The sequence below is a fragment of the Bacteroides caecigallinarum genome, assembly GCF_016902295.1.
GTDB lineage: Bacteria > Bacteroidota > Bacteroidia > Bacteroidales > Bacteroidaceae > Phocaeicola > Phocaeicola caecigallinarum_A.
Window position 1 is genome coordinate 1 of the sequence record NZ_JACJLQ010000010.1, and the last position, 90,721, is coordinate 90,721.

Sequence of the window (90,721 nt, forward strand, 5' to 3'; positions counted from 1 at the left end):
TACCGGCAAGAAGACCATTAAAGATGTAAATAAAAAAGTTTTAATCGCTTTCATTATAAAGATACTTTTTAGGTTATTATTGCTCATGGTTTATATCTCCGAATGCAAAGTTATACCATATAACAATACACCATTTAAAAAGTATCTCTACATTTAGCTATTAACAAATACGGCATAATACACTGATTATATGCGTATTATGCCGTATTATACAATTATGTCAATCTCTACATTTTCTATTTTCAGAACTCTGCCAACCATCTGTCAAGTGTCATTTCTTCGGAAAGACCGCCTTCCAACGATTCACTCAAATGCTTCTTCAGACGGAACTTTTTCTGGGATACCGAAGAGATACTGACACCGAATATCTCCGACATCTGGGTGTTGCTGAAACGAAGCTTGATCAGGATACAAAGATGAAGTTCCTGCTTTGTCAGTGTCGGACAGATGCTCTGCATACGGCTCACGAAATTGCCGTACATACTTTCACACATTTGCTCCAGAGTCTCCCATTCCATATCATCAAGAACACGGCATTTCTCTCTAAGTTCCTTCACAAGGCTGTCATTATCTACAACATAGTCGGCAAGCATACGTTCACGCTGCTTCAGGTTAAAATTCTCTTCTGATATGCTACGGAACTTCTCCGTATCACGGCGGACCTTATCAAGTTTTGAAGTATATTCGGCAATATGATTTTGCAGAGTGGCTATATTTTCGGACAGCCTGCCATTCTCTGACTGAAGACTGTCTATCTGTTCACGGTATGATTCTATATCTTCAGCATTACTTCGACGAACTTTTATCTGCCGAAAACAGACTGAACCACTACTCTTTAGACTATACGGCAAAACTCTCATACTATCTGTCGGGAACAAGTTCCTTAAAGTTCTTTGCATATAATACGTTTGACGAGTTCAGATTTCCACTTTACACAGAAGAAGCCATACCGATAGTGAAATGGAACAACCAGATATATAAGGCTACGTATAGCGGAATGTGGGGGAAATTAGGTAATACAACCTCCGCATACTACTCGTCGCATATAAGCCGTGCCAATGCAGATGTGCTTGGTTTTGGCCCGGGTGATGACAGCTTTGGAGATGACATGGACTCTGACGACGGATGGGAAGACAGTCGGAATAAAGAGCTGAATAATGAATACTCCAATAAACAGGCGGAAAAGGATACAGAAAACAATGAGATAAGTAGCGGCATAAAGACCATCAATTTCAATACGGAATTTACTTATAGCCCTGAAAACATTTACTCAACACGCTGGGGATTCAAATACTCACACGAGGTGTACGAGATGACTGCCTTCGGAGATAATATCAGGAAACAGAATGAGACAATAAACCAGTATTCGCTGTACTACGACAATAACGTCCGCATAACAGACAAGGTTTCTACGCGTGTAGGAGTACATTTCGTAGCATACAATCCTGTAAATTTCCGAAATTATTACAGCATTCAACCTCGATTCGCATTGAATTTCACACCAGGGAAAAACAATCTGATATATCTGAATTTTTCCAAGATGGAGCAGTTCTACCATTATATCAGTTTCAATGGTTTCGCTCTGCCTACAGACTTCAGAATGAGAGCGACAAGGATTTGGGATTCAGGCAAACACGAGGAGAATTCAATTACAGAATTGACATAGGATACACATTCAAGAAAGATTTCGGAGACAAATTGCTGCTTCTCAGATGTGGTCTGTATAACCTGCTTGGCAATCCGCCTGAAGAAGATATAGTGGATTTCTATTCTGTACATTTATCAGAGAATTGTCTTCCATACGGTAGCATAAGCTTTAAGTTCTGATTTTATCAATTACATCTGCCATTACATAACTCTTTAAAACATATAATAACAAAAAATCCTGATCTCAACCGACCAGGATTTTTTGTTTCATATCTGAACCTATAAGATTAATATCCAAGTTCTTTTTCAAGAGCTTCGTATTCAGCTCTGTTAAGCTTCCAATAGATTCTCAACATGTACTGTCCCCACAAAGCTTTGTTGTCTGGAGCTATTTCTTTAGCTTTTTCATAATATGGCAACGCTTTTGAATAAAGCTCTTTAATCTTAGCTTCACCTTCTGCATATTTAGGATCGTCCATTGCAAGCTGAGAGTTAGCTTCTTCTATATCCTGACCAGGGAAGAAGTAGCAATCGCCCATTTTGGAATATGCTTCTGCCACGAAACCGTCGTTCTTGTCAACAATCTGCTGCAATGTAGCTATTGCTCCTTCATAGTCTTTGTTTTCATACTGAAGTACACCTTTTACATACAAGAAATAGGCAGAAGGATTATTAGCAATGATACCGTCAATTTCAGCCAAAGCTTCTGTTACTTGACCTTTCTGAATATAGTTGTCCATCAGGTTACCTACGAAATATTCCTGATTTGGGAATCTTTCTACACCTTCCTTGATTGCAGCAAGCCATTTAATTGAGTCTTTAGCCTCATCTGACTTATAAACTTCAGCAAGACACATCAAAGCTCTGTAACCTTCTTCCTTGTGGTTCTTTCCCATTTCCGCATACTTGATAACTGCTTCATTGTCTTTCAATGAATTGGCAGCCAATGTAGCATAGTTTGCAATAAGAGGAACAAGTGTGTCGTTCTTAACCTCATCCATATCTGAGAATATAGGTGCAGTTGCAGCATCGCAATAAAGTCCGAAGAACTGCAAAGCAGCATCATACTTACCTGAATTGTATGCATCAGATCCTGCATTTGTCAAGTTAGGACGTACAGAAACCAATGTCTTAGCCAATTTCTTTCTGAGTTTTGGTTTCTTAAGCTCGCCGCTTGCAACCTTAGCCTGTTCTACTTCATCACATTTCATGTAATATTCGAACATTTTAGCCAAACTGTTATACAACTTAGTAGTGTCTGCCTGTCCACCTGGAAGATAGAGTTTCATATTCTCATCGTCGTAGATTGCCTTCTGAAAATCTCCGGCAAGCTTCCATGTTTCAGGATCACCTGCTGTTGTAGGGTCGCTCAAAGCAGGTTCAATAATCTGAGCCGCCTTTACAGGATCACTCTTAGCAGATTTCGCTTCTTTTACAACACTTGTCTGTGCTGATACTGCACAAGTAGCAAACACCACTGCTACAGTTAAAAATACTTTTTTCATAATGTTTTAAATTTTAGTAAGTCAATTGTTTTAATTATTCTCTTCTTGGGGTTCATTTACGTTATTGTCGGTCGTATTCTCCTGGGATGCATCAACTTGAGGTATTTCTTCTTCAGTCTGCGAAGTAACCTTACATACAGAACCGATACTGTCATTTCGTTTCTCAAGGTCTATAAGTTTAACACCCTGAGTAGCACGTCCCATAATACGGAAATCAGCCACTTTGACACGGATTGTTATACCGGACTTGTTTATAATCATCAGGTCATTTTCGTCTGTTACAGACTTGATAGCAACAAGCGAACCTGTCTTTTCGGTAATGTTCAATGTCTTGACACCCTTACCACCACGGTTTGTCTTACGGTAATCTTCAATATCGGAACGTTTACCGTAACCTTTTTCAGACACTACCATGATAGTTTCCTTTTCAGGGTTCTTAATGCAAATCATTCCAATAACTTCATCCTGGCCGTCTTCATCGAGAGTGATACCACGTACACCTGTAGCGGTACGTCCCATTTCGCGGACAGCGCTTTCGTGGAAACGTATGGCACGTCCGTTACGGTTTGCTATAACTATTTCGTTGTTGCCGTTAGTCATACGCACCTCTATCACGCGGTCATCTTCACGGATTGTGATTGCGTTCACACCATTCTGACGCGGACGTGAATACTGCTCAAGCAGAGTTTTCTTGATAACACCCTGTTTAGTGCAGAACAATACGTAATGGCTGTTGATGAATTCCTTGTCATTAAGATTCTTCACGCGCAAATATGCAGTAACAGCATCATCGGCGTCAATATTCAGAAGGTTCTGGATAGCTCGTCCCTTAGAAGTTTTGTTGCCTTCAGGTATTTCGTAAACCTTCAGCCAGTAACACTTACCTTTCTGTGTAAAGAACAGCATAGTGTTATGCATTGTGGCAGGATAGATATGTTCAATGAAGTCCTCATCACGGGTTTCGCTACCCTTTGAACCTACACCGCCTCTGTTCTGTGCGTGGAAGTCAGCCAGCGGAGTACGCTTGATATATCCCAGATGAGAGATAGTGATAACCATATGATCGTCTGCATAGAAGTCTTCAGGATTGAATTCTTCCGAAGCATAAACTATTTCAGAGCGACGCTTGTCGCCATATTTTTCCTTAACTTCTATCAGTTCGTCCTTGATAACCTTCATACAAAGCTCATCATTTGAAAGGATTTCCTGATAGTAAGCTATCTGCTTCATCAATTCTTCATACTCGGCATGAAGCTGCTCTTGCAAAAGTCCTGTAAGCTGACGCAAACGCATTTCAACGATTGCACGTGCCTGTATCTCGGTAAGTTCGAAACGGTTCATAAGGTTAGTGACAGCTTCATTAGGAGTTTTTGCAGCACGAATGATTCTGATTACCTCATCAATATTGTCCGAAGCTATGATAAGTCCTTCAAGGATGTGTGCACGTTCCTGAGCCTTACGCAAATCATACTGCGTACGACGAATAACCACTTCGTGTCTGTGCTCGACGAACAGTTTTATCAAGTCCTTAAGATTGAGCAAACGAGGACGTCCCTTAACAAGAGCAATATTGTTTACACCGAAAGAAGTCTGCAGAGCTGTCATCTTGAACAGTTTGTTCAAAACGACACTTGCATTGGCATCACGCTTCACGTCTATCACAATGCGCATACCTTCGCGGTCGGACTCATCGTTCACGTATGAGATACCTTCAATCTTCTTCTCGTTTACTAAGGAAGCGATATGCTCGATAAGTTCTTTCTTGTTTACATTATAAGGGATTTCGTTTACGATTATCTTGTCATGATTGGTGTGAGTCTCGATTTCAGTCTTGGCGCGCATCACTACACGTCCGCGACCAGTCTCGTAAGCATCTCTTACTCCACTTACACCGTATATATATCCTCCGGTCGGGAAATCAGGCGCCTTGATATATTGCATCAGGCCATCCACATCAATATCATTATTGTCAATATATGACACACATCCGTCAATAACCTCAGCCAAATTGTGTGTCGGCATATTGGTTGCCATACCGACAGCAATACCGGATGCTCCGTTTACCAGCAAATTAGGAATACGTGTAGGCATTACAGTAGGTTCCTGAAGCGTATCATCGAAGTTATTCTGAAAATCAACAGTCTCCTTATACAAGTCCTGCATCATTTCCTCACCTATCTTCTTAAGTCTTGCTTCAGTATAACGCATGGCAGCCGGACTATCACCATCGACAGAGCCAAAGTTACCCTGTCCGTCAACCAAAGGATAACGCATAGCCCAATCCTGCGCCATACGTACCAATGCCCCATAAACAGACGAGTCACCATGCGGGTGGTATTTACCCAAAACTTCACCTACTATTCTGGCAGATTTCTTATAAGGTTTATCCGAAGTATTACCAAGTTCCATCATACCATAAAGGATACGGCGATGAACCGGTTTGAAACCATCTCTCACATCAGGGAGGGCGCGTGCCACGATTACAGACATTGAATAATCGATGTACGACGACTTCATTTCCTCTTCGATGTTGATTTTTATAATCCTGTCTTGTTCTTGCATTTAAATATATATTAATTATACATTATTTCGGTTCACGAAAAACAATGCTAAAGTACTACTTTTAGACGATATACGAAACTTTTTACCAAAAAATGTGCCTTACATTAAACTTTTTTACTCAAAGACTGACAAAACACGTCAATAATTCAAAACGAGAAAAATGGCACATAATTTGCTGTGAGAATAAAAAAAAGATATATTTGCCAGAATTAATCAATAGATTTTAGGCACAATAAAAAAACAGAGCTATAACTTCAGGTCGTAAGAAGACCAAACTTACAGAAAAAATGAACGGAATATCATATACACAAGAAGCCACAGACGTAATTAAATACAGCAAGGAAGAAGCCGCAAGGACTGATGCTCAAAGCATAGGCCCAGAACATCTATTGCTGGGAATCATAAGAAACGATGAAAGCAACGCTTCTAAAATAATATGCAGCCTGTATGCTGATTTGAAAAAAATAAGAAGAGAGTTGGAAGACATACTAATAAATACAAACACAAATGCCAACATGCCTAAAACTGACATTAGAGACTTAAATTTTGATGAAAAAGCTGCAAGGATTTTAAGATTATGCTTTTTAGAGTCTAAAATTGACAATAAAGATTCTATTGGCTCTGAACATATTTTATTAGGAATTATGAAAGAAGAAAAAAATAACGCTGCTCAAATACTGATGCAAAACAATATTACATACGAAAAAATAAGAAAAAGGATGTCCGGCAACACGACACCAATACCTTCTGCCGGACTAAGCTTTGACGAAAACGAGGAAGACGATGGTATAGAAAGACGTGGAGGAAACAGATTCGGGAACAACGATTCATCCTCACAGGGAGGTCCTGACTATACGCAGACCAGAAAAGGCAAAACAGAAAATGACAATAACAATCTTGTTTTGCTTAATAAATATGGTACGGACTTGACTAAAGCTGCCATTGAGGGTAAACTTGACAAAGTCATAGGACGTGAAAAAGAGATTGAACGCGTAGCCCAAATCCTATGCAGAAGGAAGAAGAATAATCCTGTATTAATAGGCGAACCAGGTGTCGGTAAATCTGCAATTGTAGAAGGACTCGCGGCAAGAATAGCCGAGAAAAAAGTTCCAAGAACTCTATTCGACAAAATCGTTATCACACTCGACCTCACAGCCTTAGTGGCAGGAACCAAATATAGAGGAGAATTCGAAGAAAGAATAATCGGCGTAATAAAAGAAGCCAAAAACAATCCGAACGTAATATTATTCATAGACGAGATTCACACAATAATAGGCGCAGGTTCGGCTGCCGGTTCAATGGACGCGGCTAATATTCTTAAACCCTCACTTGCCAGAGGGGAAATGCAGTGTATCGGCGCTACAACATTAGACGAATACAGAAAGTCTATTGAAAAAGACGGTGCCCTTGAAAGAAGATTCCAAAAAGTTACCGTTGAGCCAACCACTAAAGAAGAGACATTACAGATTCTAATGAATATCAAAGAGCAATATGAGGATTTCCATAATGTGTCTTATACTGATGAGGCCATAGAAACATGTGTGAACCTTGCCGACAGATATATCACAGACAGATTCTTCCCTGACAAGGCCATCGATGCGATAGACGAGGCCGGTTCCAGAATACATCTTATGAATGTATCTGTACCAAAAGAAATCGAAAACCAGGAAAGATTGATTGAAGAGACAAAAGAACATAAGAACGAAGCCATAAAGTTACAAAACTTTGAAATGGCAGCCGGTCTGAGAGATAAAGAAAAGTCTCTTCAGTCAGAACTTGAAAGGATGAAAAAGGAATGGAGTGACAAACAAAAGGAAAACCGGGAAATAGTTGACAAAAGTCACATAGAAGAAGTCATTTCATTAATGTCAGGAATTCCGCTCAAAAAAATCGGCACATCCGAAATAAACAAGCTCAAAAACATGAGGGACACTCTAAAAGCAAAAGTCATAGGACAGGACAACGCTATAGAGAAGCTTGTAAAGGCCATAAAGAGAAACCGCGCAGGATTAAAAGACCCTAACAAACCTATAGGCACATTTCTGTTTACAGGTCCGACAGGAGTAGGAAAAACATATATGGCAAAAATGCTTGCGGAAGAATTGTTCGGCTCTAAGGACTCTGTAATCAGAATAGACATGAGCGAATATATGGAGAAATACGCTGTATCGAGAATGGTTGGAGCCCCTCCGGGATATATAGGATATGAAGAAGGCGGACAACTGACCGAAAAGGTAAGACGTAAACCATACTCAATAGTGCTGCTCGACGAAATAGAGAAAGCACACCATGATGTATTCAACTTCCTGTTGCAAATATTGGATGAAGGAAGACTGACAGACAGTACGGGAAGAACTGTTGATTTTAAAAATACAGTCATTATAATGACTTCCAATGTAGGAAGTCGCCAGCTTAAAGACTTCGGGAAAGGAATCGGCTTCAACACAATTGTTCGAGAGGAAAACGAAGAATACTCCAACTCAATAATAAAGAAGGCTTTGGAAAAAACTTTCGCGCCTGAATTCTTAAACCGTCTCGATGATATCATACCATTCAAACAACTGGATAAAGATGATTTAATAAAGATAACGGAAATTGAGTTGAAAGAACTTTTCAAAAGAGTAGAAAACCTGGGATACTCAATATCCATAACCGATGAAGCAAAATATACAATAGCAAGAAAAGGTGAAGATATCCACTATGGCGCACGACCGATAAAAAGGGCAATTCAAAACAATATTGAAGATAAGTTGGCTGAATTCATTATTGACGAAGAACCCGGAAACGGTTCGAAAATATTAATAGCGTCCGAAAACGACGAGATAAAAATATGTCTGGCGGAATAACCAATCGCCGGATATTTAAAACAAAAAACTCTTTGCCGTTCCATCGAATGGCAAAGAGTTTTTTCAGTTTGATTTTGAAGAAATATTATTTTACCACAATACATTCAATTTCCACAAGAGCACCCTTAGGCAATCCTTTCACAGCGACAGCCGAACGTGCAGGGAACGCGCCGTCAAAGTATTTGGCATAAACTTCATTCATTTCGGCAAATAATGACATATCGGCCAGAAAAACAGTAGTCTTAACAATATTGGCTGTAGTAAGTCCGGCTTCGGCCAATACATTCTTGATATTCTCGAACACCTGAGTAGTCTGTTCCGCTATACCACCTTCAACAAAAGAACCTGTTGATGGGTCCACAGGAATCTGACCAGACATAAAAACCATACCATTAGCCTCTATAGCTTGGCTATAAGGTCCTATAGCAGCAGGAGCCTTTTCTGTAAAAATAACCTTTTTCATAAATGTATAAATTTTCAATATTAAATTTTGGGTTGCTAAATTAGAACAAATTTCCGATTTTTAATGCCTCACAAAATAAAAAACGCTCAAAAACTTTGTAAACAAAATAAAAAGCAGTATTTTTGTACAAGATAAAAAGCTATATCGTGAACACAAGCGATATAAGCGATACAATTTTTCCTAATCAAAATCAATTATCATTTTAACGAATACATTTAGACTATACATTACCGTATATTCATATTGCATGTATATCCGGCTATAAGTATATCATTTTTGAATTCAAATATTACTATAATATAACACTTTATACACACAATTATATGTATAATATCATACAATTAAATGAAAAAGACCTGTCCGAACTGCAAGAAATAGCCAAAGAGTTGGGTCTGAAAAAAACAAGCACACTAAAAAAAGAAGAACTTGTTTATAAAATACTTGATGAACAAGCAATCAAAAGTGCCTCACAAAAATCAAATTCAGACAAGTCGAACGATGGACAAACTAAAAAAAGAGCAAGAATAAGCGTTAAAAAAGATGGCAATAAAGTTTACACCGCCACTAAAGACAAAGCTTTAAAACTTGAAGCCGAAACGCCTAAAGTACAGAAGAAAAATGTAGATAACGAAAACGCTGATGTTCAGCTGGAAACTATCAGTAACAACATAGCCTCAGCTACTAATACTCAGGAAGAAAAACCAAAAGCAAAAAGAGGAAGAAAGCCAGGCTCAAAAAACAAAGATGCAAAAAAGACTGATACATCTTTGAGCAACCAGCCAGAAAACAATGATAATAAAGAAGCTGAAGTAGCTGTTAAAGAGTTTCCTATCCCTGTTTTCATGGATGACGATATGGAACTTCCACCACTTGATTTAACCGGTGGAGACGATTTTATTCCAATAGAAGACTTACCTTCAGAAAAATTCGAAATACCTACAGAACTGTTAGGCAAATTCGAGGCTACTAAAGTTGAGCCACCTGTTGCGCCACAAACAGAAAACAAATTCCAGCAAAAACAAAAAAAGAACAATAATAAGAAGCAACAACAAAATAAAGCTCAAAACAACAAATCCCAAAACAATAAGCAACAGGCCAAACAACAAAACGAGACTGTACAAGCCGAAAACACACAGCAACCTAATGTTCAGCTGCCTGCAGTCCAGCAAATAAAGCTTCCTGCTCCAGAAGTTACTGATAAAGAGCAAGATAACAACATTCAGGCGGTTCAGGAACAAGAACCACAGCAACCGGCCAAACCAGTTGAAAAAGTATATGATTTCGACAATATCATTACAGGCTCAGGAGTGCTTGAAATAATGCCTGACGGATACGGTTTCCTCCGTTCATCTGACTATAATTACCTTTCTTCTCCTGATGACATATATGTATCCCAGTCTCAGATTAAAACATTCAGCCTGAAAACAGGAGATGTAGTGGAAGGTACAATACGCCCTGCAAAAGAAGGCGAAAAATATTTCCCACTTGTAAAAGTAAACAAGATTAATGGCGCAGACCCGGCATTGGTACGCGACAGAATTCCGTTTGACCACCTGACACCATTATTCCCGGACGAAAAATTCAAATTATGCAAAGGATACAACGACAATTTGTCTGCACGTGTCGTTGACATGTTCTCGCCTATCGGTAAAGGCCAACGCGCGCTTATCGTGGCACAGCCTAAGACCGGTAAGACAATCCTTATGAAGGATATAGCAAATGCCATTGCCGAAAACCATCCTGAAGTATATATGATAATGCTTCTCATAGACGAACGTCCTGAAGAAGTTACAGACATGGCACGCAGCGTAAAGGCAGAAGTCATAGCTTCCACATTTGACGAACCGGCCGAACGTCACGTAAAAATTGCAGGTATAGTACTGGAAAAGGCAAAGAGAATGGTAGAAAGCGGACACGATGTAGTGATATTCCTTGACTCTATAACACGCCTTGCACGCGCTTACAACACTGTATCTCCAGCATCAGGCAAAGTATTGTCAGGTGGTGTAGATGCCAACGCGCTACACAAGCCAAAACGTTTCTTCGGTGCAGCACGTAATATTGAAGGAGGCGGCTCGCTCACTATCATCGCAACTGCCCTTATCGACACAGGCTCCAAGATGGACGAAGTCATCTTCGAAGAGTTCAAGGGTACAGGAAACATGGAATTGCAGCTTGACAGAAACTTGAGCAACAAACGTATATTCCCTGCCGTAAACATTGTTGCGTCAAGCACACGCCGCGACGACTTATTGCTTGACAAGACAACTCTTGACAGAATGTGGATTCTGCGCAAATACCTATCAGACATGAATCCTATCGAAGCTATGGATTTCGTAAAGGACAGACTTGAAAAGACAAAGGATAATGATGAGTTCCTATTAAGCATGAATTCATAATCACTATATACAGAAAAAGGAAACAGCCATATCGCAATGTTTAAAAACAAAATGCGATATGGCTGTTTTTGTTTAACTTCCAATCAATATCAGAAAGGCAGATCGTCCTTTTCATCAGTTGCCGAGAAGTCGGCTGGAGGCACCGGAGCCGAAGAAACCGGAGGGAAAGAATAATCCGCAGGCTGCTGTTGCATACCAGCACCCTGTGCAACTCTTTCTACTTTCCAAGCCCTTATACTGTTAAACCACCTACCCTGCCATTCGCGGGCATCAATATCAAACGAAACGGTAAGTTCTTCACCTGCCTGTATGTTGAATTGCTGGATTTTATCTTCACCAAACACATCAAAACACATCTTACGAGGATACTGCTCATTAGTTTCCAAAACATATTCTTGAACCTTCCAGTTGTTTCCTGATTTTGAGACACCACCACGAGGTTCAAGGACAGCAATAATTCTTCCTGTTATTTCCATATTAAATTTTCTATTTGATTTTGGTTACGAAATTACTCTTTTCCTTAGAAGTGAGCTAATTTTTTTCAATATTTTTTTATCAGGACGAAAGCATTTTTATCGAATAATTGCTTTAGCCAAATAATCTTTTTTGTAACTTTGGCATTCGATATTTTACCGTTTCTTATAAAGAAATTCATACATGAATTATAATAAAAATAACAATTAATATAACATAATCATGAGATTTTTAGTTTCAAGCACAACATTATTCAGCCATTTACAGGCTATCAGCCGTGTTATCAATTCCAAAAACTCTCTTCCTATCCTGGACTGCATTCTGATAGAACTAAACGATGGAACAATCACTATGACAGCTTCTGACAGCGAAACGACATTGTCAACCAGCATCGAAGTAAGTGAATACGAAGGTGAAGGCAAATTTGCCATTTCATCAAAAACTATACTTGAAGCTCTTAAGGAAAACCCTGAACAGCCATTGAACTTCAATATTAACACAGATACGATGGAAATAACCGTTAAATATCCTAACGGTAAATACAGCATGATGGCACAAAACGGCGACGAATATCCTCTGCCAAAACAGATGGGAAGCGAAGTCGTTAACCTGACAATGGCTGCCGATGTTATGCTGACAGGTATAAACAGATGTATCTTTGCTACTGCCGATGACGAATTGAGACCGGTAATGAACGGTATATATTTCGACATAAGCCAGCAGGATGTAACTTTGGTTTCTTCTGACGGACACAAACTTGTACGCAATAAATCTTTTGCTTCTACAGGCAACGAAAAAGCAGCTTTCATCCTTCCTAAAAAGCCGTCGAACATTCTTAAGAATATTTTGCCTAAAGAACAGGGTGATGTTCAGATTTGCTTTGACGACAAGAATGCTATGTTCACAATGGAAAACTATCAGATGACATGCCGACTCATAGAAGGCCGTTATCCTAACTATAACTCGGTAATTCCTCAGAACAATCCTCACAAAGCTATCGTTGACCGTGCTATTTTCATCAGCGCATTGAAACGCGTATCAGTGTTTTCATCACAAGCCAGCAGTTTGATTAAACTCAGCCTGAAAGAAAACAGCATGACAATTTCCGCTCAGGACATTGACTTTTCAACTTCAGCCGAAGAAACTCTTACTTGCCAGTATGACGGGAAAGACATGAGTATCGGTTTCAAATCGTCTTTCCTTATCGACATTCTGAATAACATTTCATCACAGAATGTAATTATCGAATTGGCTGATCCATCAAGAGCCGGACTTATCGTTCCTGAAGAACAGGAAGAAAACGAAGACTTGCTGATGCTGCTCATGCCTATGATGCTTAACGATTAATCTTTTTATAATGAAACTGAATCTTAAGAACCCTATAGTTTTCTTTGACCTTGAAACTACAGGAACAAATATAACAAGCGACAGGATAGTGGAAATCTGCTATCTGAAAGTATATCCTAACGGAAACGAAGAGAGCAAGACAATGAGAATCAATCCTGAAATGCATATTCCTGAATCATCAACTGCCATTCATGGAATAACTGATGAGGATGTTGCAGACTGCCCTACCTTCAAAGAAGTAGCCACAAACATAGCAAAAGACTTTGAAGGAGCTGACATAGCAGGATTCAACTCAAACAGATTCGATGTTCCAGTACTTGTAGAAGAATTCCTGAGAGCAGGTATCGACCTCGACCTTACAAAAAGAAAATTCGTTGACGTACAGGTTATTTTCCATAAGATGGAACAACGTACCCTGTCGGCAGCATACAAGTTCTACTGCGGAAAGAATCTTGAAGACGCCCATACGGCAGAAGCTGATACAAGAGCCACTTACGAAGTTCTAAAAGCACAGTTGGACATGTATCATGACACTTTGGAAAATGACATAAACTTCCTGTCAGAATACTCAAGCTATTCGAAAAACGTTGATTTTGCGGGAAGAATTGTTTATGACGACAACGGAGTGGAAGTATTCAATTTCGGAAAATACAAAGGTATGCCTGTAGCCGAGGTACTGAGAAAAGACATCGGATATTACGGTTGGATTATGAATGGTGATTTCTCTCTGAACACAAAGAATGTGCTCACAAAAATCAGACTCAGAGAAACCGGAATGCTAAAATGACATATCACATATCTATGATAAAAGGTAAAAAAATAGTACTTGGTATCACTGGAAGTATTGCCGCTTATAAGGCGGCAGTACTTGCAAGGGCCCTGATAAAAAAAGGCGCTGAAGTGCAAATCGTAATAACTCCTGCGGGAAAAGAGTTTATCACACCTCTTACTCTCTCAACAATAACCAGCAAACCGGTCATTAGTGAATTTTTCGCGAGAAGAGACGGTACATGGCACAGTCACGTTGACCTCGGTCTATGGGCGGATGCTATGCTGATTGCTCCAGCCACTGCATCTACAATCGGCAAAATGGCAAACGGAATTGCCGACAATATGCTTATCACAACGTATCTGTCAATGAAAGCGCCTGTATTCGTGGCTCCGGCAATGGACCTTGATATGTTTGCCCATCCTTCTACGCAGAAAAATCTTGACACTCTGAGGTCATACGGAAACATTATCATCGAACCGGGAGAAGGCGAACTGGCGAGCCACCTTGTAGGCAAAGGAAGAATGGAAGAGCCGGAAAACATCGTAGCCGTATTGGAGGATTTCTTCGCTAAGAAGTCTGACCTCGCAGGAAAGAAAGTGATGATTACCGCCGGGCCAACTTACGAGAAGATAGACCCTGTTAGGTTTATCGGCAACTACTCATCGGGAAAAATGGGATACGCATTAGCTGAATGCTGTGCGGAAAGAGGCGCAGAAGTAACTCTCATCAGCGGTCCTGTAAGCATAACAGAAAAGCATCCTAATATCAGGAAAATAAGCGTGGAAAGCGCAGAAGAGATGTACCAGGCTGCTATAAGCGAATTCGGATCAAACGATGCCGCAATACTCTGTGCTGCGGTAGCTGACTTTACCCCTGAAACAATTGCAGACCAGAAGATAAAACGTGAAAAGGACGATTTGATAATAAAATTGAAACCTACGCACGATATTGCGGCAGCATTGGGTAAACTCAAGAGAGACAATCAGATAATGGTGGGATTCGCTCTTGAAACCAACGATGAAATTGAGCATGCCAAAGGCAAGCTGGAAAGAAAGAATCTTGATTTTATCGTTCTAAACTCACTAAACGATAAAGGAGCCGGTTTCAGACACGACACAAATAAAATAACCATCATTGATAAAGAAAATATCATAGAGTTTCCGCTCAAGAGCAAAAAAGAAGTGGCAACTGATATAATTAACCATCTGGCAGATATTTTATAAACATGCTACAGTCTATATTCATCCAGAACTACGCACTGATAGACAAGCTCGACATTACATTCGAGCCGGGATTTTCGGTAATAACCGGAGAAACGGGAGCCGGAAAATCCATCATACTTGGTGCAATCGGTCTCCTGTTAGGACAGAGAGCTGATATTAAAGCTATACGGAACGGAGCTACAAAATGTATCGTTGAAGCCAAGTTCAGAATAGCATCATACGGCATGGAAGAATTCTTCAAGGCTAACGATATTGAATATGACAGCGAGGAATGCATTCTTCGCCGTGAGGTAAACATCAATGGCAAAAGCAGAGCTTTCATTAATGACACGCCCGCATCGCTGGCGCAAATGAAAGTACTTGGAGAGAAACTGATTGACGTACACAGCCAGCACCAGAATCTGTTAATCAACAAGGAAGGCTTCCAGCTAAACATTCTCGACATTCTTGCACAGGACATCAGGGAACTGACCGATTACCAGAATGAATACAATGAATACAAAAAAGTATGCCGCGAACTGGATGAATGCATCAGACAAGCAGAAGAAACAAGAAAAGAAGAGGATTATATCCGCTTCCAACTCCAACAACTTGATGACGCAGAACTGAAAGACGGTGAAATAGCAGAACTCGAACAGGAAGCAGAGACACTGACTCATGCCGAGGATATCAAGGCCGGGCTTTACCGCTCGGCACAGAACATCGGTGGCGACGAAAGCGGGTGCCTGACTCTGATTAAAGATAGCATAAATACTTTGCAAACGGTTTGCAAAGTATTTGCAAAAGCCAATGAATGGAAGGAAAGACTCGAAAGCTGTTATATAGAGATAAAAGATATATCTCATGACATGGAAGATGCTCAGGAATCCATTGAGTTTAATCCTTCAAGACTTGAGTTTGTAAATTCACGTCTAAACATGATATACTCAATGATGCAGAAACATCACGTTAAAACGGACACCGAACTTCTGGAGATTGCAGAAAATTACAGACAACAATTGGATATGATAACTTCATCCGACGAACGCATATCCGAATTGGAAAGCAAAAAGAAGGAGCATTACGACAACGTCATCCGAAAAGCGGAGATTCTTACTAAAATGCGTACCGAAAGTGCAGGAAAAATTCAGTCACAGATGGAATCTTTACTGATACCATTGGGAATGCCTAACGTGAAATTCGCTGTGGAAATATGCCCAAAGAAAGATCCTGACATTAATGGCATGGACGCAGTAAACTTCCTTTTCTCGGCAAACAAAAACGGTACATTACAGAATGTAGCCTCAATAGCATCGGGCGGCGAAATAGCCAGAGTAATGCTCTCACTGAAAGCCATGATAGCAGGAGCGGTAAAATTACCGACAATTATTTTCGATGAAATAGACACCGGTGTATCCGGTTCCATTGCCGAAAAGATGGCTCTGATAATGCAGGATATGGGACGCCAGGACAGACAGGTACTGAGCATCACTCACCTGCCACAGATAGCGGCAAGAGGTAACGCACACTATAAAGTTTATAAGGAAGATACGGAAACAGGTACCAACAGCCACATCATACGTCTTTCGGACGAAGAACGAATTAACGAGATTGCAAACATGCTTAGTGGTTCAACCATGACAGAGGCTGCAAGAAATAATGCAAGGTCTTTATTAGGACTTTAATCCTATTATTAATTTAATTAGACAAACAGACATGATTGAAAAAAATGAAATGATATTCGGCGTTAGAGCCGTAATAGAAGCGATACAGGCTGGAAAAGAAATTGACAAAGTGCTGGTCAAGAAAGACATTCAGAGCGAACTGTCAAAAGAACTTTTTTCTGCGTTAAAAGACACTCAAATCCCTGTTCAGCGAGTTCCGGTTGAAAGAATTAACAAAATCACACGCAAGAACCATCAGGGCGTAGTGGCATTCATATCTCCAATCACGTATCAAAAAACAGAGGACATCGTGCCATTCCTTTTCGAACAGGGTAAAAATCCGCTGATAATACTACTTGACGGACTGACTGACGTACGTAACTTCGGCGCAATAGCCCGCACTTGCGAATGTGCCGGTGTTGATGCCATCATCATACCGTCAAAGAATAGTGTCAGCGTAAATGCAGATGCAATCAAGACATCTGCGGGAGCGCTACACACAATTCCGGTCTGCCGTGAAAGCAATATTACAAATACAATCAAATTCCTGAAGGACAGCGGTTTCAGTATAGTTGCCGCAACAGAAAAAGGAGATTATGACTATACGAAAGGTGACTACTCAAAGCCTACATGCATAATAATGGGAGCTGAAGATACAGGTGTGCCGTACGAACATCTTGCACTTTGCGACGAATGGATTAAGATTCCTCTCTTCGGTACAATAGAATCACTAAACGTATCAGTAGCGGCAGGAATCCTTATATATGAAGCCATAAAACAACGTGGTTTCTCTACAGAAGAATAATAAGTATTCAGTTCTTTAGTTTTTGAGTTTATAAGTTTAGCTTCGCTGACCATTATTTGTTATTAACCTGATAATTAACTAAAAATAAACTCAAAAACTTATAAACTTTAAAACTTACTTATCATGAAGAAAACAATATTAATTACAATATGTGCTTTGAGCATAAGCGGCTTATGGGCACAGGAACTACCAAAATGGTCAAAGAAAGCGCGAAAAGCCGTTTTCTCTGTCATAACTTATAATGCTGACAACAAAATACTTAATACAGGAAACGGCTTTTACATTGATTCAAACGGTACAGGCATCTCAGATTACAGTCTTTTTAAAGGTGCCCATAGGGCTGTAGTGGTTACATCCGATGGTAAAGAGCTGCCGGTAACACTGATTTTGGGAGCTAACGACATGTACGATGTAGTACGTTTCAGAACTGAAGCATCTAAAAAACAGGAAGCACTGACTCCTGCCGTTATTGGAGGTAAGGAGAATGAGAAGGTTTACGTTATGCCATACTCAACACAGAATTCTATAAACTGTATATCAGGTACAATTGAGAATGTTGATTCTATAGGAAACAATTCCTTTTACTACACACTCTCAATGGGCACTGGCGCTAAAGACGTAAGCTGTCCGTTGATGAACGAGAATGGAGAAGTGATAGGTCTTATCCAAAGAAATTCAGATTCTGAAGACAAGAAAAGCTATGCATTGGGTATTAACTACGCAAAAAGTTTATCAATCAATGCCTTGTCGGGAACTGACGCTACTCTAAAATCCATAAAGATAAAAAAAGGACTTCCTGAAGATGAATCGCAGGCACTCGTGTTCATTTACATGATGGCATCACAGCTTGAGGACGCAGAATATATTGAGATACTGAACGACTTCATCAAAACTTACCCTAAGAATACTGAAGGTTACCTGCGACGAGCTACATATTATATGAACAAAAATTCACAGGAATTCATAAGCATTGTTGAGGATGACCTGAAAAGAATGACTGATGTGGCTGAAAACAAAGCTGAAGCACATTATAATATCGCAAAATTGATATACAGTTATAATGTAAATACCACAGAGCAACTTGAAAAGGCTGATTGGACAATGGAAAGAGCATTAAACGAAATAAATCAGGCCATCTCAGAAGCTGGCGAAGGTCTGTATTATCAAGTTCAGGGCGACATTTATTTTGCTATTAAGGATTATGGAAACGCCGCTGCCGCATACGAAAATCTTTGCAAGACTCCATTAGCTTCGGCAGCCACATATTATGCTGCCGCCAAAGCCAAAGAATTGATGGAAGGTACAGACAAGAAAGAACTCATTGCACTGATGGACAGCGCAGTAGCTTTCTACAACACTCCATACGGAAAAGATGCAGCTCCATACCTCTTTGAACGCGCAAGAATTAAGTCCGACGAAAAGATGTATCGCGAAGCCGTACTGGACTATAACGCCTTTTACGATGCCATGCTTGGACAAGTTTCTGCTGAATTCTACGTAATCCGCCAACAGGCTGAAATGCAGTGTCGTATGTATCAACAGGCTATAAATGACATTAACAAAGCGGTTGAAATGGAACCTGCAAATTCGGGATATTGGACCGAGAAAGGCAGTATTCATATTAGACTGAACCAAACAGACGAGGCTATATCATCGCTTGAAAAAGCTGTTTCACTCGATCCTAAAAATGCTGACGCCTATCGTATGCTCGGTTTCTGTCAGGTAAAAGGAAAAGACAAAAAGCAAGGGCTCGAAAATCTCAACAAAGCCAAAGAACTGGGCGATACTGTAGCAGAAGACCTGATAAAGAAATACTCTAAATAACAGAACGGGGTATGAGTCTTATGTATATAAACTGGAATCCGGATCCGGTTATATTCACTCTTGGAGGGTTCAGTCTCAGATGGTACAGTGTATTTTGGGTTATAGCCATTGCCTCCGCAAGTATTGTGGTTCACAAAATCTTTGAAAAAAGGAAAATGTCCGAAGATGATTATAACAAATTGTTTGTATATTCATTTCTTGGTATATTCATCGGAGCCCGCTTAGGACATTGCCTGTTTTACGATTTTGAATACTTCTCGAACCACCTGCTCGAGATAGTCTTACCTGTACGTTTCCTTCCGGATGGAAGCTGGAAATTCACAGGATATGCAGGATTGGCAAGTCATGGAGGTACATTGGGACTTATGTTTACATTATATCTTTTCTGCAAAAAGACAAAAATAACTTACCTGCAGATACTTGATATAATAGCAATGGCAGCGCCATTAGGAGCAGGATTTATAAGAATTGCAAACCTGATGAACTCCGAAATCATAGGAATGCCTACTTCACTCCCGTTCGGTTTCATATTCGAGCAGGTTGACAATCAGCCGAGACATCCTGCACAGTTGTATGAGGCTATAGCATACTTCATCATTTTCGGAATAATGTGGTACATACAGAATAAGATAAAATCTTATAAAGACGGATTATATTTTGGCATCTGCATATTCTCAATCTTCACTTTCCGCTTCTTTGTGGAATTCATAAAAGAAAGGCAAGTTGATTTTGAAAACTCCATGATGATTGATATGGGACAAGTATTGAGTATCCCATTTATAATCTTAGGATTATATTTCATTATAAGAGGATTAAAGCCTTCAGTTAAAGAGAAATAGTCAAGATATAAACATTAAAGGGGCGAAACCGGATTTTCCGGCTTCGCCCCTTTAATGTTTATTGAAATTTATCCGATTACTGTTTTTTCATCTCAAATCCCAAAAGTAAACCGTCATACTGCGATAATACTGTATTCAGTGTGCCTACTGTAGCTGATTTTCCGGCAACTGCACCTGTCACTGTCTGAGCAAGCGACATCAGCTTATCCGCATTGAAAAGCAAACTCATAGAGCCACCGTTCAGAACAGAAGTAGAGACCTGGGCTGTAAGTTTGAGTCCAATCTTTGTTTTCAACGTAACTTCCTTGGTATCCTTGTTATAGCTGTATGTTCCATTTATAGAACGTCCCGCCACTGTAGATGTATAAGTACTGTCGGCATTAAAAACATATACAGTATTTTCGTTAAATCCAAGTTTCGACAGATAATTGCTCATCTGTTCCTCAACCTTTTTTGCTGCCAATTCACCACCGGCCTTAGTCAGCAAATCGTCACTTTCAAACTTGCAATCCGGAGCAGTATATTTCCAGGTACCGACCATTGAAACACTCTCGTTTACCTTGGAAACTGTTTCTTCCACCTTGTTCACTACCCCACCAAGCACAGACTTCCAGTCCTGTGCAGATACATTCATACCCGCAGAAAGTATCAAACCTAACAGAAGAATTCTCCTAACCATAATCAGCAAGCTTTAAAACTCATGTCAAGTCCCTTTACAGAGTGTGTAAGGGCACCTACCGAAATAAAATCAACTCCACATTCTGCATAATCGCGAAGAGTGTCGAAAGTAATACCTCCGGATGATTCGATTTCATATCTACCGGCAACCATTTCTACAGCCTTACGTGTATTTTCTGGAGTAAAGTTATCAAGCATAATACGATCTACACCACCAAGGTCGAGAACCTGCTGAAGTTCGTCGAAGTTACGAACCTCGATTTCAATTTTCAAGTCTTTACCTTTAGCCTTGCAATATTCCTTAGCACGATTGATAGCCTTGTCGATACCTCCGGCGAAGTCCACATGGTTATCTTTCAACAGAATCATATCGAACAAACCTATACGATGGTTCACACCACCACCAATCTTCACAGCCATCTTTTCAAGGATACGCATACCCGGAGTAGTCTTTCTTGTATCAAGCACGTGGGTCTTTGTACCTTCCAGACGTTTAACGTATTTATTTGTCATAGTGGCTATACCACTCATACGCTGCATTATGTTCAGCATCAGACGTTCTGTCTGGAGTAATGACTGTACCTTACCTTCAACAACCATCGCTACATCACCTGGTTTCACGTGTGCACCATCATTGATGAAAACTTCAACCTTCATAGTCGGATCAAAACGGTTGAACACTTCCTTAGCGACTTCAATACCTGCCAGGATACCTTCTTCCTTTATAAGAAGTTTTGACTTTCCCATCGCATCAGCAGGGATACATGAGAGTGTTGTATGGTCGCCGTCGCCTATATCTTCGGCAAAAGACAGGTCAATCAAGCGGTCTATCAAATCTTTTACTACTTTTTCGTCCATAATGTTACAGATTTATTGATTTATAATGCAAAGATAGTGAAAGGTGAGCGGAGAGGCAAAAGAAAAACACAGTTTTTCGATTTTGACTATTCCGAACCGCATCCTATGTTATGAAAAGATAGCGAAAGTTGAATGCAGAAAAACAAGTTTACTTGTTTTTTTTGCTGAGACGCATCCTACCTTATGAAAAGGTATAGATAATTCGTATCTTTGCAAAGCAGTAATTTATAAAAACAAAAAACGAATATGAAATTTATATTACTTGTGGTAGGCAAGACTGTGGAAAAGCACTACATCACTGCCATAAACGACTATGTGGAGAGAACAAAACACTATACTTCGTTCGACATGGAGGTTATCCCCGAACTGAAGAACACCAAAAGCCTGAGCATGGAACAACAGAAAGAGAAAGAAGGCGAACTGATTCTGAAAGCCATACAGCCGGGCGACGTGGTGGTTCTGCTTGACGAACACGGCAAGGAATTCCGCTCAATAGAATTTGCCGACTGGGTTGAGAAGAAGATGCACACAGTGAACAAACGTCTGGTATTCATCATAGGCGGTCCTTACGGATTTGCTCCGTCGGTATATGCGGCAGCGCAGGAAAAAATTTCACTGTCGAAAATGACATTCTCACATCAGATGATACGCCTCATCTTCGTAGAGCAGCTGTACAGGGCTATGACCATTCTTAATAATGGTCCTTACCATCACGAATAATACATAATGGGTACACATTAATTTTAAACGGTGTTTAAATAGCTTTTAAATACTATTTAAACACCGTTTAAACTGACTATAATTTCCAATCTACCTGCAAATCTCATCAGCAATTTATCTTAAGCGTAGGATATCACCTACTTTAGGCGCAGGTGCATCTTCGTCCATTTTGTTCATCTTATAAAGATTTTTCAGTTTTATACCGAACATCTGTGATACGGAATACATTGAATCTCCAGCCTTAACCACATATACTATATGGTCTTTAGTAGCCTTCTTGCGTTTCTCTTCCAGATAAACAATCTCACCCCCACGGAATGTATAATCCTTTGGCAATTCATTATATTTACGAAGTTTGCGACTGCTAATGTCGAACTCGTCTGAAATCGATTTGAATGTATCTCCCCGGCGAGCTATAATATAAAGCATTTCGTTAGCCAGATACGGCTGATGCGGATTGGTCACTTTCTCTGCCCATTCCAAACCACCTTTACGGTCGTATTGGTCAAGGTCATAAAGTTCGATAATATTAATCAAGCGGTCTGCATACTTTGGGTCTGTAGCATAACCGGCTTTTTTCAATCCCCTTGCCCAGCCTTTATAATCTGTTATTTTCAGACGGAAAAGAAAAGCATATCTTGCTCCAGTGCGCAGGAATTTCGAATGGTCCTCATACGACTCTTTGGCATGTTTGTAAGCCCTGAAGCACTCATTACGACGGTCATCGTCATGACGTACCGTACGTCCATCCCACGAGCTTCCACACTTAATTCCAAAGTGATTGTTCGATTTTCTTGCCAAAGAACTTCTTCCAGCTCCCGACTCAAGCAATCCCTGAGCCAGAGTGATACTGGCCGGAATACGATACTTCTTCATCTCTTCAACAGCTATTCCTCTATACTTCTTTATATAGTCCTCGTAAGCCTGATTTCTCTTTTGTGCAGATACCGAGACCGAAAGTCCGGCAATGAATATTAAAATTAGTGTCAGATATTTTCTCATTTCCTTATTCTTGAAAAACAGTTACAAACATACGGAAAAACTTCGGAATATCCGCCGAATTGCAGCAGATTAACGCAACAGGATTTGATAATTAGGGAGTTAGAGGAAAAACGCAGAAGTTGGGCAGACAGTTGAAAACCGTCTTAAAGCAGATTAAAGCAAAAGAACGGTTTCCTAATCATTACCCGATGAAAGTGCAGATTTAACAGTTCCTGTTTCATTTTGCGGCGTTCTGCGCAGTTTTGCTTATCAATAGGTAACTCGTTGATTTATAGTTTTGCAACCAAAAAGAAACGAGTATGGCAAGAAGCACATTCAAGATGCTGTTCTACGTGAACGGCAGTAAGGAAAAGAACGGAATTGTCCCCATCATGGGACGAGTTACAATCAATGGTACGGTAGCACAGTTCAGCTGCAAGCGGACTATCCCGAAAGAGCTTTGTGATGCCAAAGGGAACAAGGCAAAGGGCAAGAGTATGGAAGCGAGGGAAACCAATCTTGCGCTTGACAACATCAAGGCTCAAATCATCAAGCATTACCAGCGTATATCCGACCGTGAAGCCTATGTAACGGCAGAAATGGTACGCAATGCCTATCAGGGATTGGGCGGTGAGTATGAAACGTTGCTCGGTGCTTTCGACAAGGAAAATGAAGTGTTCAAGAAGCGTGTCGGAAAAGACAGGGGCAGGGCAACCTATATGGCAAGGGTACGGGCAAGAAACCATGTGGCGGCATTCATCAGGTCACATTACAAGCGGAACGACATCTCCATGCCTGAACTTACGCCCGACTTCATCAAGGAGTTCGCCGTGTTCCTTTCCAACGAAGCCGGACTGCACAACGGTTCGATATGGGAAAACTGCATGTGGCTGAAAGGTGTGGTGATGCGGGCGCATTTCAACGGACATATACCGAGGAATCCGTTTGCCCAGTTCCATATAAGCCCGAACACGAAAGAGCGTGAATATCTGACGGAGAATGAGCTGAAAACATTGATGGAATTTCAGTTCAAAGACCCCAAGAACTCCTATCTCCGTGATATTTTTGTTTTCGCCAGTTTTACCGCCCTCTCATTCGTGGATATAAAGGAATTAAGCAACGACCAGATTGTGGAAGTGAACGGTGAGAAATGGATTATTTCCAAACGACACAAGACGGGTGTACCGTTTCAGGTGAAGCTGCTGGATATTCCCTTGCAGATAATCGAGCGTTACAAGGCTTTTCAGGAAAACAATCTTGTATTCCCCAATCTCAACTATTGGTCAATATGCAAGCGTATGGGAAAGATGATAAAGGAATGCTGCATCACCAAGAAAATCAGCTTTCATTGCTCAAGGCACGGGTTTGCGACCCTGGCTCTCAGCAAAGGGATGCCAATTGAGAGCGTCAGCCGTATTTTGGGGCATACGAACATTGAGACCACGCAAATCTATGCGAAGATAACCGTGCAGAAATTGGATAATGACCTCACGATGCTGGGCGACAAACTGAGCAAATCATTCGGAAACGTGAAAATGGCAGGGATATGAAACGGGAAATAATCACAACGGATAGCTATGGTAGAATTACCATACCATCCGATACAGGTAATATATGGATGAATGAAATGGAGCTGGTAGAGCTGTTCGGGGTAATCGCCCCGACGCTCCGTGCCGCCATTCGTGCCGTGTACAAGTGTGGAATTTTTAATCCTCTTGAAGCTGAAAAACGTATCAGGCTGCCCAACGGCTATTATGCGGACATGTATGCCCTGCCGATGGTGGTGGCACTCGCTTTCCGCATTGATACGTCAGGTGCCGCAACGGTTCGCAATGCCCTGCTGGAAAGATTGTGCCGACGAAAAGAAAAACAAGTCCTGCTAGTGTCAATGAATAACAGAATGCCGTATGAATGTTAGGGTGAACTTTTTATGTTCAGCCACTACAATACCTATGCGGACATCAAGCGGCGGAAGAACGAGAGCCGGACGTATTTCTTTGACAGGGCGGCGGAACGGCTGAACCGCAGGATGATGCGGGACGAGGAGGCGGAACGGAAGAGGCGGTGAAGCAAGAAAATAAGCGATAAGTCCGCCTTGATTTATTACGAAAAAAATAAAAAAAGTTTCTACTATATTTGTATTATCAAATATAAATTGTACTTTTGCAATACAATATCGCCCTTAGGTGGAAAATACTAAGGCTCGCCACCCCTAAAAAGGTGGCTTATTTTTTATATATACAATTGGAATATGGAGCAAAAACAACGCGTTATAGTCTATATTGATGGATTCAATTTCTATTTCGGACTGAAGAGCAATGCTAAATGGAAGAAATATTATTGGCTTGATATAGTCAAGTTGTTCGAGATGTTCATGCGCCCGAATCAGGAGCTTGTTGCCGTCAAGTATTTTTCGGCAAAGCCTGATGATATAGACCAAAGTCTTCGCCAGAATGCCTTTTTTCAAGCCAATAGAGAAAATCCAAAATTCAAGTTGATATTAGGTAAGTATCTGAAAAAATCTATAACCTGTTTCAAATGCGGAAATGTTATTCATACCCATGAGGAAAAGGAAACTGATGTACGAATAGCCACACAGATTGTAGCAGATGCCTATCAGAAGAATTGTGATATATCCATTATAGTATCAGCTGATAGTGACATGATACCTGCTATCGAACTTGCAACAGAAGCTTGTCAAAAGGTTTTTGTATATTTCCCTCCTTACCAGTACTCCAGTAATCTTGCTACTATGGGTATGGGTAAGCCTATCCATATGAAACAATATGAAACTCGTTTCAGGCAATGTCTTTTACCTGATGTGGTACATCTTGGAAAGGCAAACTTTGATTTACAGATACCTAAGAAATGGAAGGCTTTTCAGTCAATCTGAATCAGAAATACGCGTTATAAAAAAGGAAAATCCGTAATACAGTCTGGAATATCCAGTCGTATTACGGATTTTTCTTTTCGTCTATGATATTTCTATTTGTTCTGCAAGAGGTATTGCAGTTCGGGGTCGGACTGTATGCGCTGCAACTCGTCAGCGACAATCTGCCGGACTTCGGCACGGATACGGTTGTAGTTATCCTAGTTCATCTCCTTCATGCGGTCGTTGCCGCCGGCATCTGTAAAGCCCGTGATGACGGGTATAGACCGGTAAGCCTGTTCCTCACGCTTCACTTTCTCGGCATCGACCACAATTTGATGATTAACGGTTTAATCTGACGTAATGACGACATGAAGTCATTAAATCCGTAAATCAGTGCGTCAGTCAATCTGTAATTATCTGCAACAACCAGTCCCCGAAGAACTGCATATTCCACGACTTCGGGCTTTTTTATTTCCTTTTACCTGAAAGAGCCATCCGTTTATACTGCATTTTCTTTTTGCATGACCTATTTTGCGCCGTTCCGCATAGATTTGCGTATCAAGATTTTACCGACACTTCCGTAGCTTTGCAACCATGTTTAACCCGTTGCCGACAGAATGTAGGCAGCACTAAAACCTGTATCAAGAACATGAAGAAAAAAAGGAATCATTTGCGTAGGTACAATTCTCTACAAGATTGTGAATCGGGATTGTCATTATTCGCCGATAAGAGGAATAGGACGTTACTACACGGTAAACAAAATACAGCTGGAAAAATTCTGATATTTTGATGAGATGATGAAAGTATATATAAAAATAAAGAGAAACAGTAACTTACGTCTTCATCAACCTTTCAACAAGAGAATCGGGCTGATGAAAAGAGAAAGAACACACCGCACTCTACATCACTTTTCTTTTGGTGAGCGGTTTGATGAAACGATGATGAACATATATCATTTTGGTTATCAGTTTATTATCCTGTCAACTCATCAATTCATCGGATTTTCATCCGCCAACAAGTTTGCGGGACAAATGGATGGAAGGAAATGCCACTATCCGCAAGCTGGTCGGTCGGACATCCGACCTGCCTGTTGTCCGACCAGCCGACAAGGGAAGGCGTATCATATCGACGACAAGAAAAGGTCTGCCTATACCGCTAGTACTCTCACAGGCTTTTGGAAACAGAAAAGCCATAGCTCATTAGGGCATTTTCTTTACGCAGTGCAAGCACAGCTAAAAATGCCCCAATGAGCCAACGGGGTTACACCCCTCTGGACACCCCCGTTTGCCATGCGGCATGACCGCAGCGGACGGAAACCAACAAACCAAATTGTCAAACCTGAAAACAAAAAATAAGCATGGGATATATAAGCATTCAAATCAACAAAGCGAAAGGGTCGGCTGACACGGGCGCATCCGACCACATCGAACGCAAGACTACGCCCAAGAACGCAGACCCCACACGCACCCACCTCAACCGTGAACTGGTAGAGTTTCCCGACGGTGTGGCTGACCGCACCGAGGCAATAAGCCACCGCATCCGCACGGCGGGCATCAGACGTAAGATAACGCCCGACCAAGTACGGGCAATCCGCATCGTGCTTTCGGGCACGCACGAGGACATGGCAAGGGTGCAAGACGAGGGCAGGCTAAACGAATGGTGCGGAGACAACCTGCAATGGCTGCACCGCACGTTCGGAAAAGAGAACACCGTATCGGCTGTGCTGCACATGGACGAACACACGCCGCACATCCACGCCACGGTCGTACCGATAGTGACGGGCGAACGCAGGAAAGCAAGGAAGAAGCAGGCGGAGGGCAAACGCACCTACCGCAAGAAAGCCAACGCCGTGCGCCTGTGCGCCGATGACCTGCTGACTCGTGAGAAGCTGGTAGCCTACCACGACAGCTACGCCGCAGCAATGGCGAAATACGGCTTGCAGCGTGGTGTCCGTGGTTCAGAGGCACGGCACACAACCACCGCCCAATACTACCGTGACCTGAAACGGCAGACGGGAGAGCTTGAAGCCAACGTGCGGCAGTTGCAGACCGAACAACAACAGGCGGAACGGCAGCTTGACGAAGTACGGAAAGAAATAAAATCAGAAAAACTGGAAGCCGCCAAGACTGAGGCAAAAGCGGCACTCGTGGCAAAGGTCGGTTCTCTTTTGGGCAGCGGCAAATTGAAAGAGTTGGAAGCCGACAACCGCACATTGCAAAACGAAGTTGCCACCCGTGACGAGAGTATCGAATTGTTGCAACAACAGATGGAGCGGCAGCAAGAGGAATACCAACGGCAACTGATGGAACTGCAAGCCAAGCACCGCAGGGAGATGTCGGACAAGGAAGCGGAACACCAAAAGGAAGTGTCATTCCTGAAATCCATTATCCGAAAAGCCAAGAAATGGTTTCCGCTATTCCAAGAACTGGTGTACATGGAGAAGTTCTGTCTGAAAGTCGGCTTCAACGAGCGGCAGACCGCCACGCTCATCAGCGGCAAGCCGCTGTTATATGAGGGTGAACTCTATTCGGAGGAACACAAACGGAAGTTCAAAACTGAGGAAGCTGGTTGCCAAGTGGTAAAAGACCCGAAAGACAGGTCTAAACTCGCACTTGCCATCAACGGACAACCGATTGGCGAATGGTTCAAGGAGCAGTTCGACAAGCTGTTTTCATCCATTAGGAGGACAGTTGAGCCGTATAGAAAAGGCAAGGGCATGGGATTATAAACAATACCAACGAGAGGATAGCAAGTTTGTTTTGGACAGACCAAAACCGCTTGCAATCCTCTCGTTGATATTTTAAAGATAAATGAATCATGAAACTTCGTAACCTTGTGAAATGATATACGACTTTTCTTCCTTGCTGAATCTTTTAGCGATTTTATAGCCCTTACTTATCAAAGTCGAAACTTCCTTATCGTTAAATGCTGGCTTAAAATCATTATCGTTTTTATTTTTTAGTCTAAGCCAAGCTATTGGTTGCTTTTTATTGACACTTTCCATGACAAATAGTTGTCCTTGCTGAACGAGCGAAGTTTCTTGTTCTATTGTTGGGAAATATGTGTCCGTGGTGGATATGTCTTTACCTTTTATCGTATCTTCAGAAGATAAACTTACTGCTACATTTTCGTTTCTATTTTCCGAACAGATTTCTTTTTCGTTAGATTCTTGCACATAATCTAATTTATTAGCTTCTTGATTTTCAGTTCGTAATTCAAATATAGGTAATTTTACAAAATCGTAATACGCATCATAAGTTTTGTCATACCCAAGAGTTAGCCCCAAAAGATACACAGCAACAGAACATTCAAGCCCAAATTTTTTTGCATAATTGATAATTTTCGAATCAATGCAAAATCCATCGCTAAACTTATCTTTCATAAGTAAAAACAATGGAGCTGCAATAGCAAATTTGCACCCTGCATCTTCATCAGTCAAAGAAGACAAATTGGACCTAACAGCTATATTCGAAAGTGATGCGAAGTCGTCTTTGGAACAATTTATTATCTGTGTATAAAGCCCTGTTGTTTCAGCAACATCTTCTTGCAGTTCTATTTTTTTCAGCCAATTGCAAGCTACATGGATATAGTCACAAAAATACCCTTTCGTATTGTTAGGATAAAAACTATGGCGTTCATACCGTAGAAGATACGTCCATATAGATTGTTCTCCTGTCGGACGTTTATATGAAAACAATTCATCAAATACTTCGGAAACAATATCATCGGTAATAATAGATTCACACATCTTCCTGTCGGTTTCCGACAAATCAAATATCGCCCATAAATTATCAATACCTCGTTTGGATTGCAACATTAGCCGATTATTGTGTAAAGTATTAAATTTCTCACCCCAAGGTGACACATGAAGCTTAATTCGAGAATCAAACGATACACTCATTTCCTTTTTGGCTTCCTCATCGAAAGTATAAAGCCCCCTTACATTTTCAATGCTTACAGGACAGGGACACTCATTCCCATTATCGCTGATAAAATGTATCACCATATACTCAAAAGAGTATTCGAAAAAGTTCATATTCTTTGCCAGCTTCTCAAACAAATCATCATCATTTGCATGAGCCTTGATGTTTCCGTCAAAATTGATTGCCGAATAAACATTCAATTTACCATACTTGAATAAATCTACGAAATCCGCCTTACGTATAATTGCTAAATAATCCATTGTATCTATAATTTAAAATCCCCAAGGGTTGTTATTGTTGTTATTAGTTGTTGATTGACTTGCCACCGATGTGGAAATATCTATGTGCGAACAATTTGACTTGAAAGCATCCAAATAATCACTTGGATAGCCATAATAAGAAATATACAAATTCTTTCTTGCTCTGGTCATTGCCACCATAAACAAGGTTTTAGCCATGCTTTCATCAGGGCTGATATACAAATTGTTATTAGCAAATGGAATGAAAACATTATCAAAGTCCAATCCCTTTGCGCTGTGATATGTCATGAGGATAATGCGACGGTCATTTTCAGAAAAATTGCCATAACCATTACCCACATATTGCATTTTCATACCATTTGCTTTGAGAAATACATTCATTGCACCGAAATCTGTTTTCCCATACTGGTTGGTTACTCCTGCCCATGTTGGTTTTCCGGTATGACTAAGAGCTAAATTTACGAAATGGATAATTTTCTGAGCAGATGGAATCAAGATAGCGGCTGTATCACCTACATTCACGGCTTTCGTTGCCTGTTCTATTACGTAAGCTACTTCTTTTTCTTCGGAGGGAGCTTCGCACAAACGTATCTGTGTATCATCATGTGTCATATCCCTTTTCGATGAAAAAATATTCATTCGTGGAAGGAAACGTTGCACGGCATCGATAATAGACCGTGACAAACGATGGATGATTCCTAATTCAAAAGCGTCTCCATTGATTAGTCTTCCTATTTCTGACGGGGTTACGGTTGCTTCTTGCCATTGAGGGTCACGGTCAAAAATCGATTGATTAGAATCACCAGCCACAACAACGTGCGTACCACGGCTTTTCATTTCTGAAAGAATACGTGGTGTTAAATCTTGAACCTCATCGCACAGGATATAGTCATAATGGCTATTCCCCCTCATGAACCTGTAGTAAGTTTCTACGGTAACATTCAATCCGATTTCCTTAAATGCGGATTTAAACATTTCAACCAATGATTGTGTGAACACAATCAATAAAATGCTTGCAGAGGGCGATTTTGCACGGACTTTTTTTGCTGTATATGCAAGTAAAATAGATTTTCCAGAACCTGCAAATCCTTTAATCCAAACATTCTTGCGGTTTATGTCCACATTATCAAGAAAATCACGTTGCTGAGCATCGAGTTTATTCTCTTCTATTATCCATGCCATAATATTACTGTTTAATTGTTGTTCGTTAGTGCTTTAGTCTTTGTCATTGACAAATTTTCTTTATTGTAATAAGCTTCACTTTCTGTTTTGGGAGCAGATGCCCTAATTTCTTTGGCAAAATTATTTTCCCCTAATTCTTCCGCTACAGTAGCAAACCATCCATAAGCATATTTTGGCAAAGAATTTGTCTTCCATTGTTTCAAATACAAGTCATATGCTTTTCTGAATTTTACTTGTGCGGCAACCGTGTTTCCTTCACTTTTATCTATTTTCCCTAATTCAATCAAAGCTATATCATGTTCTGGGTCTATATTTAATGCCTTTTGTAGATATTCTTTGGCTTGTTTCGGTTTTTTGTAAAGCAAAGTGGAACCTAAGTTCGCATAAGCATGTTTGTCATGAGGATTTTCTTCGATTGCTTTTTCATAAAATTCAATCGCTTTGTCTGTAGCCCCAGCATTGCTGTAAAGGACACCTATGCTATTATAATTGGTAGAAACTGGATATAATTCATTTTGCAGTTCAAACGTTTCTGCCGCCTTGAAATCATTTCCAATCTTCAGATAAGCCTGTTTGAGTGTAATCAGGGTCTCTTTCGAAGGTACACCGCCATTTTGTTCGGCTTCAAGGTTAGCTTGTCTTTCTGCTTTTAGGGCAGCCCTTTCTTTGGTTGTCAATTCTTTATTTGCAAATGGACTAAGTGGTTCCACATGGCATATTGTTCCCATGCAAGTAGCATGGATAATCAGCATCTTATCCGCATTGACTTCAATTATCAATTGGATTGGAGTATTGATAGGAAAGCCATTGGGCATGGAAGATTCTATCTTCAAATTGAAAAGCATTTTTGTTGTATTACCAACACAAATAGGTAACTCGACAATTTTTTGCCCATCCCGGCTTGTTACCAAATCATCAATCTCTATAGTGTTACAGGGTATCTCTGTTCCTGCAGGGAGAATGATTTTAGGTTGGTCGTCCTTGGTAATGATTAAAATCGGTTCACTCGTGATAGGTTGTATCAGGCATTTATTCATACCATTGAACAATAAGCTGTGAATGGCTGCTCCTTGTGAAACGTGGGTTTGCAGGTCCATCGGAACCAATATCTCCGAATCCTCAAAATAGGAATGCAAGGCTTCTTGGATGTATGGACTTTTGCTGCTTCCTCCAATAAGCAAGATATAATCAATCTCTTCTTTGGGAGTTTTAGATTTCTTAATGGCACTTTCTATAGGAGAGAATATACTGTTGTATTCATCTTCTCCTTTTATGCGGGTAGTCTTACCGAATCCTTGTTTTAAGAACACAGCCATTGTTTCTGTAAGCTCCTTATTCGTCAGGTAGAACTTGTTCTGTTTGAGCGTACCTTTATTGGTGATGATTTCAACCTCAGACTCTATTTCAGTCTTTGAATCGCTCGATTTCACATCAGGTATTACAAAATCAGAGGCAAGCGTTGCTAATGTTTTGTTCACTAATATTTTCAGTCGTTCTGCGACTTTATAAAGTGCAGATGCTATTTGTTTACGTTCATTCGTCCGAAACTGTTCTTTTTTCTTTCCATTAGCTTCTAAAAAGCGTGGCATGAGATAATGGTACGTTATGTACCTATCTATGTCGTCACCACCTAACTTCGTAAATTTTGAAATGGCAATGTTCTTAGAAAAAAAACCATTAGCACTCTGTCCTATTTCGAGTATAGATATATCGCATGTACCTCCTCCGAAATCAAAGACTAATACTTTCGAATTATAATCTGGGCTTATGAACATGGGGCGGTCTTCTGCTGCCCGTGATACAGCATAGCTGATAAAAGCCGCATTCGGCTCGTCTATAAGAGCTTGCTTTGACACTTTCATATCATTCGCCATTAATGCGTCAAGTAAATCTTTACGCTGATTGGCTTCAAATGATGCAGGAATGCTTACTGCATACAAAATATCTGTACTGATATTATTTTCGGTACAGTATTTAATGATGAGGTATTTCAGATAGGCAAAGAATACCCGTGCAGCATCCACAGGATTTTTTATCCGAAAAGGGTCTACCTCACGCAGTTCACTATCGTAATACTTTGCTCCTAAATCCTCACCCAACTCCATTTTGAACGAATACCAGATATTCTTTCCCTTTTTCAGTTGGTATTTCATCTGCGATGCACCTTCTCCAACCAAAATACGTCCATTCAGCCACGCTATTACTGTAGGCACTATCTCTGACCTGTATAAAGTCCCGTCAGGAAGCATTTGCGGCAATCGTAAAGACTTCGTATGGATTTTATGGTCGTACTCATCATAGGAAGCGATAGATACCACCGTTGTTGATGTACCAAAATCGATTCCGATGTACGTTTTACCACGCATGAGTGCTGTATTCCTGACAGCAGGCAGCATTGATGATATTGTTATTTCATTCATTGCACTATGTTTTATTTCACGAGAAGTTTATTAAGTCTTGAATGTTCACTTCTAACAGTTCTGTTATACGTTTCAATGTTTGTAAATCTGGTTGTGTTGTATTTGTACACCATTTAGATACCGTTGTTTGGTTTACTCCAAGTTGTTCTGCCAACCATTTATTAGTACGTTTTTTCTTTGCCAAAACTATTTTAAGTTGATTCAAATCTTCCATTAATTTTCATTGTTATTTCTTTGATTGCAAAAATAATGATTTTAACAATAATAAAAGCCGAAATTCTAAGATACTTTTGTTTTATATGAAACAAAGTCATACCTTTGCATACAAAGAGTTATCCGAAACAAGCAAAGCGATGCAGACCGCAGCAACATGAACGGTTGCCAAATCATTACCACAAAACGTGGTAATTCTTCTAACTCTCTTGATTTCAAAGAGGTATATTCCTTATACAGATTTACGGAAAAAATATGACTTAGGCCGTAGCCTGTGGAATGTTTTTTAGATTAATTAGATTAAAAGGACTTATGACTATAAAAATTTAGTCCGAAGATTTGAAATATCCGGCAAAATTCTTCGACATAGAAAGCGTGACACGTACGTGTAACGGGCGGAACACGTTCGTGTAACGCGCGGAACACGAACGTGACGCGGGCGTAACACGTACGTGTAACGGTTTCTTTTCTTGCGCGTTTCAGGATTTCTTTTTCGTCATCTGAATTAATTTTACTTCACCTCGTATCTCACCTGATACCGCTTATAGAAAATCACAGCCAGTATGAATCCTATCATAGCAAACGGAACTCCAACAAGTGCCGCATACTGAACTCCGTTAGTCACAGCAAGACCTCCGGCGTATGCTCCAACAGCATTACCGAAATTGAATGCTATCTGAATGCATGCCCCACCAAGCATCTCCCCTCCCGGTGCGACACGTATTATCAATAACTGCTCCGGACTTGAGACAGCAAACAGACCGGCCGTACAAAGAAACATAAGAGAAACTGAAAGCCACGGATTGGGTGACAAGAAAAAGATAGCCAACAACACCAAACATATACCACCTTGGGCAATCATCAATACTCTTCCGGGAGTATAACGGTCGGACATTCGTCCGCTAATGAGATTTCCCACTACCATACCAAATCCTGCAAGAACCATCAGTGCAGTCATGCTATTCTCTGAAAAGCCTGATACATTGGTAAGCAAAGGACTGATATAACTATACCAGCAAAACACTCCACCGTTTCCCAAAGCAGTAGCACCAAGTATCAGCCACGGAGCCGGAGTACGGAGAAAACGGAACTGTCCTTTAAAGCCTGTGTCCTGCAAACCTTCCACTACCGGAACCCAACGCCATATATAATAAAACACTATTACGCCCCAAAGTCCGACAAACAGGAATGTTGTACGCCACGAAATAAGGTGGCTCAAAGATGTTCCGAGAGGTACGCCAAACAGATTTGCGACTGTCATTCCTGCTATCATTATAGATACAGCTTCCGAACTTTTACCCTTATCGGCAAGCTTTGAGGCGACAATGGATGCAACTCCGAAATAAGCGCCGTGAGGCAAACCTGATATGAAACGTCCAATCATCATCACCCAATAATTAGGTGCAAACGACGCACAAAGATTTCCTATTATTATAAGCGAGACCAATGCCATAAGCAAATGCTTGAGTGACTTCTTCCGTGCAAGAACCAATACCGGTGCACCGAAGCACACACCAAGTGCATAGGCAGAAATAAGATGACCTGCCTCGGATATGCTTATTCCAAAATCGGAAGCCACATACGGCAATATACCCATCATGGCAAACTCAGCCATTCCTAATGCCAAAGTACCGAAAGCCAGTGCTATAAGACTCTTCTTCATAATTTTATTTCTATCTGTTTATCAATGAATATTCTTATATTTTAAATTCTGCTGCAAAGTTACATCTTATGTTTTAAAACATAAGAACATTTTATAATTGTTTTTTGTACAATTATTCTTAAAGAAGAACACCATAGCCGATTTTTCAGTACCTTTGAAGATAAAGCAAAGAATAAAAGAATAATTTACTTGTAGAAAGGTTACAATTAAAATATCAATGAATATGGAACACGATATTGTAATATTAAATTTCTCGAATGTATATACAGAAGAGTCATTCTATAAAGATGAAAAAATAAAATGGATAAACTGCACAGATATATCCGGGGCAAACTGCTTTTGCGACAATGAAGCATCCGAAGAAATATGTAATCGAATAAAGGACCTGCCTCCGCAAGGAATTCATTTCATCGACTCAGGTAATTACCATTATATATCAAAGTTTTTTACAGACAAAATTCGGGAAGATTTCATACTCGTAGTGTTCGACCATCATCCTGACATGCAACCTTCACTGTTCGATGAACTGCTGACATGCGGCTCGTGGGTTAAATCATCTATCGATACGAATAAACATCTGAAGAAAGTTATTCTGATAGGAACTTCAGACGAACTTCTGAAAAAGATAGACAGCAGATATACGGACAAACTGATAGAATTCAAGGAATCACAACTGGAAGACCATGATGCATGGCAACGTTTCTACGAGATGCATTTTGATCTCCCTATATACATTTCAATAGACAAGGATGTGCTCAATCCCGAGGAAGATGTAACGAACTGGGATCAGGGAAAAGCAACAATGACAGAGCTTAAACGCCTGCTGTCAATACTGCTCAAGCATGGCAGAATTATCGGTATCGACATCTGTGGTGAATGTAAATATTCCATACTGGGAATGCACGATGAGAACATCAGGAAAGACAACGATATAAACCGACAATTGGCTGAGCTAAACCTGCAGGATTATAAATCCTGAGGTTTAGGTCTGTCAGCACCATGAAGCGGTTTTCCCGGAGCTTTAGGCTTCATCTCAAACCATTTCTCATATTGTTCATCGTCAAGAATCTTACGTATCTTTTTAAGCATCTTTTCTTCACGTTTCCTCATCTCTTCAGCCATTTTTTCTTTGATATGCTCAGGTGGCATCATCGGCCCGCCTTCTCCAAAGCCCGGGTGATTACCACTCATAGGAGGAAATCCACCGCCTACAGGAGGTTGTCCCATACCCATAGGAGGTCTTCCACCATTCATCGGTGGCTGTCCTCCACTGCGACTGAACATTTTCTCAACCTTCTCCTTTTCTTCCTTCAAATAAAGTTTGTAAATCTTTTTGTACTGTTTCTCTGAAAGGCTCAAAAACCTATCCATTTCATCAGTTCTTTTCTTTGCCTCTTTCTCCGGATTAGGAATTTCTTTCTTCTGCTCTGTTTTCAGCGGTTCATCATAAACAGAGTCTGCTACGGAAATATTCCATGATGCAGACAACATGATTGCAAATGCTATTGCCAACGTTTTCTTTTTTATCATAGTGAATATTTTTTGAATTTTATTCTATTCACAAAAATATGAAATCGCCTGACAATAGTAAAACTTAATCCACCAACAGGGATTTTATGACTACCAAACGGAATAATATCCCCTCTCTCCCATCATTTCCAACACCTTCTTAAATCTTACAGGAAGCAAATTCATTGCCTTAGAAACCATATACTCAGGGATATCCTTATAATAAGCCTCGGCAATACTGCCGGTGATACAGGCCAAAGTGTCACTGTCACCTCCTATTGATATCGCCCTGCGTATGGCACTCTCAAAATCATCACTTGCAAGAAAGGAGACGATAGCCTGAGGCACTGTACCCTGACAACTTGAATCCCAACCGTAATTTTGATGTAAACTATCCCATGACAAATCAAGATTGTAATTAAATTTCGCACTGATAAATTCTTTTATATCATCTTTTGAAGCTCCATTTCTAGCCATAAAAATAGCGGCCGACACAGCTTGCGCTCCTTTTATTCCTTCAGGATGATTATGAGTAATGGCAGCGGCTGTTTCGGCAACTCTCAATGTAGTTTCCATATCATCATACAGCCAGCCTATTGCTGAAGTTCGCATGGCAGAACCGTTTCCCCATGAATTGTACGGACAACGTCCGGATGCACGCTTACCGGTACGATAGTCTATAAGTCTCTCCGGATAAAAAAGCCATGTCCTGAAACCTCCACCATATCCTCCCATAGGACACGGAACTTCTTTTGCCACATCTACCATAATCCTCTCAAGTAATTTGGTCTGAGTTTCCATATCGGCATTTATATCATTAGTCAATGTCCATTCCGCAACAGCCATTGTCATCACCGTATCGTCAGTAAAATTACTTCCCGATGGAAACATCTCGAAATTATAATCCTTTGTATTGCGAAATTCATATACAGACCCCGCAATGTCTCCTATTATAGCGCCTAACATATTATATGAGTTTTATTACTCAAAGTTGTCGTTTTATTTTAAGGAAAACAAATTTTATGAATAACAAATGGAAGTTTAATTGCATATATTGTCTGTTTTTACGAATATTGCACAAAAATTCAAAATCATGGAATTAAAAGAATACTTAGACAATTTTGAAGAAAAGCTTCAACAGGAGATATTGCGACTTTGTAAAAACTATAGATTCCTCGACGGAACACTACTTGCAACAGACGATATTGATAATTACTGGCAGGTAATTGCCCCGGAATACCTGGCTGATGCGGTGGAGCAAGTTCAGGATTACCCGACAGTCTCCGTGGCATGGGCAGCATATATAGGTATAGCTGTCGCTTACGGATGGGACATAAACTGGGATGCCATTTCCAAAGCCAAATACAAGGATTTTTATGGCGAACAAGGATTTGACGATATGGACGAACATCTCATCAGAGACGTTGTAGGTATCCCGCTGGATAGCGAAGAAGCTAAAGACATAGAAGAAATAATCAGGCGATGCGCCCAAAAAACTATAGACCTTATCAGACATGAGCAGATTGAGCCGCAAAGTCCTGTAGCTTTCCATGTTTTCACACGCGCCGTGAGAGTTATGTACAGAACCGGAGCAGCCATACAGCTTAAAAGAATGGGTTACAAATTCGAAAAAGTCAATTTAGGAGATTGCTGAAAATGGAAGAAAAAGAAATATTCGGTTGGTTTGTATTCAATTCAGGACAATTATTGATAGTAAAAGATTCGGAAGGCAAATATCATATTCCATACGGACCGGAACCTCCTGTAAATGTACCTGTGGGAAGTACAATTCATACAATAGGAGAAATATACGGGCACACGGCAAAGGCATACGCCATATACTCTCCTGTTCCGGGAAACGAGGACAGCGAACGTATGATGAAAGACTTGAGAGCCTCATACGATGTACTTCCTTTTGAAGAATATTACAGAGCAGGAAAAGCATCGCAAATCCTGAATTGGGACAAGAACAGCCGCTACTGCCCCATGTGTGGAGTTCCCACAGTACAGGTCTCTCCTATCGCCAAGCGTTGCCCTGAATGCCGTCAGGAATTCTATCCGCGCATATCTCCTGCAGTAATAGTACTTATAAAGAAAGAAGACCAGGTGCTGCTGGTGCATGCCAAGAACTTCAGAGGACAATACAAAGGTCTGGTAGCAGGATTTCTGGAGCCAGGCGAGACACTGGAAGAATGTATCCGCCGTGAAGTGATGGAAGAGACAGAGCTGAAAATAAAAAATCTGAGATATTTCGGGAGCCAGCCATGGCCCTATCCGAGCGGTATAATGATTGGGTTCATTGCCGACTATGAAAGCGGTACAATCAAGCTTCAGGACGAGGAGCTCAGCGCCGGAGAATTCTATTCGCACGACAATATGCCGGAAATTCCGAAGAAACTCAGTATAGCCAGACAGATGATAGACGCGTGGCTGGAAGGAAAAGTTTAATGAACAATTGGGTATTATCAGTCTATAAAAACATTTTATTGTGCTTTTATAAAAACAATATCCCTACTTTTTATTAACTTTGCAAAGTTATTATTTTAACCAATAAACTTATATGCAGGAAAAGATTATTATTCTCGACTTCGGTTCACAGACTACACAGCTCATCGGTCGCCGTGTCCGCGAACTGAACATGTATTGCGAGATTGTTCCCTACAACAAGTTCCCACACAATGACCCGTCTGTTATTGGTGTAATCCTTTCAGGTAGTCCATTCTCTGTTTATGATGAAAAGGCCTTTAAGGTTGACCTTACTGACATCCGTGGCAAATATCCTATCTTAGGTATATGCTATGGCGCACAGTTCATGGCATACACCAATGGAGGTAAGGTAGAACCAGCCAACACACGCGAATACGGACGTGCACACCTGGCTAAGTTCGATCATCAGAATCCTCTTCTCAAAGGAATCCGCGAGAATTCACAGGTATGGATGAGTCATGGTGACACAATCACAGCAATACCTGAAAACTTCGAAATCATAGCTTCTACCGACAAGGTAGCAGTAGCAGCTTATCAGGCAAAGAACGAAAAGCTTTGGGGAGTGCAGTTCCATCCTGAAGTATTCCACTCAGAAGACGGTACTCTGCTCTTGAAAAACTTTGTTGTTGACATCTGTGGCGGTAAGCAGGACTGGAGCGCAGCTTCATTCATCGAAACTACAGTAGCCGAACTTAAGGATCAGCTTGGCGATGACAAGGTAGTACTTGGTTTGAGCGGTGGTGTTGACTCATCTGTAGCAGCAGTTCTTCTTAACAAGGCTATCGGCAAGAACTTGACATGTATCTTCGTTGACCACGGTATGTTGCGTAAGAACGAATTCAAGAACGTACTTCACGACTATGAATGCCTCGGTCTTAACGTTATCGGCGTTGATGCAAGCGAAAAATTCTTCAGCGAACTGGCCGGTGTTACAGAACCTGAACGCAAACGTAAGATTATAGGTAAAGGCTTCATCGATGTATTCGACGAAGAAGCTCATAAGATACAGGACGTTAAATGGTTGGCTCAGGGTACTATCTATCCTGACTGCATCGAGTCTCTTTCTATCACAGGTACAGTAATCAAGAGTCACCACAATGTAGGTGGTCTGCCTGAAAAGATGAACTTGAAACTTTGCGAGCCATTGCGTCTGTTGTTCAAGGACGAAGTTCGCCGTGTTGGTAGAGAACTTGGAATGCCTGAACATCTTATTACTCGTCATCCTTTCCCTGGTCCAGGTCTGGCTGTACGTATCCTTGGCGACATCACTCGCGAGAAAGTACGTATCCTTCAGGATGCAGACGACATCTTCATTCAGGGATTGCGTGACTGGAAGACTAAGGATGCTAACGGTAACGAGACAGCACTCTACCACCAAGTATGGCAGGCAGGTGTTATCCTGTTGCCTGTACAGAGCGTAGGTGTGATGGGTGACGAACGTACTTACGAACGTGCCGTTGCATTGCGTGCCGTAACAAGTACTGACGCGATGACTGCTGACTGGGCTCATCTTCCATACGAGTTCATGGCAAAGGTTTCTAACGATATCATCAACAAAGTGAAAGGCGTAAACCGCGTTTGCTACGATATCTCTTCAAAACCACCTGCAACAATCGAGTGGGAGTAACCATAAAACAGCATAAAAACAATAAAAGCGAGACTATAGTCCCGCTTTTATTGTTTTTGTATTTTTTACTTTTAATCATCAATATCAATCACTCTGAACTGCTTGTCAAACTTGATCTCCCATCTGTTGGAAAGCTTGATTTCGTACTCTCTAGAGTTTCTTTCAATCTGAAGGATCTTCTCATTTGGATAGTTTGTATTGACGTAATCAATGATTTCCTTTGGAACTATCTGTGATGGAACACCGTTCTTGATACATTTCACTTCAGTCCAATCGCCAGACTTATCAAATTCTAATTTGTCGCCCGAAGTGAAAATCACGTCGAAACTCTTATAAAACAAATCTGTTTCCTGTTTTGCCATGGCAACTTTTGAATCTTTGAAATAGTTAGAGATAAAAGTCTGAGCCTTTAACGGAAGCTGACCTATCTGAATAGGTTTATCTGTATCGGCTACAACCACCATTGACATTGTGAACAAACAAACGAATAAAAATATTACCTTTTTCATAACCTTAAAATTTTAATTGTTAGTACTGTGCTTAATTTTATATTGCAAAGATTATACACAATACTGAAAAGATTCTGGAAAAATCATCTTTTTTCGGCTTTTCGCGTATTTTTTTATTTTGAAATGCTGAAAATGTGCATTTTCCCATTGAAATCGTACGATATCTTTAGTCCGGCAGCCTTGCATATAGTATTTACCAATGCCAGGCCAAGCCCGGTAGAACCTTCCTTCTTGCTTCCCTGATAGAAACGTGTAAATATCTGCGATGAATCCAATGGCACATCACCGCTGCTGGCTACACTAAATCCTCTTCCTGATACTTTCACCACAATATCTCCCCCATCTGCATTATGCACAAACGCATTTTTCAGAAGATTAGTTACCATCATTACAGACAAAGATTCGTTCATCTCTACCATGAATGTTGATTCGGAAGAATAGCTGACATTTATGTTCTTATACCCGTAAACCTCACTGAAAGTTTCAATATACTGCTCCACTATGGAATTGACACATATTTCCTTTACATCAGCATACTGTCCGTTCTCTATCTTGCACAGCAGCAACAATGATTTGTTCATACGCGTAATATTTTCCAGAGTCTGATGGGTCTTCGCAATCTCTTCCATCTGCTTTTCAGTCAGATTATCATCCTCCATAAGCATTTCCAGTCTGTTCAGGCATATCGCCAATGGTGTCTGCATCTCGTGCGATGCATTCCCAATAAAGAACTTCTGCTGTTCATAGAGTTTCTCGTTTCTCTCTACAGACATTGTCACCGCATGATACAGCTTCTTGAATTCGGTAATATTGGACTTATTCCTCAGCGGAGCACAGTCATTACCTATCTTATATTTGTTGAACCATGACAATAGTACGTACAGAGACTTCATATTTCGCCTGAATATCCATACATTCAGAAGCAGAAGTGTCAGAAATATACCTACATAAAGTGCAATTATCCACCCCAGAATAGCCTTCTGAAGATCAAGCTTGTCTATCGTAGGCGTATATACCACCAGTTCCTTATACCCATCGTCAGTCTTGAATATAGTTACCAATATCCTTGCCGGCTCATACTCCAGCTTTTCGTCAATATACACCATTTCATCTCTGTACGTAATCCATGGATAAGTATTTGCATACTCCTCGCTGATGTCGTACATATAATACTGATTGTTTGATCCATTATTCAGAGAAGGCATTTCCTCGCCATTAAGTACCCTTATGATAAGGTTCTCCGTATAATCGTCCAGCGAATCGTCCACCTCATCATTCACTTCGTCCACTATAGCCCAATAGAAGAATACAGCCCACGCTGCCATTATAACCGCCGATGCTACCGAAATATGCAGCATCACATTGTGAAACAGTTTCATTCCAATACGAATTTATATCCTATACCATAAACAGCTTTCAGCTCGGGAGTGGAACCGGCATCCTTCAGCCTTTTCCTAAGATTTTTTATCTGAGCATAAATAAAGTCGAAATTATCCACCTGGTCTATATGATCTCCCCAAACGGATTCGGCCAATGTACTTTTGTTCACCAATCTGTTAGGACGAAGCATGAAATACATCAGTATATCGTATTCCTTACGGTTTAAGTCAATCAGTTTCCCATCCACACTCACTTCAAACTTCTCAGGCAGGATTTCGATATTTCCGAAAACGATTTTCTTCTCTCCTTCCCTCTGGTTTCTTCTCAGCAGACTTTTGATTCGTGCATGAAGTTCGGCCAGATGGAAAGGCTTCGGCAGATAATCATCCGCTCCGAGGTCAAGTCCCTTAACTTTATCCTCTATAGAGTCCTTGGCAGAAAGGATTATAACATTTGCCTTCTTTCCCATATCCTGGAGTTCGGCCAACAAGTCCAGACCATTACCGTCCGGCAGCATTATATCAAGCAGAATACAGTCGTAATCATAATCGCCGGCTTTCATCAGCGCCATATGATAATCCGGAGCCTGCGAAACTACATATCTCTCCTTCTCGAGCGACTTGGTGATGATTTCCATCAAATCTTTATCGTCTTCTACTACAAGTATTTTCATTTCTCAAAAAAATTATGTTCGTATATCCACAAAATTAAGAGTAAAACAGAAAATATAAAAAAAATCGGTCTGAAAATCTTATAAAAGATCTCCAGACCGACATGATTGGCGATATTAATTAATAGAATGTATTAATTATTCATTAAAAACCAACGTACGTAGCAGAAGTCCTGACGGTGTGCCAATTCAGGGTTCTTAGGATACATACGGTATGAAACCTTGAAGCTGCCTGCATTTGACAAGCTGTGAGTAAGCTGGAATGTGTATAGGTCACCTTCTACCTTGACAACTTCCATAGGAGTTACAGAGTAGATGTGTTCTTTGCCTTCAGCATTCTTGTAAGTAACTACAAGTTCGATACCAACAGCATCTTTCAATCCCTTTTCGTCAACTACGCAAGTGATTGTATAGTCCTTACCGCTTTCTACGTTGCCTTCGCGAAGTTCTTCATCCTTGCTGAATGAAACAACCTGAATTGAATCCCACTTAGAAACAACTTCTTCTTTCCATGCTGCGATTTCCTTAGCCTTAGCATAGTCGTTTGCAGCAAGCATCTTATAACGGTTAGCTTCTTTAGTATAGAACTTAGAATAGTAATCGTCAAGCTGACGCTTCATTGTATAGTGAGGAGCAACCTGTGCGATAGAGTTCTTGATAGTTCTAACCCAACCTTCAGAGTAGCCTTTCTTATTACGAGCGTAATACAATGGAAGGATTTCAGTTTCAAGAATACTGTAGATAGTAGCAGCATCAAGCTGATCCTGATGTTCCTGATTCTGGTAAGTACGTTTTTCAGTCAATGCCCATCCTGCACCTTCACGGTAACCTTCAAGCCACCATCCATCAAGCACAGAGAAGTTTACAACACCGTTCATCAAAGCCTTTTCACCTGATGTACCAGATGCTTCAAGAGGACGTGTCGGAGTGTTCATCCAGATATCAACACCTGAAACAAGACGACGTGCAAGCTTCATATCGTAGTTTTCTAGGAAGATAATCTTACCCAGGAATTCTGGACGCTTAGAGATTTCTACAATCTTCTTGATCAATCCCTGACCAGCTCCATCGTGTGGGTGAGCTTTACCTGCGAACAGGAACTGTACAGGATAGTTAGGGTTGTTTACAATCTTAGCCAAACGGTCAAGGTCAGTGAACAACAGATGAGCACGTTTGTAAGTAGCGAAACGACGAGCGAAACCGATCAACAGTGCGTTAGGATTGATCTTATCCATCAATGAAACCACGCGTGAAGGGTCGCCCTGATTCTTCAACCATGTATCGCGGAACTGATTACGTATATAGTCTGTAAGTTTGTTCTTCAAAGCTACACGAGTGTTCCAGATTTCTTCATCAGGTACATTATAGATTGCTTCCCAAATCTTAGGATTAGACTGGTCGTGCATAAAGTTGGCATCGAAATACTTGCTGTAAAGTTTCTGCCATTCAGAAGCACACCATGTAGGGAAGTGTACACCGTTTGTAACATATCCCACGTGGTTTTCTTCAGGGAAGTAACCTTTCCAAATTCCAGAGAACATACTCTGAGATACTTTTCCGTGCAACCAGCTCACACCGTTTACTTCCTGGCAAGTGTTGCAAGCGAATGTTGACATACAGAAACGTTCGTTGTTGTCACCCGGATTGATACGTCCAAGATCCATCAAATCCTGCCATGAAATACCCATACGCTGTGGATATCCACCCATATACTTGCCGAACAAACCTTCGTCAAAATAGTCATGACCTGCAGGAACCGGAGTGTGAACAGTATATAAAGAAGAAGCACGAACTACTTCCAAAGCCTCGCTGAATGACATTCCGCTTTCTACGTATTCGCAAAGACGCTGTACGTTACACAATGCGGCATGTCCTTCGTTGCAATGGTAAATATCTTTCTTAATGCCAAGTTTTTCGAGCAGCAATACACCACCGATACCAAGAAGGATTTCCTGTTTCAAGCGGTTTTCCCAGTCGCCACCATAAAGCTGGTGAGTGATAGGACGGTCGAACTCACTGTTCATTTCATTGTCTGTATCAAGCAGATACAATGGCACACGACCTACGTTTACTCTCCATACGTATGCATGAACATAGTAGTCAAGATAAGGAACATCCACAACCAATGGTTTGCCATCCTCACCGATAACACGGTCTATAGGAAGACTACCGAAGTTCTGAGCTTCATAGTTAGCTACCTGCTGTCCGTCCATTGACAAGCTCTGAGTGAAGTATCCGTAACGATAAAGGAAACCTACAGCACACATGTCAACATTACTGTCGGAAGCTTCTTTCAGATAGTCACCGGCAAGGATACCAAGACCACCTGAATATATCTTCAATACGTGTGTCATACCATATTCCATACAGAAATATGCTACAGAAGGGCGTTCCTTGTTAGGAGCTACGCTCATGTAATCAGTAAACTTCTTATATACTTTATTTATTTTATCAAGAACCTTTTTATCGTTTGAAAGCGATTCAAGTTTTTCATAACTTAAACGTTCCAAGAAAGCAACCGGGTTTTGTCCAACTGCACTCCATAATTCAGGATCAAGAGACTTAAACATATCTGTTGCTTCATAATTCCATGACCACCAAATGTTACGAGCCATTTCCTGTAACATTTTCAAAGAATCAGGAATACGAGATTTAACAGTAACCTCTTTCCATACAGGAGCATTAGCATAATTTGTTTTAATTTTCATATCTCTCAAATACTTTAAATTATTAATTCACTTTACTTTTCTCGATTCTGGCAGACGCCTTGCGCAAAGCAATGTCGTATGCCTCGTAATAATATTTAATGAAATGCTTCCATAGAGCCTTCTCAGCAATAGCGGCAGCATTTTTGCGTATTTTCTCAATTTGTTTCTGATCCAAAGACGAAAATTCGCTTATTGTATCTTTTATGGCATCAGCCACCTCAGAATAGTTATAATCTGTACGGTGTATAACTTTCACTCCATCGGCAAGTTCTCCGTTATGTCCTACAACAGAATTAACCCAAAGTCCGAAACCGGCCAAATCGGATGTAATGGTAGGAACCTTGAATGCGATACTCTCAAGCGGAGTGTATCCCCATGGCTCATAATATGACGGATATACGCTAAGGTCATTACCAAGCACCAGATCATAATATGTCATATTGACAATACCGTCCTTTCCGTCGAGATAGCAAGGCACAAAAATCACCTTTACATTCGAATCGGCCGAATTGGACATATTAAGATATTTGAGCATATCAAGAACCTGATCATGACTCATATTATGTAACCAATGTGTAACGAAAGGAACTTCAAGCGGAGTATCGAAATTTTCCTTGCTGTTAAGTCTGTCTTTCAAGTCTTGTCTGGCCTCTCCTACCCATCCTGGTACATTGATGAAAGCCAAAACCTGCTTTTTGAGGTTTCTATCTCTTGTAAGACGGTTTAGAGTTTCAAGGTAAACATTGATTCCTTTATTCTTAAATTCATATCTTCCGCTGGTACCTATAATAAGAGTATCATCGTCCAGTGAAGTACCAAGCAACTTGTTTGCGAGGTTCAGCATTACCTGTCTGGCTTTTTTGCGTTTTGCGGCAAATGTACGTCCTTTAGGAACAAAATCATCTTCAAAGCCATTCATCAATACCACATCAGCTGCCTTGTCAAGCAATTCCTTACATTCATTATTGGTTATTTCACTTACTGTAGTGAAGCAATCAACATGATGAGCAGTCTGTTTTTCTATAGAATGTTTTGACTCCATGTTCAATTCACGGGCCATCTGATCACCATTATATGCAAACAAATAATCGTATAGCGGCTTATTGTTTCCTGCAATGGAACGACCTATAGAAGTGGCATGAGTAGTAAATATCGTGGCTATTTCCGGAACATGCTTCTGAACGTACAATGCTCCCAAACCTGTCATCCATTCATGGGCCTGATATACCACTTTCTTGCTATCATCAAGGAAGAATCTGTAATAACTTTCGACCACCTTACCTGCGGCATACGAAAACATTGAAGCCTCGTCATAATCGCCATAAGCATGCAGAGAGTCAACCTGATAATCAAACCATGCCTGGGTGTAGATCTCATTTTTTTGTCCAAAGAAAGGAGTAAAGTCCACCAGAATCGCAATTGGATTTCCCGGGATATTCCACCTTCCAATTCTCAAACTTAAATTCTCCGAGCTCAAAGCATGTTCTCGCCAGTCCTTGAGCAGTTTTTCATCCTCAACAAACAAAGGATTTTCTTTTCCTAACCATACATCCGGTCCTATGAAAAAAATCTTATCCTCAAATGCTTCCTGCAAAGTTTTAGCCCTTGTGGATAAGACGGTGTAAATGCCTCCAACTTTATTACACACTTCCCAACTAGACTCAAAAATATAATCAGGAGTTAAAAGCTGTTTCATCATCTTATAAGTTTAACTTAATTTGATGCAAAGATACAGAAAACATACATAAAATCAAAAAATATGAACATTTTTTGCGAAGACTTCTGTCTGAAAGCTGAATAAAACATAATATTTTTCATCGATGAAACAAAAATCCATTAACCAATAACCAACAAAATCAAATAGTTTTTTTCTAAACGAAAGAGATGCTACATTATTATTAGTTACACGTTTTTTGCGTACACAAAGACATGATTTTTACCACAAAACTAACAACAATAACATATCGGACGAGTATATCCGGGGCGTTTTGTTAACAAAACAGAGAAATTAATTATTAATACAACAATCAAATCGCATTCGATATATTAAATAAACATTAATATTTAACATTCGGTCATGCGATTTTTTTTCAGGGCAACATCCGGAAAAAAACACGGCCGCATTTAAATTAAAACACGGCCGCGTTTTAAACAAAATGCGGCCGTATTTTTAAACGTCAATATTCATGAAATTATTCCTTTGTCTGCTTCTTAGACGACAATTTCTCAAGAAAATAAACCAGGAAAAATCCTGCAATCATAAGCACTACAGCCTCAACCACATATTGATTTGGAAGGATGTTCTCTTCAATCAATGGTTTAATCACTCCGTGACTGTCTGTGTAGGTTTCCACTACCCTTTTCCAAGGCCAAACCTTATTGAGCGAACCTAACATGAAGCCTGTAAGGACTGAAAGAGTTATGTTTCTGAAGTTTTTCAACGCATACGACAACACCCTTGAAAAAGAAGTTATACCAATTAGCGCTCCAACAGCAAAAATCACCAATATCAGTATATCAAATGTTTTTACAGCTTCCATTATATAGAAATATTTGCCCAGAAGGACCAAGATAAAGCTTCCGGATATTCCGGGCAAAATCATCGCACATATTGCAATAGCGCCACACAGGAAAATGAAAAGATAGTTTGTAGGAGTCTCTGCCGGAGTAGCGACAGTAATATAATATGCTATAACGGCACCTATCACAAACGATAGTATTGTTTTCCAGTTCCATTCCTTAATATCCTTAGAGACAAACCAGGTTGAGGCAAGTACCAAACCAAAGAAAAATGACCAAACCAATATAGGATGATCCGTTAGCAACCATGTTATGACCTTAGCCAACGAAAAAATACTTATTCCAATACCTAATATAATAGAAATAAGGAAATTCCCGTTTATACCTTTCCAGAATTCTGAAACCTTACCCGTAAAAAGCAGTTTCAGGTTTTTCATATTGATACTCTTGATGGAGTTTATCAGCTCATCGTAAATACCGACAATAAATGCTATAGTGCCACCTGATACTCCTGGCACCACATCGGCCGCCCCCATTCCCATTCCTTTTAAAACCAGTGTTGCGTAATCCTTTAATTTACGTTCCATAATTGTTTATCATTAATTACGCAGGCAAAGTTATAAAAAAATAGATTTAGTGGTATGATTTTAGATGGGAAGATTTTTTTTCATCAACAATGAACAATTCGCATCGCACTTGCGTTACTATTATTGAACAAAATAAAAAAACAAGATTATGTCAAAAACAGCTTTTCAAGGTTCAACCGTCAATTTAGCGGGTGAATTTATAAAAACAGGTATCACAGCACCGGATTTCACTATGGTAAAAGGAGATTTGAGCCAATTCAAATTGTCTGAGACAAGAGGTAAATTCGTAGTATTGAATATATTCCCAAGCCTTGACACTGGTGTCTGCGCCACTTCTGTAAGAAAATTCAACCAAATGGCAGCCAACATGGACAACACCGTAGTACTGGCGATATCAAAAGATTTGCCTTTCGCACAGGGACGTTTCTGCTCAACAGAAGGAATAGCAAACGTAATTCCATTGTCAGACTTCAGAAATCCTTCTGATTTCGACACAAATTACGGTGTGCTTATTGCAGATGGTCCTCTTAGCGGTTTGCTTGCACGTTCGGTTGTAGTAATCAACCCTGCAGGTGAGGTTATCTATACAGAACTGGTACCGGAAATTACTCAGGAACCAAACTACGAAGCAGCTTTGGCCGTTATTAAGTAAAGCACCAACACAATAACAAATCACTCATAACCACTACAAAAGAAAAGACCGGACCTTTTGAAATTATAAGGTCTGGTCTTTTTTTATATAAGTTGCTGATTTTACAGCTAATATATATCGTTCGAACCATTAATCTTCAGAGAATTCCTTTATTCTCTGTTCTTCACTAAGTCTGCACACCAAGAGAGTATCATTCTTCTCGGCTATTATATATCCATCAAGACCTTGTACGACAACCTTCTTCTCCTGAGTGGTATGAACGACACAATTTCTTGATTCATAAAGCTTAATGTTCTCTCCTATACAAACATTACCGTATGCATCTTTTGTAGAATTTTCATGCAGAGAGCCCCAAGTTCCAAGGTCACTCCATCCGAAAGATGCCGGGAAGACATATATTTCGTCTGCCTTTTCCATCACAGCATAATCGATAGATATGTTTTCACACATAGGGAAAAGCTCATTAATCATTTCCTGTTCCTTATCGGTAAAATAATAAGGAAGCATTTTCTCGAAAATTTTTCCGAGTGCAGGCTGGTAAACCCGCAAGGCATTTACTATCGTACTGACATTCCATACAAAAATTCCGGCATTCCAGAAATAATTTTTCTTCTGTAAATATCTTTGGGCTGTCTCCAGATCAGGTTTCTCCTTGAAAGCGTCAACCCTGTAAATTTCCTTATTGGAAGGACAAGCCATAGACAAATCACCTTCAATATAACCATATCCTGTTTCAGGACGCGTAGCCTTCATCCCGAGAGTTACAATAGCATCGGATGAAGAAGTGAATTTCATTGCGGAAACTATCACTCTTCTGAATTCGTTTACGTCCATTACAACATGGTCGCTCGGTGTGACAACAATATTAGCTTTTGGATTTCTTGATTTTATTTTCCAGCTTACGTATGCAATACAGGGGGCTGTATTACGACGACAAGGCTCTAAAAGTATTTGAGAGGACGGAATTTCGGGCAACTGTTCTTTTACTATTGACTCATAACTGGCCGATGTTACAACCCAAACATTCTCAGGAGGACAAATACCTTTAAATCTGTCTATAGTGAGCTGTATCAATGTACGACCGCATCCCAATACGTCAATAAACTGTTTAGGCAACTCCTTGCTGCTCATTGGCCAAAAGCGGCTCCCAACACCACCCGCCATAATGACTACATGATTATTTACACTCATCTCCATAACAATCGCTTTATAATAACCGCAAAATTAGCTGTTTTTTATTAAAAAACAACATCTATACACGAAATCATTACTGTTTTTTTATGCAATAAATATCTATTATGCCAACTGCATTATTTGTTTGAATGAAATAATTCCTAACTTTGCCTTAAATATATTATAATGTAAAAGATGAAAAAATATCATACCGTACTCACTATTGCCGGCTCAGACTGTAGCGGTGGAGCTGGAATACAGGCCGACATTAAAACCATATCAGCATTAGGATGTTACGCCGCCAGCGCTATAACAGCAGTAACTGTTCAGAACACGTGTGGAGTATCAGCAATACATCCTATTCCGGCAGAATATGTAAAATCTCAGATTGAGGCTGTTATGACCGACATAAAGCCAGAAGCTGTAAAAATAGGAATGATAAACGATGTTGAAATAGTCAGAGCCATAGCTTCTTCCATAAAAACATATCGGCCAAAGTTTGTGGTATTCGACCCCGTAATGGTCTCCACAAGCGGATGCAAACTTATCGAAGACAAAGCTATCGAGGCTATCAAAAATGAACTTATACCTCTATCAACCATAATCACTCCAAATCTGAAAGAGGCAATAGTACTCACAGGCGATAATATCAGCCATGCAGGTTCGATGATTGAGGCAGGCAGAAAAATATTGAATTATGGATGCCATTCTGTACTGGTAAAAGGTGGGCATCTGGATGGTGACGATATGTGTGACGTATTGTGCATAAATGGCGACAGCAATCCTTATACGTTCACAGCACGGAAAATAGACAGCCATAACACACACGGTACAGGATGTACATTATCATCGGCCATAGCCACCAACCTCGCATTGGGATATACACTTCAGGAAGCTGTAAACAGAGCCAAGGAATATGTGTATAAAGGCATATTGACCGGTAAAGATATACATATAGGTAACGGACACGGGCCTTTAAATCACTTCCATACGCCCGTTCCTATGCACATTTTCGCTGAAAACGAGTAGTTATATGAAAACAATCATTAACTTTGCAGCACTATCAATAATTTTTAAATAGAAAAATCATGAAAGCATTTGTATTTCCTGGACAGGGTGCCCAGTTTGTAGGAATGGGTAAAGACCTGTACGAAAATTCGGCTTTGGCCAAAGAACTTTTTGAAAAAGCTAACGATATTTTAGGTTACAGAATCACTGATATTATGTTCGAAGGTACAGACGAAGACCTTCGCCAGACAAAAGTTACACAGCCTGCAGTGTTCCTGCACTCTGTGATTTCTGCCCTTTGCATGGGTGAGGCATTCAAGCCTGAAATGACAGCCGGACACTCACTCGGAGAATTCTCTGCTCTTGTTGCAGCCGGTGCGCTATCATTCGAAGACGGATTGAAACTTGTATATGCGCGTGCTATGGCTATGCAGAAAGCTTGCGAGGCAAAACCTTCAACAATGGCAGCTATCATCGCTTTGCCTGACGAAAAGGTAGAAGAAATCTGTGCTAAAGTAGCAAGCGAAGGTGAAGTGTGTGTAGCAGCCAACTACAACTGTCCAGGACAGATTGTTATCTCAGGTTCAATTGAAGGCATAAACAAAGCATGCGAACTTATGAAAGAAGCAGGCGCAAAACGTGCGCTTCCTCTGAAAGTTGGTGGAGCATTCCACTCACCTCTTATGGATCCGGCAAAAGTGGAATTGGAATCGGCTATAAATGCTACAGAATTCCATACTCCAAAATGTCCTGTTTACCAGAACGTTGACGCAAAGCCATATACAGACCCTGCACAGATTAAAGCTAACCTTGTAGCGCAGTTGACCGCTTCAGTAAGATGGACACAGACTGTCCAGAATATGATTGCTGACGGAGCAGACGAATTTATCGAATGCGGACCTGGAGCCGTACTTCAAGGACTAATAAAGAAAATAAACAAGGAAGCTAACGCTCACGGCATTGAATAATCAAAACATACAGACAGGACACGTATCAATCCTTTCGGAAGGTACGTGTCTTCTTTTTTTTTAAACTTTAAAATTGCGACTCTATGAATCCTGAAGAAAAAATCATCATTTATCAAGTCTTTACACGTTTATTCGGCAATCAGAACCTCACGAGGAAGACCAACGGAAGCATAGATGAAAACGGATGTGGAAAGTTGGATTACTTCACCGAACAGGCACTTTCTGAAATAAAAGAACTTGGAGTTACTCACATCTGGTACACAGGAATTATAGCTCATGCCACCCAAACAGACTATACCAAGTACGGAATCAACAAAGATCATCCGGCAGTAGTTAAAGGAAAAGCCGGTTCGCCTTATGCAATTAAAGACTATTACGACATCGATCCGGACCTGGCTGTAAATGTTGATAAAAGAATGGAAGAGTTCGAAGCTCTTGTAAACCGTACCCATAATGCCGGAATGAAGATGATAATCGATTTTGTTCCTAATCACGTGGCACGCCAATATAAGTCTTTGGCCAAACCGGACGGAGTAAAAGACCTGGGAGAGGAGGATGACACAACCGTATCATTCTGCCCAAACAATAATTTCTACTACATACCAGGAGAAGAGCTGAAGGGAAATATCGACCTTTACGACACAGAAGGCGGCAAATACACAGAATTTCCTGCAAAAGCAACAGGAAACAACAAATTCGACGCATGGCCAAACAGAAACGACTGGTATGAAACAGTGAAACTGAACTATGGTGTTGACTATTTCAACAATACCGGATGTCATTTCTCCCCTATTCCCGATACATGGACAAAAATGAAAGACATTCTTCTGTTCTGGGCTGACAAAAACATCGATGGTTTCAGATGCGATATGGCAGAAATGGTTCCATGCGAATTCTGGGGATGGGCTATACCTCAAGTAAAAGAAAAATATCCTGACATAATATTCATCGCCGAGGTTTATAATCCTCAGGAATACAGAAATTATATCCATAACGGACATTTCGACTATTTATACGACAAGGTTGGTCTGTACGATACTCTTAGAGCCGTTATCTGCAATAATGCATCAGCTACCAGCATAACAGGATGTTGGCAAAGCGTGAACGACATTCAGAGTCACATGCTCAACTTCCTTGAAAATCATGACGAGCAACGAATCGCATCCGATTTCTTTGCGGGAAATCCTCACAAAGCCTTCCCTGCAATGATTATCTCTGCATGCATGAATACTAACCCGGTAATGATATACTTCGGTCAGGAACTTGGCGAAAGCGGAATGGACTGTGAGGGATTCAGCGGAAGAGACGGCAGAACTACTATTTTCGACTATTGGAGCATAGACAGCATTAGACGCTGGACAAACCATGGAAGATATAACACCCATCTGCTGAACACAAAAGAAAAAGCCATCAGAAACTTCTACAGGACATTGCTGAATATATGTAATGAGGAGAAATGTATATCCCGCGGACAATTTTTCGACCTTATGTATGCAAACATTAACGGATGGCAAATGGACGAGCACAAACAGTATGCCTTCTTGAGACAATGTGAGGATGAAGCCCTGCTCATTGCGGTAAACTTTGGCGATATGAACATGAGAGCAGCCATAAACATCCCTAAGCATGCATTTGATTATCTTTCAATGCCTGAGATGGAAAACATTAAGGTGAAAGATCTGGTCAGCGGTAAAGAAGAGAAAATAAACTTTACTTCAACAAAACCCGTTGGAATTGACCTACCGGCAAATAACGGTAAGATTTTAAAGATAAAATTGAAGTAAAAAAAGACTGTTTCTACATTTATACATTACAATGATAAAACAGGATTATATAATAAGAATGATACAGGAGATAATCTCTATGATTGTCACTGCCATCATAAAAAAGAAAAGACTTGACAACAAAGAGTTGGAGAAATATGAATACAATACGCATGAGATGCTAGGAGTAAGTCCGAAAGAGCTCATGGACATAAGCACTGATGAAATTATATCACAATATTCAACATCAGAAAACGGAATGGATAAAATTGAACTGATAGCAGTCAGCCTTTTACTGTTCTCGGAAGAAACAGCCAATGACCAGCTGTTGCTGAAATCAAGGCTGAAACAGAACGGATTATTCCTGCTGAAGTATCTGCAACAAAACAGTAATTCATATTCAATCCAACGCGAAATGCTTATGAAAATGATTTCATAATATAAGCGGTAGTTTCACACCACAGAATGGAACTACCGCTTTTTTCTATACTACAAATATTTATTTGATGATCAGAATCGGTGTACGTGAGTGGAATATCATTTTCTTTGCAATACTTGGGTTGAACAAACGTGCAAAGACGTTTCTCTTATAGTTGGATACGCATAGCACATCAATATTCTCTTCCCGTACATAATCATCCAGATTATTGAAGAAACTGTCCTCAGTAACCAGACTGTAATTAATCTTCAAATCAGGATATTGCTTGTGGAAATACTCCTTTATTCCAGAAAGCTTAATCTCATTCCATGTACGTCTTTCTTCATTGGAATTGAGATGTATGAAATAAATCTCAAAATTATAATCCTTGAAAGTGGTAATCAAAGAATCGAATGCAATCAAGTCACGCTGATCGAAGTTTGTAATAAACGCCACTTTATTGATTTCCTTGAAATTAATCAGTTTGGCTTCCTCCGGAATGGAATATACAAACACAGGGCTACGCTCAATAACTTCGGCAGTAACACTTCCCATAAGACCATATTCTGTCATGTTCTCACCACGTGTTCCCATAACAATCATCAAAGGTGATTCTTCGCGCGCGTATGCCAGAATTTCCTCTTCAGGAATACCTTCACGTAACAGACATGTGTATTTCACAGCCGGTATCTCACCGTCAGCAATAAGCTTATCTATTGTAGCCGTCAATTCATTCAGACGTTCATGAACATTATCCAACATACTCTTTATACCCAATTCAGCCTCATACGGCATACCATATCCCTCTGTGGCATATTGCAGGCTCGGCATATATACCGGACTGAAATATACATGCATAAGCACAACTTCCACCTTAATCTGTGCCGCAAAATTCAAACCAAACTTACATGCCTTTAATGAGTTGGCTGAAAAATCCACAGGTATGAGTATAGCAGGTTTCTTACGTTCATTTTCTGTTTCCTTTACATGTTCTTTCACCACATCCTCAGCCAGCCATGCAGAACTTTCTATTATGCTTAAAGCATGTGGTAAATCGCTTTCCTTAATTCGTATTCTTACTCCGGATGATATTACAGGCTGAATCAGATTTACATTATGGATATACGCCTCAATACCTTCATTTTCCAATACATTTTTAAGTATCTGAGCTTTTGAATAAGTCAAGATAGCAAGTGTGACAAGTCTTTCCTCTTCCATAATTACATAGATTTAAGTTAGAAATAAAACAAAAATAGCTATAATAGTCATTTCGAATAAAATAATCCAACAACTATTATAGCTATTTCAAATTACATACCAGTTTCTTCCTTGAGAATATCAAGTGCCTTTTCCAAAACCGTAGTATCATCAAGCATTACCAAACCTCCATCCGGTCCTGGTTCAAGGTGAATACCTACGCATTTACCGTCTTTAAAGTTCTGTCCTCCAAAAAAGTTTCTGACTGTTTCTACTGATATATTTAATTCATCGGCAATGCGATGCATACTTCCTTCCGGTAACGAGTCTTTAATGTTTCTTAGTTCATTAAAAGTAATAGTTCTTATCATAGTAATCTGTATTTTTAGAATTAGACAATATGTTTTTTATCTCGATGATAAATATAAATAATATTTGTATGACAGACAAGAAAAATGTACACTTTTTATATAAATGTGCAAATTTTATCTCATAGTGACTACCATTTCTAAAAATATAGAGATTTGGCAACAATCATTCCATAGATTACAGCAAACATATACGTAAGTAACAGAACCAATACAACGACATCTATACTTTTCACATCATATCCGCTTGCGGTATATTGTGTGGAAATTAATCTTGGTTTCGGAAGAAATCTGTTGGAAATGAAATAATATAGGAAATAAATTATTACTCCCGACAAGAGACCGTCCAACATACCGAAAAACACATCACCCGGATAATGTACACCGAGATAAACGCGAGAATATGTAGGAATCAAAGCCCACAGGAACATCATAAAAGCAAGTTTTCCATTCTTTACAAGCAACGATATAAACATAGCCACAGCAAATGTATTTGCAGCATGACTTGATATAAAGCCGTACAAGCCTCCTGCCCTGTAATTGTTCACAGTATCTACCATATACATGAATTCAGGGTCTTTGGTAGGACGAAAACGTTCGAAAAGTGGTTTGCAAATTCCTGAAGAAGTCTGGTCAGCAAGTGTAATAACCAAGCCTATCATTAATAATATCAACATTCCCTGTTGAAACTTATTATTCTTGAAAATAACATACAGCAATGCAATAGCTGCAGGAATCCATGTCTTGGTATTAGTTACTATATACATAAAGCCATCCCAGAATATTGAATCGCTACCATTGAGTTTCATCAATATCAGTTTGTCCAATTCTATTAATTGCTGTATGTCCATATCAATAATTATTACTTGATTTTAAATCACTTCAATACTCTCAGTGGGAACCCATCCTCTATTTCCGTCTTCAAGGCTGACTTCTTTCCATCCCTTCATTGTATTGTCGTTAATATACACTTTTGTACCTTCATGAAGGACAAACAGATCAGTACCGCTTTCGTTAGGAGTACTTTTTACTGTAACTGTAGGTTGCATAACTATTGCTCCTGTACGGTTGACAAGTTTATCCTTTTGAGCGTCGGCAAACAAATTACCTATAATAGTAAAAACCAGGAATACGACTGCCATAGAGAAACCTATTTTCTTCAGAACCACCTTATTACCGAAGATGTAAGTCGAAATTCCCAACAAGAACAGTATAAAACAAGCTATAGCAAACACACTCCAAGACGACTCGCTCATGATATCTCTCAAAGTATTTACCCATGTAACAATGAAGACCTCACTTTTAGGAGTGACTTTATCTATTGTCTTGCTCTTTGCCATCTCAAGATTATACCTGATATCATCATCACCAGGCGAAAGGAGCAATGCACGCTCATAATTAAGAACAGCCTTTGCTATGCTCTTATCCTTGTAATAACTGTTACCCAGATTATAATATACATCTGCCGATTCTTGTCCGGCACTCAGAATAGACTCATACTTTTCAATAGCAGTCTTAAAATCATTTTCCTGATAAGCTTTATCCGCCTCTTCCTTCACTGAAGCATTAGCTGTATAAACGGTACCTACCAGAAGCAATATAAAAACATACACTTTATTCATAAAATATATTTCTCCTATATGTTTTAACGTTTAATACTGTTTTCCATTTTGCTTATCACCTCAACAGATGCTGAATATACTTTATCCATAGTCTCATTCTGATTACCTGGTGCATATCTCGCAAATTCACATTCGGACAACACATTGATAAATTCTTTTATAAGCTCTTCCGATACGTTCTGTTTTGAAAGCTCAGCTTCAATGTTGTCTCTTGACAGTTTCGATACAGGAATATTCAGCTTGTCACTGATATAACCCCACAATGCTTTCAGCACCTCATCATAGAATTCGTTGACCTTATTTTCAGAAAGTAACTTACCGGCCAGTTTCATACGTTTGGTCGCAACCTTGTTTGCCTTTTTGGTTTTTACCTTTGCAACATTAGCATTTTCCATAGCCTGTTTTCTGTATATCACAACAAACACAACAAACAATACGAATGGAATGATATACCACAAATAATAAGCGGTAGTAGCGAAGAAATAATATCCCTTCTGTTTCAATGCAGTATCACCGGTCTTAATGAACAGGATGTCAGTTCCAAGAACCTTTACATTTTCCTTATTGGTAAAGTCGGCTATTACCTGCTGGTTAGAAGCGCTTCCATCACCTTTAGCCACCTTCAGGTTATATGCATCACCCTTTAAAGTCTTATAATCTCCGGACTTGATATCAAAATACTTGAACTCAACGGCAGGTATTGTGAAATCGCCGGCATGACGCGGAATTGCAAGATACTCTATAGTCTTGGTTCCACTAAGTCCATTTGAAGTAAGCTCAAAATTATCTTCAATTTTAGGATCATAAATCTCGAAGTCATGAGGGAAATTAATTTCTGGAGCACTGACAAGCTTCATATTTCCAGTACCACTAATGGTAAGTTTAACTGTAACAGCCTCATTAGCTTTAAGCTCTGTAGCACTTATCTCAGATTTCATAGAGAATGTTCCGACACCACCCGAATAACCTTCAGGTTTAGCAGGAAGCGGATCGACATTGATTACAATCTTTGGGGCTACAATTTTCTTGTTCACCTCCACATAGCCACCACCATTGAAAAATGCCTCAAACGGATCGTCAGACACAGCGACTCTCTGAGCCACAACTGCATCAAACGTTACAGCAGGAATCTCAAGACGTCCTGACTTTTGAGGGAAAATAACATACTGTCTGTAAACTACGGTATTATAGTTTCTTCCTTTATAATGTTCAAGCTTAAATGTCTTCTGGGTAGGCAATTCAACTTCCTGCACATAGAATCCCTGCTGGTCAGGCATCTTACCAAGCAGTTGTCGCAAATCGACAGTAGTATAAGCTTTATATGTCACTAATATAGCTTCTTGTTCGTGTACTTTGGTCTTACTTGCCGTAGCCAGGACAAACAGATCATTGTCGGATATCTTACCATTTGATTTCTGATTTCTCGAAGATATTCCGCTATTGCCCTGACTTTGGTTAGAATCGCTCTGCTCCTTATCCTTTGGCAACACCTTTATCGTAAGCGGATTAGAAAAGATTTTCTTACCATCCACTTCAATACTCGCAGCAGGAATGTTGAATGTACCCTCGGAAACAGCCATCAATATATATGTATAAGTAATCGAACGGCTTGAAGATACTTTACCATTAATAATCTGAGTACTGCTCTGTTGCGAACGGCTCGGCCCCATAAGGACATCGAAGCCTTTTGCCTGTGGAGCAAGAAAATCCTTCACATCCTGCGAATTTACAGTATATGTAAGTCTGAACTGATCGCCATTTACCACTACTTCAGGAGCCGACGCCTTCAATGTCACCTCGTCTTTGGCAAACATTTGCAGTGATACGGTAATCATCAATATCAAGAAAAGATATTTTCTCATCATTATAAAATTTATTTTTTCCACTTATTAATATATCAATAGAAATTCAGTTACAGGATTTACCAGTCTTTCTCAAGTTTCTTTCCACTTACTTGCATCTGTTTTTTCACCTTATCCTGTACATCTTTTTCGTCCTGCATAGCAGCCCTGAGCAACTGTTCGGCATTTTCTTTCGACATTTCATCCTTATTTTGTTGCTGCTGTTGCTGATTTTGGTTCTGCTGTTGCTGCTGTTCCTGTTGTTCTTTATTCTGGTCCTTCTCGTCCTGTTTCTGATCCTGCTTTTTATCCTGTTGCTGGTCCTGATTTTGCTGCTGTTGCTGCTGGTCCTTCAACTGTTTTTGTGCAAGTACAAGATTATATCGGGTTTCATTATCTTTAGGATTATTACGCAACGCTTCCTTGTATGCCTCAATACATTGTGGCAACTGCTTTGACGATTGCAGAATAACTCCCATATTGTGATATATATGAGCCAATTTTTCTTTATCTTTCTCCAAACGGGCTGCGGCTTCATACTGTTCCATCGCTTCCTTTGCCTTTTGTTGCATCAAAAGCGAATTTCCAAGATTATACATCACGTCAGACGATTTGGGATTGATTTCAAGTGCCTTTCTGTAATCCACTTCAGCTTTTACAAACAAACTGTCATTATACAGTTTATTTCCGCTTCGAAGATAATCCCTGTCGGTTTTCTGTGAATAAGCCGCTCCGGAAACCATAATCACCAATCCACAAACATATAATTTTCTACACCACATAAATCAATCCTGTTTAAAAAGTTTCACATTCTTAAATATCGGATTTTTCCTGTTCAGCAACATTACATCTGCTGCAAGCAGAATCAATGCAATCCATGCCAACACGTCAAACTGCTCATCAAACTCTGTATATACCTGTGTTTCAACGTCAGCCTTAGCCAACTTATTTATTTCGGCATTAAGAGCTCTTTCGGCATTGTTAGTGTTATCCACTCGTACATACATACCGTCTCCGGCTTTCGCTATTTCCTGACACATCTGCTCGTTAAGTCTTGTAACAACTACATTACCATCCTTATCACGACGGAAATCATTACTTCCTTCGACAGGTATCGGCGAACCGTCAGGCGATCCAACGCCAAGAACAAAAACTCTGACACCCTTCTCTGCCGCGCTCTTTGCTGCTTCAACAGCCCCACCTTCATGGTTTTCACCATCAGTAATAAGCACAATAGCTCTTCCAACTCCTTCGTTAGGCGTGAAACTTTTCATTGCCAAATCAATGGCTCCACGAATGTCAGTACCCTGCGTAGTTATAAGCGAAGGCGAGATTGTCTCAAGAAACATCTTTGCTGATATATAATCACTTGTTATTGGCAACTGGGTATATGCTTCACCGGCAAAAACTATCATTGCGACTTTATCATTATTGAATGTTTCAACCAGTCGCGAAACCAGTTTCTTTGATTTTTCCAGACGGCTTGGAGTCACATCTTCTGCCATCATTGAGTTTGAAATATCAAGAGCCACAACAGTCTCAACTCCCTGACGCTTTACAGTCTCCATCTTTGAGCCAAACTGCGGACGAGCAAGCATGAATATTACCATCGCGAGAGCTACAGTAACAATCCAGAATTTTATGTCAGGTCTATACTTCGAAACATTTGGCATCAGATGCGCCATAAGTTCAGGATCGCCATATTGACGCAACCTCTTCCTCCTTCTGTAGTTGGTATATAAATAAAATATCACCAAAAAGGGGATAATCAGCAATAAATATAAATATATCGGTTCTCCAAATCTAAACATGGCTAATAACTTTTAAGGTATTTTCTTCAAAACCGTATTACGTAAAATCAACTCAAGCAGGATACACAAAAATGCCACGAGAGCAAATATTTCGTACTCTTCTTCTCTTTTGCTGAATTCCTTTACATTAAGTTTTGTTTTCTCTAACTTATCTATCTCCTGATACACTTCCTTCAACTTCGAGTTGCTTGTTGCTCTGAAATAGTTACCGTTAGTTTCGGCTGCTATTTGTGTCAAAGTCTGTTCATCAATTTCCACAGGAGTCTGGATATACTGTACTCCGGCGTATGTCTGCATAGGATATGGCGCTGTGCCGTTTGTTCCCACCCCAATAGTATATACCCTGATACCGAATTGCTTAGCTATTTCTGCGGCAGTCAATGGAGAAAGTTCTCCACGGTTATTCACACCATCAGTAAGCAATATCACAACTTTTGATTTAGCCTTACTGTCTTTTAATCTGGTAACCGCATTCGCAAGACCCATTCCTATAGCTGTACCGTCTTCTATCATTCCACGGTAAATCATTTCACAGCTTACACTACTGAATAAGTTAAGCAGAACACCATGGTCAACTGTCAACGGACATTGAGTAAACGCTTCACCAGCAAATATCGTAAGACCTATATTATCGTTAGGTCTTCCATTTATAAACTCAGCAGCCACCTGTTTGGCAGCTTCCAGTCTGTTAGGCTTCAAATCCTCCGCCAACATACTGGTAGAAATATCCATAGCCAACATAATATCGATACCCTCAATCTCAGTATTCTGCCAATTATCTGTAGTTTGAGGTCTGGCAAGCACCAATACTATCATAACGAACGTACATAACCGAAGCAGAAAAGGAGCATGAATCAAATATACTTTCCAACTTTTGGGCGCATTCTGATACATACGCGTTGTAGATACCTGAAGAGTAGCTTCTGTTTTCTTCCTGCGCATCACATACCACAATATATAAGGTACGAGCAAAATCAGTAAAAACAGATATTCAATATTAGCAAAAATCATATTTTCATTAATTTAAGCGTTAAAAGAAGAGGTCAATAATACACTTCACTCCTACATACAAAGCAATTGCCGCTCCAACGCCTGTCAGTCCTATACTGCACATCAAGGCTATACGACCTTGTTTTGAACGTTTCTCTTCCACTTTTATTTCCGTAGGCTCTTTCTTGGCATTAGGATCTTCCTCAATCTTTGTTTCATTGATGAAGTCCACTGCATTGACAAGATTCATATCGTTTTCGTTCATCATAGGCGCATGTTTTGCAAACTTCACCAAATCGGCTGTTTCGAAAAGGTATTTCAAATCTTTAAGCGATTCTTTATCCTTTACTTGCAACAGATGTTCTATAATTTCAGTCGAAGTCATCTCCAACGCATTGAACCCGAAACGGTCCTTGATGTATGTACGTATGACATCTGTAAGTTCAGTGTAATACAACTTCGGATCTTCTCTCTGGACATTCTTGTTAGCCTTGATTTCTTCAATATGCTTCATCGCCTCCTGATGTGGCGGCAGCTTAGGCTCAATCTTTATTATTCTGATTATAGGTTTATTATTTCTAAATCTGACAATAAAGAACACACAGGCTGCCCCCAATAGCAACATTATGATGAAAGCATAAACCATTGTATCTATATCCTGCCATTCGATAGGGACATCAACAACGGTTTTAGGTCCGAAGAACTGATCAGGATGTAGAGTATCCACAGGTATGGAATATACCTTAAGGGCTAAAGACTCCGAACGATATTTTTCGTCATCAACCATAACTTCCAACGGCGGGAGATAATACAGAGCCGAGTCAAACGAAGTAACAGTATATTCCTGACTAATAACCCACCTTTTATTATCATTAAGTTTCTGTGTATCAGGTCTGGCAATATCCAACACTTCAACGCCTCTCACCAATGTGTCATTAATAACAGGCAATTGCAGTTTCCTATTGGCATCCATACTTACTTCCAGATGTATCTTGGTCTGCTCGCCAACAAGTAGTTGCAACGAGTCGATACTTGCCCTTACAGTGACCTGCTGTGCGCCAACCGGTGAACCGGCAAGAGTGAAAGCCACAAAAGACAAAGAGCCAAATATCAACTTTCCATAATTTAACAATATCTTCTTCATCTGATTATCAGTTTCTTTTAGCAAACAAATTCAGCAATGCTCTGACATAATCCTGATCTGTACGTACAGACACAGAATCCACGTTACACAGATTAAACGTATCATTAAGTTTTTTCTGACGTTCCATCCACCATTCATGATGAGCTTTTCTCAACGATTTTGATGAAGTGTCAATCCACTCCTCATGTCCGGTCTCGGCATCACGCACAAGCATCAGACCAACATCCGGCAATTCTTCCATGCGTCTGTCGTACACCTGAACAGCAACTACATCATGTTTTCTGTTTGCTACGGTCAACGCATTCTTGAAATCATTGTCATCAATAAAATCGCTCAACATAAATGCCGTACAACGCTTCTTCAATACATTCGTAAGATATTCAATTGCGCATTGCAGATTTGTACGCGAACTTTCCGGTTTAAAATCCAACAATTCACGTATGATATACAGAATATGTTTACGTCCTTTTTTAGGCGGAATAAACTTCTCTATTTTGTCTGAGAAGAATATCACGCCAATTTTGTCGTTATTCTGGATAGCGGAGAATGCTATAGTTGCCGCAATCTCCGTAACCATATCTTTTTTCATCTGCTTAGATGTACCGAAATCAAGACTGTTCGACACATCCACAAGCAACATAACTGTCAGTTCACGCTCTTCCTCGAACACCTTTACGAATGGTTTGTCAAAGCGTGCCGTTACATTCCAGTCAATGTCTCGCACATCATCGCCATACTGATACTCTCTCACTTCGGAGAAAGCCATACCCCTGCCTTTGAAGGCTGAATGATACTGTCCGGCAAAAATATTGCTTGACAGTCCACGGGTTTTAATTTCTATCTGGCGTACACGCTTTAATAATTCAGTAGTTTCCATTCTTCAAATAAAGGTTTTCTGATTAAGGCACTTCAACTTTGTTAAGTATCTTGCTTACAATCTCGTCCGAAGTGACATTCGTAGCTTCAGCCTCGTATGTCAGACCGATACGATGACGCAATACATCGTGAGCCACAGCACGGACATCTTCAGGGATAACATATCCTCTGCGTTTGATAAACGCATAACTGCGTGCGGCAAGAGCCAGATTGATTGACGCACGAGGAGAACCTCCGAAACCGATAAGACTCTTAAGTTCCTTCAAATCATACTTTTCAGGATAACGTGTCGCGAAAACGATATCGGCAATATATTGTTCAATCTTTTCGTCAAGATAAACCTGTCTCACAACTTTACGGGCTTCCATTATATCTTCAGCTTTCAGCAACGGTTTGATTTCAACCTTTTCTCCTGAAATATTCTGACGGATAATCTTCTTTTCCTCTTCTATCTTAGGATAATCTATAATCACCTTCAGCATAAAACGGTCCACCTGTGCTTCAGGCAGCGGATAAGTACCTTCCTGTTCGATAGGGTTCTGTGTCGCCATAACAAGGAAAGGCTCAGGCAAACGGAAAGTTTCCTTGCTCAATGTCACCTGACGTTCCTGCATGGCTTCAAGCAAAGCACTCTGTACCTTTGCCGGAGCACGGTTAATTTCATCTGCCAACACAAAGTTTGCGAAGATAGGTCCTTTTTTAGCGATAAACTGTTCATCCTTCTGACTGTAAATCATAGTACCGATAACATCGGCAGGCAACAAGTCAGGAGTAAACTGCACACGACTATATTTAGAATCAATAAGCGATGCCATAGTTTTGATAGCCAATGTTTTGGCCAATCCTGGCACACCTTCCAGCAATATATGTCCATCTGCCAGCAAGCCTATCAGCAATGATTCAACCAAATGTTTCTGTCCCACAATAACCTGATCCATACCTGTCATCAGGTTAGTCACAAACGCGCTTTGGCGTTCAATCAATTCGTTCAATGCACGAATATCAATAGCTTCTGCCATAATTTCTTGATTATTTTATTAATTTCATTTTTATATTTCAATACTATCAACAAGGATAAATCCTTTTTTAGTGCACCCAAAATTACGTTTTTAAGTTAACAGCCACAACTAATATTTATTAAAAAATCATACAAACATATCTATTTAAGTCTTTTTTATCTTATTCCGACGAATTTAAAATCAAATAGTAAATATAAAACAAAAAGACAGCATCAATATGGATAATTATCCATACGATACTGTCTCAATTATTATATAATCCTATTGTGCTGGAACAAGCTTGGGTATGCGCAGCACAGTACCTATAGGCACATTATTAGGATCTTTAATATTGTCTTTATTGTACATTACAATATATGGCCACAACTTTTTATTCCTGAAATATTTATAAGCCACTTTCGATAATGTACTTCCATTTTTTATTGTAAAAGTATCCAATGTTCCGCTAATCTTATACACAACCTCATCTGACAGGTATTCTATTTCATCAGCATCGTCTGTAGCCGCCGTAATAATAGAATCAATAACCTTTTTATGAACCGTTAAAGTATCATCAGCCTTCTTATCAGTTACTTCAATTGTATCTTCAGATACAACAGCAGTATCTCCAGTAGCAACTGGTAAAGGCTCTTCTTCGGCCAGCAAAGGAACATTTTCATCCACAGGATCAACATTCCTATCAGAAAATACTCCCCACATTATTCCTCCACCGATAATTACACCGACAAAAAGTACTGCTGCAAGCATATACCAGGAAACCAACCATTTACGTTCCTTTCCTTCAGTCTCATTATCAAATACAGACAAAGGCTTTTCTTCAATTGCGACGGATACTGTTTGCTCTTCTTCAATCAAATCAGGCTCAGAGTCGGTATGGGATGTAGAATCACTACCCTCAGACGATGAAATCTCATCTATATCACTGAAACTTACACCATCATTCAGCTCTACAGGCCCAAAATGAGAGAACGGTTTATTCACATTATCCCTCAATGATGCATCAGGAATAAAAACCACTTTACTCCCATTACCAGGAAGCACTATTAATTTAAATGTTCCAAGCCCCTTAACCTTAACATATTTATCTCTTTTCAGACCTTCCTCAATCAGAGACAAAAAGCTACAGACAAATGCGTCGGCATCTGTCTGTTCTATATTAAGTTTAGCTGCCAATATAGCCGCAATATTCTCTATCGTAAGTTTCTCATCCATTGATTAACTGTTAAGCGCTGAATTGATTCTTTCCTTCAACATGGAAGAAGGTCTGAAACCTACGACCAATTTTGGCGGGAACAAAACACGTTTCCCTGTCGATGAGTTCACTTCAATCCTCTCCATTTTCTTTTTCACCTCAAAGATACCGAATCCCTGCAGCGAAACATCCTTACCATCCTGTAAACCAGAAGAAATAATATCAGATACACATGACAAAAAATGTGAAGCAGATTTTTCATCTCCACCTATTTTTGCCGACAACGCATCTATAAATTCCTTCTCACTCATTCTGCAATCCTCCCATAAAGATCGAAATCGTCAGCATCTTCTATCAATACATTATAGAAATGACCTTCCTTCAATTTCTTTCCGTCAATTTTTATCAGTACTTCCGGATCCACCTCAGGAGAATCGAACTCGGTACGACCTACATAATATTCACCCTCTTTTCTGTCAATCATCACCTTGAAAGTCTGTCCAATTTTCATACGGCTCAATTCTCCGGATATTTCCTGCTGTAAAGCCATAAGCTCGTCCAGTCTCTTCTGCTTCACATCCTGAGGAATATCATCATCATAATTCTCAGCTGAATAAGTACCTTCCTCCTCAGAATAAGCAAAAGCTCCCATACGGTCGAATTTGGCGATCTTGACAAACTCCTTGAGTTGTTCGAAATCCTCTTCAGTCTCTCCAGGATGGCCAACCATCAGAGTAGTACGCAAATGTATTCCCGGAACTTCTTTGCGGAATTCTTCAATAAGTTTGTAAGTTTCATCTTTCGTCACATGCCTTCTCATCCTTGACAACATGTTGTCGCTGATATGCTGGAGAGCGATGTCCATATACTTGCATACATTGTCATTATCTCTCATCACCTTAAACAGCTCTCTCGGGAATTTTGCAGGATAAGCGTAATGCAGACGTATCCATTCCACTCCTGGAATCTTTGCCATCTTATCAATGAGATCCGGCAACATTTGTTTCTTATACAAGTCAACACCATAGTATGTAAGTTCCTGGGCAATAACCTGAAACTCTTTCACACCCTCGGACACAAGAAGCCTCACCTCATCCAATATTTCCTCCATCGGTCTTGACACATGACGGCCCGTTATGATAGGAATAGCACAATAAGAGCATTTCCTGTCACAACCTTCCGAAATTTTCAGATAAGCATAATGTTTAGGAGTAGTAAGATGTCTTTCGATAGCAAATTCCGAATGATAAGCCTTACCCAAATCCTCAAGCAGTTCATTCCAGTTGAACTTACCGTAAAACTTGTCAACCTGGGGAATTTCCACCTTCAGTTCGTTTAGATAACGTTCGGACAGGCAGCCCATAACATAAAGTTTCTTGAGTTTTCCCTCTTCTTTTGCCTGGCAAAACTCCAAAATCATATTAATAGACTCTTCCTTTGCGTCACCAATAAATCCGCAAGTATTAATCACCGCTATCTCTCCTTGAGGTTTTTCAGCGTCATGCGTCACCTTATAACCGTTAGCTTCAAGCTGACGCATCAGCTTTTCCGAATCCACCAGGTTCTTGGAACATCCAAGAGTAATAATATCAATAGTATTTTTTTTCATTTATTTTTCTTCCGAGCCAAACAACGAATCAACGAACTCACGACGGCGGAACACCTGCAAGTCCTCAATACCTTCACCAAGACCAATATATTTTACAGGAATTTTGAACTGGTCAGAAATACCAATCACCACACCACCTTTAGCCGTGCCGTCAAGCTTTGTAATAGCCATAGCATTTACTTCTGTAGCAAGTGTAAACTGCTTGGCCTGTTCGAAAGCGTTCTGTCCTGTAGAACCGTCAAGCACCAACAGCACCTCGTGAGGAGCATCAGGCACTACTTTCTTCATCACGTTCTTTATTTTAGTAAGCTCATTCATCAGCCCTACCTTATTGTGCAGACGTCCGGCAGTATCAATTATAACCACATCAGCATCGTTAGCCACAGCAGAACTAAGAGTATCAAAAGCAACAGAAGCAGGATCGGCTCCCATTTTTTGTTTAACGACAGGCACACCTACACGTTCGCCCCAGATGTCCAACTGTTCCACAGCCGCAGCGCGGAATGTATCGGCAGCGCCCAAATACACTTTATTTCCCGCTTTCTTGAATTGGTATGCAAGTTTACCGATCGTAGTTGTCTTGCCTACTCCGTTCACTCCCACCACCATTATTACGTATGGTTTCTTACCTTCAGGCAATGTAAAGTCTTCTGCGTCAACAGTATTGTTTTCCGTCAGAAGAGCAGCTATTTCCTCCCTAAGAATATTGTTCAGTTCCTGGGTATTGACATATTTATCCTTTGCCACCCTTGTTTCAATGCGCTTGATGATGTTCAAAGTAGTTTCCACACCCACGTCCGAAGTGACCAGTACCTCTTCAAGGTTGTCAAGCACTTCATCGTCCACCTTCGATTTTCCGGCAACGGCACGTGCTATTTTTCCGAAGACACTTTCTTTAGTTTTAGACAATCCCTTGTCCAGAGTTTCCTTCTTTTCTTTAGAGAAAAAGCTAAAAATTCCCATACTTATACATTTATCTATTTATGTTACAAAGATATAACTAATTTCTTAGATATAAAAAAAGTTCCCGCCGTTATTATTGGCGGGAACTTTCAAAATATCATTTAATAGCCATCAAGCTACAATTATTTTTTGAAGAAGTCCTGAACTTTTTCGTTAGGAACCATTTGTTCATCGAAGATGTAGGCACCAGTCTTAGGTGACTTAACCATCTTGATAACCTTAGTATAAGAACGTCCTTCTTTACCTGTCTGAAGGGTTGCGACTGTTTTCTTTGCCATGGTCTTCTATTATTATTTAATTTCTTTATGTACTGTTACTCTCTTCAAGATTGGGTTGTATTTCTTAAGTTCCAATCTTTCAGTTGTATTCTTTCTATTTTTTGTAGTGATATAGCGAGAAGTTCCCGGCAAACCACTTTCCTTCATTTCTGTGCACTCAAGGATTACCTGTACTCTGTTACCTTTAGCTTTCTTAGCCATAGTTTTTCTCTCCTTTTAATTAACCAATAATTTTGATACTCTTCCAATCACAGTAACCGTTAGCTACAGCTTCGTTCAACGCAGCATCCAGTCCCTTCTTGTTAATAACTCTCAAGCCGTTAGCGCAAATGTTCAGGCTAATCCAGCAATCTTGTTCTACATAGTAGAATTTCTTAGTAAACAAGTTCACATCAAATGTTCTTTTAGTTCTTCTCTTTGAGTGTGAAACGTTGTTGCCAATCATGGCTTTCTTTCCGGTAATTTGACAAATTTTTGACATTTCTATCTAGTTTTTATAGTTTCAATTCGTTCATTCTTTAAAACGGAGTGCAAAGTAAGCGTTTTTATTTCAAACATGCAAACTTTTGAATAATAAATTCTATTTTTCCTCGTTATTTTCTTTATTTTGGGACAATTCACGTAATAAATACAGCGCTCTTATGGTTGCATTGTGGACATTTTGCTCTCTTCCGTTGTCTTCACAAACTTTTTCGGTAACCACACTATCTTTATTACCAGCCGCAATCCACACAGTACCTATAGGTTTGTCTGGAGTACCCCCGGTAGGACCTGCGATACCGGATGTTGCGACAGCGAAATCAGCATTAAAAGCCTTAATCGCTCCTTTCACCATTTCTATTACAGTTTCCTCGCTCACGGCACCGAATTTTTCAAGGGTCTCGGCGCTTACCCCTAATAAATTCTGTTTAGCTTCGTTAGAATAAGCCACAATTCCCCCTTTATAGAATTTGGAACTTCCCGGTATTGCAGTCAGAGTTGCAGCAATATTTCCTGCAGTACAACTTTCTGCTGTAGCAAGCGAATATTCCTCTCTCCAGAAAATTTCGCTTATATGTTTACTTAACATTTTACCTTCTACTGACATAGTATCATATATTTATATTGTTTTACTTAATGGTAACTCTCGAATAAGCAGGCTTGTCAATACTACAAAAATCCTTGTCAAGGAATTTATAATATCCGGTGATTGCAATCATTGCCGCATTATCGGTAGTATAACCGAATTTAGGGATATAGATATTCCATCCATATTTGGTCGCATGTTCGCGGAAAGCATTTCTCAGACCGTTATTTGCCGATACACCTCCTGCTACAGCGACTTCGTTTATACCGGTATCCTTAACCGCTTTACGCAATTTGTCCATAAGGATATCCACGATAGTCTTTTCAAGCGATGCGGCAAGATCCTCCTTATGATGCTCGATGAAATCAGGATCATCCTTCAGCCATTCCCTTAATGAATAAAGGAAAGAAGTCTTCAGCCCGCTGAAACTATAGTCATAACCAGAAATATGAGGTTTACTGAAAGTATAAGCCGAAGCATTGCCCTGTCTCGCCAGCCTGTCAATAATAGGTCCGCCAGGATATCCGAGTCCCATAACCTTAGAACATTTGTCTATTGCTTCACCGGCGGCATCGTCAATAGTCTGCCCAAGAACTTCCATATCATTATAAGCATTCACACGAATAATCTGCGAATTACCGCCTGAAACCAGCAGACACAGGAAAGGATACTTAGGCTGGTTATTATCCTCGCCCGATTCCTTTATAAAATGAGCCAGCACATGTCCCTGCAGATGGTTTACCTCCACCATAGGAATGTCAAGCGATCTTGCAAGACCCTTTGCGAACGACACTCCAACCAGCAGCGACCCCATAAGCCCGGGTCCGCGAGTGAAAGCAACCGCACTCAATTCTTCCTTCTGCACTCCAGCCCTCTTCAGTGCCTCATGCACTACCGGCACTATATTTTGTTGGTGAGCCCTCGAAGCCAACTCCGGCACTACCCCACCGTACGCTTCATGTACGGCCTGACTTGCTATGACACTCGACAGCAACACACCGTCACGTATCACGGCAGCCGAAGTATCGTCACACGACGACTCTATACCTAATATTATGACATTATCCATTGTAATCTATAATAATAACGTTTATGAAATCAATAAGTAAGTATCTCCAGCCCATTTTCTGTCATCAGGAATGTATGCTCCCACTGTGCGGAAGGAAGTTCATCTTCTGTCACCACAGTCCAGTCATCCTCCTCATCAACGAACACCTTGTATGTACCCATATTAATCATCGGTTCAATAGTAAACACCATTCCCGGAACGAGCAACATACCTGTGCCTTTTCTTCCGAAATGTTCTACGTCCGGCTCCTCATGGAATTCCAGCCCCACGCCGTGACCGCACAAGTCTCTCACTACGGAGAAGCCATTCTTCTTGGCATGCTTTTCAATCGCATTTCCTATATCACCGACAAATCCGAAAGGAGTTGCAGCCTGCATACCGATTTCAAGACATTCCTTTGCCACTCTTACCAATTTTTCTTTCTCTGGCGATGTTTTTCCGATGATAAACATACGCGAAGCATCCGAATAATATCCGTCCAATATAGTAGATACATCCACATTAATAATATCGCCTTCCTCAAGAATTTCATCTTCTGAAGGGATACCATGACACACCACTTCGTTTATTGACGTACATACACTCTTAGGAAATCCCTCATAATTGAGCGGTGCAGGAATAGCTCCGTGCGACACAGTAAAATCGTACACCATCTTGTCAATCTCAGCCGTACTCATTCCGGCTTTAATTTCACTTGCCACAAGGTCAAGCACAGCCGTATTGATTACGCCACTACGGCGTATTCCTTCAATCTGCTCAGGAGTCTTAATAAGTTTTCTGGAAGGAACCAGATGTCCCTTATTCTGGAAATAAAGAACTTTCTTATCCAGCTCAGTAAGTTCAGCGCCTTTAGGCACTCTCCAGTTTATTTTGTTTCTCATCATAAAGTCAATATTGAAATACCATGCAAAGGTAGTAAAAATCGTATTAGACAGGAAGTCATAATGTAATACTTTTCCTCAATTCGTTTAAAAAACATTAAAATACAGGCTTTAAACCTATAAAACACGAATAAAAATTTTTATTAATAATTATTAAGAGTATATTTGTAATCAAAGGCACGACCTTATTATCTAATAACAAATTAAACAAAACAAGAATGGACAAGTATCAAATCGGCATGAATGCCGGTATTGTCTGGAACAAACTGAAAGACAATGCACATTGGGATTACAAACAGTTGAAGGCAGCAACAGGTTTAACAGACAGAGATTTGAATGCTGCGATAGGCTGGCTGGCCAGAGAAGACAAGATTGATTTCGACATCAGCGATCAGCACGACACATTATTTCTGAACGTAAATGTTTACATTGGATGATATAAATGCAGCAAGTCTAATTCCATGCCCCGTACCAACAGAAAAAGTTCGTACGGGGCTTTTTAATTCTCACTCCAAATTACTACCTTTGCAGCCGTCAAAAAAACAATCAAAATTATATATATGGCATACAGAATCATCGTTTTAGACCTTGACGGAACTCTAACAAACAACAAAAAAGAAATAACCCCTCACACACTCGACGTGCTTAAACGCGCACAGGAAAGAGGTATCAAAGTAGTATTGGCTTCAGGACGCCCTACTTACGGTATTGCCCCTCTTGCAGAAAAGCTTGAGCTGTCAAAATACGAAGGCTATATCCTGGCATACAATGGCGGTGAAATAATCGACTGGAAAACAAAAGAACTTATGTACAAGAATCTTCTTGACCATGATGTTCTTCCATATTTATACAAGTGCGCCAAAGACAACAATTTCGCAATCGTGACATACGATGGTGAATATGTCCTCACAGAAAATCCTGACGATGAATATGTTCTGAAGGAAGCTATCCTTAACGTCATGAAAATAAAGAGAGTTGACAACTTCCTTGAAGCGGTAAAACACCCTATAGCCAAATGCCTCATCGTGGGTGAGCCTACCCGCCTGGCAGAGCTCGAAAAAGAGATGTACGAGCATCTGAAAGACCGCATGGGAGTATTTCGCTCTGAGCCATACTTCCTCGAACTCGTACCCAAAGGCATAGACAAGGCACAGTCACTCGCCGTATTGCTCAAAGAGCTTGGCATGTCAAAGGACGAGATGATAGCCATAGGCGATGGCTTTAACGACCTTTCAATGATAAAATATGCCGGAATGGGAGTAGCCATGGGAAATGCCCAGCAGATAGTGAAAGACAATGCCGACTTCATCACCCTTACCAACGAAGAAGACGGTGCTGCATACGCCATAGAGAAATTCACGAATAATAATTGATACCTATTTTCTAATAAAAAATAATACGGGCCGGCTATTCAATACATCTAATAACCGGCCCGTATATGTTTAGTATCAATAATCTGTTAATTCACTATAGAATATCCTGCCTGTTCCAGAGCTGACCTTATCAGTGCTATATGTTCTGCATTACGTGTTTCCATAACAAGACGCAGGAAACAAGCTGTAACATTGCTTGTATTGTTATTTCTCTCATGAAGCACAGAAATGATGTTTCCTCCAAGGTTGGCAATAATCTCCGCTACCCCTTTCAGTTCCCCCGGTTTGTCGTGCAAGTCAAGTGTCACGGTATAAGTACGTCCCGACATATCCAGCCCCCTGTTAATTACACGACTCAGGATAGTAACATCAATATTACCCCCCGAAACCACACAAATGGTTTTCTTTCCCGCTACAGGTACCTTGTTAAACATTGCAGCCGCAACGGCTACAGCCCCCGCACCCTCAGCAATGAGCTTCTGCTGTTCCATCAAGGCAAGAATAGCCGCACAAATCTCATCCTCTGACACAGTAACAATTCCGTCCACATACTTGCTGCAAATCTCAAAAGTATGTTCTCCCGGCTCTTTCACAGCTATACCATCAGCTACTGTCGAAACAGACGACAGGCACTCACGATGAGCTTTCTCAATAGACCGCAGCATACTTGGAGCTCCCTGAGCCTGAACGCCATAAACCTTTACATCAGGTTTCAATGATTTCAAAGCGTATGCCACACCAGAAATAAGTCCACCTCCACCGACAGGAACAATAACGACCTCTACATCAGGCAACTGGTCCAGCAGTTCCAATCCGATAGTACCCTGCCCTGCTATCACACACCCATCATCAAACGGATGGATAAACGTATATCCCTTTTCATCCTTCAGTTCAAGAGCCTTCTGATACGCGTCGTCATACACTCCAGGCACAAGACAAACTTTAGCTCCATATCTTTTCGTGGCCTCTACTTTCGATATCGGAGCTCCTGCCGGCAAACAAATCAGCGAGTCAATTCCATTCTTGGTAGCTCCAAGAGCAACACCCTGTGCATGATTTCCTGCCGAACACGCTATCACCCCTCTCTTCTTCTCCTCTTCAGTAAGACAAGCTATCTTGTAACACGCGCCTCTCAATTTGAAAGAACCTGTATATTGCAAATTCTCCGGTTTAAGATATATCTTACTTTCCTGATTAATCTGAGGCGCATATATAAGATCTGTCCTCCTTATAATATCTTTCAGAGCAAACGAAGCTCTGTAAATACTGTCCAATGTTATCATAACAACAAAATTCCTGAATCTTCTATCCTTATTATTATATCTTACCTATCACATTATCATTCCAAGTGCAAAATTACTTATTTTTATCATACTATTGTAATGACTTGAATTTTTTTCAGACATTCCAAGCAATAAACAGGCCGGTTATTCAGACATTCCGAATAACCGGCTCTACTATTTCAAGAAACGTAATATACGCAGACGCCTATCAGAAAAAGACAGAAACAAGTATCATACCCGTAGCAATGGCTACTCCCGTAGCGACCAATCCCGGCATCATGAACGAATGGTTCAAGACGTACTTTCCGATGCCTGTTGTACCGGTACGGTCAAAGTTGATGGCAGCTACCACAGTCGGATAATTCGGTATAAAGAAATATCCGTTTACAGCAGGAAACAGCGCAATAAGAAGATACGGCGAGATGCCTAATGCCAGTCCTAAAGGAACTATGGCACGCACAGTAGCCGCCTGACTGTAAAGGAGAATAGACATTACAAACAAAGCCAAACCAAACAACCACGGCATACTCTGCACAATGCTTTCAATAGACCCTGTAAGCTGCTCTATATTACCTTTTATGAAAGTATCACCCATCCAAGCAATACCGAATATAGCAATCACGGCCTGCATACCGGCAGGAAACACACTGCCATTTACAGCCTTGATACCATCAATGCGCAGAATGAGCAAAATAAGCGCAGCAGCACTCAGCATCAGTATTTCGATTATAGAAGGCATATCCATTGCCACAGCCTTACCTTCCACCATGAACGTAGGACGCATCTCGCTGATAGAACCGAAAAGCACAATCAGGAAAGTAGCCAACAAGAATATGATAACAGACCATTTAGCCTTGGTCACGTTAGCCACATCGGCAGTCTTAACACTCTCATTGCTGATAAGACCGTCTTTCACCCTACGCTGATATTCAGGATCATCAAGCAGTTCCTTACCCACTTTCATTGAGCAGAAAGCCCCAACCAACACACCAACAAGAGTAGCCGGAACCGTAATGATCAGAATATCAAAAAGAGTCACACCTGGTAAAAGCCCCAACAAAGCCACAGTAGCCGCCGAAATAGGACTGGCAGTAATGGCCTGCTGTGAAGCGATGACAGCTATGCCCAAAGGACGTTCAGGACGAATCTTTGTCTCACGCGCCACTTCGGCTATCACAGGAAGAACTGAATAAGCCACATGCCCTGTTCCCGCAATAAATGTAAAAAGGTAAGTCACAATCGGACTCAGGATGGTTACATGCGAAGGATTCTTACGCAGGACCTTCTCAGCCAACTTCACCATATAATCTAATCCACCGGCAGCCTGCATACACGAAGCCGCCGAAATGACCGCCACAATCATCAGCATTACGTCAATTGGAGGAGCCGTAGGCTGAAGACCAAATACAAATATCAGAAACGCCAGACCTACACCTCCCATCACTCCCAGGCCGATACCTCCCAACCTGGCTCCTATGATTATTGCAATCAAAACAATCAATAACTGTAATAACATATCAGCTCATTTAATCAAGTTTAGTAAGTGATAAATAGTTAACAAAGTATTTTAACCATCGATTATAGCAGTGTCAAAAATAGACAAAGTATTCCGTTTTTGCAATATATCTGATACAACTATATTGAAAAATAATTTTTTCCTCATCGCATAGGGGTTTTTCCATAAGTCTGCGTTTTACCGGTGAAAGGAACAAAGAAATGAAGATAAATTAAATACTAACTTAACTAAACTATTTGAATTATGAAACTGAAATTTTTAGCATTGTCTTTATTAATGGTAGCAGGTGTAAACATGGTTAACGCCCAGAGCACAACAAATGATTACGTATCCGAAGACAGGAAACATGACATCCGCCTGTCAGTAAGCGACGGACTCACACAAGGAACATCAAACATCCTGGGAATGGGTATCGCTGATGCGATATTAGGGACAAAACGTTCTGACAGCAAGACAAGCCTCACTTACGGATTCGGCTACCGTTACAGCATCAACCGCTTCAGATTGGGTGCCGACCTCGGATTCGGAATGACAAGCAGCAAACTTGCACTGGCAGGTGAAAAGTCGCCATCATTAAAAGAAAAAGACTTGCGCTTCCTGGTTCTTCCTACTGCAGAGTTTGTCTATTTCAAGCGCAGACTCGTTGAGCTCTACGGTTCGGCTGCTGCTGGTGTGAACATGTCAAGACACACAGAGACAGCCCTTGCCAAGGGAGCTACAGCAGGCAAATCAAGCTTCAGCACCGAATTTGCATATCAGGTAAACCCTATCGCGCTTAGAGTGGGCAACGACCGTGTAGGCGGTTTCGTTGAAGCAGGTCTCGGAACTAAAGGATTCGTAACAGCAGGTGTAAGCTTCAAGTTCTAAACATACCACTTGCCCTTTAATCATAAAGGGTTAGTTTTTTCATACATTCTCTACTTAAAGATGAGCCGGTTGTTCGGATTTTCCGAATGACCGGCTTTGCTATTTATTTAAACAATATTTAAATACTATTTAAACGGTGTTTAAACGGTATTTAAAGAATATCATCCTAAACACTTTGCAAACCTTTCGCAAACATTCATCACGCTATAGAATTCATCGCGTCAATCAGGTCATTGTAGCTTGTTACTTTATGATACCTGACATTGGCTGTTGACATTGAATTAAACAGCTTTTCAGCACAGTCAATCTTTGCATTCTCTATTTTAGAGAGCTGCATTGACGACATCGAACCTTTTGTTTCAGCTATAAAGAATATATGTTTCACGCCATCCCTTTTCATTGCAATAGCCCAGTCGGGCGCATAATTACCTACAGGAGTAGGAATCTGGAATGAACGCGGCAATTTGGCATACACAACCACCTCACTTGCCTCGTCAAGGTCATGAGCAAAGTTTCTTTCTCCTTTACTGTCACTGAATACATAGTCCGTAACATGCTTTTTAGCCTCGTATGCCTTGTCAAAATCCATTTTACTTTTTGAAGTGAAAATCTCACTGTCGTATTTGCCGTCCGTCATATTATAACGTATAGCCTCTACAATCATTGTTGACTTCTGCTCTTTTATTATTCCGATAACCTTTCGTATGAACTCCTCAGGATTATTCTTGAAGAAATACAGTTTGCTTTCCTTGATACCCTTCAAAATCCTGACTACACTTCGGCGAGTAAGGTTTGCACCCTTGGCAATATCGCCCACCATATCATACCTGACAGTAGAAGTGCATACATTAGTAAGCGTACGCGATTGCGAACGCGTATCACCAAACTCCGCCACATTTTTCTCATCCTGAGTACCCTCTATCATCACATACCTCAACTGCTTCACATCCAGTTCGGCATCAATATGAAGAATCACATTCCTTATAAGTTCCTCACTGTCATAACTTACGGAATATACATACTTATGATTAATCTCCTTCCACAAAGCCTGAAACTCCTCCTTGTTGAAGTTATCGTTCAGCTTGTTTTCCGGAATCACCACCTTATCCTCCACTATCATATCTTCCAAAGCCTTAGGGTCAAAGATAGAGTTAATCAATCTGGTGACTCCCTCTGCTATAGGCTGAAGTTTCAGAGGAAGCGGAGCCACACATCCGTTAGTCACAGCCTCACGATATGCTACAGTGATATTCTTATTTTCGTCTATATATCCGTTGTCCTCCAGATATACAATTATACGACTTGCCTCCGACTCCGTAACCACATGAATTTCCTCTCCAATCTTGATTTTCTTGTCCTGGAAATAACCTATAGTAGCCTTTGCCGCCCTTTCTCTCAACACCTCTCTTGTTTCACTCTGCAATGCACTTGTAAAGTCGGCATAACTTTCATTGGCAATAACAGTCAGTTTGTTCACCTCATGCACCTCATCACCAAGCAGTTCGGCATCCATTCTCGTACCGTTCTTATCGACACAGATACGCAATCCTCGTCCCACCTCCTGACGCTTTGCCGTAGTGGAATTGGAATGCCTCAGCGTACAAATCTGGAATACGTTAGGATTATCCCAACCCTCGCGCAAAGCGGAATGAGAAAAAATAAATCTCGTCGGTTCCTCAAAACTCAGCAGCCTCTCCTTGTTTTTAAGAATAAGGTCGTATGCCGAAATATCATCCGACATACCTGTCTTCTTCTCTATCTTTCCGTCTATAACCCTGTTGGTTTTCTTGTCAATAGAGAAATATCCGCGATGCACATCCTGAGCAGAGAAACGGCTTATATATCTGTTATACTCCTCATCCCAGATTTTCAGCTGGTTTGCAGCCACACGTTCATATTCCTCCTCGAATATCTTCTGGAACTTACCTTTCACCTCATTTACGTCATCATCATAGCTCTTATACTTAGCCACTTCATCAATAAAGAAAAGCGAAAGACACTTTATGCCGAGCTTGAACAGCCTGCGTTCCTTCTCGAAATGCGAAAGAATTGTTTCCCTTATCTGCACCCTCTGCATAGTTTCCTCACTGCTGTCACCTATCACCTCTCCACGCTTTATCGTAACACCGTTCAGGAAAGTAACATACCCTTGAGGATTGATTTCGGACACCACAAAATTATCATACTGGGCAAGTCCTGATGCAGCTTTCAAGGTATCAGTAACTCCAAAAGTCTTTATCTTTCTTACAATATTGCCTGATGTGGTCTTCACCTCTATCTCAATACGCGCCATAGGCGGATGCTTGGGCGAAAGCACTATATTGTCAAGATAAAGATATCCGCTTGTACCACGCAGATTCTTCACCTCGAAACCCTTTACATGGATTCTCTTGACAAGTTTCTGACGGTAAGCATCCAGCGCGTCAAGAGCATACACAGTGTTATGACGGGTTCTGTGGGTAGCCGAATAATTCAGAACGAACAGCGGTTTGAATCTCTTTATACCAGCCTGTGTAGCCTCTCCCTCCATTTTCTGAGGTTCGTCCATTATTATGATAGGATTATTGGCAGCTATCACGTCAATAGGCTTTCTGCTTCCGAACTCGTCACGTTCCGAATAGATAATACGGCTTTCCTTGCTTCGTCCACCTTCTTTCATCGAAGCTGCAAATGCCTGAGTGTTTATAATCATCACGTTAAGTCCTGCATCCGAAGAAAAGCTGTCAAGCTTCGTAAGGTCAGAACTGTTATACACAAACCAGCGGGCCTTTTTACCGTAATGCTCCATGAAATGCTCCTCAAGCATATTGAAACTCTTCGCCACTCCCTCACGAATGGCTATGCTCGGCACAACAATAATAAACTTGCTCCAACCGTATCGCTTGTTCAGTTCGAACATAGTCTTTATATACACGTATGTCTTACCGGTTCCGGTTTCCATCTCAATGTCGAGATTCACCGCTCCCATACTCTTTATCAGAGCCGTAGAGGGAGTTATATCATAAAGGTTCTGCACCGAATTGATATTACTCAGCAACTGTCTTGCGTCAAGCTCCACCTGACGGTTGCGGTATCCCAAGTCAAACTCATCCCCTTCATCGGTTTTCCTCTGATAGTTCCGTCCCATGTCACGACGATAGCGTGTTACATCATACGACGGTTGTCCGGCAAAAACAGCCACCGTGTTTTCCACCGCTTCAGTCTGATATGCCTGTATCTTAAAGTTGAATTTCATTATCTTCTGTATTTTCAGTTTAATTCTTCTTACCTTTCTTTCCGAAATCATCAATTGCTCTGATAGAATCAAGGTAATCCTGTTCCACGTCACTTATCGTGCGTTGTTTGTATTTACGGTACTCATTTGTAGCATGTTCCATCGCCTCTATATGCGACACACTACCGGAACCCTCCAGAAGTTGTTCGCCCGACATTGTAAGAATCCTATCCAGATAGGCAGCCCAATCATTCATAGTCATAGGCTGTTCTCTCTCTGCCTGTCGTTCCGCAAAATCCAAATATCCGGAAACAAGCTGCCCCATTGACCGAAGTTCTTTTTCGTCCAAATAGTTTTTTGCAGTCTTTGCCTCAACCAATGTCGGATGAGTTCCCTTAAAGGTAAATAGTCCCATAAAGTCCTTTTCAGCATCGGCACGTTCCACTATCAGTTCTGCCGCAGTATGCCCATGTACCGCATAGTGTATCTTGTTCTGTACTTTCTTGAAAAACTCCTGCGATACTGAAGCTCTTGGATCATAGTCAATACTTGTAGCATATATCTCAAGTACCTGGCGGTAAAACACCTTCTCCGTTGCACGAATATCCCTTATGCGTTCCAACAATTCTTTCCAATAACCACCCCCACCAAGTTTTTTAAGACGCTCATCATCAAGAGTAAACCCCTTTATCATATATTCTTTCAGACGTTGTGTCGCCCATTGTCTGAAATGTGTAGCTACACGCGATTTTATTCTATACCCCAAAGATATAATCATATCAAGGTTATAGAACATCATATCTCGTTCTACCTGCCTACTACCTTCGTTACGAACCTGTCGGAAATTCCGACAGGTTGAAAGTTCATCAAGTTCCTGTTCCTCATAAATATGCTTTATATGTTCCACAACATTTGTTCTTGACGTTTGATACAACTCAGCGATTTGTTGCTGCGTAAGCCACAAAGTTTCATCTTCTATCCTGACATCAATCTTTGTCTGCCCGTCAATAGATGTGTATATTATAATCTTGTTGTCTTCCATTTTCTATATTTCTAATTACAGGATTTTTCTTCTTTGTTCCACACACTCATCATAGCTTTTCCAATATCTGTCAGCCTATACTTCTGTTTAGGATGATGCGGACTATCCGGATAAAGCGGTTCTACCAATTTCATTGCAATAGCAGGTTTTAGAATATTATTCATAAAAGTACGTGCGGAGTTTTTGCGGAGTTCACACGAAGTAGAATATCATTAGAACTTAGTTCCGACCATTCAATACTGAAAATCAGCAGTTTAAGCTGCTCGTTAAACTTCTCTCCATGATTTGCCAAGTTTTTGCGGAGTTCATCACAACTTCGTTCCAAGTCCGTAGCATTTGCATCTTTCACCACCACTTCAAACACCGTCAATTTGTCAATATAAAATTCTTCTTTTGTCATGGGACTTATATTTACAGGATTTTCCTTACCGTATCTTTGCTGTATGCTTCAAACAGCTGGTCGAAGTTGTCTATCACATTGTCCGATGCAGCCGAGGCGTCTCTCATAACGAAATACACAGGATGCATTTTTGCTATCTCCGTAATAGTAGTTTCGTTCACATCCTTGTCGAAACAGGCTATAAGATAGTTTCCATCCACAAGAAAGACTTCCTTACCTGCTATTTCCTGCTTTTCTATCTTGGCAGAAAGTTCTATTCCCAAATCAAGCATCACCTGGAAGAGAAGGTCTTCGGCAGTTCTGTTCTCTTTTACGTTTTCGCTGAAAAGAGTGTTCAAGCTGAATTCTTCCGGTGTATAATATACATCGTTCATATTGCTGCTGTCAAGTTTTAGGACACGGAAACCGGTGTCAAGACGCTGCAAATCTTTTATTTTATCTCCTAATTCTTTAATTTTATTTTCAAGTTCATTAGAATTACACCAGAAGTCATTATCTACCAAAGCTCTTTGCGAAACCAAATAATTTAATTCTTCATTTAACTTATCCAATTCATCATCTTTTATTTTTTTACCAGCTCTTCGGATACGTTCTTTGCCTATTTCACAGATGTTTTTATAGCCATGGTCTTTTTTTGTATTACTTACTTCTTCAGGGAATTGTACAAGAATAAATTTACAATGTTTACTTTTTTCTGAATTTACTTTAATTAAAGCATGAGCTGTACTTGCAGAACCAGAAAAGAAATCAAGTACAATAGAATTATCACCCAAATTAGCTAATGTAATAAGACGTTTTAAGAGTCTTATTGGTTTTGGACCATCAAAAACTCCTTTATTATCAAATAATTTAATAACTTCTTGTGCTCCTTCTTGGCTATGTCCTACATCTTTATAAAATAAAATTGAAGTTGGTGCCATTCCTTCAAATTTAAGTTCTGAGAGAAATCTTTTTATACGAGGTGTATTATCGCCATTAGGTCCAAACCAAATACGATTATCACGGAGTCTCTCACCGAAAGCTTTCGGTGAGAGACTCCAGCAGCGTCCTGCTGGAGGCTCTACTACTCTCCCCGAAGGGGTCGTTATTGGATAATCACATGAAGCTGAATAAGTCTTAACTGTCATATTATCAGACTGCCATACTCCACGTGGATCATTATCTGGATTAGAATATCTTGCATCTGCCTCTGCTGTTCTTTCTAATCTACCAATTTTAAAACAATTTACATCTTTTGAATATATCAAAATATAATCATGACTGTTAGAAACGAATTTTGCATCATTTTTAGGAGAAAATGCCCTTTCCCACACAACCTGAGCGATAAAATTATTCCCACCAAATACTTCATCACATACATTCTTCAGATTCTTTTGCTCATTATCATCAATTGAAATAAAAATCACCCCATCATCAGTAAGCAAATCCTTAGCAACCTTTAAACGAGGGTAAATCATATTCAACCAATCCGTATGAAATCTACCATTACTCTCAGTATTACGCTGCATAGGGTCTATTGTCTGATTACCTTCTTCATCAAACAATCCGCTATTTTGCTCAAACTCAGTCTTTCCCTGAGCAAAGTCATCATTATATACAAAGTCGTTTCCTGTGTTATAAGGCGGGTCAATGTAAATCATCTTTACCTTGCCGAGATAAGTTTCACGAAGTACCTTCAGCACATCCAGGTTATCTCCTTCAATATAAAGATTCTGAGTATTGTCAAAATCCACAGACTCCTCACGACACGGGCGCAAAGTCTGTGTAGTAGTTTCATTGGCAAGTCGTGATGCAGCACGCTTTCCCGACCATGTAAACTGATAGCGTTCTTCTCCTTCCTCCAACACATCATTAGTGAGTTCCGCTTTCAGCTTGTCAAAGTCTATAGCCAATTCCGGTTTTCCGTCCTTACCTATTCGTTCTGTCACACAATTTGGAAACAATTGTGCTATCTTATCTATATTGTTGCCTACTAAATCAAGGCTCTGCATTTTCAGTTTTTCCATAATCTTAAAATTCCAATTATTACTGCATCACAAAACTTTGTATATTTTAATGTAAAAGGTTATAACCATACAACCTTTTTACCATTTCTTATCAAGTATTCTTATATATTGTTTAGAAAAAGACGACCTATAAAAGTAATAGAGTGGATTCAGACAAGAGTCCACTCTATTACTTGTTTTTATGTGATATGAACCTACAACATCGTTGCAATCTGTTTTTCCAAGGCCGCCTTGATAAATGCGTTTATCGACATACCGGCCTGTTTTGCTAAAACAGCAATCCTACTGTGAGTTTCAGGTGATATACGGACATTTAGCGAACCGGAATAGCTTTTGTGAGGCTCAATACCCTCTTCCATACAATATGCCAGATAATCATCAACTGCTTCATGGAAAGCCTCTGTAAGTTCCTTAACGCTCTCCCCCTCAAAATTTACCAGCCCGTTGATTCCTTCTATCTTCCCGAAAAAAACATTGTCCTTCTCACTGAAAGAAACCGAACCTATGTATCCTTTATATGTCAGCGTATTCATAATGTAACCTCCATTTTTTATTTTAAAAATCCTGCTTCTTTTAATTCATCCAAAACTTGCTTCATGGCATATCCTTTGATAATGTTTCCCGGATGAGGTTTGTGCAACATTATCGGACGTTTATTCTCATTGTGGTATATGACTCTTGACCCTGATGTCTTGCCCTTATTCGACTTTTCATATCCGAATATGGACAATAGCCTTTCCATTTCATCAAAGGTGAAATCATTCGGTAGTCGTTTAAAACGTTCTATAAGTTTTTCTTTACTTCCCATTATAATATACCTTTTCGCAAATGTAACTATAAAACAGTTACAATCAAAGAAAATTGTCAGATATTACTAATATTGAATTAGCTTATACTCCCCTTTAAATTCTTTATCATCTCAAAATACTCCCTTTTCTTCCTCGGCTGTTTCTCTGTAGCAAGTCTGCGCTCCAAAGTCTTTATCTGTGCCTCAATCTTTGCTTTCTTCTCATCAGCCTGTATCTGTTCTGTAAGCGACCTTCCTTCCTCCACATCAATCTGCCCCACCTGCTTTATGATATTCTCCCATACAGCATCAAGGTTCAAGCCGGACAGGTCTATACGTGTTTCTTCTGTCGGTTTCCAGCAGGAACTTATCAGTTTGGTGTGGAACACCACTAATTGTGTTTCATCCTCATACTGCAAGGCAAAGACTATATTTTGCGAAATCAGTCGTGACAACAGAACTATATTCTTGGCATTATATTCCTTTCGTTTCAGACGGACACACATCAGATAGAACTCCTTAACTGTCTGTCCTTCCGATAAGGCCGGCACTGTAGCAGGCGATACAAAAGCCGTCAGGTCAAGACGGTTTATATCCGCATCGAAACTGTCACGCTGCTGTGCGTCAAGCTCGAACTTGGCATATATAGCTTTCTTGGGCAGTTGTTTCTTTATCTCAGTGGTTTGTGGTAAGCCGTACATCTTTTTATGAAATCTTTTGTGACATTCCAAACAGGCCGTTATAATAAGGCCATAACATTGGTGTAAATATACAAAATAATGATATAACTCCTACTTTTAATACACCAAATTACCGAATAATCCTATGCCAAATTACCGAAAAGAATTATGCCAAATTACCGAAAATTAAAGTTCTTACTGTATTACAATAAAACAAATCAGTTCAAAATCGTCAAGTCCCTTAATTTCGTCGGCAAAAAGATTACCCTGCACTCCGCTAAGGAAACTGTCAATATCGCTTGATTCCTTTACCTCAAGTATGGAGCTGACGGCATCTCCCAAAAGGTCGGAATAGCGTTTCATATCCTTACCGTCGTTTGTGGCAAGATTAAACTCGTGACAGAGTTCCCTGACCGGCTCATGTATCCCCTTGCAGAGAAAACGCATACGGTCCAGCAATTCTTTTGGCGACAGATGATTGATAACCACTTCTCCGTCATTGGAGATATAGACCATATAAAATGGATGCAGACGGTTTTTCCTGTCTATATTGACAGAATTGTTACGGTTCTTCAACACATAAATTACTCCGGCAGGACAATCGTCCGTGGCAGGCACTATGGCATGAAGACCGAACGGTGTATGCTCTACATCGGAATTGTGCTTCATATAGTCGAGCAGGTCAAGACGGAACTCGTTCAGTCCGAGGTCCATTATAGACACTCCTGTGTTCATTTCCTCTATGTCTATCACTTCTTCCTGCAAGCGTTTCAACTGTTCACGGCGGTATTCCAAGTCGCCTTTTTCCTCGTCCGTAAGCGGATTGTCATCGCCTGTAGATGTCATAACAGACACTTTCATGCGTGCCTCTACTCGTCCTTTAAGGTCGATATATTCATCAAGAGTCATATCCGGCCAGTAATTGACAAGCTGTATCACATCGTTGCGGCTGCCTATACGGTCTATTCGTCCGAAACGCTGGATTATGCGGACAGGATTCCAGTGGATATCATAATTTATCAGATAGTCACAATCCTGAAGGTTCTGTCCTTCGCTTATACAGTCGGTCGCTATAAGTATATCTATACTCTCTTCGATATTAGGAAATATGGCCGCTTTCTCCTTCGATATAGGCGAAAACAGCGTAAGAACTGTATTGAAATCAAGCTTCTGTTTCAATTTCAGAGTGCTGCGTGCTTCTATATCACCGGTTATCAGAGCCGTATGCAGTCCTGTCTTTTCGAGTATCCGTGATGCAAGATTGTCATACAGATATTCTGCGGTATCAGAGAAAGCGGTAAAGATTATCACTTTCCTGTTTCCCGGATTTATAGGGTTCTCTATCTTGTTGCGCAAGTCTGCCAACAATTGCTGTAGCTTGCTGTCATGCTCAGGAGTTATATCTTCAAGCATAAGCAAAAGCAGATTCAGGACTTCTATATCCTGTTCAAGAAACTCTTTCCAACTGATATAGTCCATATCGGCAAGCGCAATCTGCGATTTCTTTCCGCCTATGAAAATGCTGTCTTCATCGTCCATGTCAAGACCGTACGGCATTTCATATTCTGCCACCATTCCATAGTTCTCGTATGAATCCGTTTCATCAATCTTCTGAAGTGTGGAACTGATGAAAGAACGGATGCGTTCTATAGTGAGGCGGAAAGAGTTTACAGAACTTTCCAGACGTTTCAGCAAGTTGGCACTCATAAGTTTGCGCAAACCGCTTTCGCGTCCTGCCATAGTCAATCCGGTATATTCATCATTACTGTTCAACTTGGCATATTTGGAAATCTTGCTTGGCAGGATAAACAGCGACGGGGTATATATAGCGAGATTAAGCCTCTGCAGAAGTTCAAATATCTCATTATAGTTTATCGCACTGTCCAAATCAGTAAGATGCGGACGGCGCGACAATGGCTTCAGTCTTTGAGGAAACTTGCCTATGTCGGCTGTATTATAATACTGCTCTATATGACGGCGGCTTCTGGCTATTGTAACCGAATCGAGCACCTCGAAGAAATCAAAGCTAAGACTATCGAGCAGACGTTTTGTAGTTCTGTGTTCCGGTGGAAGTTTCGACCAACGGTTATATACTGTCTGAGCTTGACGAAATATATCCTCAATGCTGTTCTGTGTATCAAGCAAATCGTCAATATTCTTAGACTCGCCTTCGTATGCCAGGGCTATCTGGTTCTTGAGGTCATTGAAACGGTTGTTCACCGGAGTGGCAGAAAGCATAAGGACTTTTGTCTTTACTCCCTTACGGATTACCTTATTGAGCAGTTGCAGATATCTGTTCTCTTTCGGATTTTCATCATTCTCGTCTGTAGTAACCTTGCCGCCGTTACGGAAATTATGACTTTCGTCTATCACAACAAGATCATAATTGCTCCAGTTGATATGAGCAAGGTCAAGACCGTTAGACTTTCCGCCTGTACGCGACAGGTCGGAATGAAACAGTATATCGTATCTCAGGCGGTCGGCAGCTATAGGATTGTTCAGATAATTGCTGCGATATGTTATCCAGTTGTCGTTAAGTTTTTTAGGACATAACACCAACACGGACTTGTTTCTGTTCTCGTAATATTTTATTACAGAAAGTGCGGTAAATGTCTTACCCAGACCAACACTGTCGGCAAGAATACAGCCGTTATATTTTTCAAGCTTGTTTATAATGGCAAGACAGGCATCTTTCTGGAAATTATACAGTTTGTTCCAGATTATACTGTTCTTGAATCCGGTAGCCTCGTTAGGCAATACATCTTCGGAAATATCTTCAAGGAACTCGCTGAATATATTGTATAAAGTAACGAAATATATAAAGTCTGGTGAGTTTTCCTTATAGGCATTTGTAATATTGTCAAGTACCTCATCGGTAACCACCTGCATTTTTTCGGTATCATTCCAGAGATTATCGAACAAAGTAAGAAACTGCTGCGAGAACGGTGCTTCCATCTTATTAATCATGGTGTAGGCATTGTTTCCTCGCTCACAGCCCAAATCTACTGTAGTGAACCCGTTTACAGGCATATAGCTGGCTGTGTCAATATTGACAAAACCCATCATGTTTTCGTTTGTACGGTTGGACTTGAAACATACTTTTTTCTTTATCCACTCCGCACACTCACGTGCAATAGCTTTCTGCGACAGTTCATTACGGAGTTTTATCTCAAACTCAGAACCGTAAAGACTACGTTCACGGTTAAGTCGCGGAATATAAAACTCACGTTTTTGCTTGTCTGTTTTCTCTGTAACGAATGTTGGAGATGTAAAGATAAAACGTAACTCCTTAATATCTTTAAGCTGTTTCTTCAATTCCTGAAAGGCATATATAGAGAAACAGGAAGCAGCTATAGAAATTCTGCTCCCGCTCTTTATTTCTGTTATAAAATCATCTTTCAGGGTTTTATGTATATTATCTATTTAAGTTTCGCAAGTAAAAAAATATAGCTTTTAGTTCTGTATGTCACAGAAAATGAGTATCTTTAAGTACCACCTTCAAAGAACTCATACTAAAAGCTATGAACAA

Annotated in this window: 84 protein-coding genes and 2 pseudogenes; 30 read left to right on the forward strand and 56 right to left on the reverse strand. The window is 40.3% G+C overall.

Annotated features, from left to right (window positions below):
- Positions 1 to 242 precede the first annotated feature (242 nt).
- Entirely contained in the window at positions 243 to 899 is a 657-nt protein-coding gene (locus tag H6A27_RS04675) for a sigma-70 RNA polymerase sigma factor region 4 domain-containing protein (protein ID WP_204507884.1), read from the reverse strand.
- A gap of 56 nt (positions 900 to 955) precedes the next feature.
- On the opposite strand from H6A27_RS04675, the gene H6A27_RS04680 reads away from it, so the two are divergent.
- Together H6A27_RS04680 and H6A27_RS04685 are read left to right on the forward strand one after the other, a co-directional pair.
- Positions 956 to 1,666 (forward strand): TonB-dependent receptor, encoded by a 711-nt coding sequence (locus tag H6A27_RS04680; RefSeq protein WP_204507885.1) that lies wholly within the window; start codon positions 956 to 958, stop codon positions 1,664 to 1,666.
- Positions 1,618 to 1,827 (forward strand): hypothetical protein, encoded by a 210-nt coding sequence (locus tag H6A27_RS04685; protein ID WP_204507886.1) that lies wholly within the window; start codon positions 1,618 to 1,620, stop codon positions 1,825 to 1,827. The genes H6A27_RS04680 and H6A27_RS04685 overlap by 49 nt, the downstream gene beginning before the upstream one ends.
- Positions 1,828 to 1,934: 107 nt before the next feature.
- Here H6A27_RS04685 and H6A27_RS04690 read toward each other — a convergent pair whose 3' ends face one another.
- On the reverse strand, positions 1,935 to 3,152 hold the full coding sequence (locus H6A27_RS04690) for a tetratricopeptide repeat protein (RefSeq protein WP_204507887.1): 1,218 nt from the start codon (positions 3,150 to 3,152) through the stop codon (positions 1,935 to 1,937).
- 30 nt (positions 3,153 to 3,182) lie between these two features.
- Entirely contained in the window at positions 3,183 to 5,714 is a 2,532-nt protein-coding gene (gene gyrA, locus H6A27_RS04695) for a DNA gyrase subunit A (RefSeq protein WP_204507888.1), read from the reverse strand.
- Positions 5,715 to 6,001: 287 nt separating this feature from the next.
- On the opposite strand from gyrA, the gene H6A27_RS04700 reads away from it, so the two are divergent.
- Positions 6,002 to 8,560: an ATP-dependent Clp protease ATP-binding subunit gene (locus H6A27_RS04700; protein WP_204507889.1), complete on the forward strand. Its 2,559-nt coding sequence runs from the start codon at positions 6,002 to 6,004 to the stop codon at positions 8,558 to 8,560.
- Between the two features lie 85 nt (positions 8,561 to 8,645).
- Here H6A27_RS04700 and H6A27_RS04705 read toward each other — a convergent pair whose 3' ends face one another.
- Positions 8,646 to 9,023: a RidA family protein gene (locus tag H6A27_RS04705; protein WP_204507890.1), complete on the reverse strand. Its 378-nt coding sequence runs from the start codon at positions 9,021 to 9,023 to the stop codon at positions 8,646 to 8,648.
- Positions 9,024 to 9,346: 323 nt separating this feature from the next.
- Between H6A27_RS04705 and rho the strand changes: the two genes are divergently transcribed.
- On the forward strand, positions 9,347 to 11,422 hold the full coding sequence (rho, locus tag H6A27_RS04710) for a transcription termination factor Rho (RefSeq protein ID WP_204507891.1): 2,076 nt from the start codon (positions 9,347 to 9,349) through the stop codon (positions 11,420 to 11,422).
- An 89-nt stretch (positions 11,423 to 11,511) separates the two neighbouring features.
- Here the strand turns inward: rho and H6A27_RS04715 are convergent, their stop codons facing one another.
- Positions 11,512 to 11,898 (reverse strand): DUF3127 domain-containing protein, encoded by a 387-nt coding sequence (locus H6A27_RS04715; protein WP_204404769.1) that lies wholly within the window; start codon positions 11,896 to 11,898, stop codon positions 11,512 to 11,514.
- A 220-nt stretch (positions 11,899 to 12,118) separates the two neighbouring features.
- Between H6A27_RS04715 and dnaN the strand changes: the two genes are divergently transcribed.
- The 7 genes from dnaN (at position 12,119) to lgt (ending at position 20,349) form a co-directional block, all read left to right on the forward strand.
- A complete protein-coding gene (gene dnaN, locus H6A27_RS04720) occupies positions 12,119 to 13,243 on the forward strand; it encodes a DNA polymerase III subunit beta (protein ID WP_204404770.1) in 1,125 nt (374 codons plus the stop codon).
- Between the two features lie 10 nt (positions 13,244 to 13,253).
- Complete coding sequence (locus H6A27_RS04725) at positions 13,254 to 14,030, forward strand: 3'-5' exonuclease (protein WP_204404771.1); 777 nt, start codon at positions 13,254 to 13,256, stop codon at positions 14,028 to 14,030.
- A 14-nt stretch (positions 14,031 to 14,044) separates the two neighbouring features.
- Positions 14,045 to 15,238, forward strand: coding sequence for a bifunctional phosphopantothenoylcysteine decarboxylase/phosphopantothenate--cysteine ligase CoaBC (gene coaBC, locus H6A27_RS04730; RefSeq protein ID WP_204507892.1), 1,194 nt, complete (start codon positions 14,045 to 14,047; stop codon positions 15,236 to 15,238).
- Positions 15,239 to 15,240: 2 nt separating this feature from the next.
- Complete coding sequence (gene recN, locus H6A27_RS04735) at positions 15,241 to 16,902, forward strand: DNA repair protein RecN (protein ID WP_204507893.1); 1,662 nt, start codon at positions 15,241 to 15,243, stop codon at positions 16,900 to 16,902.
- Between the two features lie 31 nt (positions 16,903 to 16,933).
- The gene (gene rlmB, locus H6A27_RS04740; RefSeq protein ID WP_204507894.1) at positions 16,934 to 17,686 is read left to right on the forward strand and encodes a 23S rRNA (guanosine(2251)-2'-O)-methyltransferase RlmB; all 753 of its coding nucleotides are present in this window, start codon (positions 16,934 to 16,936) and stop codon (positions 17,684 to 17,686) included.
- A gap of 123 nt (positions 17,687 to 17,809) precedes the next feature.
- Positions 17,810 to 19,510 carry a tetratricopeptide repeat-containing S1 family peptidase gene (locus tag H6A27_RS04745; protein ID WP_204507895.1) on the forward strand — a complete coding sequence of 567 codons (1,701 nt, stop codon included), beginning with the start codon at positions 17,810 to 17,812 and terminating at the stop codon, positions 19,508 to 19,510.
- A gap of 11 nt (positions 19,511 to 19,521) precedes the next feature.
- Positions 19,522 to 20,349: a prolipoprotein diacylglyceryl transferase gene (gene lgt, locus H6A27_RS04750; protein WP_204404776.1), complete on the forward strand. Its 828-nt coding sequence runs from the start codon at positions 19,522 to 19,524 to the stop codon at positions 20,347 to 20,349.
- Between the two features lie 76 nt (positions 20,350 to 20,425).
- On the opposite strand, the gene H6A27_RS04755 is transcribed toward lgt, so the two are convergent.
- On the reverse strand, positions 20,426 to 21,028 hold the full coding sequence (locus tag H6A27_RS04755) for a DUF4923 family protein (RefSeq protein ID WP_204507896.1): 603 nt from the start codon (positions 21,026 to 21,028) through the stop codon (positions 20,426 to 20,428).
- A gap of 2 nt (positions 21,029 to 21,030) precedes the next feature.
- Positions 21,031 to 21,885, reverse strand: a complete 855-nt coding sequence (nadC, locus tag H6A27_RS04760; protein WP_204507897.1) for a carboxylating nicotinate-nucleotide diphosphorylase — start codon at positions 21,883 to 21,885, stop codon at positions 21,031 to 21,033.
- Between the two features lie 246 nt (positions 21,886 to 22,131).
- On the opposite strand from nadC, the gene rlmH reads away from it, so the two are divergent.
- The gene (gene rlmH / locus H6A27_RS04765; protein ID WP_154042590.1) at positions 22,132 to 22,605 is read left to right on the forward strand and encodes a 23S rRNA (pseudouridine(1915)-N(3))-methyltransferase RlmH; all 474 of its coding nucleotides are present in this window, start codon (positions 22,132 to 22,134) and stop codon (positions 22,603 to 22,605) included.
- 114 nt (positions 22,606 to 22,719) lie between these two features.
- Here the strand turns inward: rlmH and H6A27_RS04770 are convergent, their stop codons facing one another.
- Complete coding sequence (locus tag H6A27_RS04770) at positions 22,720 to 23,607, reverse strand: glucosaminidase domain-containing protein (protein ID WP_204507898.1); 888 nt, start codon at positions 23,605 to 23,607, stop codon at positions 22,720 to 22,722.
- A 299-nt stretch (positions 23,608 to 23,906) separates the two neighbouring features.
- Between H6A27_RS04770 and H6A27_RS04775 the strand changes: the two genes are divergently transcribed.
- The 4 genes and pseudogenes from H6A27_RS04775 (at position 23,907) to H6A27_RS04790 (ending at position 26,479) form a co-directional block, all read left to right on the forward strand.
- Entirely contained in the window at positions 23,907 to 25,136 is a 1,230-nt protein-coding gene (locus tag H6A27_RS04775) for a site-specific integrase (protein WP_204507899.1), read from the forward strand.
- On the forward strand, positions 25,133 to 25,504 hold the full coding sequence (locus H6A27_RS04780) for a hypothetical protein (RefSeq protein WP_204507900.1): 372 nt from the start codon (positions 25,133 to 25,135) through the stop codon (positions 25,502 to 25,504). Before H6A27_RS04775 ends, H6A27_RS04780 begins: the two co-directional genes overlap by 4 nt.
- A gap of 24 nt (positions 25,505 to 25,528) precedes the next feature.
- Positions 25,529 to 25,654, forward strand: a pseudogene (locus tag H6A27_RS04785) (RteC domain-containing protein); the annotation flags it as partial.
- A 183-nt stretch (positions 25,655 to 25,837) separates the two neighbouring features.
- Positions 25,838 to 26,479, forward strand: a complete 642-nt coding sequence (locus H6A27_RS04790; RefSeq protein WP_195306052.1) for an NYN domain-containing protein — start codon at positions 25,838 to 25,840, stop codon at positions 26,477 to 26,479.
- A gap of 92 nt (positions 26,480 to 26,571) precedes the next feature.
- Here H6A27_RS04790 and H6A27_RS15115 read toward each other — a convergent pair.
- Both H6A27_RS15115 and H6A27_RS04795 read right to left on the reverse strand, forming a co-directional pair.
- Positions 26,572 to 26,793: pseudogene (locus H6A27_RS15115) on the reverse strand (conjugal transfer protein TraG); the annotation flags it as partial.
- Positions 26,766 to 26,912, reverse strand: a complete 147-nt coding sequence (locus H6A27_RS04795; protein ID WP_204507901.1) for a hypothetical protein — start codon at positions 26,910 to 26,912, stop codon at positions 26,766 to 26,768. The pseudogene H6A27_RS15115 and the gene H6A27_RS04795, both read right to left, overlap by 28 nt.
- A gap of 581 nt (positions 26,913 to 27,493) precedes the next feature.
- On the opposite strand from H6A27_RS04795, the gene H6A27_RS15120 reads away from it, so the two are divergent.
- Positions 27,494 to 27,661: a hypothetical protein gene (locus tag H6A27_RS15120; RefSeq protein WP_239469572.1), complete on the forward strand. Its 168-nt coding sequence runs from the start codon at positions 27,494 to 27,496 to the stop codon at positions 27,659 to 27,661.
- A 154-nt stretch (positions 27,662 to 27,815) separates the two neighbouring features.
- Positions 27,816 to 29,186, forward strand: coding sequence for a MobV family relaxase (gene mobV / locus H6A27_RS04805; protein ID WP_204507902.1), 1,371 nt, complete (start codon positions 27,816 to 27,818; stop codon positions 29,184 to 29,186).
- A gap of 87 nt (positions 29,187 to 29,273) precedes the next feature.
- Here the strand turns inward: mobV and H6A27_RS04810 are convergent, their stop codons facing one another.
- From H6A27_RS04810 to araJ, 5 genes are all read right to left on the reverse strand, one after another.
- Entirely contained in the window at positions 29,274 to 30,641 is a 1,368-nt protein-coding gene (locus H6A27_RS04810) for a hypothetical protein (RefSeq protein WP_118929259.1), read from the reverse strand.
- A 12-nt stretch (positions 30,642 to 30,653) separates the two neighbouring features.
- Positions 30,654 to 31,823 (reverse strand): 3'-5' exonuclease, encoded by a 1,170-nt coding sequence (locus H6A27_RS04815; protein ID WP_118929260.1) that lies wholly within the window; start codon positions 31,821 to 31,823, stop codon positions 30,654 to 30,656.
- Positions 31,824 to 31,834: 11 nt separating this feature from the next.
- Positions 31,835 to 34,243 (reverse strand): Hsp70 family protein, encoded by a 2,409-nt coding sequence (locus tag H6A27_RS04820; protein ID WP_204507903.1) that lies wholly within the window; start codon positions 34,241 to 34,243, stop codon positions 31,835 to 31,837.
- 16 nt (positions 34,244 to 34,259) lie between these two features.
- Positions 34,260 to 34,457, reverse strand: a complete 198-nt coding sequence (locus tag H6A27_RS04825) for a helix-turn-helix transcriptional regulator (RefSeq protein ID WP_057258647.1) — start codon at positions 34,455 to 34,457, stop codon at positions 34,260 to 34,262.
- Positions 34,458 to 34,967: 510 nt separating this feature from the next.
- Complete coding sequence (araJ, locus tag H6A27_RS04830; protein ID WP_204507904.1) at positions 34,968 to 36,119, reverse strand: MFS transporter AraJ; 1,152 nt, start codon at positions 36,117 to 36,119, stop codon at positions 34,968 to 34,970.
- Between the two features lie 223 nt (positions 36,120 to 36,342).
- On the opposite strand from araJ, the gene H6A27_RS04835 reads away from it, so the two are divergent.
- Positions 36,343 to 37,098: an arginase family protein gene (locus H6A27_RS04835; RefSeq protein WP_204507905.1), complete on the forward strand. Its 756-nt coding sequence runs from the start codon at positions 36,343 to 36,345 to the stop codon at positions 37,096 to 37,098.
- Here H6A27_RS04835 and H6A27_RS04840 read toward each other — a convergent pair.
- Both H6A27_RS04840 and H6A27_RS04845 read right to left on the reverse strand, forming a co-directional pair.
- Positions 37,086 to 37,649, reverse strand: coding sequence for a DUF4890 domain-containing protein (locus H6A27_RS04840; protein ID WP_204507906.1), 564 nt, complete (start codon positions 37,647 to 37,649; stop codon positions 37,086 to 37,088). The genes H6A27_RS04835 and H6A27_RS04840 overlap by 13 nt on opposite strands.
- A 90-nt stretch (positions 37,650 to 37,739) precedes the next feature.
- Positions 37,740 to 38,594, reverse strand: coding sequence for an ADP-ribosylglycohydrolase family protein (locus H6A27_RS04845; RefSeq protein ID WP_204507907.1), 855 nt, complete (start codon positions 38,592 to 38,594; stop codon positions 37,740 to 37,742).
- 127 nt (positions 38,595 to 38,721) lie between these two features.
- On the opposite strand from H6A27_RS04845, the gene H6A27_RS04850 reads away from it, so the two are divergent.
- From H6A27_RS04850 to guaA, 3 genes are all read left to right on the forward strand, one after another.
- The gene (locus H6A27_RS04850; protein WP_204404785.1) at positions 38,722 to 39,282 is read left to right on the forward strand and encodes a hypothetical protein; all 561 of its coding nucleotides are present in this window, start codon (positions 38,722 to 38,724) and stop codon (positions 39,280 to 39,282) included.
- A gap of 2 nt (positions 39,283 to 39,284) precedes the next feature.
- A complete protein-coding gene (gene nudC / locus H6A27_RS04855) occupies positions 39,285 to 40,076 on the forward strand; it encodes an NAD(+) diphosphatase (protein ID WP_204507908.1) in 792 nt (263 codons plus the stop codon).
- 112 nt (positions 40,077 to 40,188) lie between these two features.
- Positions 40,189 to 41,742, forward strand: coding sequence for a glutamine-hydrolyzing GMP synthase (gene guaA / locus H6A27_RS04860; protein ID WP_204507909.1), 1,554 nt, complete (start codon positions 40,189 to 40,191; stop codon positions 41,740 to 41,742).
- Between the two features lie 71 nt (positions 41,743 to 41,813).
- On the opposite strand, the gene H6A27_RS04865 is transcribed toward guaA, so the two are convergent.
- From H6A27_RS04865 to H6A27_RS04890, 6 genes are all read right to left on the reverse strand, one after another.
- Positions 41,814 to 42,251, reverse strand: a complete 438-nt coding sequence (locus tag H6A27_RS04865; RefSeq protein ID WP_154042574.1) for a PepSY-like domain-containing protein — start codon at positions 42,249 to 42,251, stop codon at positions 41,814 to 41,816.
- Positions 42,252 to 42,364: 113 nt separating this feature from the next.
- Complete coding sequence (locus H6A27_RS04870) at positions 42,365 to 43,630, reverse strand: sensor histidine kinase (RefSeq protein WP_204507910.1); 1,266 nt, start codon at positions 43,628 to 43,630, stop codon at positions 42,365 to 42,367.
- Positions 43,627 to 44,304, reverse strand: coding sequence for a response regulator transcription factor (locus H6A27_RS04875; protein ID WP_204507911.1), 678 nt, complete (start codon positions 44,302 to 44,304; stop codon positions 43,627 to 43,629). Before H6A27_RS04875 ends, H6A27_RS04870 begins: the two co-directional genes overlap by 4 nt.
- A 131-nt stretch (positions 44,305 to 44,435) precedes the next feature.
- Positions 44,436 to 47,009, reverse strand: a complete 2,574-nt coding sequence (gene glgP, locus H6A27_RS04880; protein ID WP_204507912.1) for an alpha-glucan family phosphorylase — start codon at positions 47,007 to 47,009, stop codon at positions 44,436 to 44,438.
- Positions 47,010 to 47,031: 22 nt separating this feature from the next.
- Positions 47,032 to 48,708 carry a glycosyltransferase gene (locus H6A27_RS04885; RefSeq protein WP_204507913.1) on the reverse strand — a complete coding sequence of 559 codons (1,677 nt, stop codon included), beginning with the start codon at positions 48,706 to 48,708 and terminating at the stop codon, positions 47,032 to 47,034.
- Positions 48,709 to 49,201: 493 nt separating this feature from the next.
- Positions 49,202 to 50,116 carry a polyprenyl-phosphate transporter gene (locus H6A27_RS04890; RefSeq protein ID WP_204404871.1) on the reverse strand — a complete coding sequence of 305 codons (915 nt, stop codon included), beginning with the start codon at positions 50,114 to 50,116 and terminating at the stop codon, positions 49,202 to 49,204.
- A 148-nt stretch (positions 50,117 to 50,264) separates the two neighbouring features.
- On the opposite strand from H6A27_RS04890, the gene tpx reads away from it, so the two are divergent.
- Positions 50,265 to 50,768 carry a thiol peroxidase gene (gene tpx, locus H6A27_RS04895; RefSeq protein WP_204507914.1) on the forward strand — a complete coding sequence of 168 codons (504 nt, stop codon included), beginning with the start codon at positions 50,265 to 50,267 and terminating at the stop codon, positions 50,766 to 50,768.
- 129 nt (positions 50,769 to 50,897) lie between these two features.
- On the opposite strand, the gene H6A27_RS04900 is transcribed toward tpx, so the two are convergent.
- Positions 50,898 to 51,965: a mannose-1-phosphate guanylyltransferase gene (locus H6A27_RS04900; protein WP_420867843.1), complete on the reverse strand. Its 1,068-nt coding sequence runs from the start codon at positions 51,963 to 51,965 to the stop codon at positions 50,898 to 50,900.
- A gap of 171 nt (positions 51,966 to 52,136) precedes the next feature.
- Between H6A27_RS04900 and thiD the strand changes: the two genes are divergently transcribed.
- The 4 genes from thiD to H6A27_RS04920 all read left to right on the forward strand — a co-directional run bounded on the left by thiD (position 52,137) and on the right by H6A27_RS04920 (position 56,119).
- Positions 52,137 to 52,970: a bifunctional hydroxymethylpyrimidine kinase/phosphomethylpyrimidine kinase gene (gene thiD, locus H6A27_RS04905; RefSeq protein ID WP_204507915.1), complete on the forward strand. Its 834-nt coding sequence runs from the start codon at positions 52,137 to 52,139 to the stop codon at positions 52,968 to 52,970.
- Between the two features lie 59 nt (positions 52,971 to 53,029).
- Positions 53,030 to 53,917, forward strand: a complete 888-nt coding sequence (gene fabD / locus H6A27_RS04910; RefSeq protein WP_204404874.1) for an ACP S-malonyltransferase — start codon at positions 53,030 to 53,032, stop codon at positions 53,915 to 53,917.
- 83 nt (positions 53,918 to 54,000) lie between these two features.
- Entirely contained in the window at positions 54,001 to 55,701 is a 1,701-nt protein-coding gene (locus tag H6A27_RS04915; RefSeq protein ID WP_204507916.1) for an alpha-amylase family protein, read from the forward strand.
- A gap of 31 nt (positions 55,702 to 55,732) precedes the next feature.
- Positions 55,733 to 56,119, forward strand: a complete 387-nt coding sequence (locus tag H6A27_RS04920; protein ID WP_204393974.1) for a hypothetical protein — start codon at positions 55,733 to 55,735, stop codon at positions 56,117 to 56,119.
- Between the two features lie 60 nt (positions 56,120 to 56,179).
- Here H6A27_RS04920 and H6A27_RS04925 read toward each other — a convergent pair whose 3' ends face one another.
- The 21 genes from H6A27_RS04925 to map form a co-directional block, all read right to left on the reverse strand.
- Entirely contained in the window at positions 56,180 to 57,316 is a 1,137-nt protein-coding gene (locus H6A27_RS04925) for a universal stress protein (RefSeq protein WP_204507917.1), read from the reverse strand.
- A 92-nt stretch (positions 57,317 to 57,408) separates the two neighbouring features.
- Positions 57,409 to 57,663, reverse strand: coding sequence for a DNA-binding protein (locus H6A27_RS04930; protein ID WP_204404897.1), 255 nt, complete (start codon positions 57,661 to 57,663; stop codon positions 57,409 to 57,411).
- Between the two features lie 140 nt (positions 57,664 to 57,803).
- Positions 57,804 to 58,514, reverse strand: a complete 711-nt coding sequence (locus H6A27_RS04935) for a phosphatase PAP2 family protein (protein ID WP_204404877.1) — start codon at positions 58,512 to 58,514, stop codon at positions 57,804 to 57,806.
- A gap of 21 nt (positions 58,515 to 58,535) precedes the next feature.
- The gene (locus tag H6A27_RS04940) at positions 58,536 to 59,285 is read right to left on the reverse strand and encodes a tetratricopeptide repeat protein (protein ID WP_204404878.1); all 750 of its coding nucleotides are present in this window, start codon (positions 59,283 to 59,285) and stop codon (positions 58,536 to 58,538) included.
- Between the two features lie 23 nt (positions 59,286 to 59,308).
- A complete protein-coding gene (locus H6A27_RS04945; protein ID WP_204404898.1) occupies positions 59,309 to 61,147 on the reverse strand; it encodes a BatD family protein in 1,839 nt (612 codons plus the stop codon).
- A 59-nt stretch (positions 61,148 to 61,206) separates the two neighbouring features.
- A complete protein-coding gene (locus H6A27_RS04950) occupies positions 61,207 to 61,908 on the reverse strand; it encodes a tetratricopeptide repeat protein (protein ID WP_204507918.1) in 702 nt (233 codons plus the stop codon).
- Between the two features lie 3 nt (positions 61,909 to 61,911).
- On the reverse strand, positions 61,912 to 62,937 hold the full coding sequence (locus H6A27_RS04955) for a vWA domain-containing protein (RefSeq protein WP_204404880.1): 1,026 nt from the start codon (positions 62,935 to 62,937) through the stop codon (positions 61,912 to 61,914).
- Between the two features lie 12 nt (positions 62,938 to 62,949).
- Positions 62,950 to 63,948: a vWA domain-containing protein gene (locus H6A27_RS04960; RefSeq protein ID WP_204404881.1), complete on the reverse strand. Its 999-nt coding sequence runs from the start codon at positions 63,946 to 63,948 to the stop codon at positions 62,950 to 62,952.
- Positions 63,949 to 63,967: 19 nt separating this feature from the next.
- Positions 63,968 to 65,071, reverse strand: a complete 1,104-nt coding sequence (locus tag H6A27_RS04965) for a BatD family protein (protein ID WP_239469574.1) — start codon at positions 65,069 to 65,071, stop codon at positions 63,968 to 63,970.
- A gap of 7 nt (positions 65,072 to 65,078) precedes the next feature.
- Entirely contained in the window at positions 65,079 to 65,948 is an 870-nt protein-coding gene (locus tag H6A27_RS04970) for a DUF58 domain-containing protein (protein WP_204404882.1), read from the reverse strand.
- Between the two features lie 22 nt (positions 65,949 to 65,970).
- Positions 65,971 to 66,966 (reverse strand): AAA family ATPase, encoded by a 996-nt coding sequence (locus tag H6A27_RS04975; protein WP_204404883.1) that lies wholly within the window; start codon positions 66,964 to 66,966, stop codon positions 65,971 to 65,973.
- A gap of 261 nt (positions 66,967 to 67,227) precedes the next feature.
- Complete coding sequence (locus tag H6A27_RS04980) at positions 67,228 to 68,178, reverse strand: HU family DNA-binding protein (protein ID WP_204507919.1); 951 nt, start codon at positions 68,176 to 68,178, stop codon at positions 67,228 to 67,230.
- A 3-nt stretch (positions 68,179 to 68,181) separates the two neighbouring features.
- Positions 68,182 to 68,469 (reverse strand): HU family DNA-binding protein, encoded by a 288-nt coding sequence (locus H6A27_RS04985; protein ID WP_204507920.1) that lies wholly within the window; start codon positions 68,467 to 68,469, stop codon positions 68,182 to 68,184.
- The gene (gene rimO, locus H6A27_RS04990; RefSeq protein WP_204507921.1) at positions 68,466 to 69,767 is read right to left on the reverse strand and encodes a 30S ribosomal protein S12 methylthiotransferase RimO; all 1,302 of its coding nucleotides are present in this window, start codon (positions 69,765 to 69,767) and stop codon (positions 68,466 to 68,468) included. Before rimO ends, H6A27_RS04985 begins: the two co-directional genes overlap by 4 nt.
- A complete protein-coding gene (gene ftsY, locus H6A27_RS04995) occupies positions 69,768 to 70,730 on the reverse strand; it encodes a signal recognition particle-docking protein FtsY (RefSeq protein ID WP_204404887.1) in 963 nt (320 codons plus the stop codon).
- Between the two features lie 122 nt (positions 70,731 to 70,852).
- Positions 70,853 to 71,008 carry a DUF4295 domain-containing protein gene (locus tag H6A27_RS05000; RefSeq protein WP_005841293.1) on the reverse strand — a complete coding sequence of 52 codons (156 nt, stop codon included), beginning with the start codon at positions 71,006 to 71,008 and terminating at the stop codon, positions 70,853 to 70,855.
- A 12-nt stretch (positions 71,009 to 71,020) separates the two neighbouring features.
- On the reverse strand, positions 71,021 to 71,209 hold the full coding sequence (gene rpmG, locus H6A27_RS05005; protein WP_154042552.1) for a 50S ribosomal protein L33: 189 nt from the start codon (positions 71,207 to 71,209) through the stop codon (positions 71,021 to 71,023).
- Between the two features lie 19 nt (positions 71,210 to 71,228).
- Positions 71,229 to 71,489, reverse strand: coding sequence for a 50S ribosomal protein L28 (gene rpmB, locus H6A27_RS05010; RefSeq protein WP_154042551.1), 261 nt, complete (start codon positions 71,487 to 71,489; stop codon positions 71,229 to 71,231).
- 99 nt (positions 71,490 to 71,588) lie between these two features.
- The gene (locus tag H6A27_RS05015; RefSeq protein ID WP_204507922.1) at positions 71,589 to 72,095 is read right to left on the reverse strand and encodes a CinA family protein; all 507 of its coding nucleotides are present in this window, start codon (positions 72,093 to 72,095) and stop codon (positions 71,589 to 71,591) included.
- A gap of 22 nt (positions 72,096 to 72,117) precedes the next feature.
- Entirely contained in the window at positions 72,118 to 73,143 is a 1,026-nt protein-coding gene (gene tsaD, locus H6A27_RS05020; RefSeq protein WP_204507923.1) for a tRNA (adenosine(37)-N6)-threonylcarbamoyltransferase complex transferase subunit TsaD, read from the reverse strand.
- 29 nt (positions 73,144 to 73,172) lie between these two features.
- The gene (gene map / locus H6A27_RS05025) at positions 73,173 to 74,027 is read right to left on the reverse strand and encodes a type I methionyl aminopeptidase (RefSeq protein WP_204404890.1); all 855 of its coding nucleotides are present in this window, start codon (positions 74,025 to 74,027) and stop codon (positions 73,173 to 73,175) included.
- Positions 74,028 to 74,242: 215 nt separating this feature from the next.
- On the opposite strand from map, the gene H6A27_RS05030 reads away from it, so the two are divergent.
- Positions 74,243 to 74,461, forward strand: coding sequence for a winged helix-turn-helix domain-containing protein (locus H6A27_RS05030; RefSeq protein WP_204404891.1), 219 nt, complete (start codon positions 74,243 to 74,245; stop codon positions 74,459 to 74,461).
- A gap of 123 nt (positions 74,462 to 74,584) precedes the next feature.
- Positions 74,585 to 75,397 carry a Cof-type HAD-IIB family hydrolase gene (locus H6A27_RS05035; protein ID WP_204507924.1) on the forward strand — a complete coding sequence of 271 codons (813 nt, stop codon included), beginning with the start codon at positions 74,585 to 74,587 and terminating at the stop codon, positions 75,395 to 75,397.
- 86 nt (positions 75,398 to 75,483) lie between these two features.
- Here H6A27_RS05035 and ilvA read toward each other — a convergent pair whose 3' ends face one another.
- Together ilvA and H6A27_RS05045 are read right to left on the reverse strand one after the other, a co-directional pair.
- Positions 75,484 to 76,680 carry a threonine ammonia-lyase gene (gene ilvA, locus H6A27_RS05040; RefSeq protein WP_204507925.1) on the reverse strand — a complete coding sequence of 399 codons (1,197 nt, stop codon included), beginning with the start codon at positions 76,678 to 76,680 and terminating at the stop codon, positions 75,484 to 75,486.
- A 208-nt stretch (positions 76,681 to 76,888) separates the two neighbouring features.
- Positions 76,889 to 78,196, reverse strand: coding sequence for an anaerobic C4-dicarboxylate transporter family protein (locus tag H6A27_RS05045; RefSeq protein WP_204507926.1), 1,308 nt, complete (start codon positions 78,194 to 78,196; stop codon positions 76,889 to 76,891).
- 243 nt (positions 78,197 to 78,439) lie between these two features.
- On the opposite strand from H6A27_RS05045, the gene H6A27_RS05050 reads away from it, so the two are divergent.
- Positions 78,440 to 79,063: a hypothetical protein gene (locus H6A27_RS05050; RefSeq protein WP_204507927.1), complete on the forward strand. Its 624-nt coding sequence runs from the start codon at positions 78,440 to 78,442 to the stop codon at positions 79,061 to 79,063.
- A gap of 199 nt (positions 79,064 to 79,262) precedes the next feature.
- Here the strand turns inward: H6A27_RS05050 and H6A27_RS05055 are convergent, their stop codons facing one another.
- From H6A27_RS05055 to H6A27_RS05090, 9 genes are all read right to left on the reverse strand, one after another.
- Positions 79,263 to 82,349 carry a type III restriction-modification system endonuclease gene (locus H6A27_RS05055; RefSeq protein ID WP_239469575.1) on the reverse strand — a complete coding sequence of 1,029 codons (3,087 nt, stop codon included), beginning with the start codon at positions 82,347 to 82,349 and terminating at the stop codon, positions 79,263 to 79,265.
- On the reverse strand, positions 82,318 to 83,319 hold the full coding sequence (locus H6A27_RS05060) for a virulence RhuM family protein (protein WP_204507928.1): 1,002 nt from the start codon (positions 83,317 to 83,319) through the stop codon (positions 82,318 to 82,320). Before H6A27_RS05060 ends, H6A27_RS05055 begins: the two co-directional genes overlap by 32 nt.
- A gap of 11 nt (positions 83,320 to 83,330) precedes the next feature.
- Entirely contained in the window at positions 83,331 to 83,453 is a 123-nt protein-coding gene (locus H6A27_RS15420) for a Fic family protein (RefSeq protein WP_262897121.1), read from the reverse strand.
- A gap of 26 nt (positions 83,454 to 83,479) precedes the next feature.
- Entirely contained in the window at positions 83,480 to 83,719 is a 240-nt protein-coding gene (locus H6A27_RS05065; protein ID WP_204507929.1) for a hypothetical protein, read from the reverse strand.
- A gap of 11 nt (positions 83,720 to 83,730) precedes the next feature.
- On the reverse strand, positions 83,731 to 85,725 hold the full coding sequence (locus H6A27_RS05070) for a site-specific DNA-methyltransferase (protein WP_239469576.1): 1,995 nt from the start codon (positions 85,723 to 85,725) through the stop codon (positions 83,731 to 83,733).
- Between the two features lie 194 nt (positions 85,726 to 85,919).
- Complete coding sequence (locus tag H6A27_RS05075; protein WP_204507930.1) at positions 85,920 to 86,258, reverse strand: type II toxin-antitoxin system HicB family antitoxin; 339 nt, start codon at positions 86,256 to 86,258, stop codon at positions 85,920 to 85,922.
- A 17-nt stretch (positions 86,259 to 86,275) separates the two neighbouring features.
- Entirely contained in the window at positions 86,276 to 86,533 is a 258-nt protein-coding gene (locus H6A27_RS05080; protein ID WP_204507931.1) for a type II toxin-antitoxin system HicA family toxin, read from the reverse strand.
- A 77-nt stretch (positions 86,534 to 86,610) separates the two neighbouring features.
- Complete coding sequence (locus tag H6A27_RS05085; protein ID WP_204507932.1) at positions 86,611 to 87,213, reverse strand: DUF4391 domain-containing protein; 603 nt, start codon at positions 87,211 to 87,213, stop codon at positions 86,611 to 86,613.
- Between the two features lie 174 nt (positions 87,214 to 87,387).
- A complete protein-coding gene (locus H6A27_RS05090; protein ID WP_204507934.1) occupies positions 87,388 to 90,615 on the reverse strand; it encodes a helicase-related protein in 3,228 nt (1,075 codons plus the stop codon).
- Positions 90,616 to 90,721: the final 106 nt, after the last annotated feature.

Coding starts and splice junctions, on each gene's coding strand:
- H6A27_RS04890 (WP_204404871.1), bottom strand. CDS start 50,116: ATGGAACGTAAATTAAAGGATTACGCAACACTGGTTTTAAAAGGAATG.
- H6A27_RS04950 (WP_204507918.1), bottom strand. CDS start 61,908: ATGTGGTGTAGAAAATTATATGTTTGTGGATTGGTGATTATGGTTTCC.
- H6A27_RS04975 (WP_204404883.1), bottom strand. CDS start 66,966: ATGGCAGAAGCTATTGATATTCGTGCATTGAACGAATTGATTGAACGC.
- H6A27_RS04815 (WP_118929260.1), bottom strand. CDS start 31,823: ATGGCATGGATAATAGAAGAGAATAAACTCGATGCTCAGCAACGTGAT.
- H6A27_RS05080 (WP_204507931.1), bottom strand. CDS start 86,533: ATGGGAAGTAAAGAAAAACTTATAGAACGTTTTAAACGACTACCGAAT.
- H6A27_RS04985 (WP_204507920.1), bottom strand. CDS start 68,469: ATGAGTGAGAAGGAATTTATAGATGCGTTGTCGGCAAAAATAGGTGGA.
- H6A27_RS04780 (WP_204507900.1), top strand. CDS start 25,133: ATGAAACGGGAAATAATCACAACGGATAGCTATGGTAGAATTACCATA.
- H6A27_RS04925 (WP_204507917.1), bottom strand. CDS start 57,316: ATGGAAGAGGAAAGACTTGTCACACTTGCTATCTTGACTTATTCAAAA.
- H6A27_RS15120 (WP_239469572.1), top strand. CDS start 27,494: ATGGAAGGAAATGCCACTATCCGCAAGCTGGTCGGTCGGACATCCGAC.
- H6A27_RS05035 (WP_204507924.1), top strand. CDS start 74,585: ATGGCATACAGAATCATCGTTTTAGACCTTGACGGAACTCTAACAAAC.
- araJ (WP_204507904.1), bottom strand. CDS start 36,119: ATGAAGAAGAGTCTTATAGCACTGGCTTTCGGTACTTTGGCATTAGGA.
- H6A27_RS04715 (WP_204404769.1), bottom strand. CDS start 11,898: ATGGAAATAACAGGAAGAATTATTGCTGTCCTTGAACCTCGTGGTGGT.
- H6A27_RS04965 (WP_239469574.1), bottom strand. CDS start 65,071: ATGAAGAAGATATTGTTAAATTATGGAAAGTTGATATTTGGCTCTTTG.
- H6A27_RS04960 (WP_204404881.1), bottom strand. CDS start 63,948: ATGATTTTTGCTAATATTGAATATCTGTTTTTACTGATTTTGCTCGTA.
- H6A27_RS04755 (WP_204507896.1), bottom strand. CDS start 21,028: ATGGTTAGGAGAATTCTTCTGTTAGGTTTGATACTTTCTGCGGGTATG.
- nadC (WP_204507897.1), bottom strand. CDS start 21,885: ATGGACGAAAAAGTAGTAAAAGATTTGATAGACCGCTTGATTGACCTG.
- ilvA (WP_204507925.1), bottom strand. CDS start 76,680: ATGATAACATTGGACAGTATTTACAGAGCTTCGTTTGCTCTGAAAGAT.
- nudC (WP_204507908.1), top strand. CDS start 39,285: ATGGAAGAAAAAGAAATATTCGGTTGGTTTGTATTCAATTCAGGACAA.
- H6A27_RS04885 (WP_204507913.1), bottom strand. CDS start 48,708: ATGATGAAACAGCTTTTAACTCCTGATTATATTTTTGAGTCTAGTTGG.
- coaBC (WP_204507892.1), top strand. CDS start 14,045: ATGATAAAAGGTAAAAAAATAGTACTTGGTATCACTGGAAGTATTGCC.
- H6A27_RS04935 (WP_204404877.1), bottom strand. CDS start 58,514: ATGGACATACAGCAATTAATAGAATTGGACAAACTGATATTGATGAAA.
- H6A27_RS04980 (WP_204507919.1), bottom strand. CDS start 68,178: ATGGATGAGAAACTTACGATAGAGAATATTGCGGCTATATTGGCAGCT.
- H6A27_RS05060 (WP_204507928.1), bottom strand. CDS start 83,319: ATGGAAGACAACAAGATTATAATATACACATCTATTGACGGGCAGACA.
- H6A27_RS04690 (WP_204507887.1), bottom strand. CDS start 3,152: ATGAAAAAAGTATTTTTAACTGTAGCAGTGGTGTTTGCTACTTGTGCA.
- mobV (WP_204507902.1), top strand. CDS start 27,816: ATGGGATATATAAGCATTCAAATCAACAAAGCGAAAGGGTCGGCTGAC.
- rpmB (WP_154042551.1), bottom strand. CDS start 71,489: ATGTCAAAAATTTGTCAAATTACCGGAAAGAAAGCCATGATTGGCAAC.
- glgP (WP_204507912.1), bottom strand. CDS start 47,009: ATGAAAATTAAAACAAATTATGCTAATGCTCCTGTATGGAAAGAGGTT.
- H6A27_RS04850 (WP_204404785.1), top strand. CDS start 38,722: ATGGAATTAAAAGAATACTTAGACAATTTTGAAGAAAAGCTTCAACAG.
- thiD (WP_204507915.1), top strand. CDS start 52,137: ATGAAAAAATATCATACCGTACTCACTATTGCCGGCTCAGACTGTAGC.
- rlmH (WP_154042590.1), top strand. CDS start 22,132: ATGAAATTTATATTACTTGTGGTAGGCAAGACTGTGGAAAAGCACTAC.
- H6A27_RS04700 (WP_204507889.1), top strand. CDS start 6,002: ATGAACGGAATATCATATACACAAGAAGCCACAGACGTAATTAAATAC.
- H6A27_RS04810 (WP_118929259.1), bottom strand. CDS start 30,641: ATGGATTATTTAGCAATTATACGTAAGGCGGATTTCGTAGATTTATTC.
- tsaD (WP_204507923.1), bottom strand. CDS start 73,143: ATGGATAATGTCATAATATTAGGTATAGAGTCGTCGTGTGACGATACT.
- H6A27_RS04920 (WP_204393974.1), top strand. CDS start 55,733: ATGATAAAACAGGATTATATAATAAGAATGATACAGGAGATAATCTCT.
- H6A27_RS04870 (WP_204507910.1), bottom strand. CDS start 43,630: ATGAAACTGTTTCACAATGTGATGCTGCATATTTCGGTAGCATCGGCG.
- H6A27_RS05085 (WP_204507932.1), bottom strand. CDS start 87,213: ATGTACGGCTTACCACAAACCACTGAGATAAAGAAACAACTGCCCAAG.
- H6A27_RS04675 (WP_204507884.1), bottom strand. CDS start 899: ATGCAAAGAACTTTAAGGAACTTGTTCCCGACAGATAGTATGAGAGTT.
- H6A27_RS04840 (WP_204507906.1), bottom strand. CDS start 37,649: ATGATAAAAAAGAAAACGTTGGCAATAGCATTTGCAATCATGTTGTCT.
- H6A27_RS05055 (WP_239469575.1), bottom strand. CDS start 82,349: ATGATTTCGGAAAGAAAGGTAAGAAGAATTAAACTGAAAATACAGAAG.
- H6A27_RS05050 (WP_204507927.1), top strand. CDS start 78,440: ATGAAACTGAAATTTTTAGCATTGTCTTTATTAATGGTAGCAGGTGTA.
- H6A27_RS04725 (WP_204404771.1), top strand. CDS start 13,254: ATGAAACTGAATCTTAAGAACCCTATAGTTTTCTTTGACCTTGAAACT.
- rlmB (WP_204507894.1), top strand. CDS start 16,934: ATGATTGAAAAAAATGAAATGATATTCGGCGTTAGAGCCGTAATAGAA.
- H6A27_RS04835 (WP_204507905.1), top strand. CDS start 36,343: ATGGAACACGATATTGTAATATTAAATTTCTCGAATGTATATACAGAA.
- rpmG (WP_154042552.1), bottom strand. CDS start 71,209: ATGGCTAAGAAAGCTAAAGGTAACAGAGTACAGGTAATCCTTGAGTGC.
- H6A27_RS05030 (WP_204404891.1), top strand. CDS start 74,243: ATGGACAAGTATCAAATCGGCATGAATGCCGGTATTGTCTGGAACAAA.
- H6A27_RS05015 (WP_204507922.1), bottom strand. CDS start 72,095: ATGTCAGTAGAAGGTAAAATGTTAAGTAAACATATAAGCGAAATTTTC.
- gyrA (WP_204507888.1), bottom strand. CDS start 5,714: ATGCAAGAACAAGACAGGATTATAAAAATCAACATCGAAGAGGAAATG.
- H6A27_RS15420 (WP_262897121.1), bottom strand. CDS start 83,453: ATGAAATTGGTAGAACCGCTTTATCCGGATAGTCCGCATCATCCTAAA.
- H6A27_RS04845 (WP_204507907.1), bottom strand. CDS start 38,594: ATGTTAGGCGCTATAATAGGAGACATTGCGGGGTCTGTATATGAATTT.
- H6A27_RS04825 (WP_057258647.1), bottom strand. CDS start 34,457: ATGGAAGATTTGAATCAACTTAAAATAGTTTTGGCAAAGAAAAAACGT.
- H6A27_RS04775 (WP_204507899.1), top strand. CDS start 23,907: ATGGCAAGAAGCACATTCAAGATGCTGTTCTACGTGAACGGCAGTAAG.
- H6A27_RS05075 (WP_204507930.1), bottom strand. CDS start 86,258: ATGAATACGCTGACATATAAAGGATACATAGGTTCGGTTTCTTTCAGT.
- H6A27_RS04915 (WP_204507916.1), top strand. CDS start 54,001: ATGAATCCTGAAGAAAAAATCATCATTTATCAAGTCTTTACACGTTTA.
- rho (WP_204507891.1), top strand. CDS start 9,347: ATGTATAATATCATACAATTAAATGAAAAAGACCTGTCCGAACTGCAA.
- H6A27_RS04865 (WP_154042574.1), bottom strand. CDS start 42,251: ATGAAAAAGGTAATATTTTTATTCGTTTGTTTGTTCACAATGTCAATG.
- H6A27_RS04970 (WP_204404882.1), bottom strand. CDS start 65,948: ATGGAAACTACTGAATTATTAAAGCGTGTACGCCAGATAGAAATTAAA.
- ftsY (WP_204404887.1), bottom strand. CDS start 70,730: ATGGGAATTTTTAGCTTTTTCTCTAAAGAAAAGAAGGAAACTCTGGAC.
- tpx (WP_204507914.1), top strand. CDS start 50,265: ATGTCAAAAACAGCTTTTCAAGGTTCAACCGTCAATTTAGCGGGTGAA.
- H6A27_RS04820 (WP_204507903.1), bottom strand. CDS start 34,243: ATGAATGAAATAACAATATCATCAATGCTGCCTGCTGTCAGGAATACA.
- H6A27_RS04900 (WP_420867843.1), bottom strand. CDS start 51,965: ATGGAGATGAGTGTAAATAATCATGTAGTCATTATGGCGGGTGGTGTT.
- fabD (WP_204404874.1), top strand. CDS start 53,030: ATGAAAGCATTTGTATTTCCTGGACAGGGTGCCCAGTTTGTAGGAATG.
- H6A27_RS05070 (WP_239469576.1), bottom strand. CDS start 85,725: ATGGAAAAACTGAAAATGCAGAGCCTTGATTTAGTAGGCAACAATATA.
- H6A27_RS04770 (WP_204507898.1), bottom strand. CDS start 23,607: ATGAGAAAATATCTGACACTAATTTTAATATTCATTGCCGGACTTTCG.
- guaA (WP_204507909.1), top strand. CDS start 40,189: ATGCAGGAAAAGATTATTATTCTCGACTTCGGTTCACAGACTACACAG.
- H6A27_RS05045 (WP_204507926.1), bottom strand. CDS start 78,196: ATGTTATTACAGTTATTGATTGTTTTGATTGCAATAATCATAGGAGCC.
- map (WP_204404890.1), bottom strand. CDS start 74,027: ATGATGAGAAACAAAATAAACTGGAGAGTGCCTAAAGGCGCTGAACTT.
- H6A27_RS04745 (WP_204507895.1), top strand. CDS start 17,810: ATGAAGAAAACAATATTAATTACAATATGTGCTTTGAGCATAAGCGGC.
- rimO (WP_204507921.1), bottom strand. CDS start 69,767: ATGAAAAAAAATACTATTGATATTATTACTCTTGGATGTTCCAAGAAC.
- lgt (WP_204404776.1), top strand. CDS start 19,522: ATGAGTCTTATGTATATAAACTGGAATCCGGATCCGGTTATATTCACT.
- H6A27_RS04955 (WP_204404880.1), bottom strand. CDS start 62,937: ATGTTTAGATTTGGAGAACCGATATATTTATATTTATTGCTGATTATC.
- H6A27_RS04940 (WP_204404878.1), bottom strand. CDS start 59,285: ATGAATAAAGTGTATGTTTTTATATTGCTTCTGGTAGGTACCGTTTAT.
- H6A27_RS04945 (WP_204404898.1), bottom strand. CDS start 61,147: ATGAGAAAATATCTTTTCTTGATATTGATGATTACCGTATCACTGCAA.
- H6A27_RS04875 (WP_204507911.1), bottom strand. CDS start 44,304: ATGAAAATACTTGTAGTAGAAGACGATAAAGATTTGATGGAAATCATC.
- H6A27_RS05065 (WP_204507929.1), bottom strand. CDS start 83,719: ATGACAAAAGAAGAATTTTATATTGACAAATTGACGGTGTTTGAAGTG.
- H6A27_RS05000 (WP_005841293.1), bottom strand. CDS start 71,008: ATGGCAAAGAAAACAGTCGCAACCCTTCAGACAGGTAAAGAAGGACGT.
- H6A27_RS04705 (WP_204507890.1), bottom strand. CDS start 9,023: ATGAAAAAGGTTATTTTTACAGAAAAGGCTCCTGCTGCTATAGGACCT.
- dnaN (WP_204404770.1), top strand. CDS start 12,119: ATGAGATTTTTAGTTTCAAGCACAACATTATTCAGCCATTTACAGGCT.
- recN (WP_204507893.1), top strand. CDS start 15,241: ATGCTACAGTCTATATTCATCCAGAACTACGCACTGATAGACAAGCTC.
- H6A27_RS04790 (WP_195306052.1), top strand. CDS start 25,838: ATGGAGCAAAAACAACGCGTTATAGTCTATATTGATGGATTCAATTTC.